Here is a 112,826-nt window from a genome sequence, read left to right on the forward strand (position 1 = left end):
CTCACCCGACAGGATCAACTCGGCCTTCGGCCGCCCAGTACGCGCCACAGGCCAAGCCTACACATCTGAACGGAATTCCTGACTCAGAAGACTAGGACCTGTCTGATAATTGATCTTGTGGTGGGTCGTGGTGAGCTGCCGGATGCAGCGTGGGAGCGGATAGTGCCCCTGCTGCCGGGTGTTGATGGGCGAGGTCGGCCGTGGCGGGATCACCGGTAGGTCATCAACGGGGTGTTGTGGCGGTTGCGGACAGGTGCGCCGTGGCGTGACCTGCCGGAACGCTATGGGCCGTGGCAGACAGCCTATGAACGGTTCGCCCGCTGGGAGACGGACGGAACCTGGGCTCGCCTGCTCGAGCAGGTCCAGGTCCGGGACGAATCCGTCGGATCCGTGGAGTGGACGGTGTCGGTCGACTCCACGATCAACCGAGCCCACCAGCACCCCGCCGGCGCCCGCAAAAAGGGGCGGCGGCTGGGGACGAACTGGAAGATCCGGCACATGCGACGGTTGGCCAGGCGCTCGGCCGGTCCAGAGGCGGGCTGACCACCAAGGTCCATCTCGCCTGCGACGGCCGGGGCCTGCCCCTGGCCGTCGTCGTCACGCCTGGCAACGTCAACGATTCCACCGTCTTCGACGAAGTCATGGACGCCTTGAGGGTGCCCCGGACCGGCGCCGGGCGGCCCCGCCGCAGGCCCGACGCGGTCATCGCGGACAAGGCGTATTCGTCACGGGCGATCCGCCAGGGCCTGCGGCGGCGGGGTATCCGCGCGGTCATCCCGGAACGAGCCGACCAGAGAGCCAACCGTGTGCGGCGCGGACAGACCGGCGGCAGGCCGCCGGTCTTCGACCGCGAGCTCTACAAGGCCCGCAACGTGGTCGAACGCTGCTTCAACCGCCTCAAGCAGTTCCGCGCGATAGCTACCCGCTTCGACAAACTAGCCACCCGCTACAAGGCCGGAGTCCACCTCGCCTCACTCATCCTCTGGCTCCGCGAATCCACCCAAGGACCTTAGGGCGCTTTTTCAGGGCCGGGTCGTCGACCTTGGGCGATCACGGAACTTGACCTCAATCGCAGTTGAGGTTGAAGGCTGGTGCCATGACCGCCACCGTTGCCGGCCTCCAGCCGGTCGCACTGCCCGACCCTGACCGTCCGGACGCGGGCCTCATCCTGGCGTCCCTATGGCACACCGAGGGGCCCGAACAACAGCAGAAGGTTATGTCCGGCGTCATGGACGCCTGGGAGGAGGCCCCGCTGCCGGCTGCGTACCTTGCGCGGCACTGTCTGGCAGGATCCGACGGCCGGACTATCCTCAACTTCGCCCAATGGACGAGTTCCGACGCGCATCTGGCCTTCGCCGCCGACCCTCGCAACCAGCAGATTCTGGGCAGCGCCATTCAGGCGCTCTACTCGGCCGATCCGCCGGGCCGTTACGCGCCCCACCGCTTCGAGGGGCGGCACGATGGAGCCGCCCGCTACTTCACCGCAACGTGGTACGACACCGAGGACGCCGGGACGGCCCGATCGCTTGCCGATGAGTTGGCCGAACGTGACTCCGCCGACCCGGCGTCCGCGGTCGCTGTAGCGGAGTACTTCTACGTCGGCGAGGACGGGCGGCAGCTCTTGGTGCTCGCCGGGTTCGAGGACGAACCTGGCGGTGCCAGCCTGTGCTTCCGCCCGTTCCGCGGGCTGGCGAGGTCGGCGCGCTAGGGACCCACTCCCACGTCGCACCCGTCAGCTTGCCACGACCGGCCACAAGGTCAATTGTCAGACAGGTCCTAGTTGGCCCTTTAGCGCGCTACTTGGCCCATCTGAGTGTTCTAGATGGCCCCTGACGCCGTCGGGACACCCCTGACCTGTGTGTATGGATGGTCGGGGCGGGAAACTGCCCCGAGGCGTGTACCCCCAAGGTCCTGACGCCGGGACGCCTCCGAGCCCCGTCTAGGCTCCCGCGCATGGACATGGGCGAGCGGTGGGCGGAATACGACGGGCTGCGGGGACGGGCCCCCTCGTGGCATCCGGTCGGGGTGGTGGTCCAGGCCGATGGGCCGGTCGTGCGCCGGCACTACGGGACGCACGGCACGGCCGAGCACGCCCCCATCGCGCCCGGGACCGACATCGCCAGCCTGGTTCGCTGCCAGCAGGAAGCCTTCGCGGATCGTGACGAGCCGGTGGAGTGGAAGGTGTACGGGCACGATTCGCCGGACCTGGGCCCGGCGCTGACGGCGGCGGGGTTCACTCCGGGCTGGGAGCGTTCCGTGCTGATTGCCGAGGAGCTGCCGGGCGAGCAGCCCGATGTTGTGGCGGAGCCCCGGAATGAAATCCGCAGCCTGTACGCGGTACAGGAGCAGGCCGAACGGGCCTGGGAGATCGCCGTCGGTTCCCCCGGCCCGCACGCGGTGCCCTATGCGGAGATGATCGCGGACGGCGCCTCGGAGCACGGCAACATCTACATCGACGTCCTCCTGCAGCACGGCGAGGTGACCGCCGTGGGCTGGGTCTACGCCGACCTGACCCGCCCCTTCAAAATCGTCGGTGGGCTGAGCGGCGACGACGCAGACTTCGTCAAGGACTGCACCGCCCACTGGCGCACGCAGAGCTCACGTCCCCTCCTCGCCGAGGCCGGAGGCCTCCTGCGCGAGCGGCTTCTGAAGGCCGGCTTCATCGAGGCAGCCACCGTCCGCTCCTACTACTGGCGCCCGACCGGCACCCCCGAGACCACCCGCCCCGCGCAGTTCCTCGACTGGCTCCTCGACGACGTTCCACTGTGGGACCGCTTCTACACGGACTTCGACTTCAAGCCGAGCACCACCTCCCTGCCCGCGATCAGCGCTCCCGTTCCCTCCGCCGTCTGGCATCTGCACGCCCACCACCGGCCCGTCCCTGACCTCCCCGAACAGATCGACGCGATCGTCCAGCGCGGACTGCTCACGGCCACCGAGCCCGGCGAGTTCGTCTACTGGCTCGACTGGCAGCACGACGGCTACCGCTACGACACCCGCCGCACCGACCTCCCTGGACGGCCGCCCCGACCCGGCAAAGGCACCTACCCCAATGGCGACTACTACCTCCACCTCACCCACGACCTCCGCCTGGGCACCTTCGGCCACCCCTGGGAACAGACACTGACCGTCTGGGGGCCCCCGCTGCTCGCCGCCGTCGAGGCGGAACTGACCGAGCTGCTCGGAGAGCCGGTCAGGCGCCGCGACTGAAGGGTGGCCAGGGTCCCCGTCCTCGTCTTGAGGTCGGGAGCCCGAACGCGACACAGGTTGGCGCGGTTCCGCAGCGGGCGGGAATCGGCCAGGTGGGGGTATTCGGCCACTTTGACGGGAAGGGTGTCGTCCGGTCGGGGGGTGATGTGACGATCCGTCATGTCTCGAATGGACATTCGAGAACGGGAGGGGAGTCGTCATGCGCCACGCACGAACGCTGACCGCCACCGCACTCGCGGCCACCGCACTGACCACAGTCCTGTTGACCGCACCCGGATCCGTCGCCGGGGAAGGGCCGGCCATTCCGCCCCAGCGGCCCAACCCGGCGCCGTCCGCCGAGGCCAATGGTCGGGCGGTTGTGCCGGAGGAGGTTGAGACCAGCTACACCACGGCCGACGGGGTTACCCACGGGAGCGTGTACCTGGCCGCCCCCGGGGTGACGGCCAAGGAGCTTGCCGCCAAGCTGCGGGCCGCCGGAGTGCGGGGTGTTCTGGAGCCCGGGGCTGTGTCCACGATGGCGGGGAACTGCGGGTGGGGCAGTGCCGCGAACCTGGACGGGCAGTGCCCGGTGATCAACTGGCGTCGCAATGGGTACACGAACCCGCAGATTTACTACAACGACCGGTCCGGGGCGGGCTGGCCCCAGGGCACTGTGCTGACCCAGTGGAACCAGTCGCCGAACATCCACGTGGAGCGGGCCACCGGCGGCTGCCCCGGGTACAGCGGAACGCACTGTGTCGATGTGGTCGACGGCAGTTACGGGGCCACCGGGTGGCTGGGTGTGACCAGTTACAGCTACGACTCGGCGCGCTTCTTCGTCGACGGCACGGTGTCGATCAAGTACAACAACTCGTACCCGTCGAACCACCGCGCCGTCGCCTGTCACGAGAGCGGGCACGCCTTTGGGGTGGGGCACAACACCAGTACCAATAGTTGTATGTACGGGGTCGATCCGAAGAGTAATGTGCCCAATTCAGATGATTATGCGTTGATTGTGAATCGGTTGTACCCGCGCTGATTCGCTAGGCGCAGCCGGGGGCGTTCGGTGCCGGGGTGAGGGTGACGGGGGCGTCGAGCCAGCCGGGGGCTTCGAAGCGGAGGCTGTCGGGGGCGGTCAGGGTGGCGTAGCCGGGTACGACCGGCGGGCCCGAGGCCGGTCCCTGGGGGCCCGGGAGGTTCGGTGGGGTGGCGGGGACGGTGCCGGCCTGCCACATGCGGCCGGCGAAGGGCAGGTAGCGCAGGCCGCAGTGCGCACCCCAGTCGAGCGGGTACGTGCGCCCCACCTCCGCGGCGGCCGGGCCGGTGGCCGGGCTGCCGGGGGTCACCGTACGTCGTTCCGGTTGGTGGGCTGGTGGTGGTGCTGTGGGGGAGGTCGGCCTCGTGGTGGTGGCTGTTTCGGATTCGCCTCGGCCTCCTAGGCCCAGGGTGATTACCGAGGCCAGTACGGCGCAGGTCAGTACTCCGGCTGCCGCTCCCGCCGCCCGCCGCCGGTCCCGGCCGCGTCGGATCACCTCGGCCACCGGGGCCGGGCCGGCCGGCTCGCCGTCCACGAGCTCCCGCAGGCCGGCCCGCAGTGCTTCCTGTTCCCTGTCGTTTGTGGTCATGAGCTGGTGCTCCCCTCGTCCTTCTCGGGCACGTTGTTTCTGAGGTGCGCCAGGCCTCTGGCCGTTCGTGACTTGACCGTCCCGGTGCTGCAGCCGATCAGTTCGGCGGTTTCGGCGATGCTGAGGTCTTCGTAGAAGCGCAGGACCAGTACGGTCCGCTGGTCCCGGGGGAGTGTGGCCATGGCCCGCGCCAGGTCCACCCGCTGGCCCCAGCCGCGCTGGGGGTCCGGTCCGGGGCGGTCGGGGAGGATTCCGTGCGGCAGCTCCCCGCGCCAGCGGCGCCGCCACCAGGATCCGTGGACGTTGACCAGCACCCGGCGGGCGTAGGCGGCCGGGTCGTCCCAGCCGTGCCGGCGCGACCAGGCCAGGTAGACCTTCAGCAGAGCCGTCTGCGTCAGGTCCTGCGCGGTGTCCCGGTCGGCTGCGAGCAGCAGCGCCGTACGCAGCATCCGCGGGTAGACGGCCTGCGCGAACTCGGCGAATTCCGCGTCCCGCTCCACGTGGTCCCCTCTCCGGCCGGGCGTTGCATCCCGCACTCTGACCGTCTGGGGGGTGGGAAAGGTTCCGTCCATCGGGGTGGTTACGGTGTGTGACTCTCGTACAGTCGCGTTGTACGAGGTCCTGTGCTGCCGAAAGGGCTGGTCAGCGCGGGAGCGTGGCGGTATGACAGCACTGCGGCGAGCTGCCGCCATGACCGTACACACGTTCACTCAGCGTTTCAGTTCCACCCGGCGGGGTGCCCGGCTCGCGCGGCATCTGGCCGTGATCGAGCTCGCCGACTGGGGGCTGCCGCTCGGTGGGGGTGACTCCGATGCGGCTGCGTTGGTGGTGGCCGAGCTGGTGAGCAACGCCGTTGCTCACGGGCGGGTGCAGGGGCGGGACTTCGAGTTGCGGATGGTGCTGATGCACGGGGTGCTGCGGGTCGAGGTGTCCGATGCGCGGCGGGACCTGCGGCCCGTGGTGCGGGAGCACGAGTCGGGGGCCGAGGGCGGGTACGGGCTGCGGATCGTGGAGGCGGTCGCCTCCGGGTGGGGGGTGCACGACCGGGTGGTCGGCAAGACCGTGTGGGCCGAGCTGCCCGTCCGCGGCTGAGGCAGTTACAGGGCCTTGGCGCTGGCCAGGATCGTGTCGACCTCCTCGCGCTGCGCCTGGTCCGGGTCCTGGGCGACGCCCATGAGGAAGGCGGAGCGGTCGGCGGTGAGGGTGGTGACGGTGAAGCGGAGGTGGGCCGTGCCGGCCTTGCCGTCGTCGATCTTGAGGGTGACCGTGTGGGCCGGGTGGCCGCTGACCTTCGTCGGCTGGGAGTCGGTGATGGTGGAGCGGCCGTCCGGGAAGAAGAAGGCCGCGTTGGAGCGGGCGGAGCGCTCCGTCTGCCGCTTGAGGTCCGCCTCGGCGATGGCTCCGGCGCGGCCGGCCAGCACGGTGGCGGCCGAGTCCTTGGAGATCGTCGAGGTGAAGGCGTTGATCAGATCGCCCTGCTTCTCCGGCTGCTTCCAGCTCTCGGGGATCCCGTACGACAGGCCCGCGGCCTGGTCCGTGACCCGGGGGCGGCCCGCCAGAGGGGAGTCGTCGTCCTCGCGGAGCAGCCACCAGCCGGCCGTGGCTGCCACCGCGAGCAGGACGAGGGCCAGGGCCGCGGCCAGGACCGTGCGGCGGGCGCGCGGGGGTCGCATGGCCGGGGGCGGGCCGAAGGCGGCGGGCGCGGGGGTGTGCGGGGGCTGAGGCGGGGTGGTCATGGGTCCAGCCTCGCGGATGGGGGGCGGGCCGGCCTGAGTGGTCGTACTCAGGCCGGTACTCAGATGTCCGGATGGGGCGCCGGCTGTTACAGGTACCGGGCGAAGTCGTCCAGGGTTCGCAGGACCTCCGGCTCGGTGGCCGAGGGCAGTTGCAGGACGACCTCCTCGATGCCCAGGTCTGCGTAGTGCGCGAGCTTGCCCGGGCTGGGCTGTACGGCGTACGGCACCACCTGGAGGGCCTTCGGCTCGCGGCCGGCCAGCTCCCAGGCGGCCCGCAGTACCGGCAGTGACTCGGCGAGTCCGCGCCCGCCGATCGGCAGCCAGCCGTCCGCGTACTCCGCGATGTGCGTGAACAGCTTGGGGCCGGCCGCGCCGCCGATCAGGGTCCGCGGGCCGTGCAGCGGGAGGCCGCCGGCCAGTTCGCGGGCGGGCTGCGCGGGTTTGGGGTGGGCGAAGCTGGCCCGGACCGAGCCGAACTCGCCGATGTAGCCCTCCGGTTGCGGAGCCCACAGGGCCCGCATCAACGCCATCCGGTCCCGGACCAGTTCGCGGCGGGTGCGCCAGTCGACGCCGTGGTCGGCGGCCTCCTCGACATTCCAGCCGTACCCGATGCCCAGGGTGAACCGGCCGCCGGACAGATGGTCCAGGGTGGCGACCTGTTTGGCCAGGTCCACCGGATCGTGCTGGGCGACCAGGGTGATCCCGGTGCCGAGCCGCAGCCGCTCGGTGACGGCCGCGGCCTGGCCGAGCGCCACGAAGGGGTCGAGGGTCCGGCCGTACTGCTCGGGCAGCTCCCCGCCCATCGGGGCGGGGGTGTCCCGCGAGACCGGGATGTGGGTGTGCTCGGGCAGGTACAGGGCGGCGAACCCGCGCTCCTCCAGGCTGCGGGCGATGCGGACCGGGGACACGGTCCGGTCCGTCAGGAAGATGGTGGCGGCGATCCTCATGTGCTGACACCTCCGTCAAGTGGATGCCCCACCGTACGGTCTGCATACGCGAATGCCGAGAGGACTGTGCCGAGAGGACTACCCGCGCGGGTAACGCGCCAGCCAGCCCGCCGAGGAGACCGCCGGGCCGTGCAGGGTCGGGCCCTGGGTCATCTCCAGGGCGAAGTCGTCCGAGATCTCCAGGATCGTCGCCCGCCCCTCCAGGTCCGCCAGCCAGGGGGCGGGCAGGGCCGTCTCCCCGTGCAGCGCCCCCAGCAGGGCACCGCACAGCGCACCGGTGGCCGTCGAATCGCCGCCGTGGTTGACGGCGAGCCGCAGGCCGTGCCGGATGTCCTCCGCAACCAGTGCGCAGTACACGGCCACGGCGAGGGCGTCCTCCGCGTCCCGGCCGTCGCCGGGCGAGAGGGACTCCACCGTCTTCGGGGACGGCGGTCCGGCGGTCACCGCCGATACGGCCCGCTGCAGGGCGTCTGTGACCGGCTGCCGGCCGGGCCGGGCGTCCAGCAGTCCCACGGCCCGCTGCACCGACGCGTCCAGCGATTCACCGCGGGTCAGGCCGTGCACGATCACCGCGAAGGCCCCGGCGGAGAGATAGGCGGTGGGGTGGCCGTGGCTCTGCGCGGCGCACTCCACGGCCAACTGGAGGACCAGCGCGGGTTCCCAGCCCACCAGCAGCCCGAAGGGGGAGGAGCGGACGGTCGCGGCGGCGTCCCGGGCGGTCGGGTTCTTCGGCTTGTCCAGGGTGCCGAGGATCTCGTCGCCGAACCCGGTCAGGCAGGCCCGGTCGGGTCCGCGCCGGGCGTAGAGCCATTCCTCGTGCGCCAGCCAGCCGTTGTCCTTGCGCCGCTCGTCCGGGCCCCAGTCGTGCTGGGTGGCGGCCCATCGCAGGTAGGCGCGGTGGATGTCGGTGGGCGGGTGCCAGGCGCCGGTGTCCCGGCGTACGTGGGCCCGGATCAGGCCGTCCACGGTGAACAGGGTGAGCTGGGTGGAGGCGGTGACCGCGCCCCGGCGGCCGTAGGCGGGGGCGGGTTCGGTGAGGCCCTCCAAGCCGTGGGTCTCGCGGATGCCGTCCAGGGAGAGGCCGGCCACGGGCGCGCCGAGGGCGTCACCGATGGCCGCGCCGAGCAGGGTGCCGCGGACCCGGCTGCGGAAGTCCTGCTGCTCGGTCCGGCCCCAGAGCCCGGTGGTCACGGCACTGGTCACGGCGCCCGTCCCCGTATCCCGTTGCTGCTCCGCCGTGCTCTCTGCCACCAGGTCCATGCGGTCTCCCCCACCCTCGTTCTGGCGCGCACTGTAGTGGACAGTTCCGATCGAAATCGGAAGCTCTGCGTCAAGCAGCCTCTAACTAAGCGCAGAAAGGCCGGAAACCGAACAGTTCCGGCCGTCTGTCTGGCATGGGCTGCTTAGGTGGCACGTTTTGCCACTGTCCTTCCGGGCGGCCGGTTTCGGCCACGTCGTGTTCACGCCCGGTTTCCCCGCGCCGCCCAGCCTCGCAGTCATGAAGAAGGCAACCCTCGCCGCGACCGCCGTCGCCTCCGCCCTCACCCTCTCCCTGACCGTGGCCCCGGCCGCCACCGCCACGGTGTCCCACCACTTCCACGACCGGCACGCCATTCCCTTCACCGAGGCCACCGTCACCGCCGCCGCCGACGGTTCCTCGTACACCCTGAAGTGGAAGGCCCAGGGCACCAAGCGGGTCGCCGTCAAGGCCAACGGCAAGGTCGTCGCCAAGGGCGGCGCCACCGGCGAGGCCGTGGTCACCGGCCTGCCCGCCGCCGACCGCCAGTGGTTCGACTTCAGCGCCGACCGCGGTGCCGGCCTGCGCCTCGCCGACCGGCTGATCAAGCTCGACGGTGCCGTCAACTTCCGTGACGCGGGCGGCTACCGCACCGCGGACGGCCAGTGGGTCAAGATGGGCGAGGTCTACCGCTCCGACGCCCTCAACAAGCTGACCGCGAACGACCTCGCCAAGCTGCAGCGGCTGCGCGTCAAGACGGTCTTCGACCTCCGCATGGCCGACGAGCGGGCCAAGGACCCCGACCTCGTCCCGGCCGGGGCGCAGTACGTGGTCGCCGACGTGTTCGCGGGCTCCGGCTCGTTCCAGACCATGCCGAAGACCCCCGACGAGGCGGTCAAGGCGATGGTCGACGCCGAGAAGGCCATGGTCAGCGGCGAGGGCGGCAAGAAGGCGTACACCCAGGTCTTCGACGGCATCCGCCGCGACGACAGCCGGGCCGTGCTCTTCCACTGCACCGCCGGCAAGGACCGCACCGGCTGGTCCAATGCCGCCCTGCTGACCGCCCTCGGGGTGCCGCAGGAGACGGTCATGGCCGACTACCTGGCCAGCAACGACTACCGCAAGGCCGCCAACGACGCGATCCTCGGCCACCTCCCGCCCCAGCAGGCGGCCGTCTACAAGCCGCTGCTCGACGTCCGCGCCGAGTACCTCAACTCCGGCTACGACGAGGTGAAGGCGAAGTACGGCACCTTCGACCGGTACCTCCAGGACGGCCTCGGCATCGACGCCCGCGAGCTGAAGCGCCTGAAGAAGGACCTGCTCGTCGGCTGACCCCCCGGCCCGCAGCCCTCACTCCAGGACCGGCAGCAGCTCCGGCAGGTGGCCGTCCGAAGCGGCGGCCACCCGCTGCCGCTCCTCCGGCACCTCCCCGTACAGCGTCGTACGGGCCTTCGCCGGCCGGCCCGCCGCCTCCGCCACCGCCACCAGGTCCCGGACCGACTTGTACGAGCCGTAACTCGATCCGGCCATCCTGGAGATGGTCTCCTCCATCAGGGTCCCGCCCAGATCGTTCGCACCGGACCGCAGCATCTCGGCCGCGCCCTCCGCGCCCAGCTTCACCCAGCTGGTCTGGATATTGGTGATGTGCGGGTGCAGGAGGATCCGGGCCATCGCCGTCACCGCCCGGTTGTCCCGGACCGTCGGCCCCGGCCGGGCGATCCCCGCCAGGTAGACGGGTGCGTTGGTGTGGATGAAGGGCAGCGTCACGAACTCGGTGAAGCCCCCGGTCTGCTGCTGGATCCGGGCCAGGGTGCGGAAGTGGCCGAGCCAGTGCCGCGGCTGGTCCACATGCCCGTACATCATGGTGGACGAGGAGCGGATGCCCAGCTCGTGGGCGGTGGTCACCACATCGATCCAGTCGGCGGCCGGCAGCTTGCCCTTGGTGAGCACCCAGCGCACCTCGTCGTCCAGGATCTCCGCCGCCGTCCCCGGGATGGAGTCCAGCCCGGCCTCCTTGGCCGCCGTCAGCCAGTCCCGTACGGACATCCCCGTGCGCGTGGCGCCGTTGACCACCTCCATCGGCGAGAAGGCGTGCACGTGCATCCCCGGCACCCGCTCCTTCACCGCCCGCGCGATGTCGAAGTACGCCGTCCCGGGCAGGTCCGGGTGGATGCCGCCCTGCATGCACACCTCGACCGCGCCCACGTCCCAGGCCTGGGCCGCACGGTCCGCGACCTGCTCCAGCGACAGCGTGTACGCGTCGGCGTCCGTGCGGCGCTGCGCGAAGGCGCAGAACCGGCAGCCGGTGTAGCAGACGTTGGTGAAGTTGATGTTCCGGGTGACGATGTAGGTGACCTCGTCCCCGACGACCGACTTCCGCAGGTCGTCGGCGATCCGGCAGAGCGCGTCCAGGGCCGGGCCGTCCGCGTGCAGCAGGGCGAGCGCCTGCTCGTCGGTGAGCTTCGTCGGGTCGTCGGCGGCCTGCGCCAGGGCCGCCCGTACGTCCGTGTCGACGCGCTCGGGCACCATCCCGGGGGCCGCCGACTCGCGCAGCGCCTCCCAGTCGCCGTAGACGTGGTCGAAGTCCTCGCGGCGGTCGCCGGTGCGGCCCTCGGTGTCGATGGCGGTGTGCAGATCGGTGCGGCCGGAGGCGGCGAAGGAGGCGAAGCCCTCGTCGGGCTCCTGCCACGGGTGGCCCTCGACCGCCGCGTCCGCGTTCGCGAGCCCGGTCTCCGGGTCGGCGAGAGCCCGGACGTGCGGCAGCAGCCGCGGGTCCAGCCAGGGCTCGCCGCGCCGCACGAACTCCGGGTACACGCACAGCCGCTCGCGCAGCTCGAACCCGGCCGCCGCGGACTGCCCGGCGAGCAGGTCGATCTGCGGCCAGGGGCGCTCGGGGTTGACGTGGTCGGGGGTCAGCGGCGAGACACCGCCCCAGTCGTCGATGCCGGCGCCGATGAGCCGGACGTACTCGCCGTCCACGAGGTTCGGCGGGGCCTGCAGGCAGGCGGACGGCCCCATGATGTGCCGGGCGACGGCGATCGTGGCCACCAGGTCGTCCAGTTCGGCATCCGGCATCCCGCGCATGGCCGTGTCCGGCTTGGCGCGGAAGTTCTGGATGATCAGTTCCTGGATGCCGTGGTACGCCCGGGAGATGCGGCGCAGCTCGAAGAGGGACTCGGCGCGCTCCTCGTAGGTCTCGCCGATGCCGATCAGCAGCCCTGAGGTGAAGGGCACCGAGGACCGGCCGGCGTCCTCCAGGACACGCAGCCGGACGGCCGGCTCCTTGTCGGGGGAGCCGTGGTGCGGGCCACCGGGTTCCGACCACAGGCGGGTGGCGGTGGTCTCCAGCATCATGCCCATGCTCGGCGCGACCGGCTTGAGCCGCTGGAAGTCGGCCCAGGACATCACCCCCGGGTTGAGGTGGGGCAGCAGCCCGGTCTCCTCGAGGATCCGGATCGCCATGGCCCGGACGTAGGCGAGGGTGTCGTCGTAGCCGTGCGCGTCCAGCCATTCGCGGGCCTCGGGCCAGCGGTCCTCGGGCTTGTCGCCGAGGGTGATGAGGGCTTCCTTGCAGCCCAGCTCGGCACCGCGGCGGGCGATGTCGAGGACCTCGTCGGGGGACATGTACATCCCGTGGCCGGCCCGGCGGAGCTTGCCGGGCACGGTCGCGAAGGTGCAGTAGTGGCACTTGTCCCGGCAGAGCCGGGTGAGCGGGATGAAGACGCTCTTCGAGTACGTGATGACGCCGGGCCGCCCGGCGGCGGCCAGGCCGGCGTCGCGGACGCGTGCGGCGGAGGCGGTCAGGTCGTCGAGGTCGGAGCCGCGTGCCTGGAGCAGGACGGCGGCCTCGGTCACGTCGAGCGCGACGCCGTCGCGGGCCCGCCGGAGCGCGCGGCGCATGGCGTTTTCGGTCGGAGCGTCTGCGTTGCCCGGCGGATTCCCCGTATTGGTCATGCTGGGAGCATACGATCCGACAGATGGGGCACTGCACGGGCGACCGCCGCCCGCAGAGCAGCCCTCACCGCATCAGCTCACCGGCGTTGACCAGCAAGGATTGGCCGGTTATCGCCCGCGCCCGGTCGGAGGCGAGGAAGGCCGTGGCGTCGGCGACGTCCCCGTCGGTGGCGAGTTCCGGCAGTGCCATCCGCTCGGTGAGCCGGCCCAGGACCTGGTCCTCGCCGACCTGCTCGCTGTGCGCGGTGAAGGTGACGTACGCCTGCACCGGCGGCCCCCACATCCAGCCGGGCAGCACGGTGTTGACGCGGATGCGGTGCGGGCCGAGCTCGCGGGCCATCGAGTACATGGCCGAGGTGAGCGCTCCCTTGGAGGCGGCGTAGGCGGCCTGCTGCACCTGCGAGGGCGCGGCCACCGCGGACTGGGTACCGACGATCACCACCGATCCGCCCCGCTCCTTGAGCGCGGGCAGGCAGGCGCGGGTCATGCGGAGCGTGCCCAGCAGGTTCACATCGATGATCTGCTGCCAGGTGCCGAAGTCGGCGTCCTCCAGCCCGCCGAAGTACGAGTCCCAGGCGGCCACGTGCACGACGGCGTCGATCCGGCCGAACCGCTCGACGGCGAGGGCCGCCAGGGCCTCGCACTGCGCCTCGGCCGTGATGTCGGTGGTCCGGTACGCGGTGTGGGCGCCGTCGGGGTCGATCTCGGCGGCGGACTTGGCGAGATTGGCCTCGGTCCGGGCCCCGAGCACGGCGTTCCCGCCGTCCCGCACGACGGTGGCGGCCACCTGGTGCCCGAGCCCGGCCCCGACGCCGGAGACGATGACGGTCTTCCCTTGCAGCAGCATGAGCTTCGCCTCCCGGCGGGGACCGATTTCCTGACGGTGCGTCAGGGTAGGGCCCCGAGGTCCGGGTGGGAACCCCCGTGCCCGGGCGGCTCCCCGGACGGAGACGGCGGCGGTCCGATGGTCATGCCCATGCCCGGCGAAGGATGAACGGGCTGCCGTGTCCTGACCGTTGGTGACACGGTGGGCCCCGACGCATAAAGACCAAAACCCAGGGGGAAAATACCCAACCCCACCCCACCAGCCTCCCCGAGGGCGTCCGTCCCTCACATGGGTGAACTGTGCCAACTGGACTGGATTTCGGCACGGTTGGCGGGCATATGCTCGGCTCGACCACGCAGAAATGCGTCGGCCCCCGCCGGGACTGCCATCCCGAACGAGGGCCTGACCAAACAGGAAGAACCAGTTCCCGATGGCTTTCCAGAATTTTAGCGCGCCCCGCCGCGCCACGTCCCGTGTTCCCGCCGGGAATCACCGAACCGGGGTCAAGCGAGTGACCGATCCACACAACGTCCAGTACACCGTGGTGGGCAACCACCTGGCCCAGCACACCGAGCTGTCGCTGATCGCGATCGGGCTCGCCACCCACATCCAGTCGCTGCCGGACGGCTCCCCGGTCGGCATCAAGCACCTCAGCAGGCGCTTCCCCGAAGGGGCGCAGCGGATCGCCGCGGCACTGCGCGAGCTCGAGGCCCACGGGTACCTGAGCCGGACCCGGGAGCGGCTGCCGAACGGGCAGGTGGTGACCCGTACGGTCTCGTACAACAGGCCGCAGGGAGTGAAGGATCCGGATCCGGAGGACGAGGGGCCGGAGCCGGATCCGGAGCCCGACCCGCCGCGGGGTGGTGGTTCCCGCCGTCGGCGCAGGAAGGCCGCCGCCGTACCCGCACCGGCGAAGCAGGCCGCCCCGCCGCCGGAGCCGCCGCGTGCTCCCGCCAAGGTCGTGCCGCTGCCCCGGCCCGACCGGCCCTCGGCCGGCCTTCACCGGGCCGCCGTCGACCTGCTCGCCGGGCTGCGCACCGAGGACCCCCGCCTGCTGCTCGCAGAGCGGGACGTCCAACGGCTCGCCCCGGCCGTTGCCGCCTGGCTGGAACGCGAGGCCGCGCCCGAGGCCGTGACCCGCGCCCTGGCCGCGTTGCTGCCCCCCGACCTGCGCTATCCGGCGGCCATGCTCGCGTACCGCCTCAAGCAGTTGCTGCCACCGCCGCTGCCCGAGGTTCCCGAGGTGCCCAAGCCGCCACGCCCGGACCCCTTCCAGACCTGCGACGGCTGCGAACGGGCCTTCCGCGCCCCCGAGCCCGGCCGCTGCCGCGACTGCCCGCCGGACGGGCAGCCCATGCCCGACGCCGCCTGAGGCCTTGCCGCGGCGGCTCAGGAGGCCGAGCGGGTCGACCTCTCCAGGCGGGCCAGGCCCTCCGCGATCTCTTCGGGGGTGTGGGTGGTGAAGGAGAGGCGGAGGGTGCGGGGGTCCGGGGTGCCGGTGAAGAAGGGGGCGCCGGGGACGAAGGCCACGTCGTTGGCCACCGCCGACTTCAGCAGGGCCGTCGCGTCCCAGCCCTCCGGCAGGCGGGCCCAGACGAACATGCCGCCCTCGGGCCGGTTCCACTCCGACCCGGCCGGCAGGGCCTCGGCGAGGCCTGCCAGGAGGGCGTCGCGGCGGGCCCGGTAGGCCGCGCGGATGCGGGTCACGTGTCCGTCGAGGTCGGCGGCGGCCAGATAATGCGCGGCGGCCAGCTGGTCCACGGTGGAGGTGTGCAGATCGGCCGCCTGCTTGGCCACCACCGCGGCCCGCCGCAGCCCGGCCGGTGCCCGCAGCCAGCCCAGCCGGAGCCCCGGCGCCATGATCTTGGAGAAGCTGCCGAGCAGGGCCGTACGGTCCGCCGCTTGCGGGAGAGCCGCCAGCCAGGGCACCTCGGCGCCCTCGTAGCGCAGTTCCCCGTACGGGTCGTCCTCCACCAGCCACAGGCCGAGCCGGGCCGCGATCCCCGCGACCGCGGCCCGCCGGGCGGCCGGCAGGGTGCGCCCGGTCGGGTTCTGGAAGGTCGGCACCGAATAGAACAGCTTCGGCCGCTCCCGCCGCACCGCCTCCTCCAGCGCCTCCGGCAGCACCCCCTCCTCGTCGCACGGCACCGCCGCCACCCGGGCCCCCGCGAGCCCGAAGCACTGGAGGGCCGCCAGGTAGGTCGGGTTCTCGACCAGGACCACATCGCCGGGCTCGACCAGGGTGGCCGTGATCAGCGCCAGAGCCTGCTGCGAGCCGGTGGTGACCAGCAGGTCGTCCGGTGTGGTGGGCAGCCCGCGGGCGCCGATCCGCGCGGCCACCGCCTCGCGCAGCTCGGGCGCGCCCTCCGTGGTCGAGTACTGCAACGCCCGCCGGGCCGCCCCCGCGAAGGCGGCGTCGTACGCGGCCCGCAGCCCCTCGCTGTCGAAGAGCTCGGGCGCGGGCAGGCCGCCGGCGAAGGAGATCACCCCGGGCCGTTCGGTGAGCGCCAGGATCTCCCGTACGGGCGAGCCCCCGACCGAGGTGGCCCGGGCGGCGAACGCAGGGGGCGCGGACGGCTGTTGCTGGTCGCTCATGCGGGCTCCTTGGCTGAATCGGTTCGGTGACCGCGGACACACTAGTGAAGAAGTGTGTATCCGCCAATCATTTGTTCATTTGTTCACGGACTCCCCAACTGATGGCTCATCAGATAGACCGGTGCCATGACGAATGGCGAAGAGGAACGAGGCGAACGCGGGGCCGGATATGCGGAGCTCGCCGCGGTGGGTCCGTACGGGGTGCGGCCCGGCCATGCCCTGATCACCATGGTGGAGCCGCACCCGGGCCACGAGTACGCGTACAACCGCTGGTACGAGGACGACCACTACTACGCCGGGGCCATGGCCATGCCCTGGATGTACGCCGGCCGGCGCTGGGTGGCCACCCGGGACCTGCAGGACCTGCGGTACCCCGAGAAGTCGGCGGTCGCCCAGCCCGTCACCGCCGGCTGCTACCTCTCCACCTACTGGGTGACCGAGGGCCGCTATGACGAGCACATGAAGTGGACCGTCGGGATCAACAAGCGGCTCAACCGGGACGGCCGGGTCTACCAGGACCGGACGCACGTGTTCACGTCCTTCCAGGACCACGGGGCGACCGTCTACCGGGACGGTGCCGCCGGCCCCCGGGACTACCACGCACTGGACCACCCGTATGCCGGGCTCATCCTCCAGGTCGTCGACGCGGACGGTCCCGGGCAGCGGGCGGAACTGCTGGAGTGGCTGCGCTCGCGGGCCCTGCCGAAGCGGCTGGCGGGCGGGCCGGCGGCGCTGGTGACGGTCTTCCGGCCGACACCGCTGCCCGGGGACCGGATGACCTATGTGAAGCAGGTCGAGGGCGTCGACACCCGGCTGACCCTGCTCTGGTTCCTGGAGGCCGACCCGCGCGACTGCTGGGACCGCTTCCGCGGGCTGGATGCGGAGGTCGCGGAGGCCGGCCTGGGCCGGGTGGAGCTGGTGGCGCCGTTCATCCCCACGGTCCCCGGGACCGACCGATACGTGGACCGCCTGCGCCACTGAGAAGTGTCCGGGCATGACCGAGCCCCCTCGGCCGGGACGGCGGACCAGTCGAGAGGGCTCATTCGTTGATGCTGGGACGGGGTGCGGGCCGGGTTCTCGCCGTCACGCTCAGGCGAGACGTCCCAGCGTGCCTCCGGTGACTCCGTTGACGAACGAGGTCCACGAAGCCGGCGCGAAGGTGACGGACGGACCGTCCTGCACCTTCGAGTCACGGACCGCGATGGCTTCCATGATCGGGGACTTGACCTCGATGCACGCACCGTTTCCGGCGGAGTAGGAGGACTTGGTCCAGTTTTCGGTGGCACCCTGACGAATAGCCATGTTCTCTCCGGTCCAGCGAGTTCTTCCGATGTGGCGCCAACCTTTTCCTGGTTGGCGTGATCGACGCTACTCGCACCGCTCGTTGAGTGAAGAGGTCATTCACTCGACCGGGTGGCATATTCCATTCAGGCCTTCTGTGGCTGGGAGGTGACGGTGTACCGTACCGGCCTCCCGGCCCGCCCACCGCCGAAGACGGCTCTTCTCAGCCCATCTCAGCCCTTCTGCGCGTATTGGGCAATGATGTCGGAGATAAACTCCCGGGTCTGGTCCACATTGTGGGCCTGGGCGCGCAGATGCTCGTACATCACGCTGTACTTCTGCACATCATTGGCCTTTTCCAGGTACAAATCGCTCGTCACGCCCTCGATGTAGACGACCGTCGAGTCGGATGCGTCCGGGAATTCCAGAATGGCGTACTGCCCGTTCAGTCCGGGATGTGCGCCCATCGAGAACGGCATCACCTGGACCGTGACGTGCGGCAGTTCCGATTGCTCTATCAGGTGCTCCAGCTGCCGGATCATCAACTGCGCGTTGCCCACGCGCCGGCGCAGCGCCGCCTCGTCGATGACCGCCCACAGCCGCAGCGGACCGATGTCCGGATTGTTGTTGGCCGTCTCCGAAAGCCGGTCCTGGCGCCGCATCCGGACCTGGACGCGCTTGTCGATGTCCAGCGGCGCGGTCTCCGGCAGCGCGCCGCGGATGATGGCCTGCGCGTACTCCGGGGTCTGCAGCAGCCCCGGCACGATCTGCGGCTCGTACACCCGCAGGCTGGCCGCATCGGTCTCCAGACCGATGTAGACGCTGTACGGAATGTCGCCGAAGGCGTGCCACCAGCCCTGCTGGCGGGAGTCCTTGGCCATCTGCATGAGCGAATCCACGAGCCTCCGGTCCTCCACCTCGTACACCTCGCACAGGTCGCGGACGTCACGCTGGCTGATGGACCGGCGGCCGTTCTCCAGTCGGCTGATCTTGGACTGGGAGACCAGCAGACGCTCGGCGACCTGTTCGGCCGTCATGCCCTTGTCCTCACGGAGCTTGCGCAACTCCATGCCGAGTCGGCGCCGTCGGACGGTGGGATTGACATTGGACGCCACGGGAACGGCACCTCCGCCTTCTGTCTCGTGCGTACGTGTTCTGTGCGCGCTGCGTGTCTGATAGTGAGCAGACTGCCACCGAACGGTGTGTCACCGCTGGGGAATGTGCGGGAAACACAGACGCGCGGGGCGGCGGGGCCGGCGGACCGGCCTCGCCACCCCGCGCGCTGGCGGCTTCCGGACCGGGGCGAAGGGGCGGCCACGGTCACGGCGACGGCGTTGCTGTGGATCTGCTGGTACGGGTCGTACGGGTCGTACGGTGCTGCGGGTGCTGCGGGTGGATCAGTGCGCGGCGCCGGCGCGGGCCATCGGGGCGCCCCGGCGCGGCTGCAGCGGAAGGCCGCTCGCCGCCGTGGCACGGGCGGCCGGGGCCGGTGCGGATGCCGGTGCTGCTGCGGCACGTTCGCGGCGCGGCTGTGCTGCCACACCGTTCTGGACGTCCATCACGGCATGTGCCACGAGGCCGCCCATCGGGTCGTGCCGGATCAGGTCCCGCAGCCGGGACCTGGACGAACGACCCTCGTTGCCGGGGTACAGGTGCTTGCCGAGACCGACCGCGTGGGCCAGTGCGGCGAGCGCCGCGGTCCGCGGGTCCGGCGGTACACCGGTGCGGATCGCACTGTCGAGCCGGGCACGGATCTCCCGGCTGATGGCCGTGTCGGTCGCCTGGTAGCGAGTCGTCGGCAGCACCCCGCACATCTGTCCCGCCACGGCATGGACCATGCCGCACCGCTCCAGATGAGCGAGGTAAATCTGACGGAGCCCCAGCCGGGGTCCGCCGATCCAGTGGACGGCCCGTACCGGGCTGCCGCGCCTGCGCAGCAGTTCCAGTGCGGAGTCCAGAGTCGGATCTCCTGTCGGCCGTGGCATCACCACGGCGATACGATCCCCATCAGGGGCTATCCGTCCTGCCAGAGCCAGCTCCACTAGCTGTGCCCCGGCCAGGCCGAGGTCGAGCGACTGCGGCTGCGCCGTGGTTCCCGTGGTCGGGTCCAAGGCGAGCAGCAGAAGCTCCTCCGGAATTGTTCTGCGGCTCCTGCCCATCCATGCCTCCCCGCGTGGATGAGTGACAGGGTGACCCCTCTCACATTCATCTGTCGAGAGTGCCTGTCTTCTTTGTGCGGGAACCTGCAGCTATGTCGTTCTCGTCTAGCACGGGGGCGATGTCCCCTAGACGGGACACTGGTAGACGGTTCGGACAGCGATGGAGGAGGAACTGGTGGCGGGCGAGTCCCCCGACAAGTCGGTAGAGCAGGGTTCGGGTTCGTCGGGAGCGGCGGCGGCGCAGGAGCGTGAACCGAAGGGTTCGGGTTCGGGGTCGTCGGCTTCGGCTCCGTCGCCGGAGCGCGACCCCCGCCTGTCGGTTTTGCGCCCGCGCGATGCAGAGCCTGCCGAGCGGCAGGATCCGCTCCGGGCGGCGGTAGCGGCGTGGGTCGCAGCCGCCGACCCCACGCCACCCCCGGCCACCCCGGAGACCCCGGCCGAGCCCCCGGCGCCCGCCGACCCGGCCGCGAAGCCGTCCGCCGAGGCTCCGGCTCCCGCCGACCCGGCTGCGAAGCCGTCCGCGGCTCCCGCCGAGCCGAAGACGTCGGCTGCGAAGCCGGTCGCCGGGGACCCGGCTCCCGCCGAGCCGGCTGCGAAGCCGGGGGCTGACGCCCCCGCTTCCGCCGCGGCGGATTCGGAGCGCACGGCGGTGTTCCGTGCGGTGAAGCCGGCTGCGGATGCAGCTTCCGGTTCCGGGCCGGAGGCCAAGGCTGCGCCGGCCGCGAAGCCGGCTGCGGATGCGGGTTCCGTTTCTGCGCCGAAGGCGCCGGAGACGCCGGCTGCCAAGGCCGGGGCCGATGCCTCGGCTCCGGCTGAGCCGGACCCGGAGCGCACGACGATGTTCCGTGCGGTGAAGCCCTCCGCCGCCGCGGGAGCGGGTTCCGCTTCTGCGCCGGCGGCGCCGGCTGCGAAGCCGGGGGCTGACGCTGTGGCGGATTCGGAGCGGACCGCTGTCTTCCGTGCGGTCAAGCCGTCCGCGGCTGCGGAAGCGGGTTCCGCTTCCGCCCCGGCGGCCAAGGCCGAGTCGGCCGCGAAGCCGGCGGCTCCCGCTGACGCGGCTGAGCCGGCCGCCAAGGCCAAGGCCACGGACAAGGTTGAGCAGGACTCCGAGCGGACTGCGGTGTTTCGGGCTGTCAAGCAGCCCGAGGCTGCTGAGGCGGGTTCCGGTTCTGGGGTGAAGGGCGGTTCGGGGAAGGTCGCGGACGGGGGTGGGTCCGGTGGTGACTCCGCCAACCGCGACGCCGTTCTCCGTGGCATGCGCGAAGACTCCGCACCCGCCACCGCAGATTCCGCTTCTGATCCGGAGGACAGTGAGAAGACCGCCGTCTTCCGGGCTGTTCGTACCGACGTCGATGTCGATAAGGACTCCGGCTGGTTCCGGCCCAGCCCCCGCCCCGAGGCCGGCAGCGCCGGCAGCAGCACGTTTGTGCCGCTGCGTCGGGACGACGACCTGCCCCGCACCCCCGTCAAGCCGGAGCCCAAGCCTGAGCCCAAGCCGGAGCCCAAGCCCGCGCTGACCGGGACCGAGCGGACCACGCAGCAGCCGCTGCCGCCCAAGCCGCCGCTCGACCTGCTTGCCGAGCTCACCAACAACCCGCCCCCGCCGCCCAGCGCCGTACGGACCACCGTCCGGCGGGTCAAGATCTACGCGCCGCTCCTCGTGCTGCTCGCCGTCGTCCTCGGCATCGTCCAGCTGGTCCGTCCGCTGCCCGAGCCGCAGCTGACCATGACCGCCAAGAGCAGCTTCACCTTCGACGGAGCCAAGCCGGACCTGCCCTACCCGACCGACGGCCAGTCGTTCATGGCCGCCGCAGGCCTCGGCACCGTCGGTTCCTCCGGCGAGCAGAAGCCCGTGCCGATCGCCAGTGTGACCAAGGCCATGACGGCGTACATCATCATGCGCGACCACCCCCTCAAGAAGGGGGAAAAGGGGCCGATGATCCCGATCGACAAGCTCGCCGAGTCCGAGGGCCAGAAGGACAAGTCGGACAACGAGTCCACCCTCAACACGGTGAAGGAGGGCCAGTCGATCTCCGAGTACGACGCGATCGCCGCCCTCATGATCCCCTCCGCGAACAACATCGCGCGGCTGCTCGCCCGCTGGGACACCGGCGGCGACCAGGAGGCGTTCGTCAAGAAGATGAACGACACCGCCAAGGAACTCGGCATGACCAACACCACGTACACGGACCCCTCGGGTCTGGACGCGACCACGGTCAGCACCGCCGAGGACCAGGTCAAGCTCGGTCTGAAGATCGTCGAGATGGAAGCCCTGATCGCGATCACCCGGCTCCCCGAGTGGACCGACGCCTCCGGCAAGAAGTGGCGGAACTGGAACGACCTCGTTCCGTTCAACAACTCGCTCGGCATCAAGACCGGCTCCACCACCAAGGGCGGCGGCAACCTGCTCTTCGCCGCCGAGAAGAAGGTCGGCAAGACCAACCAGCGGATCGTCGGCGCGGTCCTGGGCCAGCACAAGCCGCCGATCCTCGACACCGCCATCTCCGCCAGCAAGGCCATGATGCTGGCCACCCAGAAGATGCTGACCAACGCTCCGGTGGTCAAGAAGGGTGAGGTCGTCGGATACGTGGACGACGGCCTCGGCGGCCGGACCCCGGTGGTCGCCACCGCCGACGTGGAGGCGGTCGGCTGGTCTTCGGTGACGGTGGCCATCAAGCTGAGTGCCGGAGGCGGCAAGCTGCCGCAGTCGGCGAAGGCCGGCACCGAGGTCGGTGTGCTGACCGTCGGTGAGGGCGCCAGCCAGGTCAAGGTGCCGGTGGCACTGCAGAGCGACCTGGCCACTCCCGGCATCGGAAGCAAGCTGACCCGTCTCGGCTGACCGCCGGCCGGGACACAGGTGACGACTCCGGCGCCCCGGGCAACCCCGGGGCGCCGGTACGCGTCTTCGGGTCAGGTGCCCGGGGAACGCAGGTTTGGGAGTGCGACGCAGTGACCACCGCGGAAGAGAAACAGGGGCCGCCACAGCCGGCGGCCGTGGCCGCCGGCATACGGCAGCCCGCGGGCACCCATGCGCAGAGCCGCGGAGCCGCGGCCTCCGCCGGTACCCCGGCCGGCGCAGGCCCTGGTGCCCCGGTTTCCGTCGCGCGGCGAGTGCTTCGGGTGTTCACCGGGCGCCCCGTCACCGTTGCCACCGCGCTCGCCGCGGTCCTGCACGTCGTCTGGTTCTTCTGGTTCGCCAACAGCGGCGGCGACCTCGCCGCCCAGGACGCCTGGGCCGAGTTCGTCGGCCGCCACCCGGACTCCGCGTACAACCTCGCCTGGTACGGCGGCATGCACCCGGTCTCCTACAGCGTGGTCTCGCCCTACCTGATGCACGTCCTCGGTGTCCGGACCACGATGATGATCGCCGGTACCGTCTCCGCCGCCCTGCTCGCGCTGATCCTCACCCGCTGCCGCGGTGCCGTCCGCGAGCCGCTCTGGCCCGCCCTCGCCGGGGTGTACGGGCTGTTCTGCAACGCCCTGTCCGGCCGGGTCACCTTCGGCCTCGGGGTGATGTTCGCGCTCGGCGCGGTCGCCGCCGCCTTCTGCTGGCCGCGCATGTGGGCGCAGAAGCGCTGGGCCAAGGCCGCCGTCGCCGCGCTGCTGGCCGGCGCCGCCACCGCCTCCAGCCCGGTCGCCGGGCTGTTCCTCGGGGTGGTGGCAGCCGCGCTGTTCCTGAGCGGGCGGCGCCCGGGCGCGTACGCCCTCGGGCTCGCACCGGTGGCCGTGGTCGGTCTGTCGGCCTGGCTGTTCCCGTTCTCCGGCACCCAGCCGATGATGGCGGCGTCGGCCTGTCTGCCGTTCCTCTCCGGGGTGGCCGTCCTCGTCCTCGTACCGAAGCGGTGGAAGACGGTCCGGATCGCCGCCGGCGTGTACACCTTCGGCGTCTTCCTGACCTGGGCGATCGATTCACAGGTCGGCTCGAACGTCACCCGCCTGCCGATGCTGTTCGGCGGCGCGGTGCTGCTCGCGGCCCTGCCGTACGCGGTGCCGCGCAGCCGGCGCTGGTACGCCGTCCTGCTCGCCTTCACCACCATCACCGTCTGGATCACCGTCAACAGCTTCCAGGACATCGTCCGCACCACCCCGGTGGCGGCCTGGAACCGCGAGCTCGCACCGCTGGTCGACCAACTGCAGAAGGTGGGCGCCGACCGGGGCCGGGTCGAGGTGGTCCCGGCCAGCAGCCACCGCGAGTCCTCGGCCTTCCCCTCGTACGTCAATCTGGCCCGCGGCTGGAACCGGCAGGCCGACCTGGAGCGGAACTCCCTCTTCTACGACGATTCGCTGGACGCCGAGAGCTACCGGGAGTGGCTGGACCGGTGGGCCGTGCACTACGTGGTGCTGCCGGCCGACAAACCCGATGTGGGCGGCGAGGACGAGGCGGTCCTGGTTCGCGAGGGCCTGTCCTACCTCCAGCAGGTGTGGGGCGACGCGAACTGGCAGCTGTTCAAGGTGCTCGAGCCGGCCCAGCTGGTCGGCGGGTCGGCCCAGGTGGTGCGCGCGGGTGCCGACCGGATGGTGATCGATGTGAAGGCCCCCGGCCGGGTGCTGGTGAAGGTGCCGCACTCGCCGTGGCTGGGCCTGGTGGGCCCCGACGGCAAGGCCGTGGTGCCGCCGCAGGAGACGGAGCTCTCCAAGGCCGGGCGCACGCCCGTGAAGCAGTACGAGAACACGGCCGGCTGCCTGTTCAAGGCGGCGCCGGACTTCGAGGGGGACGTCTGGACGGAGCTGCTCGCCCCGGCGCCCGGTGAGTACCGGCTGGCGGCGAAGTACCAGCTCCCGCGCGGTACGCCCTGCCCGGAGGCGCTGATCCACCAGGAGCTGGGGACGCCGGCGCGGACGAGTCCGCCCCGGACGCCGACCCAGCCCTAGGGGACGTTCACAGCTATACGCGCTTGGCGCTGCGCAGCGTCGTCGCGTAGTAGCCGTTGCCGTCGAGGCGCGACGTACCGCCCTTGTCGCCGATGGTCGGCCCGTTCGCCTCCTCGCGGCTGGAGATGAAGATCTTGTGGCCGTCGGTGTCGGTGCCCAGGTAGATGCCGGTGTGGTCCAGCCGCTCCCCGGTGCGCGCGTCCAGCTTGAAGAACAGCAGGTCGCCCGGCTGGAGCACATCGATGGAGGTGGGCCGGTGCTCGGTGCCGACCCCCTTGAGCGGGATGACGTTCACGCCCGGCTTGCCGCGGGCCATGCCGTTGGCGGTGCGGGCCAGGCCGTCACCGGAGCTGTCCGTGGCCATCAGCGGGAAGCGGGCCCGGTAGCCGAAGACCGTGCGGATGAAGCCGGAGCAGTCCATCGAGCGGGCCCGCATGGGCTCGGGCTTGATGGTGGTGCCGCTGCGGAAGGTGTAGGGGATGCCGAGGTAGTCGTAGAAGTCCGACTCCTCCAGTCGGTAGTCGTTGCCGACCGAGCCCTTGGGGTTGATCGGTCCGAAGTTCGCGTCGCCCGCGTAGGCGATGCCTTCGGCGTCCTTCTTCACCGGGGCCTGGTCGCCGTACTGGAAGGCCATGGCGAAGACGTCGTCCTCTTCGCTGCCGAAGTACTTCTTGAACCAGTCCTTGAACCACTGCTCGCGCTCGGCGCCGTTGCGCCACACCTCCGGCATCAGCCGGACCCAGTTCTCGGTGACCACCCGGGTCTTGGTGGTGGCCGGCTCGGTGAAGGTGCGGCTGGGGCCGGTGAGGGTGGCGGTGCGGGCGCCGTCGGTGAAGGTCGCGAGGATCCCGCCGTTGCCGTCGCGCAGTACGGAGCGCTCGGGGTTCTTCAGCCGCTCCCACTTCTGGCCGTTCTCGTCGGCCGACTTGCCGGCGGCGGCGGGGGTGTCCACGACCGACTGGATCGCGGGCGCCTTGGCTTGCTCCTCCTTGCGCAGCTCGATCGTGAAGTACGCGCTTCCGGCCAGCAGCGCGAGCACGGTGGCCGCGTGCAGGACGGGACGGGTGCGGCGTTTGGACGTGGCGGCGGTCATCGGTCGCTCCGGGCGGGGTCGGCAGGGTCGGTGGTCGAGGTGGTGCGGTGGGCGTCGCGGATCACGCGTGCGGCATGACGCCGAGCAGGATGCCGGCGGTCAGGACCACGTAGGTCATGAGGGTCGCGGAGCCCGTCGCGAGCAGCGTGGCGCCCTTGGGCTGGCGGACCAGCTGGTAGGCGATCAGGCCGGGCACGATGAAGCCGAGGGTCTGGTTCGCGTACAGCAGCGGGAATTCCATCTGCAGCAGGATCACCACCCCGCCCTGGAGGATGACGCCGATCAGCACGACGGCCGCGAACAGCCGCTTGCCGTAGAGGATCACGAAGCGCTGGACGACGAGGGTGAGGACGTACGTCAGGACGGTGACGCCGGTGACGATCGCGGCGCGCTGGAGGTCCTCGATCAGGGTGAGGGCGAGCCAGCCGGGGGTGATCATGCCGCCGGGGGACAGGTTCGTCGTCAGGTAGCAGACGAGGGAGAACAGCAGGCCCAGGGCGATGCCGATCGCGGCGATCTCGGGGGTGAGGACGGCGGGGATCAACGGGGTTCTCCTGGGCTGGGCCACTGCTGGGGCTGCTGGGGCTGCTGCTGCGGGTTCTGGGGGTGGGGGTGCTGGGGATGGCGCTGGGGCTGGGGCTGCTCGTGGCGGGGCCAGGGTGCGGGCTCCAGCGCGGGGCGCCGCGGCGGCTGTTGCTGTTGCTGTTGCTGCGGGGGCTGCTGGGGGTGCAGCTGCTGCTGGGGCAGCGGGGCCGGCGCGAAGGTCTGGTAGGACTCGTAGGGCGGCTGGGCCGGCCGCGGGTGCTGCTGGTACGGGTAATGCTGCTGCTGGCCCGGTACCGTCCACCGTGCCTCCTCGGCCGCGGGCAGGTATCCGTACGGGTCGAGGGGTTTGACGTACAGCCCCCCGGTCTGGTCGTGGCGCACCTGCGGTGCCTGCTGCCCCGGGCGTGCCTGCGGTGCCTGCTGGGCCTGCTGGGACTGCGGTGCCGGCTCGGCGTCCTCCTCGAAGGAGGGCAGCTCGGCGAGGTGCTCCAGCAGGATCTCGCCCTGACCGTGGATGTTGCCGATGGCCACGAGCGAGGAATCCGCCCCGAGGTGGCCCAGCAGCTCGTGCATGAACTCCTCGCCGTCGCGGCCGTCGCCGCCGAGGTCCACGGCGCGGTCGCGCCACTCGGCGGGGATCGCGTCGATGGCGCTCTTCGACGGGTGGCCGATGACGAACACCTTGTCCGGCTGGAGGTCGGGCACGATCTGGCCCATCTGGCCGTTGCGCTCGACCCGGTCGGGGCGGCAGTTGATGACCACGTTCAGCGGGCGGCTGATCGCGCCGAGGTCGAGCAGTTGGTTGATGTTCATCAGCGTGGACTCGGGGTCGTTGGCCGCGAACACGTTGGCGAACCGGACCCGCTTGTCGCCGGGGGCAATGTAGCGCTCGACGGAGAGCACGCCCGGGTCCGGCGGGGCGTCGTACATGCCCTGCAGTGCGGTTTCCCGGTCGATGCCGAGGAGATCGGCGACGGTCAGCGCGATGGCCACGTTCTCCTTGAAGGTGAACCAGCTGAAGCCGCGCAGCTCCTCGTCGCTGACCATGTCCGGGTCGGCGTAGATCAGTTTGCAGTCCCGCGCGTCCGCCTCCTCCTGGAGGACGTGGAAGCGGTCCTTCTCGGCGGTGACGCAGATGCCGCCGTGCGGCATCGAACGGGACAGGGAGCGGCCGATGTCGTCGAGGGTCGGGCCCATCTCGGCCACGTGGTCCTCGCGTACGTTGCACAGCACGCCGATGGTGGACTGGATCAGCTTGGCCTGGTTGAGCTCCTGGAGCGGCGGCATCACGGCCATGCACTCCATGACCAGCGCGTCCGGCTGGTAGGCCGCGGCCCGGCGCACGATGCCGATCTGCTCGACGACGTTGGCGATGCCGAACTTGCGGTAGACCGGCTCCTCGGTGGCGTCGGGGTGGATGAAGCGGGCCGCGGTGCCGGTGGTCTTGGCGACCGTGACCAGCCCGCCGCCGCGCAGTGCGCCCGCCACCAGCCGGGTGATGGAACTCTTGCCGCGGATGCCGTTGACGAGTACCCGGGTGGGTATCTCGTCCAGGTTGGCGAAGTGCCGCCGCTGCTCGATGATGCCGGCGACCAGCATCAGCAGGCAGCAGACGACCAGCACGATGTAGAGGAAGAGCACAGCGGGTCAGTTCCTTCCGGCCTGGTGGGTCGGTGCGGTGGTGCCGGCGGTGGTGGTGCCGGCGGCCTCCCGCTTGCGCAGCTCCTGGAGCTGCTGCCGGATGACTTCCAGGCTGCGGGTGACGGCGCCCACCTCGTCGTGGTGGCGCGGGTAGAGGACGGTCCGGCGGTCGCCGTCCGCCAGGGCCTCGGCGCGCTGCGCGAGTTCGCGCAGCGGGCGTACGACGATGAGGTGGAGCCAGCCGAGGCAGGCCACCGCGGCCGTGAGGCCGAGCAGTCCGGCGAGCACGGTGCGGTTCTGCAGGCTGTACTCGGGGATGCCGAGGCCCTTCGCGGGCTGCCAGCTGACCACGGTCCAGCCCATGTCCTTGGCGGCACCGCCGCCGACGAAGGGGGCCGCGGCGGCGATGGTGTGCGTGCCGTTGTCGCGGTAGAGCACACCGGCCGGGCGGGCGGCCATGCCGACCTTGAGCGCGGCGCCGTCGGCCAGCGCCTCCAGCCGCTTGTCGTCGAGCTTCTCGAAGGCGCGGTAGCCGCTGTTGGAGGCGATGACGCGGTGCTCGCCGTCGACGACCCGGATCTGGCCGAGGCCCGGGCGCTTGAGCAGTCCGTTGAGGAAGTCGATCCGGAACTCGCCGACCACGGCGGTGCCCGGCCGCCCGGCGATCTCGGCGGTGCCGAGCAGGATCGGTTCCTTGCCGCCCCCCACCATCGTGATGGGGTTGCGGCCGGCGGCCTTGCCGAGCGGAGCCTGCGGGTCCTTGCCGGCCTGGGCGAGGACGGTGCCGTTCGCGTCGACCACGTACAGGGACTGGTAGCGCTGGTGCTGCTCCAGGGTGCGGTCCAGCACGGTGCCCATGTGCGCCGGGGTGGTCCCGTCGTTCATCAGGGAGGCCACCGACAGCAGGTCGGCGTGGCCCTCGTTGAGCGCGCGGCGGATCCGGTCGTTCAGGGTGTCGGTGCGGTCGCGCTGGTCGTTGACGATCTGCTGCGGGATGACGGCTTCCTCGCCGGCCCGGTTGACCATCAGGCCGAGTGGCAGGCACCAGCCGAGCAGCAGGAGCAGGGCCAGGCCGACGAGCGTACGGACGCCCGCCTTGCGCCGCTTGCGGCCGGTCTCGACGCCGTCCGGGCCGGGGTCGGGGCGGCCGAGCAGCTGGTGGCGCAGGCGCTCGAGGGCCAGGCCGATGCGGGAGCCCTCGCCGGTGCGGGGGACCGTCACCGGGCGGTGCAGGTCGCCGCGGGTCAGCCGGCGGCTCTCCAGGAAGAGCGCGAGCAGCGGGCGCTGCACGGTGCCGATGAGCAGGAGGATCACCAGTGCGCCGATGATCAGCAGGGCGCCGGCCGCGGTCAGACCGGCGAAGGCGCTGGAGGCCGACCGGGTGTCCTCGGCGATGTTGACCATGGCGACGACGGTGAGGCCGAGGCTGGTGGCGGTGGTACCGACGCCGGCCTCCGGGCCGGCCAGGGTCGCATAGCCGGCGGCGGCGCGGTCGCCCCCGAACTCGCCGCCCAGCAGGCTGCCGCTGACCCCGAGGAAGCCCCCGGAGCCGGGGTTCTTGGCGGACAGCGGGTGCTTCTCGGCCTTCTTCGCGGCGGCCTTGGCGAAGGACTTGAGCTGCTTGGTGTCCCGTTTGACGTCGGCGCGCTGGAGGTCGGTGAGGACCTGCTCGGGTTCGGGGATGCCGTCGCTGCTGAGGACGCTGCCCTCGCTGTCGACCACGGCGATGGCCCGGAAGCCGCCGAGGCTGATGCCGGGGAAGCGCAGGCTGCTCGAGGACACCAGCAGCTGCTGGGGCTTGCCCGGCCAGGAGAGGAGGGCGAAGGTCAGCAGCCGGGTCTCGCCGTTGGCCAGGCGGACCATACGGGGCGAGAGGCCGCCCTCCTCCGACAGCTTGGAGCGGTCGATGGCGGTCAGCGGGAGGTTCTCGCCGCGGGCGGCGAGCAGCCGGCCGGAGCTGATCTCGACGATCGCGGTGCCGCGCCACTTCTGGTAGACGTTGCTGATCTTGTCGAGGACCGCGTCGGGCGCGACCGGGTCCCCGGAGGAGAAGAGGGTGGCGGCGCGGTTGAGGTCGGTGACGCTCTCGTCCAGCGAGGCGCGCAGCGCGATGGCGCCGTCCTCTGCGAAGTGCTGCTGCGAGGTGAGTACGGCCTCGGGGAGGGTGTCCTTGCGGACACTGCCCAGGCTCAGCGCGGTGATACCGGCGAGGAGCAGCAGCAGGACGGACAGGACGGCGATCGGCGGGCGGATGCCACCGAGCAGTGACATGTCGGCCCTTCGGCGGGCCTTTTGCCGCCGCTTCGTACGCGAAGCGGCCACGGGGACGCTCCTCTCCTGACTGTGCGCGCGCAGGTGCACGCGAGGGTGATGGGATAAAGGGGACAAATAGCTGCGGTGCCGGGATCAGCCGCCCGGGAGCTCTTGCAGGGGCCGGAGGCCGTCGTTGGCGGCGCCGCGGTTCAGGACCGTGCCCTGGGTGCGTTCGAATGCCAGCCGGTACCGGGAGCGCTGCTCGGGGAGGAGGTTCTCGCCGTTCCGAAGCGCCTGTGCCACGTCGACCAGCCGGTGGTCGCGTACGGGCGGGGCCACTTCCTTGGGCTCCGCGCCGCCCGGCGCGGCCTCGGGGTCCGGCGGAATGTCGGTGAAGGTCGGCACGAAGCGGGCCTGCACGTCCCAGCTGCCGCGCTTCTTCTCGGTGAACTCGAACCAGCCGATAACGCCTTCTTCGGTCAGGCCGCTGGGCACGTCGTGGCGGGCGACCTGGTTGCCCAGGCCGTAGGCGACCCAGGTGCCGGCGACCTTCTCGAAGGGCTGCACCACATGGGCGTGATGGCCGATGACCAGGTTGATCCCGGTCTTCTCGGCGATCTTGCGGGCCAGCTTGAGCTGCGGCTTGCTCGCGTTGGGCTGGTGCTCACGGCCCCAGTGGACGGAGAGGATGACGACCTCGGCGCCGGCGGCGCGGGCGGACTTCTCCGCGGCGGCGATCTTGTCGAAGTCGATCAGGTTGGCCAGCCACGGCTTGTCCTTGGGGACCTCGCGGCCGTTGAACCCGAAGGCGTAGGAGATCTGGGCGACCTTGACGCCCTTGACGTCCATGATCAGGGGCTTGTCGGCCTCGGCCTGGTTGCGGGCGGAGCCGGTGTGCTTCAGGCCCACCTTGTCGAGGGTGTCGAGCGTGCGGTAGACGCCCTCGGGGCCGTGGTCGAGGCTGTGGTTCGAGGCCGTCGAGCAGGTGTCGTAGCCGATGTTCTTGAGGGTGTTCGCGATCTGGGGCGGAACCAGGAAGTCGGGGAAGCTCTGGAACGGGCCGTTCGGCTTCCCCAGGACCGGCTCCATATGGCAGATGCCCAGGTCAGCCTTGGAGACGACCGGCTTCACGCCATCCATGATCTTGTCGAAGTCGTACCCGGCCTTGCCCGCGGCCTTCGCGTCCCGGGCCGCCTGGTCGGTCAGCTGCGGGTGGATCAGAACATCGCCGGCCGCCGCCACCGTGAACGAGCGGCCCCCCTTGGCTCCCGCCTCGCCCTCGGCGTCGCTCCCGGCGGAATCCGCACCCCCGAAGAGGCTGCAGCCCGAGAGGGCAGCCGTCAGCGCAAGGGCGATCGCTGCGTTGCGGATCATGAAGGGAGTGCGGGTGTTCGTCACTCCGTTATTTTTGTATGACCATGGCTCATTTTCGTACGGTCATCGCAAACAAGCGAATAACGATTCTGATAACTCTGGGTGTCGTGGCAGCGCTCACCGCGATTGTGGTGTATTTCATGTCGCCGGCCGTACAACCATCCCGAGAAGCGGCTCCGGCGAAGCCTTCGGCGGCGGCCGGCATCGACCTGGAACAGCGGATTACCGCATTCACCAGGGGATTTGGCGAGCGCGGCGGCTATCGGGTGCCCACCGAGCAGGAGCGGCTGACGGTCACTCAGGGGGTCGCCCTGCTCCTCGACGGAGACCTCGAAGGGGCGCGCAACCGTCTCGCCGAGGTCGATTTCACTGTGCAATCGCTCACGGACGCGGTGAGCGGCCGGCGGTACGCCGAGGTGGCCGACGCGGCCGACCGCAAAGATCGAGCCAATCGGGGCTGGGGTCGCGTGTACGTGGATCTGGGCGCGAAGCCGAGCTGGATCGTGCAGGTCCCGCACCCGGTCGCCGACCAGGAGACCGAGCGGCTCGGGGCTCGGGTGCTGCGCGGGACGCCGGGCGGAGTCATGGTGCTGGCCGGCGCGCACCGCACGGCCGGCGAGGGGGATGCCGCCGATGTGGCCCACCGTACGGACTCGGTCTTCCACAGCGTGATCGACGAGCTGATGAAGCGCCGCCTGCCCGGGATACAGCTGCACGGGTTCGCCAACGAGTCCTTCCCCGAATTCGACGCGGTGGTGTCCACCGGGGCCGGGGACCGGGCGGTGTCCGACGCCAAGGTCCTTGCCAAGGAGCTGACGGGGGAGGGGCTGGAGGTCTGCCGGACCTACGCCCGGAAGTGCAAGCTGGCCGGAAAATCCAATGAGCAGGGCCTGGTGGCGGCGGAGGAAAAGCTCCGATTCCTGCATGTGGAGCTGGCCCGCCGGATCAGGACCGACGACGACCGGCTGAATGATGTGACGGAGGCGATTCGGGTCCTCACTCGGCGTTGGGTGGAATCCTGACCGGGTGCGCGGAGGGAATTGTGTGCATACGATCCCAGTAGTCCGATTGGGTGTTCCCAGAGGGAGTGACGACGGGATGAGCAAAGAGCAGAAGCAGCAGGATGTCCGGCCGACTCTGGAAGCCCCCGAAACGGGCCGCGCGCCTTGGGTGCAGGGGCTGGAGCGCGGGCATGGGCACGGTTTCGAAGGCCCGGTGCGGAGCAAGGTCAAGGGCGGGGCACACACGAAGGCGGAGCTGAAGCGGGCCGGCACCCCCCAGGGCGACCGCATCGGAGAGCGCAGCAAGGGCCTCAGCTAGCCGTAACGGCTCCGCTGCTCCCGCCGCATATCGGTGCCGCCGTACCCTGTCGCTGTCCGGGAGTTGACGCAAGCACCTGCCGAGGGGGCCGCCGTGCCGCTCCAGCAAAGCCCCGGGCCGAGCCCCGAGTGGCCGGCCCGCAGTCTGCTGGCCCTGCTGTCGCCCCCGGCCCGCCGGGAACTGCTGGGTGCGGGCACCGAGGTCCGGTACGGGGCGGGTGCCGTGCTGCTCACCGAAGGGGCCCGGGACCGGCACGTCCTGCTGCTGCTGTCCGGGCTGGCCAAGGTCACGGCCACGGTGGAGAACGGGCAGGCCTCGCTGCTGGCGGTGCGGGTCGGCGGGGACACGGTCGGCGAGATGGCCGCCCTGGACGGTGCCCCGCGCTCGGCGACGGTGACGGCCTGCGGCCCGCTGACCGCCCGGGTGATGCAGCCGGCCGCTCTGAACGAGCTGATGGTGCGCCGCCCCGAGGTGGCCATGGCGCTGACCCGGATGGTCGCGGACCGGCTGCGCTGGGCCAACCGGCGGCGGCTGGAGTTCCGCGGTTACCCGGTCAAGGTGCGGATGGCCCGGCTCCTGGTGGAACTTGCCGAGCGGTACGGGCGGCAGGAGCCGGACGGGGTGGTGGTCGGCTGCCGGCTCACCCAGCCGGAGATCGCCGCGCTGACCGGGGCCGCCGAGACCACCATCCACAAGGGCTTGCGCGAGCTGCGGGAGGAGGGTCTGCTGGAGACCGGCTACCGCACGACGACCATCCGGGACCTGCCGCGGCTGCGCAAGCTCGCCGACCTCGCCGGCTGACCGTTCAGCCGTTCAGCTGGTCAGCCGGCCAGCCAGGGCCGCAGCAGCACGCTCAGGCCCGCGCTGACCCCCATGACCGCCGTGCACACGACAGAGGCGGCCAGAGCGCGGTACTTGGCGACGGCGACCCCGGCGAGGAACCGTACGGCCTGCGAGAGCTCGCGCCGGGCCGTCTCCGTCCCCACCGGCAGCAGGACGTCCGGGCCGCCGGCAGACAGCCGGCGGAAGCTGTACGGATTGGCCTCGGCCGGCTTCCACACGCGCGGGCGCAGTGCCAGCGCCAGGCTGCCGGCCCCGCCCAGCAGCCCGGCGGCAAAGAGCACCAGCAGCGCCCCGGCCACCAGCCCCGGCACCCCGCCGCGCTGCCAGCCGTCCACGGCCCGGCCACTCCAGGCCCCGGCGGTGGTGACCAGTGCGGCCTGGGCAGCGGCCAGGATGCCCGCCTTGGAATCCGCGTGCTGATGCGTGCTCTGGAGCGAGCCGAGCATGAACTCGGCCGTCCGGATCCGGTCGGATTCTGATCGGTCGGGCCGGTCCGGCATGGGGCCACCTCCTGGGGGAACGGATCTGCGTACTCCCCCAGTGACGGGCGAGCGGGCCGCCGGGACCAGTCACTTGTACGGGATCTCAGCAGGATCTCGGCGGGATCTCGGCATCCCGTATTTCCACGTGGTGTGGCCGGGAAGCGCCCGGTACCACTGGCCGTGAGCCGCCGAAGCCTGCGCGGAAAACCGGGACAGACCCGGGACGATTCTGTGTGGGAGTTGTAACAGCGGTATGGCTTGGGCGAGTTGAGGTGTGCGGCATTCTTTCTCTCCCGGAAACCACGTGGAGGAGTGCGTCATGACAGTGTTCGGCCGAAGGCTTCTGCTGGCCGTGGATGCGAAGGGTTACGGCCGGGCCGGAGCGCTCCTCCAGGGCCAGTACCAGGAGGCCATTCCGCGGCTGCTGGGCGAGGCCGCCGAGGCTTCCGGCTTCGACCGGTCCGCCTGGGAGCGGCAGTTCGCCGGTGACTCGGAGTTCGCGGTGCTGCCCGAGGGGGCCTCGGAGCCCGCACTGGTCGACACCTTCATGCGGGCCCTGGAAGCCGGGCTGCGGGCCTTCAACAGCACGCGGCTGCGGGAGGCCTGGCTGGAGTTGCGGGCCGCCGTGCACTTTGGGTCGGTGAGCCCGGGCGCCAACGGGTTCATCGGGAAGGCGCCGGTCGAGATCGGCCGGATCCTCGACAGCCGGCCGCTGCGCGCCGCACTGGCCGGGGCGGAGGACGCCTGTCTGGCTGTGGCCGTCTCCTCCACCGTCTTCAATGACGTGGTCCGCGAGGCCTACACGACGATCCGGGTCAAGGAGTTCCGCGAGGTGCGGATCGAGGCCAAGGAGCACTCCGGGCGGGCCTGGATCTGGGTCCCCGGCCACGACGTACACCTCCTGGACCTGGAGGGTGCGGCACAGACCACCACGGAGCCCCCGGGTCCGGGGGTGGAGCCGGGCCCCGCGAGGGGGGAGGGGCCCGGCTCCGGTGACCGGCCGGCGGCGCCCGCGGGGGACGTCATCGTACAACAGTTCACCGGAACCGTCCACGCGGCAGGCGGCGTCTTCGGGATCTCCAAGTGACCGACCGCGGCCCGTCCGGGGAAGCAGGTGGGGTGCAGATCCAAGCAGACGAGGGCCACCGGGAGCCCGGCCCGGAGGAGGCCGCGGCCCCGGAGTTACCACCGGAGCCGGCCGGGGACGAGCAGCCCCGGCAGGAGCCCCGCCCCGCCCGTGCCCGCCGGAATCAGGCCGCACCCGAACAACCCCCAGCGGGCGGCGAGTTCGCCACCGTACTGAACTACGTCAGCCAGTCCTTCCACGGCCCGCTGAACGCACCCCAGGCCCACTTCGGCATCGCCTCCGACCACGCGACCGCCGGAGGCGGCCGGCGCCGGGCCACCGGCCGGATCGACGCCGGCGAGATCGACACCCTGATCGGCTACTACGTCCCGCCCGCCCCCTTCGAACGCGCAGTCGAGGCGCTGGCCGAGGACACCGTGGTGGTCCTGGTGGCCCCGCCGGGCACCGGCAAGCGCTCCGGGGCCGTCGCCCTGCTCAAGGAAGTCGCCGACAGCACCGGCTATGTGGTCCTGTCCCCCGACAACAGCCTGGAACAGCTCGCCGAGCGGACCTTCGCCAAGGGCATCGGCTATGTGCTGCTGGACCGGATGAGCGAGGGCCCGGCGGCCGGCCAGACGGCCGACTTCGACTGGCGGCGCGTCCGCGACCAGGTCCGGAGCCAAGGCGCCCACCTGGTGGTCACCACCGTGCACGACCCGGACGGGGTGCCGCCCGAGGCGGTCCGCCACATCGGCTGGAGCGCCCCGGACCTGGCGGACGTCCTGCGCCTGCGGCTGCGTACCGGCGGCCACGCCGAGGAGGGCGTGGCCGCGGCGGCCGAGCTCATGCCCGCCGAGTGCACCGTCGCCGAGGTGGCGGCGGCAGCCGGCCGCATCCTCGGCGGGGCCGAACCCGCCCTGGTGTGGCGGGAGTACGGCAGCGACGCCGCCCGTCCGGTGCGCGACTGGTTCGGCGCATCCGAGCGGTCCCTGCAGGAGATCGCCGAGGTCACCACCCTGGCCTTTGTGCCCGGGGCCGGGCGCCGGACCTTCGAGTCCCTCCAGGAGCTGCTGGAGCCGCTCCTGGAATCCGCCTTCGCGCCCGCCGGCCCGACGGCCTCCTCCTCCGCCTCTGCCTCCGCCGCCCCGGCGACTTCTGCTGCTCCCGCCGAGGACGCGCCCGCCCCCGGAGCCGCCGAACCGCCGCTCCCCGTACGCCGGTTCGCGGACCGGCGCCGCTCCCTGCGCCGCAACGCCCTGGTCGCCACCGAGGAGCAGGCCCAGGCCCAGGGCTCGCCCACCCGCACCGTGGTGGTCTTCCCCAACTCCTCGTACCGCCTGTGGGTGCTCCAGGAGCTGTGGGCCAACCACTCGACGGCGTACTGGGACGGCGTACGCCAGTGGCTGGACCGGGTGATCGCGGCCGGGCCCAGCCCCGGCCTCCAGATGTCCGTGGCCACCGGACTCTCGCTGCTCGCCCGGCCCGCCTTCGACGAGGTCGCCGACTGCTACCTGCTGCCCTGGGCGCGCGGCGAGGCGGGCCCGGCCGGCCGGGCCATGGCCGTACAGGTGCTGTCCTGGATGGCGCTGGACGCCAGCCTGGGCGCCGCCGCGCTCACCCTGGTGCGCAGCTGGGCCCAGTCCGGCGACCGCGGGCTCCGCACCACCGCGATGCTGGCCTTCAGCGGGCTGCTGGGGATGACCTTCCCCACCGACGCGGTCAAGTGGCTGTGGCACCTGATCAGCCAGTGGCAGGGCGACCGCGCCTCGGTGTCCACCGAGCCGATGATCGCGCTGGCGCAGCTGTTCGCCCTGCTCACCGAGTACGACGAGGACGTACGGGTGGTCCTGGACGCCCTGGTGTACCGGCTGCGGAAACAGGCCCGGACCAAGGTCGCCACCCACCTCAAGGGGGTCACCTTCGGCTCGGTGGTCCTGCTGCTGACCGCCGTCGACCAGCGGACCCGGGTGCCCGCGGTGGCGGTGCTGGCGGGCCGCGGTTCGCCGGCGCTCACAAGTGTGGCCGAGCTGTGGGCGGGTGTGCTGTGCCACCGCCCGTTCCGCGGCGCGGCACTGGCCTCGCTGTACACGGCACTGTGCGCGCTGCCGGCCGTGTGCCAGGACCCGCGAGCCGCCGCCGGGCGGCTCGGGCGGGAGATGGGGGCGGTGCTGCCCCCGGACGAACGGTCGCGCCTGGATCTCGTCCTGCGCAGGGTGGCGGGCCGGCCCCGCCCCCAGATCGCCGAGATCGTCGACGAGTTCCTGGCGGCCGTACTGCGGAACGAGAACGAAGGACTGAGGCGCCATGGCTGACAGATATCCCCTGGTCGAGCAGCGCGAGTTCGGCCCGCCGGGGCAACGGGGAGGCTGGCTGAACAAACGCGCCGCCCGGGAGCAGGCCGACCTGCCGCGGATCGCCGCGCACCAGGTGCTGGTCTACCGGGTGGGCGAGGAGTACGTCGAGGACCACGGGCTGCGCGGGCCGCGCGACGAGGTGGTCGTCGGGGCGAGCTCGGTGAGCGTGGTCGACCGGCGGGTGGCCGTACCGCTGGTGGTGGAGACGTCCGTACCGTCGGCGGAGACCGGGGCGTTCACCCTGCGGGTCACCTTCCACTGCACGGTGACCGACGCGTGTGCCGTCGTACGGGACGGGGTGGACGACGCGGAACCGCTGGTCCTCGGCTATCTGAGGGAGATCCCGGGACTGGCCGAGGAGGGCAAGGACCTCCCGGTGAGCCGGGCGCCGGAGGTACGGGACCGGGTGTGGAGCCGGATCTGCGCCTACGGGGAGATGGTGCCGGCCGCCCTGTCGGGCATGCGGGTCCGGCCGGTCACGGTGGAGGTCCTCACCCCCGAGGAGTTCGCTGCGCACCGGCGGGCCCGGGAGGAGGCCGAGCGCACCCGCCAGCAGAACCGGTTCGAGGCGGAGCTGGCGGAGGAGCGGGCCAAGGCCGAGCACGAGCGGCAGCTGCTGGAGCGCGACCTGCTGCGGGAGCAGCGCCTCACCGAGGAGCGGTACCGGCAGGAGCAGGCGGTGGCCGAGGAACGGCACCGGCAGGAGCTGGAGGACCTCCGGTCGGTGTTCCTGCACCGGTCGGACGTGGAGAAGCTGGACCACCGGCTCAGCCAGGAGACCAAGACCAACGCGCACGGCAGGCGGGAGACGGCCGAGGACGTCAAGGTCTTCGGCTACGACCCGCTGGCCGCCGACTACCACGCCTTCCGGCGCGGCGAGATCTCCGCGGACACCCTCTCCAAGCGGCTGCACGAGGCCGAGGCGGCCTCGGCCGGGCGGCGGGAGTCCGAGGATGCGCGGCGGTGGCAGCTGCTGGAGCGCGAGGAGGAGCGGGCCCGGGAGGCCGCCCGGGTCCGGCTGGAGCGGGGCGACCGGATCCGGGAGCTGCACCGGCAGGACCGGCGGGAGGACCTCGGCTCGCGGCGGCAGGAGCAGTCCCGCCGCTGGGAGCTGCAACGGGAGGACGAGCGGCAGCGCCGGCTGGAGGATCGCGAGGACGCGCTGATGCAGCGCCAGGAGCAGCGCGAATGGCGGGAGAAGATGCTCACCGCGAAGTACGACCTGACGAAGCGGGTGATCGACCGGGGCCACGGGGACGACGCGCACCTGGACGTCACCAGCCTGATCAACGACGTCGGCGAGTCCAACCTGGCGGCGGCCCAGGCCGCGTACGCGCTGGCCGAGGGGCCGGGCGAGGTGCACCGGGTGGAGCGGGCGGACGCCGGCCCCGGCGCGGCGGACGCGACGGCCACGGAGGACGACGACGTGGACGGCCTGGAACTCGACTTCGACCTGGGCGAAGCGGGGAGGGAGGAAGGTGTCGGCTGACGCACCGGCCCGCCCGTCCGGGCGCGCCGACGAGCACGAGGACCTGGCATGGCTGCCGGCACCGGCACCGGCCGTTGAGGTGCCTGAGGTGCCTGAGGCGATGCTCCGGGCTCCGGCACGAGGTCGGGGAGGCCGGAGAGGCCGGGGAAGCCGGAGGCGGCAGCCGGCGGTGTACCTCCGCCGGCTGATCGGCGTCCGCGAGGACGTCCTCGGCTGGGTCCCGGAGGAACGCGCCCGCTACACCTGGTACGGGGCCATCGTCCTGAACACGGCGCTGCTCGGCGGCGCCTCCATGGCCCTCGCCATCGCCACCATCAGGGACGAACTGCCGCTCGCGGTGGCCCTGGTGGTGGCGGCGATCTGGTTCTGGGTGGTGCTGGCCCTGGACAGCTGGCTGGTGTCGAGCACCCACGGCATCCCGTCCAAGGGCCGGCTGCGGGCCCTCATCCCGCGGCTGTTCCTCTCCGTCCTGCTGGGCCTGGCCATCGCCGAGCCGCTGCTGTTCCAGATCTTCGACAAGGAGATACGCCAGGAGATCACCGTCGGCCACCAGCGGGACGTGGAGGCCTACCGGGGCAGCCTGATGGCCTGCAACCCGGTCGACGGCTCCGCGACGGCGGGCCGACCGGACTGCGCCGGGTTCCAGCTGAACGTACCCGGCTCGCCGGCCGCACTGCGCGAGCAGATCACCCGTAATGCCGCGGAGGTCAAGGAACGCCAGGACCAGGTCGCGGCCATCAACACGAACCTGGCCGGCAAGATGGCCGCCGAGCAGCGCGAATGCGATTTCCGGACGAAGTACGTCTGGACGAACGGCGGCAAGGACGTCACCGAGACCTGCAAGCGGGCGCGCAAGGACGCCTCGGACTACCGCGATTCGAGCCAGGCCGACAAGCACCAGAGCGACCTCACGGCGCTGATCCAGAAGGGCCGCGACCTGACCGCCCAGGAGGCCACGGCCGGCGAGACCTACCGCCCCGCCCTGGTCAAGGCCATCGACGAGCGGACCCGCCGCCACGAGCAGTCCCTGGACGACGACGGCCTGCTGACCAGCGCGCACGCCCTGGGCGCGGTGGCCTGGTCGGACTGGTACGCCGGGTTCGTCGCCGTCCTGCTCCACATCCTGCTGCTCACGGTGGATGCGATGCCGGTGCTGGCCAAGCTGATGAGCGGCCCCACCAGTTACGACCGGGCCCTCACCGGCCGCCTGGAGTCCGGCCGCCGCCGGCACGCGGAGGAACTCCAGGTCCGCCACGCCTGCGAGGCCGCCGAACACGAGGTCCGCCGCCACCGCTCGGCGCAGGAGGCGGCGAACCGTATGGACGCGCTGGAGCACACCTACCGGCTGGCCCAGTCGGACCGCGCCCAGGCGTTCCGCGCGGAACTCGACGCCCGCGCCGCCCGCCTCCGCAACCCCTGACCCGACCGCCCACCCACTCAGTCACTCACACGGGGAGGACCCCCGGCCGCACCCGGCCGGGGGTCCTCCCGCATGCGCAGATCCGGCATTCGGCGCACCCTGTGAACGTGAGGGGGCGGCCGGGCGAAGGAGGCCTTGTGAACCTGGAGAACCGATACCCGCCGATCGCCGACCACGGAATGGTCGGCGATCTGCAGACGGCCGCGCTCGTGTCCTCCGGCGGAACGATCGACTGGTGGTGCACGCCCCGCTTCGATTCGCCCAGCATCTTCGCCTCGCTCCTGGACAGCGAGCGGGGCGGCCATTGCCGGCTCGCCGCGGAGCTCCCGGACGACGGCGCTGCCACGGTCCGCCAGCTGTACCTCTCCGACACCGCCATCCTGGTCAACCGCTTCATGGCCCCCGGTGGCGTAGGCGAGGTCGCCGACTTCATGACACCGATCGAAGGCACCGTCCCCTCGGACCGGCACCGCCTGGTCAGGGTCGCCCGAGTGGTCCGGGGCAGCCTGTCCTTCTCGTTCGCCTGCCGCCCGCGCTTCGACTACGCGCGTGCCCCCCACACCCTCACCCTGACCGACGACCACTCGGCGGTCTTCCACGGCCCGGGAACCGACCTCCACCTCCAGGCCACCGCTCCCATCACGCTGCAGGCCGACGGCGACGACATCACGGCCCGCTTCACCCTCGAGGCCGGCGAGATGGCCGCCATCGTGCTGACCAGCACCGCGAGCGGCGGCGCCGCCCCGCACCCGCCCTCCCTGCCCGGCATCGCCGACGAGCTGCAGGCATGCCACACGTTCTGGCACCTCTGGCTGCGCTCTTCCACGTACCGGGGCCGCTGGCGGGACATGGTCAACCGCTCGGCGATCACCCTCAAACTGCTCACCTACGCCCCCACCGGGGCGCCGATCGCCGCGGCGACCATGGGACTGCCCGAGCAGGTCGGCGGCGAGCGCAACTGGGACTACCGGTACACCTGGGTGCGCGACGCCTCGCTGTCGGTCCGGGCCCTGATCGACCTGGGCTTCGAGGAGGAGGCCCATGCCTTCCGCCTCTGGATGCGCGACCGCCTCGAGGCCGGCGGGACGGCTTCGGGCGACCCCTTGCAGATCATGTACCGGGTGGACGGGGATCCCCACCTGGTCGAGGAGACCCTCGACCACCTGGAGGGCTACATGGGCTCCTCGCCCGTACGCGCGGGCAACGCGGCGGCCGACCAGCTCCAGCTCGACATCTACGGCGAGGCGGCCGATGCCCTCGCCGTGACGGGCGACTTCATGGGCGCCATCCGCGGCTGGAAGGCCATGAGCGACGTGCTGGACTGGCTCGCCGACAACTGGGACCGCCCCGACGAAGGCATCTGGGAAACCCGCGGCGGCCGGCAGAACTTCACCTACAGCCGACTGATGACCTGGGTCGCCTTCGACTGCGGTGTCCGGCTGGCGACCGCCCACTCCCGTCCCGCCGACATCGCCCGCTGGACCGAGGTCCGGGACACGGTCTTCCGGCAGATCGTCGACCGCGGGTGGAACAAGGAGCGGCAGGCCTTCGTCCAGCACTACGACACCGACGTCCTGGACGCCTCACTCCTGCTGATGCCCCGGGTCGGCTTCCTCTCCCCCCGGGACCCGGACTGGCTCACCACCCTCGACGCCATGGACCAGGAGCTGGTCAGCGACAGCCTGGTCTACCGCTACAACCCCGAAGCCTCCCCCGACGGCCTGCGCGGTGCGGAGGGGACCTTCAACCTCTGCAGCTTCCTCTACGTCGAGGCCCTGGCGCGGGCCGGCCGGCTCTACCAGGCCCGGTACGCCTTCGACAAGATGCTCACCTACGCCAACCACGTCGGCCTGTTCGCCGAGGAGATCGGGCCTTCGGGCGAACAACTGGGCAACTTCCCCCAGGCGTTCACGCACCTCGCCCTCATTGCAGCGGCCATGGCCCTCGACGAACAGCTCGACAAGGCGGAGACCCGCCTGAGAACACACATCAAACTCCCCGACCCTCCCCCCCACCGTCCGCAACGGGACACAGGACCCCGATGACCGACTCAGGCACGTCGGCGGCACAACGACGGATCCTCGCCCCACTCGCCCTCGCGCAGTTCATCTGCAGCTTCGCCGGCTCGAACATGAACGTGATGATCACCGACATCAGCGAGGACCTCGACACCACCGTGCAGGGCGTCCAGGTGGCCATCACGATCTTCCTGCTCGTCATGGCCGCTCTGATGATCCCCGGCGGCAAACTGACCGACCGCTACGGCCGCAAGCGCTGCTTCCTGGTGGGTCTCGCCGTGTACGGGATCGGCGCCCTGCTGAGCGCCGCCGCCCCGGGCCTGGGCGTGCTGATCCTCGGCAACTCGATCCTCGAGGGCGTCGGTACGGCTCTGCTGATCCCGCCCGTGTACATCCTCACGACGCTCCTCTTCACGGACCTGACCTCCCGGGCCCGCGCGTTCGGGATCATCATGGCGTTGGGCGGCATCGGCGCTGCCGCGGGTCCACTGATCGGCGGGCTCATCACCACATGGATCGGCTGGCGCGCCGCCTTCGTGTTCCAGGCCCTGGTGATCGCGTTGATCATCGTGCTGAGCCGGCACCTCGACGACCCCCTGCCACCGGATCCGACGCGCCCCTTCGACACCATCGGAGCCGTCCTCTCGGCGGCCGGCCTCGTCCTCGTCGTGATGGGCATCCTGGCCGCCGACAACAACGTCTGGCTGATGACCGGCCTGCTCGTCCTCGGCGCACTCACGCTGCTGTGGTTCTTCCGTCACGTACGCGCCCGCGAGGCGGCCGGCCGGGAACCGCTGCTGTCCACCAGCCTGTTCCACAACCGCACCTCCAACCTCGGCCTGGTCACCCAGAACGTCCAGTGGCTGCTGCTCATGGGCTCGTCGTTCACGGTGGCGGCCTACCTGCAGGTCGTACGCGGCTACGACGCCATTCAGACCGGCATCGTCTTCACCGCTGCCACCCTCGGCCTGCTCGCCTCCTCCCTGGCCGCCGAACGCCTCGCGAAACGGCGGCCCCAGCGCACCCTCATCACGGCGGGCTTCGCCGTCACGATCACCGGCATCGTCGTCCTGATCGCCATGGTCAACAGCTTCCCGAGCGCCTGGGCCTTCGCCCCCGGCCTCCTCCTGCTCGGCCTGGGCCTGGGCCTGATGCTGACCCCCTCGGTCAACGTGGTCCAGTCGAGCTTCCCCGAGGAGCAACAGGGCGAAATCTCCGGCCTCTCCCGCAGCGTCTCAAACCTCGGCTCCTCGCTAGGCACGGCCATCGCCGGCACCATCCTCGTAGCCACCCTCACCACGGCCGCCTACGCCACCGCCATGCTCACCCTCGCCACAGCAGGCCTCCTCGGCCTAGCCGCGGCAATATCCCTCCCCAAGCCACATCCCTGACCGTGCTGCACGCTCATCCCCGCGACCCCGGGCCCGCTCCGCCGCAGCGAAAGACCTCGACGCCCGACGAGCACACCGGCGTGGCCTGCCAACAGCAAAGGGCCAGTTCAAGGGGATCAACCCTCGCACTGGCCCTCAATGCTGTGCCCCCGACAGGATGCGAACCTGCGACACCCGCTTTAGGAGAGCGGTACGACGGATCTGCGGCTGACCTGGGCATTTGCCTGGCGTGTTGAGCTACCACCCAGGACCCATCAACTCCCCTCGTTCCCCGTGGCTCCCCGCACGATCTGGCACGTTTGTGGAACGCCCGGGCTTCCTAGGCCCTGCCGTGCGGGTCAAACGCCGGGCTTCTCAGCCGCACTCTCCCCAGATCGTTGGCGCACTACGGACGCCACGGGCGTGGCTGTAGCCGCTCGCTTTTGGTGGGAGTCGGGCCACAAGTGTGGAGGCGCCAGAGCGGGGATGGTCACCTGAAGGCGGCTCCCCCTCGTGGGATCAATACCCCGCAGCAAGATCAGTCGCTGTCCATCCGCTTCGGCCAGCTCGTCCATGGCGTGGGGGAGGGCGGCGCACACGGTGGCGATGGCAGTTCCCAAACCGATCAGCCCACCGTGCTTGTTGTTCTGCCGGTACTCGATGCGGTGCAAGCCTGACTCGGCAATAGCCGCCACTTCGGCGCGGCGACTCATCTGCTTGCTGTCATTGGTGATGATGGCTTCGAAGCCCTCGGCCTGAGCCTTGGGGTAGAGCTGGACGTCCTTTGTGCCTGACCAGCCCTGCAGGTCGTGGACGTGCGATACGTCGTGCGCGGCGAGGAGCACAGCCACAATGTCGGCCATGGGCCGGGGCACGTTCTCATCCAGCAGCAACTTCAAGCGACGACCTGCCCGGGGCCGCTGTCGCTCATGTAGCTGTCCACGTAGTTGCTGAAGTCGTTTGCATCTCGGGCCGCTGCCGCGCTGACTCCGGGATAGAAGTCGCTGATTCGGTCTGGTGGGATCCCATCCCGCACCAAAGCAGCCACCTCGGACGCGGGGATCCGCGTGCCCTCGATGACCGGTTCGCCACCTCGAACGGACGAGTCGACAGCTACGTGGTCCCGCGGCTTGAGAAGATCTGGAATGTGCCGGCCGTTGCGGTAGAAGGGGGCCAGGACGTCCACGAGCTCGTGAATGACGATGTTGCCCCCTCTGATGAGGTCGACAGCATGGTCCGAGTCGGCCAGGTAGATTCTGTCGTTTTCCGCCACGAGGACGTACGAAGAGAGGTGCCTCCGCTCTCCAAGGTCCTCACGCAGGGTGTTCAAGGCCCGGCGGATCTTCTGTAGCGAAGTCTCCTGGCGGAGCTTGACGCATGTGCGGAGGGCGACGACGTCACGGAAGGAATACAGGATCGGTCGGCTGGCCGACACTTCCGGCACAAGGATGGCGCCCCTAGTGGACGACGGGTTGCGCCAGTGGGCGAGTTGACGGATGGTGGCGCCGGACAACGCAGCGGCCAATTTGGGCTCGTAGGACACCGCGCCTCCCTCCATACCCCGTACGTTGGCTTTGTGACGCTACCCGATTGTGCCGGAGAGAGCACGAGCCTCGGCAGACCTCTGAGCCCATCGAGTGAGTAGGGCTGACGCGGCCAACTCGCCCGCCCAAAGACCTCTGATGGTCCCGATTGTGCGGACGTGGAAGGAAGTGGGCTGCCGTGAGTTAGTCGTGCCGGACGAGCTTGACTGTTGAGACGAGCAGGATCGTCGGCTCGTCCGACCCCCATACCAACCCACCACGCTCCCCAACTCCCATCCCGTCTGCCGTCGACCCCACGTACGTGGAGCGGACGCGGTGCGCCCGGTGCCGTGTCTGCTCGGCTTGTCCTGGGTCGACGGCAGACGGGATGGGAGTTTCCTCCGCCCCCAGCCATCCACGGGCCGGCAGCCGCGTACGGCGCCCCCGCCATCCCGGAGCCTGAGGCTCCCGCCGGAGGCAAATCGGTGAGTGATGGAACCGACGGCCGTAGGGCTCGACTCATGCCTTCGGGTCTATCCCGCCTTGCAGGGGCGGGCGGGCGTCGGCGCAGCGCGTGCGGAGCCGGGTGCTTGATGAGGTAGGGAAACCTGTAACAGCTCGCTCTGTCCCCGGTGGTCTTGCCGACCTGGCCACCAGCTGTTGGCATATGTGTGGGGACGGCATACACGGGGGCGGCTGATGAGCGATCTCACGGTGAATCCGTGGAAGAGGCACGGCAAGGACCGGCTCTACGTGAACCTCCCGGACGGGACAACGGTCGCCTGGGCGGATCGAGCGACAAAGACCGTGACGATCAAGGTTCAGAAGTACCGGGATGAGGCGTTAGCCCTGCTCCGACGCCACCTTGGGGATGGGCTCACTGTCAGCTCCACATCTCCGCGCCCTCCTGGATCGCGCCCTGCGCCACCCCCTCAGAACCCTGGTCACACAGCCCCGAAGCGCCGGGCCGAGCGGCCGGCGTCTCTCCCACCCCTCAGCCCCAGTGAGGATCTGGCAAGGAACCGCCCCGGTGCACGCCTGCTTGGGATGCTCGCCGAGCGAGGCCCATCAACAGCTCAACGGCTGAAGGCGAAGTTGCTGCGGCAGTCGTCGGACTGGGACAGCTGGTACGCCGGGCTCGAGGGGGAGCGACGGGTAGGCCGAGAGTTAGAGCGCCTGGCGCCGCTCGGTTGGCGGACCCTTCATGGCATTCAGAAGAGCAACGGCGGCGACATCGACCACCTGCTCATCGGCCCCGGTGGCGTGTTCAGCATCAACACCAAGAACCACCAGGGCGCCTCAGTCTGGGTCGGTGATTCGATGGCCAAAGTCAATGGCCGGCAACCGGAGCCCTACGCCGCTGCCAGCAAGGCCGAGGCCGATTACGTACGGAAGGTCCTGGAGCGGTACTGCGCCTTCGAAGTGCCCGTGGAACCGGTACTGGTCTTCGTCGGTGTCGCGTCGCTCCATCGTGCAGCGACGCAGTACACCGTTCGCGTCTACCAGGAGCGAGACGTGGCAGCGCTCGGCCCGACCACCGGCAAGCTCACCGCGGAGCAGGTGGAGAACGTGTACGCCGTCGCCCGTCATCAGCATGCCTGGCGTCGTGCCTGACCTTGCTCGTCCCTCAAGAGGCGGCTCGTGAAGCCTTGCCGGCACAGTCGTTCGTACGCGTCGATCACGTCGCCAGGCACCTGCTGACGGATCATGAAGCCCTGCTCCGGGTAGACCAGCAGTCGCTGCAAAGCACCCACCAGCATGTCGATCACCAGACGAGCGTCACCGATGGAGTCGATGTACTCGTCCAGCGTCATCGGGCTGGAAGCGCTGACGATCTCAACTCCGGGCCACAGCTGGCGCGCTGTGGCGTATGCGCGCCTCTCCTCGTACGGCTTGCTGATCAGCAGTGCGGAGGACACGTCAACGCCGGCCTCTTGGAGCAGTTCGCGGCTGAAGCGGATGTTCTCGCCCGTGTTCCGAGCGCGCGGTTCCACTAGCACGGCCGAGCTGGGAACCCCCAGCTCAAGCGCCCGCTCCCGGTAGTGGACGGCTTCGCCGCGAGGCATGCGTTCCCGTGTCGTCGGGCTGGTGGCTCCGCTGAACACGAGCAGCGGAGCCATACCGCGCCGGTACAGGTCGACTGCGGTGTCGGCCACCCCCAGGTCGTGACTGCCGAGCCCGATGGCAACGGAGCACGGCCGGGGCGCGTGGCCCATCTGGTGGTACTCCCACAGGCACCGCGTGTCGGCCCAATCCTGCGTCGTGATCACTCCTGGCCTTCCCTGTCCTTCGCCGAGTCCGGCACCTGGAAGTCGTACTCCCAGGCGAAGCGCGAGCCGGCGTGCCCTCCGCTGATCTATCAGCACATCGCGGGGAAGCTCGGGGAGATGATCCGCCAGGTCCGGAAGGGCATCGATCCGCTGCCTTGTGGCACCTAGGTGGCACGGCCGTGATCATGGCGAAGGGCCAGCATCGGGGGAATGTTCCCCTGAGCTGGCCCTTTACCTTGTGCCCCCGGCAGGATTCGAACCTGCGACACCCGCTTTAGGAGAGCGGTGCTCTATCCCCTGAGCTACGAAGGCAGGGCGCGGGTTGGTGGCCCGCTGACCGCTGACAGCCTAGCGGATCGTATTGCGCGGGTGCGCCCCCATAACGGGCCGGGCCTGGGCTGCCGTGCGGATGGTCGGGTGATCTGCGGAGGCGGCCTCAGCTTGCCGCCTTCTCGATGAGCGCGGCGATGCGGGCCTCGGCGGTGGCGGTCAGCTCCGTCAGGGCGTAGGAGGTCGGCCACAGGGTGCCTTCGTCGAGGGCCGCCAGGTCGCTGAAGCCGAGCGTGGCATAGCGCGTCTTGAACTTCTGCGCGCTCTGGAAGAAGCAGACGACCTTGCCGTTCCTGGCATACGCGGGCATCCCGTACCAGAGCTTCGGCGCGAGGTCCGGGGCGGCGGCCTTGACGATGGTGTGGAGCCGCTCGGCGAGGATGCGGTCCGCTTCAGGCATCTCGGCGATCTTGGCGAGTACGTCGCCCTCCGCGTCCGCCTTGGCCGCGCGCGGGCCGCGGCGGGCGGCCGTCTTCAGCTCCTGGGCGCGCTCCTTCATCGCGCCCCGCTCCTCGTCCGTGAATCCCTCGTGCTGCTCGGCGGGCTGCTGCGTGGTCTTTGTCGTCATGGCAGGTTTCTCTCCTACGGGGGTTGGGTCGGTTGCCGCGCGGTCAGGCGAGCCAGTGGCCGTTGCGCATGAGGTCTCGGCCCTGGAGTTTGTTTGCCTCCCGCCACGCCTGGATGCCTCGCGGCCGGATCAGGAAGTACTGGTAGGGCTCGTCGAGTTCGTGCGGGTCGAAGCCGTTGCGGGCCGGGCCGAGGCCGGGGTGCGCGGTGTGGAGATGAGGAACGCGGTGGCGTGCTTGTCACGCTGGTTGCGGCTCGGCCGCGGGGGCTTGCCGGTAGGCGGCGGGCGGCATGCCGGTCAGCTCGGTGAAGCGGGTGGCGAAGATGCCCGGCGTTGCGCAGCCGACCGCGGAGCCGACCTCGGTGATGCCGAGGTCGCTGTGCCGCAGCAGGGCCGTCGCGCGCTCGATGCGGCGCGTGAGGAGATAGGCGTACGGCGATTTGCCGTAGGCGAGGCGGAACTCCCGGCTGAGTTGCCCGGCCGGCATGTTCGCGCTGCGCGCGAGCGCCTCGACGTTCAGTGGCTGTGTGTATTCCCGGTCGATCCGGTCGCGTACGCGGCGCAGTCGCGCGAGGTCGGTCAGGCGCTGGGCAGCGATCCGTGCGAGCCGCCATGCGGGATGGCACATGAGGGAACTCCCGGGGGGACGGAAGGATCAGCGGAGTTTTTGGATGCGGATCAGGTTGCCCGCGGGATCGCGGAAGGCGCAGTCGCGGACGCCATACGGCTGGTCGGTCGGCTCCTGGACCACCTCGGCGTCGCCGGCCTGCACCTTCTCGAAGGTGCCGTCGAGGTCGGGGGTGGCCAGCAGGATCCAGCCGTAGGTGCCCTTGGCCATCATCTCGACGATGGTGCGGCGCTCGTCCTCGGTGACTCCGGGGTCGGCGGCGGGCGGCGCCAGCAGGATCGAGGTGCCGGGCTGGCCTACCGGGCCGACCGTGATCCAGCGCATCTTGCCGTGGCCGACATCGCTGCGGACCTCGAAGCCGAGGATGTCGCGATAGAAGGCGAGGGAGGCGTCCGGGTCGTCGTGCGGGAGGGCGGTGGTGTGAATGGTGAGGTCCATGGCCGAAACGTTAACTCCGGGCCGGTGAACGGTGCTTCTCCAATCCTGATCCGTTTGGCTGGGCGCCGGCCGGCCTTGTGCTGGGGGTGGCGGCGGGTGACGATCAAGGGGATGGAGCATGCCGAGGAAGCCATGGGGTCGGGCGGTGGCGTTGCCGCCGTGACGGCCGGGTTGTTGGAGATCGACCGGATGTATGGGGCGCGGTACGCGGCTCCCGCGGCCGTGCGGGCTGTGCGGGCCGCGGGTGGCGTCGACCGGCGGGCCGGAGCCGCCGGGAGTGAAGCGCTGGCCGAGCTCTTCGAGGTGGTTGGATGGATCCTGTTCGATGCCGAGCGGCACGGGGCCTCGTACCGGATGAACCAGCGGGCGCTGGCCCTGGCCCGATCGGCCCCGGCGGCCAGGGAGGACGTCGGGCACGGGGCCTCCGTCGAGCTGCTGACCCTCTCCGTGCTGTGCATGCAGCACGCCCACCTCGGCCGCCCCCGAGACTCCCTCCGCATATCGTCGGCCGTCCTGGCCAGAGCGGGGCTTCCGGAGCGGGTGGCCGCGATATTCCGGGTCCGGGAGGCGCGTGCGCAGGCCCAGATGCAGCAGCGACGCGCGGCCCTGGGGTCGCTGAGCGCCGCCCGGGACCTGCTCGCCGACGGGCCCTCCGACCGTGACCCGGCCTGGACGTGGTGGTTCGACCGCACCGAGCTCGACGGACACCACGGGCTCGCCCACGCCGAGCTGGGGGAGCCGGAACAGGCGGCCGTGCTGCTCCACGGAGCGGCGGCGGCCGGCGACGCACCCGCTTACCGCTCGCTCTTCGCCACCGAGCTGGCGTACGTACTCGCCCGGGCCGGTGCATGGCGCGAGGCGGACGCCTGGCTGTCCACCCTCCTCGACTCCGTTCCCCGCATGGGCTCGGTCCGCGCCCTCAATGCGCTCGGGCGCGCCGCTCGCACCATCGAGCGTGCGGATGGCGTGACGCGTGGCCTGCGCGATACGAACGGGCAGCTGAGCGAGCTTCTTCGACGGGTACGGCGGGAACGTCCGGGGGCGTGTGTGGCGTCCCCATCCGTGTGAACGAGAACGGGTGGCGCGGGCGGGTCATCGCCGGCACGGCGGTCGGGCTTGCCCTGCTGATGCTGTTCCACGACCGGGTGCCCAACCGGATCGGGAACCTCGGCAGCCTCGTGCAGACCTTCCTGCCCTGGACCGGGGTCCTCGTCGCCGTCCTGGCCGTGGTCGTGCTCGCGTGTGCGCGCGGCTCGCGGGCCGCGCTGGTCGGGGTGCTCGTTCCCGCGCTCGTCTGGGTGTCGCTGTTCGGGCCCGGCTTCCTCGACCGGGCCGAGGCGTCCGGTGAGAACGCCGCCGGCGGCGATCTCACCGTGGTCACGCACAACGTCGACGACGCCAACCCCGACCCGGCCGGCACTGCCCGCGCCCTCGTCGCGTCCGGCGCGCAGATCATCGCCCTTGAGGAACTCGTCCAGCCCGCCACCGGTACCTACGAGCGCGCCCTCGCCGCCACCCACCCCCACCACCAGGTGCACGGCACCGTCGGCCTGTGGAGCATGTACCCGATCCGCGACACCCGCCCGGTGCCGATCATGCCGTGGACCCGGGCCCTGCGCAGTACGGTCGACACCCCCAAGGGCCCGCTCACCGTGTACGTCGCCCACCTTGCCTCCGTCCGCATTCGGCCGGAGAGCGGGTTCACCACCGCCCGCCGCAATGCCGCCGCCGCCCGCCTGGCGGCCGAGCTGGCCGCGGACCCGGAGAGCGCCCCGCCCCGACGCACCCTGCTTGTCGGGGACTTCAACGGCACCACCGACGACCGGGCCCTCGCCCCCGTCTTCTCCGGGTTCCGGCCCGCCCAGCGCGAGGCAGGCGCGGGTCTCGGGTTCAGCTGGCCCGCCGCGTTCCCGGTCGCCCGGATCGACCACATCCTCGTGCGCGGGGTCGAACCCGTCGCTGCCTGGTCGCTGCCCGCCACCGCCAGCGACCACCTGCCGGTGGCCGCCTCCCTCCGCCTCTGAGTCGCTGCTGCATTGGATGCACCGGATGTGCGGAACGCACCCCTCCGCGGGGTCCCAACTGGGACACTGCGCCGGGTGGACAACCACATCTCCGGCGGTACCTACTTCGCCCCCGTCGTCCAGGCCGGGACCGTGATCATGCAGGACGCTTCCGCCATGTCCTTCCGCGTGCCCGCCATGCTGCCCCACATCCCCGACGGATTCGTCGACCGCGACGCGCTCCGCGCCGAGCTGGACCGGCTCGCCGCGGGCCTGGCCGACCGCAGCTCCCCGCAGGTGGTGCTGCTGGACGGCGCGCCCGGCGCCGGCAAGAGCGACCTGTGCGTGTACTGGGGCCGGACCACCGCCCGGGAGCGCTTCCCCGGCGGGGTCTTCTACGCCGACCTGACCACCGCCGCGGCGGCCGGCGCCGCCGATCCGGCCGCCGTACTGGAGTCCTTCATCGGCGAGCTCCGCGCCCCCAGAGCCGCCTCCGAGACCGTCGCCGCCCTCGCCGCCCGGTTCCGCAGCCTGACCGCCGACCGCCCCTGCCTGGTCGTACTCGACGGCGTGGTGCACGCCGGTCAGGTGCCGGCGCTGCTCCCCGGGCACCCGGCCGGCATGGTCGTCCTGACCAGCCGCAGCCCGCTGGACCGGCTCCGCCGGGGCGGCAAGGTCAGGCCGGTCCGGCTCACCGTCGGCGGGCTGGACGAGGCGGCCTGCGCCGAGTTGTTCCGGTCAGTGGCCGAGCTGGACGACGTACCGGACCGGGCCGGGTTCCGTACGGTTGTCCGGGCCTCGGCCGGCCTGCCCGGCCTGCTGCGGCTCGCCGCCGCGCAGGCCGCCGATCCGCTGCTCGACGGCTTCACCGGGCTGGTGGGCCGGCTCGCCGCGCACGGTTCGATGCTGGAGGCGCTGGACGTGCCCGAGGACGAGTACTACGCGCAGGCCGCCCGCGCGCTGCTCGGCGACTCGTACGCGGTGCTCGGCGAGCGGGGCCGGCGCACCTTCCGGCTGCTCGGCGTGCACCCCACGGCCGAGTTCGCCGGCGAGCTGGTGGACCGGCTGGCCGGCGGCCCCGGCGTGCGGGCGGAGCTCCGCGAGGCCGGACTGCTGGAGCAGGCCGGCGCCGGGCGGTTCCGGATGAACCCGGTGCTGCACACGTACGCCGCCGAGCTCGGCCGGGCCGAGACGGCCGAGGCCCTCCCGCTGATCACCGACTGGTACCTGCGGCGGACCACGGCCGCCGAGGCCCTGGTCTCCGGGCGCTGGCGGTACGGCCCGCACTTCGCCGAACCCGAGCCGCCCGCGCCGCCCGAGCCGCCGACGCCCCTGTTTGCGGACGTCGAGGAGGCGCTGGACGCGCTCCAGGCCGAACGGCACACCCTGGTCGGAGTCGCCGAACTGTGCCGGGTGCACGATCCGGCCGCGCTCTGTCTGCTCGCCGAATCCCTGCACGGGTTCTTCTTCCGGCGCGGCCACCACTCCCTCTGGGTGCAGGTGAACCGGCTCGCGGTGGACGCAGCCGCCCACACCCCCGGCCTGGGCGGGCTGCCGCTGGCCCGGATGCACTTCGAGCTCGGCTTCGCACTGCTCGACCGGGGCTCCGCGGAGGACCTGGCGGAGGCCCGCGCGCAGTACGACGCGGCCCGCGAGACGGCCCGCCGGATCGGGCACGCCCGGACCGAGTCCTCCGCCCTGGAGGGCCTCGGCCAGATCGCGGAACGGAACGGCGACCCGGCGGCGGCACTGGACTTCTACGCCGAGGCGTTGGCCGCCCTCGGGGACACCGAACACCCGAGGGGCCGAGCCCTGTTGGCGTACCACCAGGGGCGGGCGGCGAGCGCGGCCGGACAGCACGACCGGGCCGCCTCCCAACTCACGGAGGCCTTGCGGAAGTTCGAGGCGCTGCCGAAGCGGGATCCGCACAACGAGGCGAAGGTCCGGGTCCGGTACGCCATGGCCCGGCTCGCGGCCGGGCGGCCGGAGGAGGCGGCCGGGCCACTGGAGACGGCGCTGGCCTACTACCGGGGGACCGGCCGGCCCGGCGTGGACGGGGCGGATGCGCTGCTGGTCCGGGGCCGGCTGCGGGCCGCGCAGGGCGAGCCGGAGGCCGCCCGGGCCGACTGGCAGGCTGCCCTGGACCAGTACGAGCTGCTGCGCAGCACCCGGGCCGAGGAAGCCCGCCGCCTGCTGGGCCAGGCCTGAGCGCGGCCCGGGTCAGGCCGGGCGGAGCGTCAGCTGTTGTACCGTGCCGCCGACTTCGAGGGTGCAGCTGCCCTCCGCCCCGGCGAGCAGCGCCGACGCCGCCAGGGCGGGATCCGCGCCCGCCGCGGTGAACACCCCGCCCCCGCGCAGGTACAGCCGGCCCTCCGCGACCACCAGCTCGCAGCCCGGGTGGCGGTCGAACAGCTCGGCCGGGCCGGAGCCGCGGGCCAGCAGGATCTCGGCGGAGTTGCGGTGGCGGGGCTCGGGTTCGGCCTCGTCGGCCAGCAGGTGCGGCTCGGCGCCGAGGTGGGCGGTGACCCGGCCCTGGGCCTCGGCCGGATAGCGGCGCAGGGTCACCCGCTCGCCGGACACGACCGCATCGACGTACAGGGCTCGGCCCACCGGGCTGCGGGGCGCGGCCGGCGGTTCGGGCAGCGGCACCGGCCGGGGCGGGCATCCGGACTCCGGTGGGGACAGCCGCAGTTGCCGGTAGCAGAGCTCGCGGAACAGGGCGAGGGCCCGGCCGGGGCGGGAGCTGACCCGGCCGGAGGCGGCCGGGAGGCGGACGGCGTCGGCCAGTTGCCGGGCCAGCGGCCGGGTGGGGCAGACCCTGGGGAGCTGTTCGCCCAGCCAGGCCATGGGGGAGCCGGGCGCAACCGTGTGCTCGTCGAAGGCGGCCAGCAGGCCGGGCAGTCCCTGGGCGGCTGCGTAAAGGGAGAGGGAGCCGTGGTCGCCGATGAAGGCGTCGGCGGCGCAGATCGCGGCCTTCCAGGTGGGCTCGGCGGGCGAGGGCAGCAGGAGCCCGGCGCGCCGGCAGGCGGCCAGCCAGGTGCGGATCTGCCAGCCGCCGTGGCCGTACCAGGCATTGGGGTGAACGGCCGCGACGACCCGGTATTCGTCCTGGGGCAATTCGGCGAGCGCCCGGCCGATCAGCTCGAATGAAGCCCCGAGTAGAGAACGGTCACTCCAGGTGGAGGTGACCAGGAGGAATTTCTGGCCGGGACGGATTCCGAGGGCTGCGCGGTATTCCGTACGGAAGGGGCGGGAGGCGGCGAGTTCGTCGAGGACGGGGTCGCCCGTCACATGTGCGTACGGGAGGGCTTCCGGGCAGTCCTGGCGCAGCCGGGCCTGCTGTTCCTCGTGCGAGAGGAGGATCGCGGACGGGATGACCTCACCGTCGTGCAGCAGCCATTCCGCGGACAGCCCAAATGCCCCGGCCCCTGCCCCGGATTCCGGATTCCGGATTCCGGATTCCGGATTCCTGCTGAGTTTCTTATTGTAGCCAGCGCCGTGCGGGGTGCCTATGAGCGGTGCGGAAATCTTTTCCAATTCCCCGCCGCGGCTGGTGCTCACCGCCAGATCGAACTTTTCCCGCAGGGCTACCTCCCACGGAATGAAGAACAGTTCGTGCTCGGCGACGAATTCGGCTATGCCGGCCTCGAAGGCGGAGGAGCCGGTGCAGGTGAACACCACCCGCACCCGCGGATCGTCCTCGAACGCGGTGAGCAGATCGAGCAGCCGGGTCGCCGAGGTCACGTTGTGGATCACGCCCAGGACGGTGCGTTCGGCCGGCACGGTCAGCCAGCGCCGGTCCGGCAGTCCCCGCTCCACCCGCATCCGACGCCCGTGCCTTCCCTGTCCCCGCGTCCGCATTTTCCGATCCGCCCCCGGCCGCCTCAGCCTACGGCTAGCGTGGACGCATGGAACCGGAGCTCTCAGCACTGGCGATGTCGGCCGCGACCGCGATGGTGTCGGCGATGGTCGGCGACGCGTGGACACAGGCCAGCGAACGGATCGCGGGTTTCTTCGGCCGCCGCGGCCGGGACCCGGAGGCCGTCTCGGCCGAACTGGAAGAGTCCCGCACCGAGTTGGTGGCCGCCGAGGCCGCACAGGACACCGCGCTCACCGAGGACATCGAGAGCGAATGGCGGCTCCGCCTGAGCCGCGCGCTGCGCGCCGACCCGGCCGCCGCCCAGGAACTGCGCGCCCTGCTGGCCGAGATCGCCCCCGAGCCGCCCGCGGCGGCGGGCTCGGTGAACGTCAACAACACCATCAGCGGCGGTACGCAGAACGCCCCGGTGGTACAGGGCCAGAACTTCAACGGCCTGACCCTCAACTGGACGCCCCCGCAGCCCGGGCAGACCTGAGGTCACTCCACCCGCAGGGCCGCAACGAAGTCCAGCCGGCCCAGGCCCCGGCTGCCGCTGGGTCCGCCCCGCCATGCTGCGTTGCGACCGGGCCCAGGCGGTGCGGCAGCAGGCCCGCCCGCTCGGCCGCCAGGAACCGGCCCGGCGGCGCCGGCCCCGCACGGATCGACGCAGCTCAGCAGCGGCGCATCGAGGGAATTCCGCCGAGATCCGTTTCGGACCGGCCATCCGGGTTCATGGGATCGGTGAGGGCCTAAGGCCGTACTTGGCCCAGTCGGCCCACTTGGCCCACGTGGCCCGCCCACACGAAAAGAGAGCCGCCATGGACTTCCTTCGTCCCGCCACCTGGGAGGAGGCGCTCGCCGCCAAGGCCGCGTACCCCGCGGCCGTACCCATCGCAGGTGGCACCGATGTGATGGTCGAGATCAACTTCGACCACCGTCGGCCCGAGTACCTGATGGACCTGGGACGCATCGAGCTGCTGCACACCTGGGAGACCGGCGAGGACGTCGTACGGCTCGGCGCCTCCGTCCCGTACACGCAGATCATGGAGAACCTGCGGGTGGAACTGCCCGGTCTCGCGCTCGCCTCGCACACCGTCGCGTCCCCGCAGATCCGCAACCGCGGCGGGGTCGGCGGCAACCTGGGCACCGCCTCCCCGGCCGGCGATGCCCACCCCGCGCTGCTCGCCGCCGGTGCCGAGGTCGAGGTGGAGTCGGTCCGCGGCTCCCGGCTGATCCCGATCGACGCGTTCTACACCGGGGTGAAGCGGAACGCGCTCGCCGCCGACGAGCTCATCAAGACGATCCACATCAGGAAGGCGGACGGCCCGCAGCAGTTCTCCAAGGTCGGCACCCGCAACGCGATGGTCATCGCGGTCTGCGCCTTCGGCCTCGCCCTGCACCCCGAGACCCGTACGGTCCGCACCGGCATCGGTTCCGCCGCCCCGACCCCGATCCGGGCCCGGGTCGCCGAGGAATTCCTGGAGGCCGCGCTCGAAGACGGCGGTTTCTGGGACTCCGGCAAGCTCATCACCCCCTCGGTCGCCAAGCAGTTCGGCGACCTGGCCGCCGCCTCCTGCAATCCGATCGACGACGTCCGCGGCACCGCGAAGTACCGCCGCCACGCCGTGGGCATCCTGGCACGCCGCCAGCTGCTCTGGACGTGGGAGGAATACCGGGCCGGCCGCGGCCCCACCGGCACCACCATGGAAGGAGTGGCGTGACCATGCGCGTCAGCCTGACCGTCAACGGCCGCCCGTACGAGGCCGACGAGGTGTGGGAAGGCGAATCCCTCCTCTACGTGCTCCGGGGGCGGCTGGGCCTGCCCGGTTCGAAGAACGCGTGTGAGCAAGGCGAATGCGGTTCCTGCACGGTCCGTCTCGACGGGGTGCCGGTGTGCTCCTGCCTGGTCGCCGCCGGGCAGGCGGAAGGGCGCGAGGTGGTGACCGTCGAAGGCCTCGCAAACGGCGGCACCATGGCGCCGGTCCAGCAGGCGTTCATCGACGCCGGTGCCGTGCAGTGCGGTTTCTGCACCCCCGGCCTGCTCGTCCAGACCGATGCCCTGCTGGAGTCCAACCCGTCCCCGTCCGACCAGGACATCCGGGAGGCCCTGTCCGGCAACCTCTGCCGCTGCACGGGCTACGAGAAGATCCTCGACGCGGTCCGCCTGGCAGCTGCCCGCCAAGGAGAGGCGGTCTGACCCCATGGCCCGCAACATCCGCAACGCCCACACCACTCCCGCCGGCACACCGACCAACGTCACCCAGAAGCACACCAAGGGCGGCATCGGCGAGTCCACCCTCCGCCCGGACGGCACCCTCAAGGTCACCGGTGAGTTCGCCTATGCCTCCGACCTCTGGCACGAGGACATGCTCTGGGGCCAGACCCTGCGCGCCCCGCACGCCCATGCGCGCATCACCGCCCTCGACGTCTCCGAAGCCCTCGCCGTCCCGGGCGTATACGCAGTCCTCACCCACGCCGACCTGCCCGCCGCCAAGAAGTACGGCCTGGAGATCGCCGACCAGCCGGTGCTCTGCGACGGCCGGGTCCGCTTCCATGGCGAACCGGTCGCCCTGGTCGCCGCCGACCATCCGGAGACCGCCCGCCGCGCCGCCGCGAAGATCCGCGTCGAGTACGAGGTGCTCCCGCCGGTCACCGACGAGGCCAGCGCCACCGCCCCCGGCGCACCCGTCCTGCACCCCGACCGCGACGACCACCACGCCCCGCACAGCCCGCACCCCAACATCGTCCACCGCCAGCCGGTCCGGCGCGGCGACGTGGCGGCGGCCCGGGCCCGCGCGGACGTGATCGTCCGCGAGGAGTACGAGGTCGGCATCCAGGACCAGGCCTTCCTGGGTCCCGAGTCCGGCCTCGCCGTGCCCGCCGAGGACGGCGGCATGGACCTGTACGTCTCCACCCAGTGGCTGCACGTGGACCAGAAGCAGGTGGCCCCCATCCTCGGGCTGCCCGCCGGCAAGGTCCGGCTCACCCTCTCCGGAGTCGGCGGTGCCTTCGGCGGCCGTGAGGACCTCTCCATGCAGGCCCACGCCTGCCTGCTGGCCCAGCGCACCGGCAAGCCGGTGAAGATGGTCTACAACCGGTACGAGTCCTTCTTCGGCCATGTGCACCGGCACCCCGCCAAGCTCACCTACGAGCACGGCGCCACCTTCGACGGCAAGCTCACCCACGTCACCGCCCGGATCGTGCTCGACGGCGGCGCGTACGCCTCCTCCACCCCGGCGGTGGTCGGCAACGCCGCCTCCCTCGGCCTCGGCCCGTACGCCTGCGAGAACGTGGACATCGAGGCGGTCGGCCTCTACACCAACAACCCGCCCTGCGGCGCGATGCGCGGCTTCGGCGCCGTCCAGGCCTGTTTTGCGTACGAGTCCCAGATGGACCGGCTCGCCGCGGAACTCGGCATGGACCCCGTGGAGTTCCGGCAGCTCAACGCCATGGAGCAGGGCACCCGGATGCCCACCGGACAGATCGTGGACTCCCCGGCCCCGGTCGCCGAACTGCTGCGCCGGGTGAAGGCGATGCCGCTGCCGCCCGAGCGCCAGTGGGCCAGCACCGAGGGCACCGATGTGCGCGCACTGCCCGGCGGTCTGTCCAACACCACCCACGGGGAGGGGGTGGTCCGCGGGATCGGCTACGCCGTGGGCATCAAGAACGTCGGCTTCTCCGAGGGCTACGACGACTACTCCACCGCCCGGGTCCGGCTGGCCGTGGCCGGCGGCGAGGCGGTGGCCACCGTGCACACCGCGATGGCCGAGGTCGGGCAGGGCGGGGTGACCGTGCACGCGCAGATCGCCCGGACCGAGCTCGGCGTCACCCAGGTGACCATCCAGCCCGCCGACACCCGGGTCGGCAACGCGGGCTCCACCTCAGCCTCCCGCCAGACGTATGTCACGGGCGGCGCGGTGAAGCACACCTGCGAGGCCGTCCGCGAACGGGTCCTGGAGCTGGGGCGGCGCAAGTACGGCTCGTACCACCCGGCCTGGGCGCACGCCGAGCTCCTGCTGGAGGGCGGCAAGGTGGTCACCGAGGGCGGGGAGGTGCTGGCCGGCCTGGCGGAGCTGCTGGAGGGGGAGGAGCCCATCGACCTGGAGCTGGAGTGGCGGCACCGCCCCACCGAGGCCTTCGACCGGGAGACCGGGCAGGGCAACGGCCATGTCCAGTACTCCTTCGCCGCCCATCGGGCGGTGGTCGAGGTCGATACAGAGCTGGGCCTTGTGAAGGTGATCGAGCTGGCGGTGGCCCAGGACGTGGGCAAGGCCCTCAACCCGCTGTCGGTGGCCGGCCAGATCCAGGGCGGCACCACGCAGGGCCTGGGGCTGGCCGTGATGGAGGAGATCGTGGTCGACCCGGTGACCGCGAAGGTCCGCAACCCCTCCTTCACCGACTACCTGATCCCGACCATCCTCGACACCCCGACCATCCCGGTCGACGTCCTGGAGCTCGCCGACCCGAACGCCCCGTACGGGCTGCGCGGCATCGGGGAGGCCCCGACCCTGTCGCCGACCCCGGCGGTGGTCTCCGCGATCCGGGCCGCCACCGGACGCGCCCTGCGGCGGGTCCCGGTCCGCCCGGAACACATCACCGGCTGACCTGCGCTGCGTAGTACCTAAACACCCATCGGAGTGTGGAGCTCCACCACGAGCTCCACCTCCACCGGCGCGTCCAGGGGCAGTACGGCCACCCCGACCGCGCTGCGGGCGTGGATGCCCGCATCGCCGAAGGCCGTGCCGAGCAGCTCGCTCGCACCGTTGACCACGCCGGGCTGGCCGGTGAAGTCGGGGTCGCTGGCCACGTAGCCGACCACCTTCACGATCCGCTTGACGGCGGACAGGTCGCCGGCGACCGAGGCCACGGCGGCCAGCGCGTTCAGCGCGCACTGCCGGGCGAGATCCCGGGCCTGCTCGGCCGAGACCTCGGCGCCCACCTTGCCGGTCAGCTGGAGGGCGCCGCCGGCCATCGGGAGCTGGCCGGAGGTGTACACGTGGTTCCCGGTGTGGACGGCGGGCACGTAGACGGCGACGGGCGCGGGGGCCTGCGGCAGCGGGAAGCCGGCCGCGGCGAGCCGGTCCTCGGGAGTGGTGGTCATATCCGGCAAACGGCACCGGCTCCCGATTGGTGACGAAAGACGCGCATCAGGGGGATCAGGGGGATCGGGTGGATCCGGGGGATCAGGGTTTCAGGGAATCAGGGGCGGGTGATCCGCACCCGGTAGTTGCCGTTGCGCGGTTCGCCGAGCACCGAGACGCTGATGCCCGCCTTCTCGTCGGTGAAGGTCTCGCCCGGGCCGAACGGCGCGTCCGAGAGCTCCGCGTGCACGTTGGGGTGGCGGGTGCAGCCCCCGCTGGTCTCGGTGCTGTCCGTGACCGTGACGGGTCCCTGCCCGGTGTCCACGGCAGAGTCGACCTTGTAGACGAGCACGCCCGGCTTGCACACCGCCTCGTCGTTGCCGGCCGGGGTGCGGACCTCCACGGCGTACCCGGTGCTCTCCGACAGCGGTACGAAGGCCAGCTTGGTGCCGCCCGCCACGGCCAGCGGGGACAGCAGGTGCTCGCTGGTGCCGGACCGGGAGGCGCAGCTGATCTGGGTGCCGTCCAGCCAGCCCAGCTTCCACTTGTGCCAGCCGAGCAGGTCGTTGTTGGCGCCCCAGTCCTCGCTCATGATGTCCCAGTGGCCGACCGCGCCGCCGCCGTCGGCGGTGTACAGGTCGGGCAGCCCGAAGACATGGCCGTTCTCGTGCGGCAGGACCCGGTAGCCGGTCTCCGGGTAGGAGCCGGAGCCGTCGTCCTGGCGGCTGTAGACGAACGAGGTGTTCGCCAGCGGCACCCCGTCGACCACCGGCGCCTCGCCGTTGCCGGAGAAGGTCACCGACAGCACGGTGTCCAGGGCGGACGGGCCGGCGTTCGGCGTGACCAGGATGTTGACCAGGTCGTACCGGCTGAAGTCCACCTCCTCGTCGGCGGCCTTGGCGATGTGCTCGGCGAGCTGCCGGTAGCCCGGCTCGTAGGCCGAGCCGCGCTCGATCCCGTACGCCGCGAACGGCATCGGCATCCGCAGCCAGGTCCTTATCGGGGCCTCCGGCTTGTAGACGAGCCGCCCGTAGGAGCTGGTGCGGAACCAGTCGGAGGTCTGCGGGAAGAACTCCGCGAGCCGGTCGAGGGCGGTGCCCTCGCCCTTGGCGTCGGGGAAGTCGACCATCAGGTTCAGGGCCCGTACCTCGCCGGTGCTGCGCGAGTACCCGGGCGGGGTCGGCAGGCCTTCGGACATCTGGACGCCCATGGTTTCGGAGATCCGGCAGGGCGCCAGTGCGCTCTCGTTGGCGGCTGCCACCGGACCCGGCGCGGACTGGGGCCGGCTGGGGAGCCCGCCGCTCGCGGTGGCCGTGACGCCCAGGGCCAGCGCGGTGATGCCGATGAATGCGCTGGTGCGGCGGGGTCTGCGTATCCGTCGGCGGGTCTGCGCCATGAGAATCGCCCTCGGGTCCGCGGCAGTCGGCCGGGCCCGGACTGCGCTCTGTTCGATCACCCTCCGCCGGGCGCGCCGCGCCCGCGCGCCGGGAGGGTCCGAACGTGGAATGCAATGTGACCCGGCTCACTCTCAAGGGTGAAATAAGCGGGGATCGAGTCCCCGTTTAACCCGATGTCCTCGAAACGGGGATCGAGTCCCCGTTTGGGGCTGCCGGAGCCGACAGGCGTGACAAGGGAAGCAGGGAGACCGCTCGTGCAGGGTGTGCAGGAAAGCCGGACTGAAGCGGGGGCGGCCAAGGCCCCGCGTCCGCGCGCGGACGCGCTGCGCAATCGGGAGCGGATCCTCGCAGCCGCCCGGGAGACCTTCGTCGAGCACGGCGCGGACGCCCCCTTCGACGAGATCGCCCGCCGGGCCGGGGTCGGCAACGCCACCCTGTACCGGCACTTCCCCGACCGCGCCACCCTGGTGCACCAGGTCGTCGTCTACGTCATGGAGCGGGTCACCGCCCACGCCGAGCAGGCCCTCGCCGAGGAGCCGGACGCCTTCGCCGCGCTCGTACGGTTCACCCATGCCGCGGCCGACGAGCGGATCGGCGCCCTGTGCCCCATGCTCTCCGGGGACTTCGACCATGACCACCCCGAACTCGACGCGGCCCGGGCCGGGTTGGAAGGGGCTGTCGAGATCCTGATGGCCGCCGGCCGGGAGGCCGGACTGCTGCGCACGGACGTGGCCGTCGGCGATCTGATGGTCGCCCTGGCCCAGCTCAGCCGGCCGCTCCCGGGGACCGGCTGCCTCGACGCCGACCGCTTCGTCCACCGCCATCTGCAGCTGTTCCTCGACGGGTTGCGGGCTCCGGCCCGCTCCGAGCTGCCGGGTGCCGCGGCCACTCTCGACGGCCTGAGGCGGAAAACCATGTGACGTTCCCGGGCGCTTCCTCTAGCGTCGATGACCGGCCAAAAACCCCCATACCGCCACCCTTAACGCTCCTTTCAGCACACCGCACCGTGAAGTGGGTACCCCCATGTCCAAAACAGCCCCGCCCGGCCTTCTGCAGCAGGCCGACCCCAGCCGCTGGAAAGCCCTGGTCTTCATCGCTCTGGCCCAGCTGATGGTCGTCCTCGACGCGACCATCGTGAACATCGCCCTGCCCTCCGCCCAGCAGGACCTCGGCATCTCCGACGGCAACCGCCAGTGGGTCATCACCGCTTACGCCCTGGCCTTCGGCGGGCTGCTCCTCTTCGGCGGCCGGATCGCCGACAAGTGGGGCCGCAAGCGCGCCTTCGTCATCGGCCTGATCGGTTTCGCCGCGGCTTCCGCGCTCGGCGGAGCGGCCACCGGCGAGGCCACCATGCTCGGCGCCCGCGCCCTCCAGGGTGCTTTCGGCGCGCTGCTCGCCCCCGCTGCGCTGTCCCTCCTCGCGGTGATGTTCACCGACGCCAAGGAGCGGGCCAAGGCCTTCGGCATCTACGGCGCCATCGCCGGCGGCGGCGGCGCGGTCGGCCTGATCCTGGGCGGCGTCCTCACCGAGTACCTCAACTGGCGCTGGACCTTCTTCGTCAACATCCCCTTCGCCGTGGTCGCGGCCGTCGGCGCCTACCTCGTCATCCGCGAGCCGGCCGGCACCCGCAACCGCGCGCCGCTGGACATCCCCGGCGTGGTCCTCTCCACCCTCGGCCTGGTCGCCCTGGTGTACGGGTTCACCCGCGCCGAGGCCGAGGGCTGGTCCGACCCCGTGACCATCGGCCTGTTCATCGCCTCGGCGGTGCTGCTGGCGGCCTTCGTCGTCACCGAGTCGCTGGTCCGCTCCCCGCTGCTGCCGCTCCGCGTCCTGCTGGAGCGCAACCGCGGAGGGGTCTACCTCTCGCTCGGCCTGGCCGTCATCGCGATGTTCGGCCTGTTCCTCTTCCTCACCTACTACCTCCAGGTCGTACAGGGCTATTCGCCGGTCAAGACCGGCTTCGCCTTCCTCCCGATGATCGCGGGCATGATCACGGGCTCCACCCAGATCGGTGCCCGGCTGATGACCCGGGTTCCGCCGCGCCTGCTGATGGGCCCCGGCTTCCTGACCGCCGCGGCCGGCATGCTGATGCTCACCCAGCTGGAGGTCGGCTCCTCCTACCCGGCGCTGATCCTGCCCGCGCAGCTCCTCCTGGGCCTCGGCATGGGTACGGCGTTCATGCCGGCCATGTCGCTGTCCACCCACGGGGTGAACCCGGCCGACGCCGGCGTCGCCTCCGCGATGGTCAACACCTCCCAGCAGGTCGGCGGCGCCATCGGCACGGCGCTGCTGAACACCATCGCCGCCTCGGCGACCACCGCGTACCTCACCTCGCACGCCACGGAGGCCGCGGCGGGCGGCGCGGCCGGCCGCCTGGTCCAGGCGCAGGCCATGGTCGAGGGCTACACCGCGGCGATCTGGTGGGCGGTCGGCATCCTGGTGGCCAGCGCGGCCATCGCGCTCACCCTGATCAACACGGGCCGCCCCGGCGGCCCGACGACCAAGACCGGCTCCGACTCCGGCTCCGTCGCCGACGAGCCCGAGCTCAAGATCCCGGTGATCGCCCACTGACCCACTGGGCCCACTTCACACGGCCGGACGGGCCGCCCACGGATTTCCGTGGGCGGCCCGTCCGCGTTCTCGAGCGTTCTCGCGCGGGTGAGCGGAGGCAACCAGAACGGGCCGGAGGCCGTCTTCAGGGGTGCAGTGCACACCGGGACGGTGTTGTTCCGGGGCGCTGCCGCAGCGGGTCTGACCTGCGGGTCTGTGGATCCGGCAGTCGGCGACCCCGCGGTGGCGGGGCAGGATACTGCAAGATCTCGAAAATTGGGTCGGCGCGTGGGAATTCTGTCCCGATTCCAGTCGTTGTTTCCTTCGGATGCAGGGCACTCGGGAGAGTGTTCCGGCAGCCACACCGCCACACCGCGACCGAACTCATCGCAAGGGAGCACGCATGGCAACCCGCGCCGTCGCCCGTCGTCAGTCCGCCGGCAGCAGTCGAGCCGCCGGCGGCGAAATCGCCGACCGCGACCTGGTCGGGATGTATCTGGACGAGATCGCGCGCACCCCGCTGCTCGATGCCGCCAGGGAAGTGGAGCTGTCCCAGATCATCGAGGCGGGGGTGTATGCCCAGCAGCTCCTCGACGGCGAGGTCGCGGAGCTCACCGGGACCGCCGCCGCGCGCGAGGAGCTGGAGGCGATCGCCGCCGAGGGCGAGCGCGCCAAGGAGATCTTCATCCGCTCCAACCTCCGCCTGGTCGTCGCCGTCGCCCGCCGCTATCCCCGCAGCGGCCTGCCGCTGCTCGACCTGATCCAGGAAGGCAATGCCGGCCTGGTGCGCGCCGTCGAGAAGTTCGACTACGCCAAGGGCTTCAAGTTCTCCACGTACGCGACCTGGTGGATCCGCCAGGCCATCACCCGCTCCATCGCCGACCAGTCCCGCACCATCCGCCTCCCCGTCCACCTGGTCGAGGAGCTCGGCCGGATCCGCCGGGTGCAGCGCGAGTTCAACCGGGAGAACGGCCGCGAGCCGGAGCACGCGGAGATCGCCGCCGAGCTCGACTCCACCGAGCAGCGCGTGGGCGACGTCCTGGACTGGGCGCGCGACCCGGTCAGCCTGAACATGTCCGTGGACGACGAAGGCGAGACGCAGTTCGGTGACCTGCTGGAGGACACCTCGGCGATCTCCCCCGAGCAGTCGGTGCTGTCCCTGCTCCGCAGTGAGGAGCTGGAAGACCTGATCGGCAAGCTCGATCAGCGGACGGCGTCCATCATCAAGATGCGGTACGGCATCGAGGACGGGCGCGAGCGGACGCTGACGGAGGTCGGCAAGCAGCACGGGCTGACCCGCGAGCGGATCCGGCAGATCGAGAAGCACGCACTGCTGGAGCTCAAGCGGATGGCCCGCGACACCGGCTTCGACGCGGTCGCTTAAGCACGGTGTCCCGTCGGGCCGGGACCACCCGGTTCCGGCCCCGCGTCCCACAGACCGCCCCGGCACCTCTTCCCCCCCTGGTGCCGGGGCTTTCCGCCGCGCCCGTTCAGACCGCCGCGCCCGCCGCCCGGGTCAGTGCGGCGCCCAGCACGGCCGCGCTCCTGACCAGCGCGGCCGGCTCCCGTACCGTGAATTCCAGCCCGGTCAGGGCCAGCCGGGCCGCCACCCACTCCGGGGCGTCGGCAGTCTCGAACCGCACCCGGCAGCCGCCCGACGCGGCATCCGGCTCGGGCGTGCCGAGCCAGTCCGGCACGGCCTCCGGCGCCGCCGCGAACACCACCTCGGCCCGGTAGACGCTGCCGCCCTGCAGACCCTTCCGGACGAAGGCCACGGCATCCCCCATCGGCAGCTCCCGCGCCGTGAACCGCACCCCCGTCAGGAACGGCTGCGTCACCCGGTCCACCCGGAAGGTCCGCCAGTCCTCCCGATCCAGGTCGTACGCCACCAGGTACCACCGCCGCCCCGTACTGACGAGCCGGTACGGCTCCACCCGCCGCCGGGACTCGGCCCCGTCGCCCGCGCGGTAGGCGAACCGCAGCCGCTCCTGCCCGGCCACCGCCCCGGCCATCACCGTCAGCGTGCGCGGATCGATGCTCGCCCCGTCGCCCCGGGTCAGGGCGACGGTCGCCGACTGCAGCGCGCTCACCCGGTGCCGCAGCCGGGCCGGCAGGACCTGTTCCAGCTTGGCCAGGGCCCGTACGGAAGCCTCCTCGACCCCTTCGATGGCATGCCCGGCCCCCGCCCGCAGCCCCACCGCGATGGCCACCGCCTCCTCGTCGTCCAGCAGCAGCGGGGGCATTGCCGCGCCCGCGACGAGGCGGTAGCCGCCCTCCGCGCCGAGCGAGGCCTCCACCGGGTAGCCGAGCTCCCGGAGCCGGTCGATGTCCCGCCGGATGGTGCGCGTGCTGACGCCCAGCCGTTCCGCCAGTTCACTGCCCGGCCACTCGCGCGGGGTTTGGAGCAGGGACAGCAGGGTGAGCAGCCGGGCCGGGGTGTCGTTCATGGCTCCAGGCTGCCAGTCAAATAGGACACCAACTGACCTACATGCCGTCTAGGTTTCTCTCCATGAGCACCGAGACGTCCAAGACATCGCCCGAGAACGACCTCGGGCCCGCACCGGAAGAAACGCCGACCGACCCCGCCGACCGCCGGCGCTGGCTGGCCCTGGCCATCGTGATGACCGCCGCCTTCATGGACCTGGTCGACGTCACGATCGTCAACATAGCCATACCCGCCATGCGGAGCGACCTCGGCGCCTCCACCAGCGCCATCCAGTGGATCACCGCGGGCTACGCCCTCGCGTTCGCCGCCGGACTGATCACCGGAGGCCGGCTGGGTGACATCTACGGCCGCAAGCGCCTCTTCCTGATCGGCATCGCCGGGTTCACCGCCGCTTCCCTGCTCTGCGGCATCGCCGCGAACCCCGGCATGCTCGTCGCCTCCCGCCTGCTCCAGGGCTCGATGGCAGCTCTGATGGTGCCCCAGGTGCTGGCGATCATCCACGTCACGTTCCCGGAGCACGAGCGCGGCAAGGTCTTCGGCATGTTCGGGGCCATCGTGGGCCTCGGTGCGGTCTCCGGGCCGATGCTGGGCGCCCTGCTCACCGAGTGGAACCTGTTCGGCCTCGAATGGCGCCCGATCTTCCTGATCAACCTGCCGGTCGGCATCGCCGGTGTGATCCTGGGCCGCAAGTTCATCGTCGAGTCCAAGGCCCCGAAGGCCCTCCGCCTGGACCTGGTCGGCGTGGTGCTCGCCACCCTCGCCATGGTGATGCTGATCTACCCGCTCACCCAGGGTCGCGAGAACGACTGGCCGCTGTGGGGCTTCCTCTGCATGGGCGCCGTGCCGCTGGTGGCCGCCGCATTCATCGGGTACGAGAAGTACAAGACTGCGCGGGACGGCTCCCCGCTGGTCGAGCTCTCCCTCTTCAAGGTCAAGAGCTTCGCCGCCGGCATTGCCGTCCAGGTCACCTTCGGCATCGCGACCGGCATCTTCTTCCTGGTCTGGACGCTGATGATGCAGATGGGCCTGGGCTGGAGCGCCCTGCGGTCCGGCCTCACCGGCATCCCCTTCTCGCTGGCCGTCTCGGTCTCCGCCGGCATGTCCGTCCAGAAGCTGGTGCCCCGGTTCGGGCGCAAGGTGCTCCAGGCGGGCGCGCTGATCATGGCCGGTGCCCTGGTCCTCTACATCTGGGAGTCCCAGCACTACGGCATGGAGATCACCTCCTGGCAGATGGCCGCCCCGCTGATCCTGCTGGGCCTCGGCATGGGTCTGATCGTGGCCCCGCTGACGGACATGGTCCTGTCCGAGGTGCCGCGCGAGCACGCCGGTTCCGCCTCCGGGCTGATCAACACCACCCAGCAGATGGGCAACGCGCTCGGGCTCGGTCTGACCTCGGTGGTCTACTTCGGCCTGATCGACAACGATCTGGTGCTCGGCGCGCCGCATGTCGAGGCGTTCCGGCACGCGATGTGGTGGGTGATCGCGGTACTGGTCGTCATCTTCGGGGTGATGTTCGCGCTGCCGCGCCGGCAGATCACCCCGGGCGCGGGCCACGAGGCCGAGGCGGGTGCCGCCGTGGCGCCGGTCGGCCCGGCGCTCGAGAAGACTCCGGTGGGCTGAGGCCTCCCGGGACCACTCACGCGTCTCACGGGCATGTCCGCTTATGTTGGTGGACATGCCCGTTTTGTTTGTTTTCTCCGCCATGTGGGCGTATGGTCTAAGTAAAGCCACAGATTCGGGCATCGAACGGGGGTAAACCCACATGTACGGACCGGAGCGTCAGCAGGAGATCCTCCGCCTCGCACGCGAGGCGGGCCGGGTCGACGTGCTGTCCCTCGCCGAGCAGTTCCAGGTCACCGCGGAGACCGTCCGCCGCGACCTCAAGGCCCTGGACCGGGCCGGCCTGGTCCGCCGCGTCCACGGCGGTGCCATCCCGGCCGGCCGCCTCGACTTCGAGCCCGACCTCACCGAACGCGAGGCCACCGCCGCCGACGAGAAGGCCCGCATCGCCCGGGCCGCCCTCGCCGAAATCCCCGACGGCGGCAGCGCCATCCTCGATGCCGGCACCACCGTCGCCCGGCTCGCCGCCGACCTGCCCGTCGATGCCGCCCTCACCGTGGTCACCCACGCCCTGCCGGTCGCCGCCCGGCTGGCCGACCACACCGGCATCGAACTGCACCTGGTCGGCGGCCGGGTCCGGCACCGCACCCGCGCCGCCGTGGACGCCTGGGCCCTGCGCGCCTACGCGGAGATCCGCGCGGACGTCGCCTTCGTCGCCACCAACGGCTTCTCCGCCCACGGCGGCCTGACCACCCCCGACCTCGCCGAGGCGGCCGTCAAACGGGCCGTGGTCGCAGCCGCCCGCCGGGTGGTGCTGCTCGCCGACTCCGCGAAGGCGGGCGAGGAACACTTCGCCCGGTTCGCCGGCTTCGCCGAAGTCGACCTGCTCATCACGGACACGGGGCTCGCCCCGGAACAGAAAGCGGCGATCGAGGCCGCCGGTACGGAAGTTGTGCTCGTATGATCCTCACCGTCACGCCCAACCCCTCCCTGGACCGGACCTACGAGGTCCCCTCCCTGGACCGCGGCGAGGTGCTCCGCGCCACCGGCGACCGGATCGACCCGGGCGGCAAGGGAGTCAACGTCTCCCGCGCCGTCGCCGCCGCAGGCTTCCGCACCACCGCCGTCCTCCCGCTGGGCGGCACCCCCGGCGCCCTGATCGCCGAACTCCTCACCGCCCAGGGCGTGGACGTCACCGCGGTGTCCGTGGCCGGCCAGACCCGCTCCAACATCTCTCTGGCCGAACACGACGGCACCCTCACAAAGATCAACGCGCCCGGTCCCGAGCTCACGGCCGACGAGTCCGCGCTGCTCCTCGACACCGTCCGCGGCCACGCCGCCACGGCCGACTGGATCGCCTGCTGCGGCAGCCTGCCCCGGGGCCTCCGGCCCGAGTGGTACGCCGACCTGGTCGCCCGCGCCCACGAGGTGGGCGTCCGCATCGCCCTGGACACCTCCGGCCCGGCCCTGCTCGCCGCCCTGCCCGCCCGCCCCGAAGTGATCAAGCCGAACCTCGCGGAGCTCGCCGAGGCGGTCGGGCGCCCGCTGACCACCCTCGGCGAGGTGGCCAAGGCCGCCGAGGAACTCCGGGCACTGGGCGCGGGCACGGTGCTGGCCAGCCTGGGCTCCGACGGCCAGCTGCTGGTCGAGGAATCCGGCACCCACTACGGCAGGGCCGAGGTCGCCACCGTCCGCAGCAACGTGGGCGCGGGCGATGCCTCGCTGGCCGGCTTCCTGATAGCGGGAGGTACCGGTCCGGCCGCCCTGGCCTCGGCTCTGGCGCACGGCGCGGCGGCGGCCGGCCTCCCGGGCAGCGCCATGCCCACCCCGGCCGACCTGTGCCCGTCCGCCGTCACGGTGACCCGGGACGTCCCACTGGACCTGGCCCTGTCCTGACCGGGCCGCAGGTCCTCAGCGGACCCGCGCGCGGAGTTCCATCGCTTCGCGCGCAGCCGCCTCGCTCTCGTACACCTCGCACATGTGCCGCCCGTCGGGGGTGGCCGTGTGCTCGACCTCCCACAGGCTGAGCTCGGTCCCGTCCAGCAGCATGAACGCGTGCTCGTAGAGGCTGAATCCGGCGTCCCGGCCGTCCGCCAGGCAGTGCCGGGTGCCGAACGCCTGCGTGATCCGGTGCGCATACGCCGACCGCAGCACCCGGGCCGTGTCCGCACCCGGCCGGTCCGCGTTCTCCGCCCGGCGCAGCACCCGGCGGGCATGGTCGGCGGACTCGTCCACGGCATAGCCGCGGTGCCTCTGTAACGGCGTGGAGACGGAGGCGGCGAACAGCGCGCTCAGCACCGCGACATCGTCCACCGCCCCCTCCGGGTCGTCCGGCAGCAGCGTGAACTCCGCGTGCGTGGCCGGATCCGCCTCACCGAACAGCCGGTTCACGGCCAGCGAGAGCTCGGCCCGGCCGGCGAACACCTCGTGCCGGACGGCCCGGTCCGCGTCCTGCCGGTAGGCCAGCTCCCACAGGGAGGACGAGGTGCCGTCGGCCAGCAGATAGGTGTGCCGGCGGGTCTCCCGCCACAGCCCCGAGGCCGGGCTGTGGTGCGTGCTGTACAGCGAAGAGCTGTGCGCGAGCGCGGTGCCGAGGTGCTCGACCAGTCGGTCCGGCAGGTCGAAGGAGTTGAGGGCGCGGCCCAGGAGTCGTTCGAGGTGGGCCTCGGTTGTCTCGTACGGATCGCTCAAGGTGGGTCTCCAGGCCGTCGCAGCTTGTCACTTCGCGGAAGCTCAACGTAGCCCCTGGGTCTGACATCACGTCCGGGGTTCGGTAAAACGTCCGGGAAGCATCAGGGGTTCCCGCCACCCCTTCAGGTCAACTTGCGCATGGAAAAGCATGGTTCGCCACGGTCTGTGGTGGATCGGTGGAGTATGGGCCACATGGCAACCAATACAGCGAACACCGTGGGCGTCCCCCGCCAGCAGGGGCCGGCCCGCAGCCACCCGGACGGCGAACCACCCGCACCATCAAGGGCGTTGGCCTGGCTCCTGGCCGTCACCGGAGCCGCCGGAGTGCTGGCCTCCTGGGTCATCACCCTGGACAAGTTCCACCTGCTGGAGGACCCGTCCTTCAAGCCGGCCTGCAGTCTGAACCCGGTCATTTCCTGCGGCAGCGTGATGAAGAGCGAGCAGGCCGCCGCGTTCGGCTTCCCCAATCCGATGCTCGGACTGGTCGCCTACGCGATGGTGGTGTGCGTCGGCGCGGGCCTGCTGGCGGGCGCCCGCTACCGGGGCTGGTTCTGGCTGGGATTGAACGCCGGCACGTTGTTCGGGACCGGCTTCTGCGGCTGGCTGATGGTCCAGTCGCTCTATGAGATCAACGCGCTGTGCCTGTGGTGCTGTCTGGCCTGGGTGGCGACGCTGCTCATGTTCTGGGCGGTGACCGCGCACACCGTCCGGACCGGCATCCTGCCCGCGCCCGCCCCGCTGCGGGCCTTCTTCGCGGACTTCGGCTGGGCGCCGCCGGCCCTGCACCTCGGAGTGATCGGCATGCTGATCCTCACCAGGTGGTGGGAGTTCTGGACCGGCTAGGCGGGACCCGGGACCCGCGGGCACCGTACGAGGGCCCCGGCAGCTGGTGGCTGCCGGGGCCCTCGTCACATCACCGTCACATCACCGCATCGCTCCACACGGGCGTCGGAAGCCCGGACCGGAAGGGGGAGCTGGGTCAGCTGCCGATCGAGGCGTTGCCGGAGAGGATCGGGATGTTGCTGAGGATGTGCGAGAGCGGCTCGTCACCCTTGGCCTGGGTGGAGTTCTCGGTGCACTGCTGGTTCTGCGGGTTGGACAGGACGTTGATGTCCTGGACGCCGATGGGCGTGAGACCGGCCAGCGACTGGGCGTTCACCTTGACGGGCAGGGCGATGCAGGGCTTGTTGAGTGTGCCCTGGATCGCGCTGAACTGCGGGCTCATGTCGCCGTGGGTCTTCTGGTTGCCGTAGATCTGCTGGCTACCGTTGCCGTTGACGGTGTTGACGCCGTTGTCGTTGCCGATGGCCATTGCCGGGGCGGCCATCGCGGCGCCCGCGCCGACCACCGCGGCGGTGGTTGCGGCAGCGGCCATGATCTTCTTGAGCATTTCGGTCCTTTTGTCGCACGAGTGCCCGCTGATGGAGCGCCCTGATCAACTGCCCGGTCCGGGGTTGGTTCCGCTGCTTCACTCAAACGGCTCGTCCGGGTGCACCTTTTCCCCACCCCGGGTGAGCCGGGCCCGGACGCCTGCGCGACGCCCGTACGCACCCCGCAGGCCATCAAGATCGTGTTGCAGTCCGTAGCGGGTGTTCGCACGGTGGGTGAGGAAGCGGACCGCTGGTGTCCGTCCTGCACGCCCAGCAGAAGGAACGCCCATGCACCTCAAGAAGGCGACTCGCGTACTTGTCCCCACCACCCTCGCCGCCGCCATACTCTTGGGCTCGGCCGGCCCCGCGAGCGCCCTCGATGCAGAACGTGCCGCCGCTCCGCGGGCGGCGGCGGCAGGACCGATCGACGACTTCGTGAACAGCATCCTCGAGGCGATCAGGGGGCTCCTGCCGGCGGGGGTCACGCTGCCCGACATCACCCTTCCGGAGATCACCCTTCCGGAGGTTGGACTGCCGGACCTCAACATCCCGGGCGTCACCCTGCCGTCGATCCCCGGAGTGGAGGTCCCGCAGCTGCCACCGCTGACCCCGCCGGCCCTGCCGGCAGTGCCAGCAGTGCCGGCAGTGCCGACACCGGTAACGCCGGTCGAGATCGTGCCCGAGCTTCCGGAGATCGTCCCCGAACTCCCTGCGATCGCCCCGCCCTCCGTCCTGCCGGTGGGCGGCACCACGTAACGGTCGCGACCGGCCGTGGTTACGGCCATTGGGCTGAACAGGTCGTCTTGCCCCCGGAGCCGTGTCGTCCCGGGAGCCGGGACGTTTCGCTCGGTGTGAGCCCCGGATCGGGGCATAACATCGAACAGAAGGTGCACTTCCCATGAACACTGCCAAGAAGGCCGTCGTAGCCCTGGCCGGTGCCGGTCTCGCTGTCGCCGGTGCCGCGGGTGCCTCCGTCGCCGACTCCAAGGCCGAGGGCGCGGCCATCGGTTCCCCCGGTGTCCTCTCGGGCAACCTGGTCCAGGTCCCGGTGCACATTCCGATCAACCTCTGCGGCAACTCGGTGAGCCTCGTCGGCGCCCTGAACCCCGCGTTCGGCAACGTCTGCATCAACGACTGATCCTTCGATCCGTCGGATCCGAAACACTGTGGGCGCCACCGGCATCGCCGGTGGCGCCCACAGTTGTACGGACCGGGGGCGAGGGTCAGCCCTGGCCGCCGTTCACGTGCAGCCCGCCGAGCATGGGGGCGACCTGGCCGACCAGGTTGGCGGACTCCAGCACCTTCCCGGGGGAGGCGGTGTTGCGGAGCTTGTTCACGTCCTCCACCGCACCGAGGACCGGCTCGACGGTTTCGGCCTGCTCGGCCAGGCCGGCGCCGACGTACTGGGGAAGGTTCGCGGTCACCGGCGCGGCGGCGTTCAGCGTGTCGGTCACCCCGCCGTTCAGGCTCATCGGCGGCATCGTGCCTCCGTCCGCGGCGAGGGCGGGGGCGACGGCGGAGGCCGCGAGCGCGGCGACGGAACCGGCGACGACGGCAGCGGCCTTCGAATACTTCATTTTCGGAATCCTTTTCCCGTGGCGACCCTCGCGCCACTATCGCCCTGGCTAACGATCCCGTCCGGCTGCGGAAACTCATGCGGCCGGAGAATCCCGACGTGCGAATTCTCCGGCCGCATATTCTTTCGTGTTTCTGATGTTTTCGGATGAATCAGTTGATACGGGACCGCCGGTAGAGGATGGACCCGCCGAGCAGGAGGGCGGTGGCGAGGCCGGCCAGGGCCGCCGGGGAACCGGCGCCGGTCTCGGCCAGCATCGGGACCTCCGCGACCGGGGCGGGCGCGGGGGCCGGGGCCGGCAGCGGGGCGGCCGGCGGGGTCACCGCCGGACCGGCCTCCGGTACGGGGGCGGGAGCCTGGGGCACCTCGACCGGAAGGTCGCGGGCCGGCGGGGCCGGAGGCTGATCGGCGGGCGGGGCCACCGGAACGGCCGGGTGCTCGACGACGTTGCTGCCGCGGGGCGGGGCGGGGGGAGTGTGGTGCACCGGCGGCGTGGGGGCCGGCGGGTGGTCGTCGCACTCCTCCTCTTCCTGCTCGCCCTTCCCGGGGCCGTCGTGTCCGTCCTGGTGCGGCTGGTGCCGGGGGTCGGGGCGGGGCTCGGGCCGCGATTCCTGCCGGGGCTCATGCCGGGGTTCATGCCGCGGTTCATGCCGGGGTTCATGGCGCGGTTCCTGCCGGGGCGCGGGCTCCTGCTCGTGCAGGTACTGCTCGAAGGCCTCGGCGTGCTCCGGGCTCAGGTGGCGGGAGTAGTCGAAGTCCCCGTCCCCGCCGGTCCCGTTCACGCAGTTGTTGCCGAAGGCGGGGTTCAGTACGCCGGCCGGATCCACCGTGTTGCCGCATACGTTCGGCGAGAAGGTGACCGGGACCGAAACGCTGTTGCCCGCCAGTACTCCCGGCGAATGCGAGGCTTCGGCGGTCGCTCCGTTGTGGGTGGCGAACGCGGCGCCGCCCGCGATCGACAGCAGGCCGGAGGCGGCTGCTGCCGTGAGCACTCCCTTGCTCAGTACCTGTCGGCTCAGTACCTGTCGCATGGGTCCTTCCCTGTCTACCGGCGCTGCTGCCGGTGCTGAATCGAAGGTGGCCTCGGAGTGCACCGCCGTACACTCCGAGGCCACTCCGAGGAGGTCTGCCCTTCCGGGCACCGGCGCCGGGCGCGCTGGATCAGAAGTTGATGCAGGTGTTGCCGAACGCGGGGTTCAGCAGCGCGGCACCGTTCAGGCTGTTGCCGCAGATGTTGATCGGGATGTTCACGGGGACCTGGACCAGGTTGCCGGAGGCGACGCCGGGGGAGTGGGCGGCCTTGCCGCTGGCGTCGGCGTCGGCCATCGCGGGGGCGGCGGAACCGGCAGCCATCAGGACACCGGCGGCGAGCACGACTGCCTTCTTGTACTTCATTTGATTTCGATCCTTCCCGTAGCGACGTTTGCCGCTGCAGAAATAACAACGAGCCGCGCCGGGAAAAGCAACCGCGCATTTCGCGGAGTCCGGAAGTAATTCACCCCGTTGCCTGTGGGGTCGGAATTGTGCGGCCGGATTCGGTTATGGGGAGGCCTGCACGCGGCGAGGCCGCCGCGCCCGAAGGTGCGACGGCCTCGCCGGTGGAGCGTGATCAGCTGCCGGCGGAGACGTTGCCGGAGAGGATCGGGATGTTGTCCAGGATGTGCGAGAGGGCCTCGTCGCCCTTGGCCTGGGTGGAGTTCTCGGTGCACTGCTGGTTCTGCGGGCTGGACAGGATCGGGATGTCCTGGACGCCGATGGGAGTGGCACCGACCAGCGACTGCAGGTTGGCCTTGGCCGGGAGGGCGATGCAGGGCTTGTTGAGCGAGCCCTGGATCAGCGCCATCTGCGGGCTCATCTTGCCGTAGGTGGCCTGGTTGCCGTAGATCTGCGAGGCGCCGTTGCCGTTCACGGTGTTGATGCCGTTGTCGTTGCCGATAGCCATCGCCTGGGCCGAGCCCATGCCCACAACGCCGGCGGCGACCGCCGCGGTGGCCATCATCTTCTTGATCACTGTCGTCCCATTTCTGAAGGATTGCCCGGTACAGGAGCGACCGGATCAACGGTCCGGGACCGGTTTGGGTTGCGTGGCTTCACTCGGATGCCGCTATCCCCGGCCCGCGTTGACGGCCGCGTGTTCCCGGGTTCGAACGGCGGCAGGCACTCCGTAACGACCTGCCATCCGGGAGGGTGTGCGTGATCGCCCAAAAGGCCGTACGAGCGAGTCCGGCGTGATTTCGCGCTCGATTTCTGACAAAGTGCGGAACTGTTTCGTCCCAATGATCGAAAATGGTGACAGGGTCATGGGTTCCTCCCGCAGAATCCTCGGCGCACTCGGTCTTGTGTCCTCCCTCGCTCTTTCGCTCAACGCGCCGGCCACCGGCGCCGCAGCCGCTCCGGCGCCGAAGGAATTGCCCCGGATCCAGTTCACACAGCGTTATCAGGCCGTGCAGCACGGCGGGCTGGTCCGGGCCTCCAACTCCGGGATCAGCTGCCGCAAGGAGGCGGCCGAGGATGCCGCGCCGTGCGCCGAGGTGAAGAAGGGTGCGGCAGGGGTCAACAGCGAGTTCGAGATGTTCTACAGCGAGGTCGACAAGGACCCGGACACCTACAACTCCACCCGGGCCGAGCTGAAGGTCCCGACGGGTGCCAAGGTCTCGTACGCGCGCCTGTACTGGGGCGGGAACCTGCGGGTCGGTGAGCAGAAGCCGCCCGAGGACAACGGCCGGGTGCTGGTCGCCGAACCGGGCGGCTCGTACAAGGACGTGCTGGCAGACACCGTGATCGGACACCGGACCGATGAGGGCAGCGATGCCTACCAGGCCTCCGCCGATGTGACCCAGCTGGTCCGCAAGGGCGGTGCCGGGATGTGGACGGTGGCTCAGCTCAACATCGCCATGGGCCACTCGCAGACCGGTGCCTGGGGCGGCTGGACGCTGGTGGTCGCCTACGAGCACCCGCAGGAGCCGCTGCGCCGGGTCTCGCTCTGGGACGGGTTCGAGGCGCCGGTCTCCGGTGACCGCGAGGGTGCCGCCGCCACGGTGCAGATCGACGGGCTGGACGTGCCGGCCCGGGGCACCGGGACGGCGGGGGTCGTCGGCTACGACGGGGACCGCGGGACCCTGGGGGACTCACTCACCGTGACCGCCGACAGTGGCCGGAGGGTGGGTCTCAGTGACGCGGAAAACCCCTTCAATGATGTGATGAATTCTACTATCACAGAATTCGGACGTCCCTCGTTCAGGCGACAGCCCGAACATGTGAATAACCTGGGGTATGACGCGGATGTGTTCGATCTGAGCCCCGCGCTGTCCAGTGGCGCCCGCAGCCTGCGCTTCTCGTTCGCAGGTGAAAGTCAGGGACATTTCCTCGGCGTGCTTTTCGTACAGGCAGACGCGCGCCGCTGAAACGTACGGAGACCACGGAGGCCTCTTCGTCGTGCTGTCAGATCATGTGACCGTTTTCCATCTTGTGCAGCCCGTGGAGGGCGGGGTCGCCCGGGTCGTCACCGACCTCGTCCGCGCTCAGACCGCCGCGGGCCTGCGCACCGTCGTGGCCTGCCCGCGCGGCGGGGTGCTCGCCGAGGACGCCCGGGACGCCGGAGCCGAGGTGCTGCCCTGGCGGGCCGGCCGCGCGCCCGGCCCCGGGCTCGCCGCCGAGGCCCTCGGCGCGGCCCGGCTCATCCGGCGGATCCGCCCCGACGTCCTGCACGCCCACAGCGCCAAGGCCGGACTGGCCGGCCGGCTCGCCGTCCGCGGCACCGTGCCCACCGTCTTCCAGCCGCACGCCTGGTCCTTCGACGCGGTCGGCGGTACCACCGCCGCACTCGCCCTCAGATGGGAGCGGTTCGGGGCTCGTTGGGCCGACCGGGTGCTCTGTGTCAGCGAGGCCGAACGGCGCGCCGGGGAGTCCGCCGGCATCGCCGCGCAGTGGTCCGTCGTACGCAACGGAGTGGACCTGGAGCACTTCCGGCCCGGCGGCCCGGACCCCGGACAGGACAAGGCCGCCGCCCGCGCCGGACTGCCGCTGCCCGCCGCCCTCCGGGGCGACGGGCCGCTCGCCGTCTGCGTGGGCCGGCTCTGCCAGCAGAAGGGCCAGGACGTACTGCTGCACGCCTGGCGGGAGGTGCTCGGCGCGGTCCCCGGCGCCCGGCTCGCCCTGGTGGGCGACGGCCCCGATGCCGAACGGCTCCGCCGAACGGCCCCACCCGGGGTGCTCTTTGCGGGTGCCGCCGCCGACATCCGCCCGTGGCTTCGGGCCGCCGATCTCGTTGTACTGCCGTCGCGCTGGGAAGGCATGGCGCTCGCCCCGCTCGAAGCCATGGCCTGTGGCCGGCCGGTCCTGGTCTCCGACGTCAGCGGGGCCCGGGAAAGCCTGCCGCCCGGCCAGGGCCGCCACTGCCTGGTACCGCCGGAGCAGCCGACGGCCCTGGCCAAGGCACTGGGCGCACTGCTCGCCGACCCGGGCCTGCTCGAAGAGCTGGGCCGGCAGGCGCAGCAGCACGCCCGGACCGACCTCGACGTGCGGCGGACCACCGACGCGGTCACGGGCCTGTACCACGAACTGCTGGGCAGGCCCTCTCCCGGACTCCGCCGGGGGGACCCTTCCCCCGGCCCCGCCGGGGGTACCCCCAAGCCCTTGAACCAGGAGCGCAACAGCCGATGACGATGGACAGCGCACACGCACCGCACTCGGGGCGCGGCGGCACACAGCCCGCCACCGCCGTCCGCCCGTCGGTGACCGCCATCCACCCGCCGCGCGGGCCCCAGGCCGGCCAGGCCCGCCCGGCCGTCCGGCCCCGCCGGGTACGCCGCCACGACGGGGTCGCCCCGCTGCTCACCGCCGACGCACTGGCCGCCGTACTGACCGCCGCCGCGGTGCCCGCCCTGGCCGTGGCGGACGGGGCCGCCGGAGCGGCCGGCGTCGGGGAGGCCCTTGAGGTCCTGCCGGCCTGGCCGGCCCTGTTGGCCCTGCCTGCCGTCGCCCTGACCGCGCAGGCCGGGCTGTACCGGCCCCGGCTTGCGCCCTCCGCACTGCTCGAACTGCCCGCGCTGGCCGGGCGGACGGCGGTGCTCTGGTGCTCCGTCGCGGCCGTCCTGGCCGCCGCGCACGCCGGGGCCGTCCTCGGCTGGAGCGTGCTCCTCGCCGCCGTCTGCCTGCACACCGTACTCGCCTGTGCCGGGCGGGGGTTCGTCCACCGGCTGCGCCGCCGGCAGGCCGTCCACCGCCCCTCCTCCACCCTGGTGGTCGGCTCCGCCACCGGCGCCGGCGCGGTGGCCGCCGCCCTGCACGGCCGCCCCGAGTACGGCCTGCGCCCGGTCGGCCTCGCCGAGACCGCGCCCGCCGACGGCGAAGAAGGCGGCCCGGGCGGGCCGGGCGGCGCGCTGCCCCGGCTCGCCACCCACGAGGACATCCGCCGCGCGGTCATCCAGAACGCGGTACGGCACGCGGTGTTCACCCGCCCGCCCGAGGCCGACGAGCGCACCGCCTCCCTGGTCCGGCTCTTCCACGACCACGGCTGCCGGCTCTGGCTCGCCGACCCGGCCGGCACCGCCAAGGTCACCGGCATGCGGGTGGCCCAGCCCGCCGACCAGCTGTGGGGCTACGCCGTGCAGCCGCTGCTGCCGCGCCCCGCCCGGCCGCTGGAGCGCTGGGCCAAGCGGGCCATCGACACCACCCTGGCCGCCCTCGCCCTGATCGCGGCGGCGCCCGTGATGGGCCTGTGCGCGCTCGCCGTACGCCTCGCCGACGGACCGGGGGTGATCTTCCGTCAGGAACGGGTCGGCCTCTACGGGCGCCCCTTCACCCTGCTGAAGTTCCGCACCCTGCGCGCCGACGAACACGAGTCCGCCACCCGCTGGACGGTGGCGGGCGACAACCGGATGAGCCCGGTCGGCTCCTTCCTGCGCAAGTCCTCGCTGGACGAGCTGCCGCAGCTGTGGAACGTGGTCCGCGGTGACATGAGCCTGGTCGGCCCGCGCCCCGAACGCCCGTTCTTCGTCGCGAAGTTCTCCTCCGTGCACCCGGGGTACGAGGCCCGCCACCGGATGCCGGTCGGCATCACCGGGCTGGCCCAGATCAACGGCCTGCGCGGGGACACCTCCATCGAGGACCGGGCCCGGTTCGACAACCACTACATCGACACCTGGTCGCTCTGGCAGGACCTGTGGATCCTGGCCCGCACCGCGGCCTCGTTCTTCCGCTTCCGGCTGGGGGGAAGTTGAGCATGAGTTGTGTCGTACCGACGGTACCGGGCAGAGCGGCGGCCGGGCCCGGTCTGCCGGACCTGCGGGGCCTGCGGGACCTGCGGGACCTGCGGGGCTCGCTGCGCCGGCACTGGCCGCTGCTGCCGCTGGCCGCCACCGTGCTGCTGCTGGTCGCCCCGCTGCCCGCGGGTGACGCCACCGCCTCCGGGAAGGTCACCCCGGCCGACGCCGCCTCGCTGCTGCTGGTCGCGGTCTGCGCGGTACGGGCCCTGCGCGGCGAGGTCAACCGGCTGAGCCCGCTGGGCGCGCTGGTGCTGGGACTGCCGGCCGTCGGCCTGGCGGTGGCCACGGTCAGCGCCGGAGACCCGTACGCCGCGCTGCCCGGCTTCGTCCGCTACCTCCAGGTCTTCGTGCTGGTGCCGGCCGCGGTGGTGCTGCTGGTCCGGGACGCCCGTGAATTCCGGCTGGCCGCCGGCTGCTTCGTGGTGCTGGCCCTGGTCCAGGGGGCGGTCGGCGTGCTCCAGTACGCGACGCACACCGGGGCCTCGTACCAGGGCGAGGACATCCGGGCCGTGGGCACCTTCGGGCCCGGCGATGTGATGGGCATGGCCACGGTGGTGGCGTACGGACTGGTCATCGCCACGGCGCTGGCGCTCGCACCGGGGGCGGGGCAGCGCTCCCGCCGGATCGCCACCGCGGCGGCCCTGCTGCTGATCGTCCCGCTGGTGCTGTCCTTCAGCCGCGGCGCGTGGATCGCGACCTTCGGGGCGGCGCTGGTGGTGATGGTGCTGGCCGGGATCCGGCGGGCGCTGAAGGTGCTGCTCGCGCTGACGGCCGCCGGGGTGGTGCTGGTCGGCGGCTTCGGTGTCGGCTCGGAGATGATGGCCGAACGGCTCACCTCCATCACCCAGGTGTCCAGCGCGCCCGACCAGTCGGTCACCGACCGGTACACGATGTGGGCGGCGGCCTCCTCCATGTGGCAGGAACGCCCGGCCACCGGCGTCGGGCTGAAGGGCTTCCCGGCCCACCGGGACGGGCACGCCTCGCTGGGCCTGTCCTCCGGCAGCGACACCGCGGGCGCCGGCCAGGCCTATGTCCGCCAGCCGCTGCTCTCCCCGCACAACATGTACCTGCTGATCCTCAGCGAGCAGGGGCTGATCGGCCTGACCGCCCTGGCGGGCGGCTGGGCGGTGCTGCTGGTGGCCGGCATCCGCCGGGTGGCCGCCCCGGATCCGGCGGCCCGCCGGATCCGGGACTGCGGGCTGATCGCGATCGGCCTGTTCGTCTGGCAGAGCACCAACTTCCTGTACGCCGACATCGGCGGCCCCTCGACCGTGCTGACCGGGGTGATCATCGGCCTGGCGGCGTGGTGGGCCCTGGGCACGGCCGGTGCCATGTCCTCCCGTGTGGGTGCGGCCGGCCGGTGACGGATACCACGCCCTGGCGGCCCGCAGCCGCGGCGACCGACCCCGCCGCGGCTGCCCTCCGTCCGCCCGCGCCCCAGCCCCCATCACCGGGCCGAGGCCCGGAGCCCGTCCAGGCCGGCCACAGCCCTGGCGGGCCCGCGGCGCGGGCCCCGCAGCCGCCGGGATACGCCGAGCCGGCGGCCCGGCCGGGTCCCGGTGTCCCGGCCGGGGCCGGGCCCGGGGCCGCAGCTCCGGTCCCGGAGGGTGCGGGGCGGGCAGGGGTGCCTGTCGTGGGCGAGGGTGTAGCGGAGTTGGCTGGCGCAGGGGTCGGGCGGATGGTGCGGCGGGGGGTGCCGGTGTTTGCCGGGCAGGCTCGGCCCGCCGCGGCCGGTGTTTCCGGCGGGCGGGTCCGGGTGGACGGCCGGCTGACGGGCGGAGCGGCGCTCGGGCCGGACGGTGGTTCCGATGAGCCGGGTGCGCCGGTCGGCGGACGTACTGGCTCCGGAGGGGACCCGCAGCGGGGTGCGCCGCTCGGGCGGTTCCTTGCCAAGGCCGCCGCGGTCACCGCCGGACTGACCGCCGCCGGAGCCGTGTTCGGCCTGGTCCGCGACCAGACCATCGCGCACCTCTTCGGCGCCGGCCCCGACAGCGACGCCTTCCTGATCGCCTGGACCGTCCCCGAGATGGCCTCGACGCTGCTCATCGAGGACGCCATGGCCTTGCTGATGGTGCCCGCCTTCAGCCATGCGCTGGCCCGCCGGGCCGCGAGCCGGGCCGGGCTCACCCGCAGGGAGGCCCGCGCCCAGGACCCCGTACGGCTGCTGGTCGGGGCCACCCTGCCGCGGCTGCTGGTGTTCCTCGCCGCCGTCGCCTCCGTGATGATCGTCGCCGCCCCGCTGGTGGTGGCCGTGCTCGCGCCGGGTCTGCCCGACCCCGGGCTGGCCGTGCAGTGCACCCGGTTGACCGCCCTGACCGTGCTCACCTTCGGTATCGCCGGGTACTTCAGCGCCGCCCTGCGCGCCCACCGCTCCTTCCTGCCCCCGGCCGCGATCTATGTCTCGTACAACGTCGGGATCATCGGGACCATGCTCGCCCTGCACCAGGTGTGGGGCGTGCGCGCCGCGGCCCTCGGGGTGGCCTGCGGCGGCCTGCTGATGGTCCTGGTCCAACTCCCCGCATTCATCCGGAACGTGGGCTTCGGCCCATCGCGGGCAAAAGGCGCCAAGGGCGCCAAGGGCGCCGGCCGCGCCAGCCGCGCCCAGCGCGACCGGGACCGGCCCACCCTGATCGCCTTCGGCATGATCGCCCCGGTCATCTTCTTCGCCGTGTTCCGGCAGTCGCAGGTCCTGGTCGAACGCTTCCTCGCCGCCCCCCTGCCGCCCGGCGCGATCTCGCACCTCAACTACGCGCAGAAGGTCGCGCAGATGCCGATGGTGCTCTCCCTGATGATCTGCACCGTGACCTTCCCGGTGGTCGCCCAGGCCATGGCCGGCGGCGAGCCGGAGAAGGCCCGGCGCCGGGTCGAGCAGGACCTCGCGCTGGCCTCCCTCGCCGTCCTCATGGGCACCGCCCTCGTCATCGGCTACGCCCCGCAGATCATCCAGGTGCTCTTCGAACGCGGCGCCTTCACCCACGAGGACACCCTCGCCACCGCCTCCGTCATGCGCGTCTACGGCATCGGACTGCTCGGCCACTGCATGGTCGGCGCCCTGTCCCGGCCCTTCTTCTCCGCCGCCCGCCCCACCTGGTTCCCCGCCCTCGCCATGGGCGCCGGACTCCTCGTCAACATCGTCGCCGGGGCCTTCACCGCACGCTGGTGGGGCACCTACGGCATCGCCGCCGCCAACGCCGCCGGCATCTCCACCACCGCCGCGCTGCTGCTGACCGGCCTCGGCACCCGGGTCATCTCCATCGAGGTCCGCCGGGTCGCCATCAGCCTCGGCCGGCTGGCCGTCGCCGCCGCGGCGGCCTGCGGCACCGGCTGGCTGGCCGGGCCGATGATCCACGACCCGCTGCTCAGCGCGGGCCTCGGCTGCCTGCTCGTCCCCGCCATGTTCGCCGCCACCGGCATGGCCATACGGGCGCTCGAAGTGACCGCCCTGCCCGCCCAGATCGCCCAGCTCACCCAGAGGTTCCGTCATGTCCGCTGATACCGAGCCGGCCGCCCTCGCCGCCCCGGACCGGCCCGGCCGCCGCCCGGCGGCGCCCTGGGTCTTCATGTACCACTCCGTCGCCGAGTTCACCGACCCGGCCGAAGACCCGTACGGCATCACCGTCACCCCCACCGCCCTGGAAGCCCAGCTGCGCTGGCTGGACAGCCGCCGGCTGCGCGGGGTGTCCGTCGGCGAACTGCTCCGGGCCCGCGCGGCCGGCCGCGCCGCCGGACTGGTCGGACTCACCTTCGACGACGGCTACACCGACTTCCTCACGCATGCGCTGCCGCTGCTCCGGCAGTACGAGTTCACCGCGACCCTGTTCGTCCTGCCCGGCCGGCTCGGCGTGGACAACGTGTGGGACCCGCTGGGCCCCCGCAAGTCCCTGCTGACCGCCGAAGGCATCCGCGCCGTCGCCGAGGCCGGCCAGGAGATCGGCTCGCACGGCCTGCTCCACCAGCACCTCAACACCTGCGCCGACGCCGTCCTCCAGCAGGAACTGCGCGGCAGCCGCGAACTGCTCCGCGAGCTCACCGGAACCCTCCCCGCGGGCTTCTGCTACCCCTACGGCACCATCGACCGCCGGGTCGTCGCCGCCACCAGGGCAGCCGGATACTCCTACGCCTGCGCCATCGCCCCCGGCCGGCTGGCCGGCCCGCACGCCATGCCCCGTACCCACATCAGCCAGGCGGACGGCCCCGGCCGGCTGCGCATCAAGCAGCTCCGCCACCGGGCGCGGGAACTCCGGCGGGCGGTGCTCCGGTGAACACGGTCAAGGCACTGCACATCATCACCGGGCTCGGCATCGGCGGCGCCGAGCAGCAGCTGCGGCTGCTGCTCCGCCACCTGCCGATGCAGTGCGACGTGCTGACCCTGACCAACCCCGGCCCGGTGGCCGAGGGGCTGCGCGCCGACGGGGTCCGGGTCGTCCACCTGGGCATGCGCGGCAACCGGGACCTGAAGGCGCTGCCCCGGCTGGTCCGGTTCATCCGGCGCGGCGAGTACGACCTGGTGCACACCCACCTCTACCGGGCCTGCGTGTACGGGCGGCTCGCCGCCCGGCTGGCCGGGGTCGGCGCCACCGTGGCCACCGAACACTCCCTGGGCGACGGCGAGATCGAGGGCCGGCCGCTGTCCGGCGGGGTCCGCGCGCTGTACCTGGCCAGCGAGCGGCTCGGCGCGGCCACCGTCGCCGTGTCGGACACGGTGGCCGCCCGGCTGCAGGGCTGGGGGGTGCCGGCCGCCCGGGTGCACGTGGTCCCCAACGGCATCGAGGCGGTCCGCTTCCGCTTCGATCCGGCGGTACGCCGGGCCACCCGGGCCCGCACCGGCCTGCCCGAACGGGCCTTCGTGGCGGGTGGGGTGGGCCGGCTGGTGCCAGGCAAGCGGTTCGACGCGCTGATCCGGGCGGTGGCCGCGCTCCCAGGCGCCCACCTGCTGCTGGTCGGCGACGGACCCGAACGCTCCGCGCTGCGGCTGCTGGCCGCCGAGCTCGGCGCACAGAACCGTATCCACCTGCTCGGGGAGCGCGATCCGCTGGGCGACAGCGCCGACGGCCGCACCCCGGGGATCCCGGCGCTGCTGGCCGCCATGGACGTGTTCGTCTCCCCGTCCCGGGAGGAGGCCTTCGGGCTGGCGGTGGTCGAGGCGCTGGCCGCCGGGCTGCCCGTCCTCCATGTCACCTGCCCGGCGATCGACGACCTGCCAGCGGCGCAGGCGCCGGGGGCGCGCCGGATCGGCACCGGCACGGAGGAGCTGATCGCAGCCCTGCGCGGCCACATGGAGGCCGGCGCAACGCGGCTGCCGCCGCCTCCGGTGGTCCGCCGCTACGACATCGCCCGCAGCGCAGAACAACTCCTAGCGGTCTACGCCCAAGCCCTAGGCTCCGCCCCGGCCCCGACCGCATCCGCCCCGGCTGCACCGGAGGCCCGGCGCCCCGGTGCTGCGGAGCCGGCCCCGCCGGTCGGCGCGCCTGCCGCCCCGGCACCCGCGGTGCCCGAGGCAGCTGCACCGCCACATCCCGGCCCGGCTGCACCGCAAGCCCGGCGCCCCGGCGCAGCGAAGCCGGCCTCCCCGGCCGGCGCGCCGGCCGACCCGGCACCCGCGGTGCCTCAGGCGGCTGCGCCGCCGTCTCCCGGCCCGGCGGCACCGGAGGCCCGGCGCCCCGGCGCTGCGGAGCCGGAGCCCCCGGCCGGCGCGCCGGGCCCGGCACCTGCGGTGCCTCACGCGGCTGCGCCGCCGCCCGGAGTTCAGGCGGAGCCGGAGCCCCCGAGCGGCGAGCCTGCTCGCCCGGCCCGGGCAGAGCCCGGCCCGGCACTCGCGGTGCCCGAGGCGGCTGCGCCGCCGCCCGCCGTTCCGGCGAACCGGGAACCCCCGAGCGAGCCCGCCGGCCCGGAGCCTGCGCCGGCGCTCGCGGAGCCGGAGCTCCCGGGCGAGCCCGCTCGCCCGGCTCGGGCAGAGCCCGGGTCGGCGCCTGCGGTGCCCGAGGCGGCTGCGCCGTCGCGCGGCGTTCCGGTGCACCGGGAGCCCCCGAGTGGCGAGGCTGCCGGCCCGGCGCCTGCGCCGGCGCTCGCGGAGCCGGAGCTCCCGGGCGCCGAGCCTGCCGGCCAGGCAACCGCGGTGCCGCAGGTCCCGGGCGAGCCCGCCCGCCCGGCTCGGGCCGAGCCCGGGCTGGCGCCCGCAGTGCCCGAAGCGGCTGCGCCGCCGCCCGCCGTTCCGGCGAACCGGGAACCCCCGAGCGGCGAGGCTGCTGGCCCGGTGCATGCGCCGCCGCTCGCGGAGCCGGAGCTCCCGGGCGTTGACCCTGCCGGCCAGGCACTCGCGGGGCCGGACGGCCCGGGGGAGCAGGCCGTGGGCCGCGCGGTGCCGGCCGATTCGAACCACCCATGCCCGAACCCCTCCACGAGGAAGTGAGCACGCACATGGCCGACACCTCCGACCACAAGAAGGCCGAGCCCCCCACCGAGCCCGGCCCCGGGACCCGGGCCGAGCGGCGCTCCGCACGTGGCGACGCGAAGCCGCGCAGAGGCCGCGGCCGGCGACTGCTGGCGCCGCCCACCTGGTGGCCGCTGCCCGCCTGCGCCCTGCTCGGGCTCGCGGCCGGCGGTGCGTACGGGGTGCTCAAGGCGCCCGAGTACGCCGCCACCAGCTTTGTGGTGGCCGTCCCCGACGAGACCACCGAACCGGCCACCGCCCTCGGCTTCGCCCAGGCCTACGCCCGCATCGCCACCAGCTCCGCCACCCTTGCCTACGCCCAGCCGCGGGCCGGCCTCACCGCGCAGCGGCTGCGCGCCCAGGTGCGGGCCGAGACCTCCCCCGAGTCGCCGATGATCGCCATCACCGGCACCTCGAAGAGCCCCGCCCAGGCCGCCGACATCGCCAACGCGGTCGCCGACGCGCTCTCCCTCAACAGCAACCAATCCGCCAAGAACACCGGCGTCCAGCTGCTGCTGTTCAACCAGGCCGTCGCGCCCACCGACCCCGCCTCCCCGTCCGCCCCGATCAGCGGTGCCGTCGGGCTCTGCGCGGGCGGTCTGGCCGGCGGGCTGTGGCTGCTCGCCCGGCCCGCCCGGCGCCACCGGACCGAGGCCGACGCCGAGGCCCCGCAGCAGGAGACCACCGAGGTGTACGTGACCTCGCTGCCCGCCCAGGGCGAGGGCAACGACGCCGTGGTCGGCCCGGTGAAGGAGAAGGAGCCCGCGCGATGAGCAGGGCAGCCGCCACCGGGCCCCTGACGGTGTCGCTGTGCCGCGACCCCCGCCAGTTCGCGGCGCTGGAACAGCCCTGGAACCGGCTGGTCCGCGCCTGCCCGACCGCGACCCCGTTCCAGAGCCACGCCTGGCTGCACTCCTGGTGGCTGTCGTACGGGCGGGACGGACGGCTGCGCACCGTGCTGGTCCGGCGCGACGGCGAGCTGGTGGGCGCCGCCGCCCTGATGCTCGTACACCGGCCGCTGCCGCTGCTGGTCCCGCTCGGCGGTGGCATCACCGACTACTTCGACGTCCTGGTGGACGCGGAGCACGCCGACGCCGTCCTGCCCGCGCTCGCGCAGGGCCTGCACCAGGCCGCCCGGCGCGCAGTGGTGGACCTGCGGGAGGTCCGGCCGGGGGCCGCGGCCGAAAGCCTGTACCGGATGTGGCCGGGCGCGCGCAGCAAGCTGACCGATTCGGCCTGTATGGAACTGCCCGTGCTGCCTTTCGATGAGTTGGTCAAGCGGATGCCCACGGGCGGCGCCCAGCGGATCCGGGCCAAGCTGCGGAAGGTGGACGCGGCCGGGATCGAGGAGCACGAGGTCACCGAGCAGGAAGTGCCGCGCGCGGTCCGCTCCCTGCTGCGGCTGCACGAGAAGCAGTGGCGCGGGCGCGGGGTGACCCCGGAGCACCTCAGGCCGCGGTTCGCCGAGCACCTGACCCGCGCGACCCGGCGGATGGTGCGCAGCGGCCACGGCCGGCTCACCGAGTTCCGGCTGGACGGAAAGGTGGTCGCCGCCAATGTGACCCTGCTGTCCTCCGGGCTGAGCGGCGGCTACCTGTACGGGGCCGATCCCGAACTGCGGGCGAAGAAGGTGGACGTGGCCACGCTGCTGCTGCGGCACGAGGCGCGGCGGGCGCTGGCGGACGGGCGGGAGGTGGTGAGCTTCCTGCGCGGAACCGAGCCGTACAAGAACCACTGGCGGCCGGAGGTGGTGGTCAACCAGCGGCTGCTGCTGGCCACGGCCCCGCTCGCGCCCCTGCTGCGACTGCACGAGTCGCAGGTGACGGGACGCGAGCGGGCGGTCGGCGCGCTGCGGGAGGCCCTGCCGGCCGCCCGGGACTGGCGGGCCCGGCTGAACGACTTCCGGGTCCGGTGACGGTGAGGCTAGAAGGGCCAGCGCCAGTCCAGCTTCACGCAGACGGTCTGGTTGCCGACGAGCTGGTTGAGCCACTCGCCGAGGTTGATCGGGATGCACCACTCCCGGTTGTTCAGCGGCGGGGGCGGGGGCGGCGGCGTGGGCGGTGCGGTGGGTGTGGGCACGAGCGGCGATGGTGTGGGTGTGGGTGTGGGCGTGGGCGTGGGCCTGGGGACCACCACCGGCGGCTGGGTCGGGACCTGCGGGGTCGGGATCTGCGGGGTCGGGACATCGGGCGTGGGCACGACCGGGGTGGGCACGACCGGCGTGGGGATCACCGGTGTGGGGATCACCGGCGTCGGGACCACCGGCGTCGGGAACGGTCCCGGGCGGACCGCCATCAGCTGGTGGAACACCCGCGTGGACCGAGGGTTGGCCTTGCACTGCCACACGCCGTGCGGGCAGTAGTCGGTGATGGTGTGGTAGAGCGGCTTCTGCTGCTCGATCCACGCGAGCATGCGCCGCATGTACTCCGGGTTGTCCCCGTTCCGGAACAGCCCCCACTCCGGGTACGAGATCGGCTTCCCGTGGGCCTTCGCGAAGTCGACCTGGTGCTGGAGCCCGTACGGCTGGGTGATGTGGTCGTCGAAGGTGCGGCCGGGCCCCTGGTCGTACGAGTCCATGCCGATGATGTCGACCACGTCGTCACCGGGGTAGCACCGGTCCCAGGGGATCGCGTCCGTGCCGCGGTTCGGGTTGAAGTCGAACCGGAACTTCTGCCCCGGCACCGCGCGCATCGCCGTGACGATCCGCTTCCAGTACACCTTCCAGTTCGCCGGGTCCGGCGCACACCGGTGGGTGTAGGTGGTGCCGTTCATCTCCCAGCCCAGCACGATCACCGTGTCCGGCACGCCCAGCTTCACCAGCCGCTCGGCCAGCTTCGTGAAGTGCCGGTCGAAGTCTCCCGCGGCACCCGCCCGGATCAGCCGGGACACCTGCCAGTCGGGAACCCCGGCCTCGTTGCGTTCCTGCATGGGCACGTTGAGGACGAACATCCGGTCCGGGTCGTCCAGGCGCCACTCGGCCCAGTCCTCGAGGAAGTCGGGGGAGCCCTCGATGTTCGACCACCGGTCTCCGGGCAGATAGGTGTGCCCGACCCGGATCTCCCTGCCGCCCAGCCAGTACGACAGGGCCCGGATCCGGGCCACCCCGGACGCCCCGTAGTCGAGATACGCACCCATCGCGATGCCGGAGTCCGCGGCCTCCTCCTCCGGTGCCGCGAGCGCGGCGCCGGTGGCCAGCAGCCCGGCCGTGACGGTGCCGATGCAGGCGCTCGCCAGTCTGCGGCGTGGTCCGGGCATGGCGCCTCCAGGGCTCCCTCAATCGGTGTGCTTACCAATGACGTTAGGCATCACATCCGATGAATGGCCTGTCAGGTGCCCGACCGGTAGGCCATTCGCATCTGGGCACACCTCCCGCTTGGTCCGACTAGGTGAAAGACACCGTTCCCATGCACGCGTTCGCCCCTCATGACCCCGCCGTTCTGCTCAGGCTCGACCGGAATCCCTTTCATCACGGCACCCTCGGCGCCGCCCGGTCCCTCGGTCGCCGCGGCGTGGAGGTCCACGCGATCGTGGCGGACGGGGGCGGCCCGCTGGCCCGTTCCCGCCATCTGCGGACGGCCCATGCCGGACCGTCAGATCCCGACGGGCTGCTGGACTGCCTGGCCGGGGTCTCCGAACGGATCGGGCGGCCGGCGGTGCTGATCGCCATGGACGACCTGAGCGCGATCGCGGTGTCCCGCCTCGCGCCCCGGCTCGACGGCCGGTTCCGGATTCCCCATCAGCCCGGCGGGCTGCCCGAGCGGGTGGCGGACAAGGCGGAACTCGCCCGGCTCTGCGCCCGCTGGGACATCCCGCACCCGGAGACGGTGGTTCCGGAGAGCGGCGCGGAGGCCTCGGAGGCCGCCTGGCGGCTCGGGCTGCCGGTGGTGGCGAAGTGGAGCCGGCCCTGGCTGCTGCCGGCCGGCGCGGGACTGCGCAGCACCACCCTGGTGCACACCGCCGCCGAGGCGCGGCGGCTGTACGAGCGCTCCGCGGAGGCGGGCAGCCGGCTGCTGCTCCAGCGGTTCCTGCCGGCCGGCCCGGACACCGACTGGTTCTTCCACGGCGCTTTCGCCCGGGGCGGCCGGCCGCTGCTCGTCGGGTCCGGCCGCAAGGAGCTGTCCTGGCCGGTGCGTACGGGGCTCACGGCGGTCGGCCGCTGGCTGCCGGACCCGGCGGTGGAGGAGGCGGGCCTGCGGCTCGCCGAACGCCTGCGCTACCAGGGCATCCTGGACCTCGACTTCCGCCGGGACGAGGACGGCTGCTTCCGGCTGGTGGACTTCAACCCGCGCCCGGGAGCCCAGTTCAGACTGTTCACCGACCCCTCCGGGCTGGACGTGGTGCAGGCCATGTACCTCGACCTGACCGGCCAGCCCGTGCCGGAGCCCACGGGCGCGCCCGGCCGGGTCTTCGTGGCGGAGAACTACGCCCTGTTGGCGTCCCTGCGGGGCGGCCGGCTGCCCCGGCGCCTGCTGGGCGGGGGCGTCGAGGCAGCCTGGTTCGCGGCCGACGACCTGCTGCCGTTCCTGGCGATGATCGCCGCGTTCCTGGGGCGCGGAGCGCGGAAGGGGGCGCGCCGGCTGCAGGCCGCGCTCCGCGGCTTCCCCGCGCGCGGCCGGCGCACGGCGCGCGCGGTGGTCCGTACGCCCCGTCAGCGCGCCCGCGAGCTCCCCGCCCAGGCCACCTCGTCGGCCCCCGCCGAGCCGGACGAACTGGTGGCGCGCTAGGGACTGTGTCCCCGTCAGGTCAGACCGGGCCCGCGGCGCCGGCCCGGTCGCCGCGGGCTGCCCCGGCGGGGACGTCATCGTGCTGACGCAGTGTCACTCACGCGAGGGATCCGGGGCCGCAGCGGAGTGAACGGCGGGTCCGCACGGAAGGGGAAGAGACGTGAAGCGCATGGACGATCTCGTGGTGGTCGGCGCGGGGCCGTACGGGCTGTCGATCGCGGCCCACGCCGCCGCGGCCGGGCTGCGCGTCCGGGTGCTGGGCCGCCCCATGGCCTCCTGGCGCGACCACATGCCCGCCGGCATGTACCTGAAATCGGAGCCGTGGTCCTCGAACCTGTCCGCGCCGGGCGGGCGCTACACCCTGGCCGAGTACTGCGCCACCCGGGGGATCGCGGCCGAGCACGGCAACCCGCTGCCGATCGGGACGTTCAGCGCGTACGGGCTGTGGTTCGCCCGGCAGGCCGGACCGGAGGTCGAGGAGCGCACGGTCACCGCCGTGACCCCGTACGGCGCCGGGTTCCGGATCGGCACGGACGACGGGCCGCCGCTGTTCGGCCGGGCCGTGGTGATCGCCGTCGGGGTGCTGCCCTTCGCGTACCGGCCCGCCGTGCTGAGCGGGCTGCCGCCCGGCCACTGCTCGCACAGCAGCGACCACCGCGACCTCGGCCGGTTCGCCGGGCAGGACGTGGCGGTGCTCGGGGCCGGCCAGGCGGCCCTGGAGACCGCCGCCCTGCTCGCCGAGCAGGGCGCCCGGCCCGCCCTGATCGCCCGGCGCCACGGCCTCAACTGGAACACCGTGCCGCAGCCGCTGGAGCGCCCGCTGCTGCGGGCCCTGCGCAACCCGCACAGCGGCCTCGGCACCGGCTGGCGCAGCTGGGCCTGGTCCGAGCTGCCCTGGGCGGTGCGCCGGCTGCCCGGCCCGACCCGGGAGCGGATCGCGGCCACCGCGCTCGGCCCGGCGGGAGCCTGGTGGCTGCGGGAGCGGTTCGAGCGCCAGGTGCCGGTGCTGCTGGGGCACGCCCTGCAGCGGGCCGTCCCGGTGGGGAGCCGGACCCGGCTGGAGCTGACCGCGCCGGCGGGCGAGCCGGTCGTCCTGGAGGTCGGGCACGTCATCGCGGCGACCGGCTTCACCGCGGACCTCGGCCGGCTGGACCTGCTGGACGCGGGGCTGCGCACGGCCCTGCGGACGGTCGGGGGCGCCGGCCGGACCCCCGAGCTGACGGCCTGGTTCGAGTCCTCCTACCCGGGGCTGTTCTTCGCGGGGCTGCTCACGGCTCCCTCATTCGGCCCTTCCATGCGATTCGTGCACGGTGCGGGCTTCGCTGCGGGGAAACTGGTAGCAGGAGTCCGCAGGCGCCTCGGCGCCCGGGTTCCGCTGCCGGGCTCGGCCCGGCGGCGGGCGGTGGACGACCAGGACGACCTGTCCACGGTGAAGCGGTGAGAGGGGTCCGTGATGAGCCGGGAGCGAGCGCAGGGGCGCGGCTGGGTACGCATTCCCGCCAGCCGTGTGGAACAGCCGGCCGGCCCGGCCCCCACGATCTACATGTCCCTGATCAAGCGCTGGCGGGAGGCCGGGCGCACCCTTCCGGGGCATCCTGACGAGGAGTGGGAGCGGCTGATCTCCCAGTCGTGCTGGCCCGGCCCTTAGGTGGTGTGTCCCATGGCAGAGCAGGAGGGTCAGGGGCAGGACACAGGGCAGGAGACCGGCCGGGACACGGGCCGGGACGCGGGCTGGGAGGCGGGCCGGGACACGGACACGGGCAAGGGCCGGGGGCCGGCCCGGGTGCGGGGTGCCATGACCGGCCCGGGCGAGCGGCTCGCCCTGAACGGCATGGGCAGTTTCGAGTGGGACCTGAACGCCGGCACCCTCGATCTCGACCCGGCCGGGATGGTGGTCTTCGACCTCAGCCCGGGGGAGTTCGACGGCACCCCCGAGGGCCTCGGCCTGCGCATCCCGCCGGAGGACTCGGTGCGGCTCGGCGAGGTGGTCCAGGCCGAGCTGGACGCGGGCGGGCAGACGTACGGCTCGTACTTCACCGTGCGGCGGCGCAACGGCACCGAACAGTGGACCCACACCCAGGGCCGGATCCTGCGGGACCGGGACGGCGCGCCCCGGCGGATCGTCGGGGTGGTCCGCGACGCGACCGCCGAGCTGGCCCACTCCGAGATGCTGCGCAAGCTGGAGGCGGCCCGGGCCAAGCAGACCACGATCGTGCAGCGGACCACGGAGGCGCTGTCCCGGGCGGTGACCGTGGACGATGTCACGGCCGTGCTGACCGGGGCCGGGGCGCTGGAACGGCTGGGCGCGGACGGGCTGGCGCTGGGCCTGGTGGAGAACGGCGCCATCAAGATCATCGCGTTGAGCGGGGAATCGCTGGAGATCCTCAACGAGCGGCGGTTCACCCGGCTCGACGGGGACCTGCCGCTGGCCAAGGCCGTGGTCACCCGGAAGGCCCGCTTCGCCACCTCGCTGGCCGAACTGGCCGGGGAGTTCCCGCACATCGAGCAGTACCTGCGGGCCATCGCCTTCGACGCAGCCGCCTACCTGCCGCTGATCGCGCAGGCCAAGGCGATCGGCGGGCTGGTGCTCTTCTACCGGCGGCGCAGCGAATTCAGCCCGGAGGAGCGGAACCTGACCCTCGGTCTGGCCGGCATCGTCGCGCAGTCCCTCCAGCGGGCCCTGCTCTTCGACCAGGAACGCGAGTTCGCCACCGGACTGCAGGCGGCCATGCTGCCGCGCCGGATCCCCGACATCACCGGCGGGGAGATCGCGGTCCGCTACCACTCCGCGTGGAGCGGGCGGGAGGTCGGCGGGGACTGGTACGACGTGATCGCGCTGCCCCGGGACCGGGTCGGGATCGTGGTGGGCGACGTGCAGGGGCACGACACCCACGCGGCGGCGATCATGGGCCAGCTGCGGATCGCGCTGCGCGCCTACGCGGGGGAGGGCCACCCGCCCTCCACGGTCCTGGCCCGGGCCTCCCGGTTCCTGGCGGAGCTCGACACGGAACGTTTCGCCACCTGTACGTACGCCCAGGTGGACCTGGAGACGGGCGGCGTACGGGCCGTCCGCGCGGGCCATCTCGGGCCGCTGATCCGCCATACGGACGGCCGCACCGGCTGGCCGAACCTGCGCGGCGGCCTGCCGCTCGGCCTCGCCTCCGTCTTCGCACAGGAGGATTTCCCGGAGACCCGGCTGGACCTGGTGCCGGGCGAGACGCTGGTGCTGTGCACGGACGGGCTGGTGGAGGAGCCGGGCACGGCCATCACGGCGGGCATGGAGGCGCTGGCCCATGCGGTCCGGAGCGGCCCGCAGGAGGCCGGCGCGCTCGCCGACCACCTCTCGGACCGGCTGTGGGAGCGCTGGGGCTCGGGCGACGACGTGGCCCTGCTGGTCCTGCGCCGCGCCCCCGACCCGGGCACCCACCGGGCCCCGCGGATCCACCAGTACGTCCACCAGGCCGACCCGGAGGGCCTCTCCGAGGCCCGTTACGCGCTGCGGCAGGCGCTGCGGGACTGGGGGATGCCGGCCCTGGCCGACGATGTGGAGCTGGCGGCCGGCGAACTGCTCGTCAACGCGCTGCTGCACACGGACGGCGGGGCGGTCCTGACCATGGAGGTCCTGCCGGAACCGGTCCGCAAGGTCCGGCTGTGGGTCAAGGACCGCTCCAGCGTGTGGCCGCGCCGCCGCAGCCCGGGCGAGGCGGCGACGACGGGCCGCGGCCTGCTGCTGGTGGACGCGGTGGCCTCGCACTGGGGGGTGGAGTCCCGCGGGGACGGCAAGGCAGTCTGGTGCGAATTCGACGCCCCCCAGGAACGCTGACCCGCTGCGCGGTGCGGGGACGTGACAACGGGTAGCCGGATGGGTGCGTCGGGTTGTGGGATCGGGGAGTCGGGGTGAACATCGCCGCATGAGACGGATTCGGCCATGAAGCGGGCCTCGGGCGGCAGCCCAACCGCCCTGCTCGCGCTGGTGGTGGGGGTGCTGCTGCTCGTCGGTGGGCCGGCAGCCGTCGGCTGGACGACCGACCGCCCGGAGACGGACCCGCCCTGCCGCACGGTGGCCTTCATGTCGATGGTCGGACTGGAGCCGGACTGCCGGTAGCGGCGGCTACCGGCCGGCCCGTGTGCACCGGCGCCGCCGCTAGTGGCGTTCGACCAGCTCGATGTCCCGCCGGTCCTCCGCCACGTACGAGACGTGCGGAACCAGGCCGCCACTCGGCCGCGCCGACTGCAGCCGGACCTCCGCCCCCGCGCCGCCCGGGTGGACGTCCGGGGTCATCCGGAGCGAGCCCGTCGCGGACCACTTGCGCTGCTCGCCGTCACAGATCGCCTCCTCGCCGCCGAAGCCCAGCCGGGTCCCGTCCTGGACGAGCGTCGCCGAGATCTGAACCGCCCCAGAGGGTGACGGGGCCGTGCAGCGGTAGGTCCCGAAAAGGGTGACGTTACCGTCCTTCGAGATATGCCCGTACGGCTGTACGGAAATGTCATTACCGAAAGCTCCCGCACTCGCCGGCGCCGCGAATGCGCTGGTCGCCGCCAGTACGGAGACCGCCGCCAAGGCCAGTCGGGGGGTGGAAATTCGCATGAATCCTCCGGATGTCATGGGGTGTGTTCCTGTGGGTGAGCCGGCGGTGGAAATCCGCCGGAACGAATTGTGCTGGCAGTAGCCCGACAACTCGCCCGGCGCGCTCGTGTCGTTGTGTGCAATTGCCCGCTCGGCCGCGTGAGACTGGCGGCAATACGTCCCCCCGAAGGGATCCACATGCGCCACACCGCCGTCCCGGCCTGCCTCGCCCTCCTCCCCCTCCTGCTGCTGGGCAGCTCGGCCTGCACCAGCACCTCCGAGGGAGACACCCTCGCCCCCGCCGCCGCCCCTGCCGTCCCGGTGGACGACAACGAGCCCGGCACCGATGAGCAGTTCCCGGCGGGCGCCCCCCGCTCCACCACCAAGGACGCGCACGTCGGAGGGGCGGTGCGGGTAAGCGGCCGGCAGGTGGGCCGCCATCTGCAGGCGGTGCTCAACGCCTATGTGGACCCGGCGGTCAGCCTGGACAAGGAGTCGACCCCGCCGGACGGCAAGCGCTGGGTCGGCGCCGACATGTCCTTCGTCAACGTGGGCGGTGCGACGTACGGGTCGCTCGGGAGCATGTGGGCGCACGACCGGGCAGGACAGCGCTACCCGGCCATCGCCACCGGCGAGCTCACCACCGGCAAACCCCTCGTCTTCGATTCCCTCTCGGTCGGCGACCGGCTCGAAGGCTGGGTGGTGTTCGAAGTGCCGGAAAACGCTGCCATTGTGCGGCTCCAGTACCAGGACGCGAACACTCGGACGAATTCCGGAGAAGGATTCTGGGGGGTATAGCCCGCCCGGGTGACGGGCCGTGAAAGGGGCGGGGAAAAGGCGACTAGGGTGCGGCGCATGACTTCAACTCACGCAGAAATCGACCGGGCCCAGCTCGGCACCCTTTCGGTGCTGGCGTGGATCGGCGACCCCGCGGACGGCCACGACATCCCGTACCTCCTCGCCTACACCCTCGGCGATGGCCCGGGAGGCCGGGAGAAGGGCGAGGAAGCCGCCCGCGCGCTGCTGGAGGAGATCGGGCTGCCGATCGGCGACGTGGTGCTCGACGGAACCCTCAAGCCCTCGACGTTCCCGGTCCAGGTGCTGCTCGCGGGCAACCAGGTCGCCCTCACCCTCCCCGGCCTGAACGCCCGGTGCGTGGCCCCGCCGGAGTGGGTGGCGGCTGCCGAGGACAGCGAGCAGGTGTACTTCCTCTTCGGTACCCGCGCCTGGCCCGAGGCCGTCCCGGGCCGGCCGGTGACCGCCGAGATGCTCCAGGCGTACGCGGGCGACGAGGCCGTCCTCACCGGCAGCGCCCACTGCGTGCTGCGCGTGCTGCGGATGCAGAAGTAGCACCGCACCGCACCACCCGCGGTACCCGTCACAGGGCTGCCGGCCGCCGGGCTCCCAGCCTGCCCGGTGGCCGGTTCCTGCCTACCGTACTCAGTGCTCGAACGCGAACCTCAGCGACCGGACCCGGTTGTCGAAGTTCGAACCGGCCAGATCCGGCAGCCCCACCGCCCGCAGCTCGCGCGGCCGGGTCAGCAGCTCCCGGAACAGCGCCTTCATCTCCACCCGGGCCAGATGCGCGCCCAGGCAGAAGTGCGGACCGCCGCCGCCGAACCCCAGGTGCGGGTTGGGGGAGCGGGTGATGTCGAAGGCGTCCGGGTCGGGGAAGACCGCCTCGTCCCGGTTGGCGGAGGCGTAGTACAGCACCACCTTGTCGCCCGGCCGGAACAGGTGCCCGCCCAGGGTGTGCTCGGCGGTCACCGTGCGGCGGAACTGGATGATCGGCGTCGAGTGCCGGATCATCTCGTCGACCGCGCCGTCCGCGTGCGCCTCGAAGTCGGAGAGCAGCAGCTCCCGTTGGTCCGGGTGGTCGGTGAGCAGGCTCAGCCCGTGTGTGATGGCGTTCCGGGTGGTCTCCACCCCCGCCACCATCAGCAGCGAGAAGAAGGCGCCGAGCTGCCGCGCGCCGAGTGCCTGCCCGTCGACGTCCGCGCACACCAGGGCGGAGATCAGATCGTCCGAGGGGTTGCGGCGCCGCTCCCGCCCGATGCCCGCCACCATCCGCTGCATCCGGGCCAGCGCCCGCAGGCCCCGGCCGGGGATCCGCAGCCGGTCGGCCAGGCCGCGCTCGACGCCGATGTTCTCGGAGGCGTGGTTGACCCGGTCGGCGATCTCCGGCCGGTAGTGCTCGGGGATCCCCATCATGTTGCAGATGACCTCCAGCGGCAGCCGGGAGGCGACGGCCTCGACGAACTCCTCGGGCCGCCGGTCCAGTACGTCGTCCACGATCCGGGCCGCCACCGCGTGGATGTCGGCCTCCGCGGCGGCCAGCAGCCGGGGTGTGAAGGCCCGCTGGACGATCTTCCGCAGGCGGGCGTGGTCGGCGCCGTCCAGGTTCACCATCGAGTCCCCGAACAGCGCCCGCACCCAGCGGGCCGGCTCCGGGGTGGTCACCCCGGGGGCACTCGCGAACACCTTCGGGTTCCGGCTCGCCTCCTGTACGTCCGCGTGCCGGACCAGCGCCCAGTGGCCCCGGCCGCGCCCCTCGGCGAAGTACCGCGGGCCGTCCAGTGCCCGCAGCCGGGCGAACGCGGCCAGCCGGGCGGCCGGCGGCTGCTGCCAGAACGCCGGGTCCGCGAGATCCTGTTGCTGCGCCGGGACGGCCGGGACCGCCGGCACCGCGGGGTTCTTCGTCATGCGCATACGCCTCTCTGTGTCACCGGCGTCGTCACCGGCTGCGCCGGGCCCCCGGTTCTCACGCTCCAGAACGCGTCCGCCGGGCGAGGGTTACGCCCACCGCGACGGTGGCGGAGGCCACCAGACCGGTCCACAGCACGGCGTACGTCCCACTCCAGGCGCAGGCCAGCACCGCCACCGCAGCCACCGGCAGCACCAGCTGCTCGGCGGTGTCCCGCTTGAAGTGCCGGGAGTGCAGCAGCCACACGAACAGCAGGTACAGGGCGGCGGGCACGGTCACCGACAGGTTGGCGGCCACCGGGGACAGATGGGCCTTGCCCACCGCGTGCTCGACCGCGACCTCGATCCCGGCGCCGATCGCGGCGGCCGAGGCCAGGATCACGTAGTGCCCGTACCCCCAGGGGATGGCCTCCCGGTTGCCGCGCAGCCGGTCGTGCACGGGCACCGCGAAGTAGATCCACCAGCAGGCGTACACCAGCAGCAGGCCGCCCGCGGCGATCGGCAGCAGCAGGTCGAGGGCCTCGTGCTCGTCCAGGGCCGACTGCACGGCGACGGTGGCCGCGGCGATGCTCTCACCGAGCACGATGATGGTGAACAGCCCGTACCGTTCGGCGATGTGGTGCGGATGCCAGGGCGTCTGGTGACCGCGCTCGGCGACCACCGGGACCAGCAGTTCGGCGGCCACCAGCACCAGGAACAGCCACCTGCGGCTGCCCTCCGGGGCCGCGAGCAGCGCCACCCAGCCGATCTGGCAGACCACCAGCCCGAGCGCGTACGTGAGGGCGCTGCGCCGGGCCGCTCCGGTCTCCCCAGCAGCGGCCCGCAGCCACTGCGCGGTCAGCGCGATCCGCATCACCACATAGCCGATGACCCCGACGGTCCAGTCGTTGTCGTTGAAGGCGCGGGGGATGCCCGCCGAGTAGACGAGCACCCCGGCGATCTGGACCAGGGTGGCGATCCGGTAGGGCACGTCGTCGATGTCGTAGGCCGAGGCGAACCAGGTGAAGTTCATCCAGGCCCACCACACCCCGAAGAACACGAACAGATAGCCCGTGATCCCGGCCGCCACGTGATGCTCGACGAGGGCGTGCACCAGCTGCCTGCCCGCCTGCGCCACCGCGACCACGAAGCACAGGTCGAAGAACAGCTCCAGGGGGGTCGCCGTCCGATGGGCCTCTTCCCGGCTCCGGGCGGTCATCCGTACGTACGCCATGCCGCCCAGCACAGCAGCGTCGGGGCGGCTGCCTCGCGAGGCGCGCGGCCGGCGCCTTATAACGGGCTGAATTGGTATAGAACGCCTAGCGTGGTGCTGTGTCCGAGCCCAGTGAAACCGTCGCCAGCGCGCCGCCTCCCCCGGAGGCGGCGCCTCCACAGATCCCGCCGGGCGAAGGGCAGAGCGTCACCGTGCGCGCCACGCTGGCGGGGGCCGTCGTCTCCCTCCTGCTCATCCTCGCGATCGTGCTGGGCAGCCGCTTCCTGCGCGACTTCGACTCGGCCCTGCTGCCCTACGCCGTCGCCACCGTCTTCCTGGCCTTCGGCGTCGCCTACCGCTACACCGTGTGGGTGTCCGCCCCCGGCGCGAGGCGGCTCTTCCACAAGGGCTTCGGCAGCTTGTTCTCCGCGGAGAACTTCAAGAAGGCCCCCACCGCCCTGCCGAGGATGATCGCCACCTATCTCGGCTTCCAGACCTTCCTCGGCGCCCGCTCGCGCTCCCGCTGGATCGCCCACCAGCTGATCTTCTGGGGCTGCCTGCTGGCCGCCGCCATCACCTTCCCGCTGACCTGGGGCTGGTTCACCTTCACCTCCGCCACCGGCTCCGGGCCCGGCTACGACATGCGGATCTGGGGCTTCGAGGTCCTCGGCTTCGACTCGCTGAACCTCTTCGGCTGGCTGATGTTCCACGGCCTGGACCTCGCCGCCGTCCTCGTCATCCCCGGCGCCTGCTACTTCCTGTGGCGGCGCATGAAGGACCGCGGCGCCATCACCGGCCAGCGCTTCGCCTACGACCTGCTCCCGCTGATCTGCCTCATCGTCATCTCCGTGACGGGCCTCCTCCTCACCTTCTCGTCGATCTTCCTGCGCGGCGGCGGCTACGAGTTCCTGGCCGTCCTGCACATGGTCTCGGTGGTCTTCACCCTGATCTACCTCCCCTTCGGGAAGTTCTTCCACATCGTCCAACGGCCCGCCGCGGTGGGCATGCAGCTCTTCAAGTACACCGCCCGGCAGGACGAGCAGATCTTCACCTGCAAGCGCTGCGGCGAACCCGTGGACACTGCCCCCTACGTGGAGAACCTGCGCGGCACCATGCGCGACTTGAAGCTCGACTTCGACTCCTGGGCCGAGTACTGCCCCCGCTGCAAACGGGTCCTGCGCGGCAATGCGTACCTCACCCACGTCAAGAAGGGATTCAAGTGACGCAGCAGCACGTCCCGCTGGACCCCTCGATCGCCCCGCCCGGCACCCGCACCTTCCGCGACGCCGGCGGCATCCCGGCCGACCAGTGGCGTGCCGACCAGAACGGCGAAACCCTGGTGCCCACCCACTGCTGCTTCTGCGGGGTGCAGTGCGGCATGTACCTGCGGGTGGACCGCCGCGGCAAGGTCTTCGGCGTGGAACCGCGCAACCACGACATCAACCGGATGCGCCTGTGCCCCAAGGGCATCAACGCCTACCAGCAGGTCAACCACCCCGACCGGCTCACCTCCCCGCTGCTCCGCCACTCCCGGGACGAGCAGTTCCGCGAGGTCTCCTGGGACGAGGCCCTCGACTTCACCGTCTCCGAGATCCGGCGCATCCAGGCCGCCCACGGCAACGACGCCTTCGGACTCCTCGGCGGCGCCAGCCTGTACTCCGAGAAGACCTACCTGGTCGGCAAGTTCGCCCGGGTGGCCCTGAAGTCGAAACACGTCGACTACAACGGCCGGCTCTGCATGGTCAGCGCCGCCGGCGCCAACAAGCTCGCCTTCGGCATTGACCGGGCCGGCAACCCCTTCTCCGACATCCTCCTCACCGACTGCCTGCTCATCGCCGGGTCCAACGTGGGGGAGTGCTTCCCCGTGATGACCCAGTACCTGTGGGGAGCCCGGGACCGGGGCGCCACCCTCATCGTGGTCGACCCGCGGGAGACCGCCATCGCCCGCACCGCCGACATCCACGTCGACCTCAAGCCCGGCACCGACTCCGCCTTCTTCAACTCCGTCCTGCACGTGGTCATCCAAGAGGAACTCGACGACGAGGCCTTCCTCGGAGCCCACACCACCGGCTGGGAGGAGGTCCGCGAGGCCGTCCTCGCCTACCCGCCCGAACGGGCCGCCGAGATCTGCGGCATCCCCGCCGAACAGATCGTCCAGGTCGCCCGCACCTTCGCCGGCGCCGACAAGGCCATGGCCTGGCACGCCCGCGGCATCGAACACCACTCCCAGGGCGTGGAGAACTGCCTCTCGGTGATCAACCTGTGCGTGGCCGCCGGCCACATCGGCAAACCGGGCGCCGGCTACGGCACCCTCACCGGCCAGGGCAACGGTCAGGGCGGACGCGAACACGGCCAGAAGTCCGACCTGCTGCCCGGCGGCCGGTCCATCACCAACCCCGAACACCGACGCCAGATCTGCGAGATCTGGGGCATCGACGAAGTCGAACTGCCTGCTGCCGGAACCTCGATGATGGAAATGGTCTGGCAGATGCAGCGGAAGGAGATCCGCGGCCTGATCGGCATCTGCAACAACCCCTTCATCTCCCTCCCCAACTACGGGGTGGTGAAGGAGGGCTACGACACCGCCGAATTCCACGCACAGTTCGACTTCTTCCTCTCCGAGACCGCGGCCAACGCCCACGTCGTCTTCCCCGTCACCACCTGGGCCGAGGACGAGGGCGTGATGGCCAACGCCGAAGCCCGGGTGGTCAAGCACAACAAGGCCCAGGAACCCCCGACCGGAGTGCGCACCGACACCTGGGTGATCTGCGAACTCGCCAAACGCCTCGGCGTGGGCGACAAGTTCGACTTCCCCGGCTCCCGCGAGGTGTTCGAGGAACTCCGCATCGCCTCCGCCGGCACGGTCAACGACTACTACGGCATCACCTACGACCGGCTGGAGGAGACCGGCGGCATCGCCTGGCCCTGCCCGGCCACCGACCACCCCGGCACCCCCCGGCTGTTCGAGGACGGCCGCACCTACCACTCCGACGGCAAGATCCACCTGCAGGTCGTGGAGTGGCATCCGCCCATGGACCCCTACTCCGATGAATTCCCCCTCTCCCTCACCACCGGCCGCACCGTCGCGCACTACCTCTCCGGCAACCAGACCCGCCGGCTGGGCGCCCTGGTCGAGCAGACCCCCCGCCCCTGGGTCGAGGTCCACCCCTCGCACGGCTTCCGCAACGGCGACCCGGTCCGGGTGGTCACCCGCCGCGGCAGCGAGGTCTTCCCCGCCCTGGTCACCGAGGCCATCCGCCCCGACACGGTGTTCGTGCCCTACCACTGGCCCGTCCCGACGGCCGCCAACGCCCTGACCATCGACGCCCTCGACCCCCGCTCCAAGATCCCCGAGTACAAGGTCTGCGCCGCCCGGATCGAGGCCGCCGAACGCATCGACGAGGTGCCCGCGCCGCCCACCGCGCCGGGCCGCGAGGCCTACCCGGAGACCCAGGTCTCCCGCACCGACCCGCTGCCCCCCACGGCCCCCCAGGGCCGCGGCACGGCCGAGAGGAGCTGAGCCCCCGCCATGATGGGCCGCACGATCTTCATCGACCCGGGTCGCTGCATCGGCTGCCAGGCCTGCGTCTCCGCCTGCCGCGAATGCGACTCGCACCGCGGCACATCGATGATCCACTTGGACTACACCGAGCCCGGCAGGTCCGTCGCCTCCCTCCCCACGGTCTGTATGCACTGCGAGGACCCGGTTGCGCCCTGCGCCGAGGTCTGCCCCGCCGACGCCATCCTGGTCACCGCCGACGGAGTGGTGCAGCAGGCCGACACCACCCGCTGCATCGGCTGCGCCAACTGCGTCAACGCCTGCCCCTTCGGCGTCCCGAAGATCGACCTCCAGGCGAAGCTGCAGATGAAGTGCAACCTCTGCTACGACCGCACCGCCTACGGCCTCGCCCCCATGTGCGCCACCGTCTGCCCCACCGGAGCCCTGTTCTACGGAACCCTCGAGGAGCTCCAGGCCGAGCGCCCCGGAGTCCAGGTCGCCGACTCCTTCGCCTTCGGTGACGTGGTCGTCAGCACCGGAGTGGCCATGGTCGTCCCCGCCGACAAGGTCCAGTGGCCGGTCCCCGGCGGCCTGCCCGTCGTCGAGATCAACGGAGTCGATGTGCGATGAGCGTCACCGAACAACCCGCCCCCGGTCCCGGTCCCGGCCCCAGCCCCGGACCCGGCCCGGACGAGGCGCAGGAACAGCTCCTCGACCGGATCAGCGCCGACTCCCTCACCACCCGCCGTGACTACCTGCGCATCGTCGCCACCGTTTCCGGCGGCCTGGCCATCGGCGGGGTCGGCGTCGCCGCCGGCATCCTGCACCGGCACGGGGACAACGAGACCCTCCCCGAGGCCAGGAAAGTCACCGACCGGCTCGACCCCGGCCAGTCCGTGTCCTTCCGGTACCCCGCGGAAGAGGACCGGGCCGTGGCCGTACGCCTGTCGGACGGCACCCTCGTCGGCTACTCGGCCGTCTGCACCCACCTCGCCTGCGCCGTGCTGTGGCGCGAGGACCGGGGCCCGGAGGGCGAGCTGTACTGCCCCTGCCACGAAGGCGTCTTCGACGCCCGCACCGGCGAGGTGACGGCAGGCCCGCCGCCCCGCCCGCTGCCCAGGATCTTCCTGACCGAGCAACTCGACGGCAGTGTCTGGGCCATCGCCACCGCCCGGTCCGGAGAGCCGGCCAAGGACGCCCTGTGCCGGCAGTTCGGCGACTCCCGCCCCGAGGTGGCCCAACGACTGGGCTGCCCGGGCGCGGCGCACTCCACCGAGATCAGGCGGACCTGATGACCGACACCCCCCTGCCTCCCCGGCCCGACTACCGGCCCGGCAGCGCCCAGCCCCGGCTCAACCGCCCGGTCCGGGAGCGCTACCCCCAGATCCGCTCCACCAGCGGATACGGCGATCCGCGGATCCGCCACACCGGTCCCGGCCCGGGCGCCGGCACCGAGCAGGAGCCCGAACGCTCCGCCCGGCTCAACGCCCGTCTCGCACTGGCTCTGACCGTTGTGATCGGACAGCTCTGGGGCCTGACCGTCACCGTCAACGAGTGGATGAAGGGCAACACCGGAACGGCCTGGTGGGGGGCGGGGTTCCTGATCCTGTCGTTCCTGGTCGTCCTCGGACTGTGGTTCCTCGATCCGAAGGACCGATGAAGGTCGGCACGCGTAAGGCGGCCACAGGCCAGGGCCCCGAAGTGCAGGCCTCGGCCCTGAAACGGGCCGGGGCTTCCGGCCGAGCCCGGGCGGTGGCGGCCGTACCCTGGATGCATGAGCACCGCCCCCGCCCCCGGCTCCGAGTCCGGATCACAGCCCTCGCCGCCGGCCCGGCCGGCCCAGTCGGTCCGCCCCTCGTCCAGGCCCAAGCCGGCCCTGGACTTCGACGACCCGCTGGACCGGCAGTCCTCCGACGACACGGACCGCGGCTGGGGTGAGCGGCCGGCCTCTGCCGGCAGCGCCGCCGATCTGGCGCGCTTTCTCGACGAGAAGCCCCCGCACCACCTCTGAGCCGCCGCGCTCAGCCCGCGCTGCCGCCGCGGTGCTGCCCGGTGCCCTCGTGGCCGTTGCCCACGCCGGACCCGCCGCTGCTGCTGCCGGTGCGCTGCGCCACGAGGTTGTCCCGGATCTCCTTGAGCACTTCCAGCTCGGTGACCTCCAGGGTCTCCTGCACCCCTTCCTTGGCCCGCCGCCGCTGCTCGACCTTGGCCAGGTACTTCGCCATCGGCAGCACCATCAGGAAGTACACGACTGCTGCGGTGATCAGGAAGGTGAGCGCCGCATTGAGGACCGAGCCCCAGAGGATGTTCACGCCCACCGCGTTCCCGGTCTTCGGGTCGACCGAGCAGGGCCCCTTCAGGCACGAGGTGTAGCCGTCCAGGCTCTTCGTGCCGAAGGCGCCGATCAGCGGGCTGATGATCCCCTTCACCACGGAGTTCACGATGTTCGTGAACGCGGCACCGATGACCACGGCCACCGCCAGGTCGACCACGTTTCCGCGCATCAGGAAGGCCTTGAAGCCTGCCAGGACGCTCTCCTTCTTCTTCTCGCTCACCACTGGGCCTTTCATCGGTCGAACAGGACGCGGAGCCAACGGTTCCGAAAACTACGGCAGTCCGGTCCCGGCGTGTCCAATCGACCCCCGCTCGCGGGCGACTTGACCGTTCTTTCATGCGAATCAGCACAGCGTCACCGCCAGTCGTGCCCTGGTGCCCGCACCCACCAGCTCCCTTGCGGTGTCCCGCGGAACGGACAGGACCACCAGTGCCCCACCGTCCGCAACACCCTTGTCCGCATCGGGAACTTCGGGCACTTCGGCAACTCGGGCAGCCGCGGCCAGAACCCGCGCGGGCCCGTCCCGCTCGGCCGCCACCACATCGACCCGGTCCCCGGGCCGCAGCAGCCGCACCGTCGCCGCATCCGCGATCCGCACCGGGGCGGACACCAGCCGCACCGGAGCCGCCCGCGGCCCGGACGGTAGCGGCGCTGGCGGCGGCTCGCTGCGCGAAGGCCGGGCCTCCGCCCCGCCCGCCGCCAGCGCGGCCACGGCGGCCACCGCGAGTCCCACCCCGGCCAGCCTGCGCCTGCGCCGCACCGTCCGCCGCAGCCGGCCGGCACCCCGGCCGACCCGCAGCGGAGCGAACGCCGGCACCCCGCGCGGCGGCGGACACGTAGAAGCAGAAGCGGAAACCTGACCGGCCCAACCGGCCGGTCCAGTCTGGTTGATCTTGAAGCCGGACACCCCGACCACCACCCATCGAGAGGGAGTCAGCCCGGGCACTCCGCCCGGACACCCCTCACGATCCGCCCACCCGCCCGGTCTCCGCCCGGCCCTGTGGACGATCCCCGGCCTGTGGACAACTCCGTCACCCACAGGAGTGAGGACGGACCTGTCTACGGCAGTTCGATGCCCAGGTCCCAGCCGTCGTGCGCGTGCGTGCACAGGCAGCTGCGGTCCTCCGTCGCCGGGAGCGCCGCCACCGCGTCGAAGAGCACCTCGCGCAGTCGGCCCACGTTCTCGCCGAACACCTTCAGGACCTCCGTGTGGGAGACGCCCTCGCCGGTCTCCGCCCCCGCGTCGAGGTCGGTCACCAGGGCCATCGAGGTGTAGCAGAGGCCCAGCTCACGGGCGAGCACCGCCTCCGGGTGGCCCGTCATGCCGACCACCGACCACCCCATCGCCGCGTGCCACTGCGATTCGGCGCGGGTGGAGAAGCGGGGCCCCTCGATGACGACCATGGTGCCGCCGTCCACCGGCTCCCAGGCCCGGCCCCGGGCCGCCGCCAGCGCCGCCTCCCGTCCGACAGGACAGTAGGGGTCCGCGAAGGTCGTGTGGACCACGTTCGGGATCGAGCCGTCGGGCAGCGGGTGCCCGTCGAAGAAGGTCTGGGCCCGGGACTTCGTACGGTCGACCAGCTGGTCGGGGACCAGCAGCGTGCCGGGGCCGTACTCGGCGCGCAGCCCGCCCACCGCGCACGGACCCAGGACCTGCCGGACCCCCACCGAGCGCAGCGCCCACAGGTTGGCCCGGTAGTTGATCCGGTGCGGCGGCAGGTGGTGGCCGCGGCCGTGCCGGGGCAGGAAGGCGACCTGGCGGCCCGCCAGCTCACCGAGATAGAGGGAGTCGCTGGGCGCCCCGTAGGGGGTGTCCACCTGGATTTCGGAGACGTCCTCCAGGAAGGAGTAGAAGCCCGACCCGCCGATTACGCCGATCTCTGCGTGCACCATGGCGCCAGACTAGCCCGTACGTACGAAAGCCCCTCCGCCCGGTGGGCGAAGGGGCTGACACTCTGGAGCCGTCAGGCTGCCGGGGTGCTCGGCGCGGCGGCCGGGGCCGGCGCGGACGCCGGAGCCGAGGACGAAGACGACGACGAGGCCGGCTTCGACGCGCTGGACGCCGGGGAACTGCTCGACGAGGCGCCTCGGCTGTCGTTCCGGTAGAAACCGGAACCCTTGAAGACGATGCCGACCGCGGAGAACACCTTCTTCAGGCGTCCCTTGCAGCTCGGGCACTCGGTCAGGGCGTCATCCGTGAACTTCTGCACGGCCTCGAGGCCCTCACCGCACTCGGTGCACTGGTACTGGTAGGTCGGCACGAATCTTCCTCCTGGCACTCTGACTCAATGAGTGCTAACGACGCTCCATGGTGACGTATTCCGGCGGATCAGTCCACCGTCACCGGCACGCGGTGACCCAGACCACGCTCGTTCACCGGCTGCGACTCATCCTGCGACACCGGCTGCGATGCCGACTGCGACGTCGTCTGCGGGGACGTGTTCACGACCCGGCTCGGCGCCTTCGGAGCCAGCTTCGAGCGCAGCGCGAGCAGGGTCGCCAGCGCCAGCGCGGTGGCACCCAGCGGCACCAGGAAGCCGAAGCTCGATCCGTGGGCGTCGGTCAGCCGGCCCGCCAGGGTCACGGCGCCGGCCTGCCCGAAGGCCACCGCACCGGTCAGCCAGGTGAACGCCTCGGTCCGGGAGGCGGCCGGGACCAGGCTCTCGATCATGGTGTAGCCGGTGATCAGGGCCGGGGCGATGAAGAGGCCGACCACCAGGCCGAGCGCACCGAGCAGCATCGCGGAGTTCGCGGCCCACAGCACGGAGGCGGCGGCGGTGAGGCCGACGTAGCCCAGCAGCAGGCGGCGGCGCGGGCCGATCTTCCAGGCGATGGCGCCGCAGGCGATGCCCGCGATCATGTTGCCGGCCGCGAAGACGCCGTACAGGAGACCGTTGGCACCCGGGTTGCCGATCTCGTTGGAGAAGGCCGCCAGGGAGACCTGCATGCCGCCGAAGACCGCGCCGATGCCGATGAAGGCCACGATCAGGACCCGCAGGCCGGGGAAGGACAGTGCCGAGGCGTGCTTCTCACCGGCGCCGGTACGGGCGTGCACGGCGGGCTGGGTGGAGCGCTGCGCGGCGAACAGCAGACCGCCGAGCAGGGTCAGGGCGGCCTCGGTGACCAGACCGGCGGCCGGGTGCACACCGGTGCACAGCGCGGTCGCCAGGACCGGGCCCACCACGAAGGTGAACTCGTCGGTGACGGACTCGAACGCGGCGGCCGTCGGCAGCAGCGGCGAACCCTCCAGCCGGGCGGCCCACCGGGCCCGGACCATCGGGCCGACCTGAGGGACGCTCGCACCGGCCGGGACGGCGGCCAGTGCGAGCGCCCAGAGCGGGGCGCCGAGCAGCGCGAGCGCGGTCAGCGCGCTCACGGCGGCGGCGTGGGTGAGGACGACGGGGACCAGGACGGCACCCTGGCCGTGGCGGTCGGTGAACTTGCCCATCACCGGGGCGAACAGCGCCATGGAGACGCCGGTGACCGCGGCGACGATGCCGGCGTTGGCGTAGGACCCGGTGGTGTGCTGGACGAGCAGCAGAATGCTGATGGTCAGCATGCCGAACGGCAGCCGCGCGGCGAAGCCGGGGAGTAGAAAGCTCAGGGCGCCGGGCGTGCGGAGCAGCTGCCCGTAACCGGGGCGCGCAGAAGACTGCGAAGGAGACTGCGAAGAAGAAGTCGAGGACGTCTCGGACTTGTCGGTCGTGACCGCGGATGTCACGGCCCTTGCCTTTCTGCTGCCTGGTAGAGCGTCCCCGTCTGCGGGCGGTGCGCGCCTTGTGAGCCGCACCCGTACATGTGGGAGCCCCGAGAGCTGTCCTCTTGCGCAGAACCGAGTGATACCTGGGCGCCCACTGCGGGAGGGTGCCACGGCCGCCGAGCGGTCGCGCCAGCTCTGCGTCAGGCAGAGTTGGTCGTTCTGTGTGCCTTCATCGTACAGGCAAACTCACCGCAACGCCCTGTGATTACGCTGACAAGTCGTGTCTTCACCTGCGATTAACCAATCGTTCGCGCCGTCATGCCATGGAAACTGGCGTGAAACGCTCGGTTTCCCTCGGTAAGCAAGAAGCGAATGTGTCAGATGATCCTCCGGAGGGAGCCTCGGAGGATCGTGTGATCGGCCGCTGGCCAGGCCTGGCCAGGCCCCCGCCGGGGTCGGTGGGTCAGTGCAGTGAGCCGCCGGTGCCCAGCCAGCCGGCCAGCTTGCCGCCCCGGGCCACCGCCCGCAGCCGCGCCTCCGCCGCGTCCCGCACCGGATCGGTGGCCACCACCAGCAGCTCGTCCCCGCGCCGCAGCACCGTCGACGGCGCCGGTACGAAACTCTTGCCGTCCCGTACGACCAGGGTGACGGCGGCCCCGGCGGGCAGCCGCAGCTCGCCGACCTCCACCCCGTGCATCCGGGAGCCGGACGGGATCGCGAAGGACAGCAGGTGCCCGCGCAGCCGCTCCAGCGGCGCCGATTCGATGCCCAGGTCCGCCGCCGCCTCCTCGGTTTCCCGGAGGTTCAGCTTCCGGGCCAGCCACGGCAGGGTTGGGCCCTGCACCAGGGTGTAGACGGCCACCAGCACGAAGACGATGTTGAAGACCCGTTCGCTGCCCTCGATCCCGGACACCAGCGGGATGGTGGCGAGGATGATGGGCACGGCGCCGCGCAGGCCTGCCCAGGACATGAGGGTCTTCTCCTGCCAGGCCATCCGGAAGGGCAGCAGGCTGACGAAGACCTCGACCGGCCGGGCCACCAGCGTCAGCACCAGCCCGATGATCACCGCCGGCCAGAAGTCGTCCACCAGCTCGTGCGGGGTCACCAGCAGGCCGAGCAGGACGAACATGCCGATCTGGGCGATCCAGCCGAGGCCGTCCGCGAACCCCCGGGTCGCCGGCCAGTGCGGCAGCTTCATGTTCCCCAGCACCATCGCCGACAGGTACACGGCGAGGAATCCGGAGCCGTGCGCGATCGCGCCCGCCGCGTACGCCGTCACGGCGATGGCCATCACGGCGATCGGGTACAGGCCGGAGGCGGGCAGGGCCACGTGCCGCAGTCCGTAACTGCCGAGGAAGCCGACCGCGAGTCCGACGGCCGCGCCGATGGCCAGCTCCAGGGCGATCTTGCCGATCAGCACGTACCAGTCGTCGATCGGGCCGACCGTGGAGAAGGCGACCACCAGGATCACCACGGGGGCGTCGTTGAAGCCGGACTCGGCCTCCAGCACACCGGTGACCCGGGTGGGCAGCGGCACCTTGCGCAGCACCGAGAAGACCGCCGCCGCATCGGTCGAGGAGACGACCGCGCCGATCAGCAGCGCCTGCCGCCATTCCAGTCCGACCAGGTAGTGGGCGCCCGCGGCAGTCACGCCCACGCTGATGGCGATGCCGACCAGCGACAGCGAGATGGCCGCGGGCAGGGCCGGTCTGATCTCTTTCCACTTGGTGCCCAGACCGCCCTCGGCGAGGATCACGACCAGCGCCGCATAGCCGATGACCTGCGTCAGCTCGGCATTGTCGAAGACGACATTGCCGATGCCGTCCTGGCCTATCGCGATGCCTATGCCGAGGTAGATGAGCAGGCTGGGGAGGCCGCTGCGCGAGGAGACGCGCACCGCCGCGACGGCGATGAGCAGGACGAGCGACGAGACCAGCAGGAGCTCATTGAGCTGGTGGACGGTCAGCGGGCGGCCCTTTCTCGCGCGTGCCTGCCGGATCGTTCCTCCGGCGGCAGGTACTTCACAGGTACTTCGTTACCTTACCTAATCTTTGACGCTTTCTTGACGTGATGGCCACATTGTGAAACGCCAGTTCGACGCAGTCCCTGACACCGCGTCCGAACGGGTGCGGTGCTGCGCCTATGGTTGCTCCCAGCACTCAGGACCACAGGACCACCCTGCCCCTCGAAGGACAGCGATGCCCGCCAACGAAACCGCCCCCCCCGTCAAGAAGAAGGGGCGACGCGCCCGTCTGATCGTGCTCACCCTGGTGCTGGCGCTCGTCGCGGGCCTCGGTTACGGGGCGTACTGGAGCGTGGACACCGTGCGCGCCTCCTTCCCGCAGACGACCGGCTCCCTGGAGCTTCCCGGGCTGACCGGGACCGTCGAGGTGAAGCGCGACAGCCACGGAATCCCGCAGCTCTACGCCGACAACGACCGGGACCTCTTCCGCGCGCAGGGCTTTGTGCACGCGCAGGACCGCTTCTGGGAGATGGACGTCCGTCGTCACATGACCTCCGGCCGGCTCTCGGAGATGTTCGGCAGCGGCCAGGTCGAGACCGACGCCTTCCTGCGGACCCTGGGCTGGCGGCAGGTCGCGAAGACCGAGTTCGATTCCAAGCTCTCACCCGAGACGAAGGCGAACCTCCAGGCCTACGCCGACGGGGTCAACGCCTATCTGAAGGACAAGTCCGGCAAGGACCTCTCGGTCGAGCACGCCGCCCTGAAGCTGAGCGACGGCTACACCCCCGAGCAGTGGGACCCGGTGGACTCGGTGGCCTGGCTCAAGGCCATGGCCTGGGACCTGCGCGGGAACATGCAGGACGAGATCGACCGCGCGCTGATGTCCGGGAAGTTCTCCAAGGAGCAGCTGAACCAGCTCTACCCGCCCTACCCCTTCGACCGGAACAAGCCGATCGTCGAGGGCGGCAAGATCGAGTCCGGGAAGTACGCCCCCCAGGGAACCACCCCCGCCCGCACGGGCTCCGGCTCGGCCAGCGGCAGCGGCAGCGGTACGGGTACGGGCTCCAGCTCGGGCAATGGGACCGGCACCGGCACAGGCACCGGGACCGCCGCCGGCACCGGCACCACCTCCCCGGCCGGCGCCACCGAGGGCCTGCGCACCCAGCTCACCGCCCTCTCCAAGACCCTCGAGGAGATCCCCGCCCTGCTCGGCCCCAACGGCAGCGGCATCGGCTCGAACTCCTGGGTCGTCTCCGGCAAGCACACGACCACCGGCAAGCCCCTGCTGGCCAACGACCCGCACCTGGCCCCCCAGCTGCCCTCGGTCTGGTACCAGATGGGCCTGCACTGCCGTAAGACCTCCCGCGAGTGCCAGTACCAGGTGGCCGGCTACACCTTCTCCGGCACCCCCGGCGTCATAATCGGCCACAACCAGGACATCGCCTGGGGCATGACCAACCTGGGCGC

At 71.8% G+C, this 112,826-nt stretch carries 100 protein-coding genes, 2 tRNA genes and 3 pseudogenes (1 of these 105 running past the window's edge); 59 read left to right on the plus strand and 46 right to left on the minus strand.

The window, feature by feature from the left end; translation table 11 throughout:
* The first annotated feature begins 117 nt into the window (after positions 1–117).
* The 4 genes and pseudogenes from ABT123_RS04615 to ABT123_RS04630 all read left to right on the plus strand — a co-directional run bounded on the left by ABT123_RS04615 (position 118) and on the right by ABT123_RS04630 (position 4,228).
* Positions 118–1,013 (plus strand): annotated as a pseudogene (locus tag ABT123_RS04615) (IS5 family transposase).
* Between the two features lie 83 nt (positions 1,014–1,096).
* Entirely contained in the window at positions 1,097–1,708 is a 612-nt protein-coding gene (locus ABT123_RS04620; protein ID WP_351309763.1) for a hypothetical protein, read from the plus strand.
* 245 nt (positions 1,709–1,953) lie between these two features.
* The gene (locus ABT123_RS04625) at positions 1,954–3,210 is read left to right on the plus strand and encodes a DUF2716 domain-containing protein (protein WP_351309765.1); all 1,257 of its coding nucleotides are present in this window, start codon (positions 1,954–1,956) and stop codon (positions 3,208–3,210) included.
* A gap of 199 nt (positions 3,211–3,409) precedes the next feature.
* Positions 3,410–4,228 (plus strand): zinc metalloprotease, encoded by an 819-nt coding sequence (locus tag ABT123_RS04630; protein ID WP_351309767.1) that lies wholly within the window; start codon positions 3,410–3,412, stop codon positions 4,226–4,228.
* Positions 4,229–4,232: 4 nt separating this feature from the next.
* Here ABT123_RS04630 and ABT123_RS04635 read toward each other — a convergent pair whose 3' ends face one another.
* Both ABT123_RS04635 and ABT123_RS04640 read right to left on the minus strand, forming a co-directional pair.
* Entirely contained in the window at positions 4,233–4,814 is a 582-nt protein-coding gene (locus tag ABT123_RS04635) for a hypothetical protein (protein ID WP_351309769.1), read from the minus strand.
* On the minus strand, positions 4,811–5,314 hold the full coding sequence (locus ABT123_RS04640) for a SigE family RNA polymerase sigma factor (protein WP_351309771.1): 504 nt from the start codon (positions 5,312–5,314) through the stop codon (positions 4,811–4,813). Before ABT123_RS04640 ends, ABT123_RS04635 begins: the two co-directional genes overlap by 4 nt.
* Positions 5,315–5,504: 190 nt before the next feature.
* Here ABT123_RS04640 and ABT123_RS04645 point away from each other — a divergent pair, with 190 nt between their 5' ends.
* Positions 5,505–5,906 carry an ATP-binding protein gene (locus ABT123_RS04645; protein ID WP_351309772.1) on the plus strand — a complete coding sequence of 134 codons (402 nt, stop codon included), beginning with the start codon at positions 5,505–5,507 and terminating at the stop codon, positions 5,904–5,906.
* A gap of 5 nt (positions 5,907–5,911) precedes the next feature.
* Here ABT123_RS04645 and ABT123_RS04650 read toward each other — a convergent pair whose 3' ends face one another.
* From ABT123_RS04650 to ABT123_RS04660, 3 genes are all read right to left on the minus strand, one after another.
* Positions 5,912–6,550 carry a hypothetical protein gene (locus ABT123_RS04650; protein WP_351309774.1) on the minus strand — a complete coding sequence of 213 codons (639 nt, stop codon included), beginning with the start codon at positions 6,548–6,550 and terminating at the stop codon, positions 5,912–5,914.
* Between the two features lie 86 nt (positions 6,551–6,636).
* Complete coding sequence (locus tag ABT123_RS04655) at positions 6,637–7,497, minus strand: TIGR03619 family F420-dependent LLM class oxidoreductase (protein ID WP_351309775.1); 861 nt, start codon at positions 7,495–7,497, stop codon at positions 6,637–6,639.
* A 78-nt stretch (positions 7,498–7,575) separates the two neighbouring features.
* On the minus strand, positions 7,576–8,688 hold the full coding sequence (locus ABT123_RS04660; RefSeq protein ID WP_351310110.1) for an ADP-ribosylglycohydrolase family protein: 1,113 nt from the start codon (positions 8,686–8,688) through the stop codon (positions 7,576–7,578).
* A 307-nt stretch (positions 8,689–8,995) separates the two neighbouring features.
* Between ABT123_RS04660 and ABT123_RS04665 the strand changes: the two genes are divergently transcribed.
* The gene (locus ABT123_RS04665) at positions 8,996–10,066 is read left to right on the plus strand and encodes a tyrosine-protein phosphatase (protein WP_351309777.1); all 1,071 of its coding nucleotides are present in this window, start codon (positions 8,996–8,998) and stop codon (positions 10,064–10,066) included.
* An 18-nt stretch (positions 10,067–10,084) separates the two neighbouring features.
* Here the strand turns inward: ABT123_RS04665 and ABT123_RS04670 are convergent, their stop codons facing one another.
* Positions 10,085–12,688 carry a bifunctional FO biosynthesis protein CofGH gene (locus tag ABT123_RS04670; RefSeq protein WP_351309778.1) on the minus strand — a complete coding sequence of 868 codons (2,604 nt, stop codon included), beginning with the start codon at positions 12,686–12,688 and terminating at the stop codon, positions 10,085–10,087.
* A 64-nt stretch (positions 12,689–12,752) separates the two neighbouring features.
* Entirely contained in the window at positions 12,753–13,535 is a 783-nt protein-coding gene (locus ABT123_RS04675; RefSeq protein ID WP_351309779.1) for an SDR family oxidoreductase, read from the minus strand.
* A 409-nt stretch (positions 13,536–13,944) separates the two neighbouring features.
* On the opposite strand from ABT123_RS04675, the gene ABT123_RS04680 reads away from it, so the two are divergent.
* Positions 13,945–14,886, plus strand: a complete 942-nt coding sequence (locus ABT123_RS04680; RefSeq protein WP_502970863.1) for a helix-turn-helix domain-containing protein — start codon at positions 13,945–13,947, stop codon at positions 14,884–14,886.
* Between the two features lie 17 nt (positions 14,887–14,903).
* Here ABT123_RS04680 and ABT123_RS04685 read toward each other — a convergent pair whose 3' ends face one another.
* Complete coding sequence (locus ABT123_RS04685; protein ID WP_351309783.1) at positions 14,904–16,109, minus strand: aminotransferase-like domain-containing protein; 1,206 nt, start codon at positions 16,107–16,109, stop codon at positions 14,904–14,906.
* Positions 16,110–16,235: 126 nt separating this feature from the next.
* On the opposite strand from ABT123_RS04685, the gene ABT123_RS04690 reads away from it, so the two are divergent.
* On the plus strand, positions 16,236–17,090 hold the full coding sequence (locus ABT123_RS04690; protein ID WP_351309785.1) for a hypothetical protein: 855 nt from the start codon (positions 16,236–16,238) through the stop codon (positions 17,088–17,090).
* A gap of 108 nt (positions 17,091–17,198) precedes the next feature.
* On the opposite strand, the gene ABT123_RS04695 is transcribed toward ABT123_RS04690, so the two are convergent.
* The 3 genes from ABT123_RS04695 to ABT123_RS04705 all read right to left on the minus strand — a co-directional run bounded on the left by ABT123_RS04695 (position 17,199) and on the right by ABT123_RS04705 (position 19,549).
* A complete protein-coding gene (locus ABT123_RS04695) occupies positions 17,199–17,411 on the minus strand; it encodes a DUF397 domain-containing protein (protein ID WP_351309787.1) in 213 nt (70 codons plus the stop codon).
* Positions 17,412–17,623: 212 nt separating this feature from the next.
* The gene (locus ABT123_RS04700; protein ID WP_351309788.1) at positions 17,624–18,505 is read right to left on the minus strand and encodes a helix-turn-helix domain-containing protein; all 882 of its coding nucleotides are present in this window, start codon (positions 18,503–18,505) and stop codon (positions 17,624–17,626) included.
* A gap of 282 nt (positions 18,506–18,787) precedes the next feature.
* A complete protein-coding gene (locus tag ABT123_RS04705; RefSeq protein WP_351309790.1) occupies positions 18,788–19,549 on the minus strand; it encodes a GOLPH3/VPS74 family protein in 762 nt (253 codons plus the stop codon).
* Positions 19,550–20,804: 1,255 nt separating this feature from the next.
* On the opposite strand from ABT123_RS04705, the gene ABT123_RS04710 reads away from it, so the two are divergent.
* Both ABT123_RS04710 and ABT123_RS04715 read left to right on the plus strand, forming a co-directional pair.
* Positions 20,805–22,388: a D-alanyl-D-alanine carboxypeptidase family protein gene (locus ABT123_RS04710; RefSeq protein ID WP_351309792.1), complete on the plus strand. Its 1,584-nt coding sequence runs from the start codon at positions 20,805–20,807 to the stop codon at positions 22,386–22,388.
* Positions 22,389–22,498: 110 nt separating this feature from the next.
* Positions 22,499–24,421, plus strand: a complete 1,923-nt coding sequence (locus ABT123_RS04715; RefSeq protein ID WP_502970864.1) for a DUF8823 domain-containing protein — start codon at positions 22,499–22,501, stop codon at positions 24,419–24,421.
* Between the two features lie 13 nt (positions 24,422–24,434).
* Here the strand turns inward: ABT123_RS04715 and ABT123_RS04720 are convergent, their stop codons facing one another.
* The 5 genes from ABT123_RS04720 to ABT123_RS04740 form a co-directional block, all read right to left on the minus strand.
* A complete protein-coding gene (locus ABT123_RS04720; protein ID WP_351309793.1) occupies positions 24,435–25,514 on the minus strand; it encodes an NlpC/P60 family protein in 1,080 nt (359 codons plus the stop codon).
* Positions 25,515–25,575: 61 nt separating this feature from the next.
* Complete coding sequence (locus ABT123_RS04725; RefSeq protein WP_351309795.1) at positions 25,576–26,058, minus strand: poly-gamma-glutamate biosynthesis protein PgsC/CapC; 483 nt, start codon at positions 26,056–26,058, stop codon at positions 25,576–25,578.
* Entirely contained in the window at positions 26,055–27,701 is a 1,647-nt protein-coding gene (gene pgsB / locus ABT123_RS04730; protein ID WP_351309797.1) for a poly-gamma-glutamate synthase PgsB, read from the minus strand. The genes ABT123_RS04725 and pgsB overlap by 4 nt, the downstream gene beginning before the upstream one ends.
* Before the next feature lie 6 nt (positions 27,702–27,707).
* On the minus strand, positions 27,708–29,972 hold the full coding sequence (locus ABT123_RS04735; RefSeq protein WP_351309799.1) for a cache domain-containing protein: 2,265 nt from the start codon (positions 29,970–29,972) through the stop codon (positions 27,708–27,710).
* A 135-nt stretch (positions 29,973–30,107) separates the two neighbouring features.
* On the minus strand, positions 30,108–31,328 hold the full coding sequence (locus tag ABT123_RS04740) for a CapA family protein (protein WP_502970877.1): 1,221 nt from the start codon (positions 31,326–31,328) through the stop codon (positions 30,108–30,110).
* A gap of 38 nt (positions 31,329–31,366) precedes the next feature.
* On the opposite strand from ABT123_RS04740, the gene ABT123_RS04745 reads away from it, so the two are divergent.
* From ABT123_RS04745 to ABT123_RS04755, 3 genes are all read left to right on the plus strand, one after another.
* On the plus strand, positions 31,367–32,350 hold the full coding sequence (locus ABT123_RS04745) for a hypothetical protein (protein WP_351309803.1): 984 nt from the start codon (positions 31,367–31,369) through the stop codon (positions 32,348–32,350).
* 76 nt (positions 32,351–32,426) lie between these two features.
* Positions 32,427–32,648, plus strand: a complete 222-nt coding sequence (locus tag ABT123_RS04750) for a hypothetical protein (protein WP_351309805.1) — start codon at positions 32,427–32,429, stop codon at positions 32,646–32,648.
* 93 nt (positions 32,649–32,741) lie between these two features.
* Positions 32,742–33,449, plus strand: a complete 708-nt coding sequence (locus ABT123_RS04755) for a Crp/Fnr family transcriptional regulator (RefSeq protein ID WP_351309807.1) — start codon at positions 32,742–32,744, stop codon at positions 33,447–33,449.
* A gap of 20 nt (positions 33,450–33,469) precedes the next feature.
* Here ABT123_RS04755 and ABT123_RS04760 read toward each other — a convergent pair whose 3' ends face one another.
* Positions 33,470–33,991, minus strand: coding sequence for a Pycsar system effector family protein (locus ABT123_RS04760; RefSeq protein ID WP_351309809.1), 522 nt, complete (start codon positions 33,989–33,991; stop codon positions 33,470–33,472).
* Between the two features lie 301 nt (positions 33,992–34,292).
* On the opposite strand from ABT123_RS04760, the gene ABT123_RS04765 reads away from it, so the two are divergent.
* From ABT123_RS04765 to ABT123_RS04790, 6 genes are all read left to right on the plus strand, one after another.
* Positions 34,293–35,060 (plus strand): hypothetical protein, encoded by a 768-nt coding sequence (locus ABT123_RS04765; RefSeq protein ID WP_351309810.1) that lies wholly within the window; start codon positions 34,293–34,295, stop codon positions 35,058–35,060.
* A gap of 32 nt (positions 35,061–35,092) precedes the next feature.
* Positions 35,093–37,351, plus strand: a complete 2,259-nt coding sequence (locus ABT123_RS04770; protein ID WP_351309811.1) for a hypothetical protein — start codon at positions 35,093–35,095, stop codon at positions 37,349–37,351.
* The gene (locus ABT123_RS04775; protein ID WP_351309812.1) at positions 37,344–38,882 is read left to right on the plus strand and encodes a coiled-coil domain-containing protein; all 1,539 of its coding nucleotides are present in this window, start codon (positions 37,344–37,346) and stop codon (positions 38,880–38,882) included. The genes ABT123_RS04770 and ABT123_RS04775 overlap by 8 nt, the downstream gene beginning before the upstream one ends.
* Positions 38,883–39,051: 169 nt before the next feature.
* Positions 39,052–40,302: a DUF4407 domain-containing protein gene (locus tag ABT123_RS04780; RefSeq protein ID WP_351309814.1), complete on the plus strand. Its 1,251-nt coding sequence runs from the start codon at positions 39,052–39,054 to the stop codon at positions 40,300–40,302.
* Between the two features lie 137 nt (positions 40,303–40,439).
* A complete protein-coding gene (locus ABT123_RS04785) occupies positions 40,440–42,347 on the plus strand; it encodes a glycoside hydrolase family 15 protein (RefSeq protein WP_351309816.1) in 1,908 nt (635 codons plus the stop codon).
* Positions 42,344–43,711 (plus strand): MFS transporter, encoded by a 1,368-nt coding sequence (locus ABT123_RS04790; protein WP_351309818.1) that lies wholly within the window; start codon positions 42,344–42,346, stop codon positions 43,709–43,711. The genes ABT123_RS04785 and ABT123_RS04790 overlap by 4 nt, the downstream gene beginning before the upstream one ends.
* 144 nt (positions 43,712–43,855) lie before the next feature.
* On the opposite strand, the gene ABT123_RS04795 is transcribed toward ABT123_RS04790, so the two are convergent.
* From ABT123_RS04795 to ABT123_RS04805, 3 genes are all read right to left on the minus strand, one after another.
* A tRNA-Arg gene (locus ABT123_RS04795) sits at positions 43,856–43,929 on the minus strand.
* A 120-nt stretch (positions 43,930–44,049) separates the two neighbouring features.
* Positions 44,050–44,589 carry a DUF5615 family PIN-like protein gene (locus ABT123_RS04800; RefSeq protein ID WP_351309819.1) on the minus strand — a complete coding sequence of 180 codons (540 nt, stop codon included), beginning with the start codon at positions 44,587–44,589 and terminating at the stop codon, positions 44,050–44,052.
* Positions 44,586–45,233: a DUF433 domain-containing protein gene (locus ABT123_RS04805; protein ID WP_351309821.1), complete on the minus strand. Its 648-nt coding sequence runs from the start codon at positions 45,231–45,233 to the stop codon at positions 44,586–44,588. The genes ABT123_RS04800 and ABT123_RS04805 overlap by 4 nt, the downstream gene beginning before the upstream one ends.
* Before the next feature lie 1,027 nt (positions 45,234–46,260).
* Between ABT123_RS04805 and ABT123_RS04810 the strand changes: the two genes are divergently transcribed.
* Positions 46,261–46,827 (plus strand): nuclease-related domain-containing protein, encoded by a 567-nt coding sequence (locus tag ABT123_RS04810; RefSeq protein ID WP_351309823.1) that lies wholly within the window; start codon positions 46,261–46,263, stop codon positions 46,825–46,827.
* On the opposite strand, the gene ABT123_RS04815 is transcribed toward ABT123_RS04810, so the two are convergent.
* From ABT123_RS04815 to ABT123_RS04845, 6 genes and pseudogenes are all read right to left on the minus strand, one after another.
* Positions 46,803–47,483 carry a YdcF family protein gene (locus ABT123_RS04815; protein ID WP_351309825.1) on the minus strand — a complete coding sequence of 227 codons (681 nt, stop codon included), beginning with the start codon at positions 47,481–47,483 and terminating at the stop codon, positions 46,803–46,805. The two genes, ABT123_RS04810 and ABT123_RS04815, sit on opposite strands and share 25 nt — an antisense overlap.
* Positions 47,480–47,563: pseudogene (locus tag ABT123_RS04820) on the minus strand (GntR family transcriptional regulator); the annotation flags it as partial. The gene ABT123_RS04815 and the pseudogene ABT123_RS04820, both read right to left, overlap by 4 nt.
* Before the next feature lie 159 nt (positions 47,564–47,722).
* Positions 47,723–47,795: transfer RNA gene (locus ABT123_RS04825), tRNA-Arg, on the minus strand.
* Between the two features lie 124 nt (positions 47,796–47,919).
* Positions 47,920–48,381, minus strand: coding sequence for an iron chaperone (locus ABT123_RS04830; RefSeq protein WP_351309827.1), 462 nt, complete (start codon positions 48,379–48,381; stop codon positions 47,920–47,922).
* Positions 48,382–48,619: 238 nt separating this feature from the next.
* Positions 48,620–49,009 (minus strand): helix-turn-helix domain-containing protein, encoded by a 390-nt coding sequence (locus ABT123_RS04840; RefSeq protein ID WP_351309828.1) that lies wholly within the window; start codon positions 49,007–49,009, stop codon positions 48,620–48,622.
* A gap of 27 nt (positions 49,010–49,036) precedes the next feature.
* Complete coding sequence (locus tag ABT123_RS04845; RefSeq protein WP_351309830.1) at positions 49,037–49,447, minus strand: VOC family protein; 411 nt, start codon at positions 49,445–49,447, stop codon at positions 49,037–49,039.
* Positions 49,448–49,558: 111 nt separating this feature from the next.
* Between ABT123_RS04845 and ABT123_RS04850 the strand changes: the two genes are divergently transcribed.
* From ABT123_RS04850 to ABT123_RS04860, 3 genes are all read left to right on the plus strand, one after another.
* Positions 49,559–50,515: an NsdA family TPR-like regulatory protein gene (locus ABT123_RS04850; protein ID WP_351309832.1), complete on the plus strand. Its 957-nt coding sequence runs from the start codon at positions 49,559–49,561 to the stop codon at positions 50,513–50,515.
* Positions 50,516–50,574: 59 nt separating this feature from the next.
* Positions 50,575–51,471, plus strand: coding sequence for an endonuclease/exonuclease/phosphatase family protein (locus tag ABT123_RS04855; RefSeq protein WP_502970878.1), 897 nt, complete (start codon positions 50,575–50,577; stop codon positions 51,469–51,471).
* 75 nt (positions 51,472–51,546) lie between these two features.
* Positions 51,547–53,658, plus strand: coding sequence for a tetratricopeptide repeat protein (locus ABT123_RS04860; RefSeq protein ID WP_351309835.1), 2,112 nt, complete (start codon positions 51,547–51,549; stop codon positions 53,656–53,658).
* Positions 53,659–53,670: 12 nt separating this feature from the next.
* On the opposite strand, the gene ABT123_RS04865 is transcribed toward ABT123_RS04860, so the two are convergent.
* Positions 53,671–55,275, minus strand: coding sequence for a glycosyltransferase family 28 protein (locus ABT123_RS04865; protein ID WP_351309837.1), 1,605 nt, complete (start codon positions 55,273–55,275; stop codon positions 53,671–53,673).
* An 83-nt stretch (positions 55,276–55,358) separates the two neighbouring features.
* On the opposite strand from ABT123_RS04865, the gene ABT123_RS04870 reads away from it, so the two are divergent.
* The 4 genes from ABT123_RS04870 to pucD all read left to right on the plus strand — a co-directional run bounded on the left by ABT123_RS04870 (position 55,359) and on the right by pucD (position 59,913).
* On the plus strand, positions 55,359–55,805 hold the full coding sequence (locus ABT123_RS04870) for a hypothetical protein (protein ID WP_351309839.1): 447 nt from the start codon (positions 55,359–55,361) through the stop codon (positions 55,803–55,805).
* Positions 55,806–56,127: 322 nt separating this feature from the next.
* Positions 56,128–57,030 (plus strand): FAD binding domain-containing protein, encoded by a 903-nt coding sequence (locus ABT123_RS04875; protein ID WP_351309841.1) that lies wholly within the window; start codon positions 56,128–56,130, stop codon positions 57,028–57,030.
* A 2-nt stretch (positions 57,031–57,032) separates the two neighbouring features.
* Positions 57,033–57,506, plus strand: a complete 474-nt coding sequence (locus ABT123_RS04880; RefSeq protein ID WP_351309842.1) for a (2Fe-2S)-binding protein — start codon at positions 57,033–57,035, stop codon at positions 57,504–57,506.
* Positions 57,507–57,510: 4 nt separating this feature from the next.
* A complete protein-coding gene (pucD, locus tag ABT123_RS04885; RefSeq protein WP_351309844.1) occupies positions 57,511–59,913 on the plus strand; it encodes a xanthine dehydrogenase subunit D in 2,403 nt (800 codons plus the stop codon).
* A 17-nt stretch (positions 59,914–59,930) separates the two neighbouring features.
* Here pucD and ABT123_RS04890 read toward each other — a convergent pair whose 3' ends face one another.
* Positions 59,931–60,410 (minus strand): RidA family protein, encoded by a 480-nt coding sequence (locus ABT123_RS04890; RefSeq protein ID WP_351309846.1) that lies wholly within the window; start codon positions 60,408–60,410, stop codon positions 59,931–59,933.
* Positions 60,411–60,508: 98 nt separating this feature from the next.
* Entirely contained in the window at positions 60,509–61,786 is a 1,278-nt protein-coding gene (locus ABT123_RS04895) for a M6 family metalloprotease domain-containing protein (protein WP_351309848.1), read from the minus strand.
* A gap of 255 nt (positions 61,787–62,041) precedes the next feature.
* Between ABT123_RS04895 and ABT123_RS04900 the strand changes: the two genes are divergently transcribed.
* The 3 genes from ABT123_RS04900 (at position 62,042) to ABT123_RS04910 (ending at position 65,721) form a co-directional block, all read left to right on the plus strand.
* Positions 62,042–62,707, plus strand: coding sequence for a TetR/AcrR family transcriptional regulator (locus ABT123_RS04900; protein ID WP_351309850.1), 666 nt, complete (start codon positions 62,042–62,044; stop codon positions 62,705–62,707).
* A 103-nt stretch (positions 62,708–62,810) separates the two neighbouring features.
* Positions 62,811–64,358 (plus strand): MFS transporter, encoded by a 1,548-nt coding sequence (locus ABT123_RS04905; protein WP_351309851.1) that lies wholly within the window; start codon positions 62,811–62,813, stop codon positions 64,356–64,358.
* Between the two features lie 382 nt (positions 64,359–64,740).
* Positions 64,741–65,721: a sigma-70 family RNA polymerase sigma factor gene (locus ABT123_RS04910; RefSeq protein ID WP_351309853.1), complete on the plus strand. Its 981-nt coding sequence runs from the start codon at positions 64,741–64,743 to the stop codon at positions 65,719–65,721.
* A gap of 106 nt (positions 65,722–65,827) precedes the next feature.
* Here the strand turns inward: ABT123_RS04910 and ABT123_RS04915 are convergent, their stop codons facing one another.
* A complete protein-coding gene (locus ABT123_RS04915) occupies positions 65,828–66,784 on the minus strand; it encodes a helix-turn-helix transcriptional regulator (RefSeq protein ID WP_351309855.1) in 957 nt (318 codons plus the stop codon).
* A gap of 62 nt (positions 66,785–66,846) precedes the next feature.
* Between ABT123_RS04915 and ABT123_RS04920 the strand changes: the two genes are divergently transcribed.
* The 3 genes from ABT123_RS04920 to pfkB all read left to right on the plus strand — a co-directional run bounded on the left by ABT123_RS04920 (position 66,847) and on the right by pfkB (position 70,239).
* The gene (locus tag ABT123_RS04920; RefSeq protein WP_502970866.1) at positions 66,847–68,403 is read left to right on the plus strand and encodes an MFS transporter; all 1,557 of its coding nucleotides are present in this window, start codon (positions 66,847–66,849) and stop codon (positions 68,401–68,403) included.
* Positions 68,404–68,545: 142 nt separating this feature from the next.
* Positions 68,546–69,307, plus strand: a complete 762-nt coding sequence (locus ABT123_RS04925; protein WP_351309857.1) for a DeoR/GlpR family DNA-binding transcription regulator — start codon at positions 68,546–68,548, stop codon at positions 69,305–69,307.
* On the plus strand, positions 69,304–70,239 hold the full coding sequence (gene pfkB / locus ABT123_RS04930; RefSeq protein WP_351309858.1) for a 1-phosphofructokinase: 936 nt from the start codon (positions 69,304–69,306) through the stop codon (positions 70,237–70,239). Before ABT123_RS04925 ends, pfkB begins: the two co-directional genes overlap by 4 nt.
* A gap of 15 nt (positions 70,240–70,254) precedes the next feature.
* On the opposite strand, the gene ABT123_RS04935 is transcribed toward pfkB, so the two are convergent.
* Positions 70,255–71,034, minus strand: coding sequence for a DUF6227 family protein (locus ABT123_RS04935; protein ID WP_351309860.1), 780 nt, complete (start codon positions 71,032–71,034; stop codon positions 70,255–70,257).
* Positions 71,035–71,226: 192 nt separating this feature from the next.
* Between ABT123_RS04935 and ABT123_RS04940 the strand changes: the two genes are divergently transcribed.
* Complete coding sequence (locus ABT123_RS04940) at positions 71,227–71,877, plus strand: vitamin K epoxide reductase family protein (RefSeq protein WP_502970867.1); 651 nt, start codon at positions 71,227–71,229, stop codon at positions 71,875–71,877.
* Positions 71,878–72,013: 136 nt separating this feature from the next.
* Here the strand turns inward: ABT123_RS04940 and ABT123_RS04945 are convergent, their stop codons facing one another.
* Positions 72,014–72,424: a rodlin gene (locus ABT123_RS04945; protein WP_351309864.1), complete on the minus strand. Its 411-nt coding sequence runs from the start codon at positions 72,422–72,424 to the stop codon at positions 72,014–72,016.
* A 268-nt stretch (positions 72,425–72,692) separates the two neighbouring features.
* On the opposite strand from ABT123_RS04945, the gene ABT123_RS04950 reads away from it, so the two are divergent.
* Complete coding sequence (locus ABT123_RS04950) at positions 72,693–73,160, plus strand: hypothetical protein (protein ID WP_351309866.1); 468 nt, start codon at positions 72,693–72,695, stop codon at positions 73,158–73,160.
* 142 nt (positions 73,161–73,302) lie between these two features.
* Positions 73,303–73,542 carry a chaplin gene (locus ABT123_RS04955; RefSeq protein ID WP_351309868.1) on the plus strand — a complete coding sequence of 80 codons (240 nt, stop codon included), beginning with the start codon at positions 73,303–73,305 and terminating at the stop codon, positions 73,540–73,542.
* A gap of 85 nt (positions 73,543–73,627) precedes the next feature.
* Here the strand turns inward: ABT123_RS04955 and ABT123_RS04960 are convergent, their stop codons facing one another.
* The 4 genes from ABT123_RS04960 to ABT123_RS04975 all read right to left on the minus strand — a co-directional run bounded on the left by ABT123_RS04960 (position 73,628) and on the right by ABT123_RS04975 (position 75,991).
* Positions 73,628–73,981, minus strand: coding sequence for a hypothetical protein (locus ABT123_RS04960; RefSeq protein WP_351309870.1), 354 nt, complete (start codon positions 73,979–73,981; stop codon positions 73,628–73,630).
* Between the two features lie 151 nt (positions 73,982–74,132).
* Positions 74,133–75,011 (minus strand): chaplin, encoded by an 879-nt coding sequence (locus ABT123_RS04965; RefSeq protein WP_351309872.1) that lies wholly within the window; start codon positions 75,009–75,011, stop codon positions 74,133–74,135.
* A gap of 130 nt (positions 75,012–75,141) precedes the next feature.
* Positions 75,142–75,375: a chaplin gene (locus ABT123_RS04970; RefSeq protein ID WP_351309874.1), complete on the minus strand. Its 234-nt coding sequence runs from the start codon at positions 75,373–75,375 to the stop codon at positions 75,142–75,144.
* 214 nt (positions 75,376–75,589) lie between these two features.
* Positions 75,590–75,991 carry a rodlin gene (locus ABT123_RS04975; RefSeq protein WP_351309876.1) on the minus strand — a complete coding sequence of 134 codons (402 nt, stop codon included), beginning with the start codon at positions 75,989–75,991 and terminating at the stop codon, positions 75,590–75,592.
* Between the two features lie 289 nt (positions 75,992–76,280).
* Between ABT123_RS04975 and ABT123_RS04980 the strand changes: the two genes are divergently transcribed.
* The 9 genes and pseudogenes from ABT123_RS04980 (at position 76,281) to ABT123_RS05020 (ending at position 88,591) form a co-directional block, all read left to right on the plus strand.
* Entirely contained in the window at positions 76,281–77,384 is a 1,104-nt protein-coding gene (locus ABT123_RS04980) for a DUF3344 domain-containing protein (protein ID WP_351309878.1), read from the plus strand.
* Positions 77,385–77,415: 31 nt separating this feature from the next.
* Positions 77,416–78,642, plus strand: coding sequence for a glycosyltransferase family 4 protein (locus ABT123_RS04985; RefSeq protein WP_351309880.1), 1,227 nt, complete (start codon positions 77,416–77,418; stop codon positions 78,640–78,642).
* A complete protein-coding gene (locus tag ABT123_RS04990; RefSeq protein WP_351309882.1) occupies positions 78,639–80,201 on the plus strand; it encodes an exopolysaccharide biosynthesis polyprenyl glycosylphosphotransferase in 1,563 nt (520 codons plus the stop codon). Before ABT123_RS04985 ends, ABT123_RS04990 begins: the two co-directional genes overlap by 4 nt.
* A gap of 2 nt (positions 80,202–80,203) precedes the next feature.
* Positions 80,204–81,610, plus strand: a complete 1,407-nt coding sequence (locus tag ABT123_RS04995) for an O-antigen ligase family protein (protein ID WP_502970868.1) — start codon at positions 80,204–80,206, stop codon at positions 81,608–81,610.
* A gap of 314 nt (positions 81,611–81,924) precedes the next feature.
* Complete coding sequence (gene murJ / locus ABT123_RS05000; protein WP_351309884.1) at positions 81,925–83,739, plus strand: murein biosynthesis integral membrane protein MurJ; 1,815 nt, start codon at positions 81,925–81,927, stop codon at positions 83,737–83,739.
* The gene (locus tag ABT123_RS05005) at positions 83,729–84,508 is read left to right on the plus strand and encodes a polysaccharide deacetylase family protein (RefSeq protein ID WP_351309886.1); all 780 of its coding nucleotides are present in this window, start codon (positions 83,729–83,731) and stop codon (positions 84,506–84,508) included. Before murJ ends, ABT123_RS05005 begins: the two co-directional genes overlap by 11 nt.
* Positions 84,505–85,635: pseudogene (locus ABT123_RS05010) on the plus strand (glycosyltransferase); the annotation flags it as partial. The gene ABT123_RS05005 and the pseudogene ABT123_RS05010, both read left to right, overlap by 4 nt.
* A gap of 992 nt (positions 85,636–86,627) precedes the next feature.
* The gene (locus ABT123_RS05015) at positions 86,628–87,449 is read left to right on the plus strand and encodes a YveK family protein (protein ID WP_351309888.1); all 822 of its coding nucleotides are present in this window, start codon (positions 86,628–86,630) and stop codon (positions 87,447–87,449) included.
* Entirely contained in the window at positions 87,446–88,591 is a 1,146-nt protein-coding gene (locus tag ABT123_RS05020) for a GNAT family N-acetyltransferase (RefSeq protein ID WP_351309890.1), read from the plus strand. The genes ABT123_RS05015 and ABT123_RS05020 overlap by 4 nt, the downstream gene beginning before the upstream one ends.
* Before the next feature lie 8 nt (positions 88,592–88,599).
* Here ABT123_RS05020 and ABT123_RS05025 read toward each other — a convergent pair whose 3' ends face one another.
* Positions 88,600–89,931 (minus strand): glycoside hydrolase family 26 protein, encoded by a 1,332-nt coding sequence (locus ABT123_RS05025; protein WP_351309892.1) that lies wholly within the window; start codon positions 89,929–89,931, stop codon positions 88,600–88,602.
* Between the two features lie 149 nt (positions 89,932–90,080).
* Between ABT123_RS05025 and ABT123_RS05030 the strand changes: the two genes are divergently transcribed.
* The 5 genes from ABT123_RS05030 to ABT123_RS05050 all read left to right on the plus strand — a co-directional run bounded on the left by ABT123_RS05030 (position 90,081) and on the right by ABT123_RS05050 (position 95,505).
* A complete protein-coding gene (locus tag ABT123_RS05030; protein ID WP_351309893.1) occupies positions 90,081–91,400 on the plus strand; it encodes a carboxylate--amine ligase in 1,320 nt (439 codons plus the stop codon).
* Between the two features lie 169 nt (positions 91,401–91,569).
* Positions 91,570–92,841 (plus strand): NAD(P)-binding domain-containing protein, encoded by a 1,272-nt coding sequence (locus ABT123_RS05035; RefSeq protein ID WP_351310117.1) that lies wholly within the window; start codon positions 91,570–91,572, stop codon positions 92,839–92,841.
* Between the two features lie 12 nt (positions 92,842–92,853).
* Positions 92,854–93,048 (plus strand): hypothetical protein, encoded by a 195-nt coding sequence (locus ABT123_RS05040; RefSeq protein ID WP_351309895.1) that lies wholly within the window; start codon positions 92,854–92,856, stop codon positions 93,046–93,048.
* A 147-nt stretch (positions 93,049–93,195) separates the two neighbouring features.
* Entirely contained in the window at positions 93,196–95,223 is a 2,028-nt protein-coding gene (locus ABT123_RS05045) for a SpoIIE family protein phosphatase (protein WP_351310119.1), read from the plus strand.
* A 105-nt stretch (positions 95,224–95,328) separates the two neighbouring features.
* Entirely contained in the window at positions 95,329–95,505 is a 177-nt protein-coding gene (locus tag ABT123_RS05050) for a hypothetical protein (protein WP_351309897.1), read from the plus strand.
* 39 nt (positions 95,506–95,544) lie between these two features.
* Here the strand turns inward: ABT123_RS05050 and ABT123_RS05055 are convergent, their stop codons facing one another.
* Positions 95,545–95,988, minus strand: coding sequence for a DUF6299 family protein (locus ABT123_RS05055; RefSeq protein ID WP_351309899.1), 444 nt, complete (start codon positions 95,986–95,988; stop codon positions 95,545–95,547).
* Positions 95,989–96,165: 177 nt separating this feature from the next.
* Here ABT123_RS05055 and ABT123_RS05060 point away from each other — a divergent pair, with 177 nt between their 5' ends.
* Both ABT123_RS05060 and ABT123_RS05065 read left to right on the plus strand, forming a co-directional pair.
* Positions 96,166–96,765: a DUF4352 domain-containing protein gene (locus ABT123_RS05060; RefSeq protein ID WP_351309901.1), complete on the plus strand. Its 600-nt coding sequence runs from the start codon at positions 96,166–96,168 to the stop codon at positions 96,763–96,765.
* A 57-nt stretch (positions 96,766–96,822) separates the two neighbouring features.
* On the plus strand, positions 96,823–97,317 hold the full coding sequence (locus tag ABT123_RS05065) for a DUF5949 family protein (RefSeq protein ID WP_351309903.1): 495 nt from the start codon (positions 96,823–96,825) through the stop codon (positions 97,315–97,317).
* A 90-nt stretch (positions 97,318–97,407) separates the two neighbouring features.
* On the opposite strand, the gene ABT123_RS05070 is transcribed toward ABT123_RS05065, so the two are convergent.
* Together ABT123_RS05070 and ABT123_RS05075 are read right to left on the minus strand one after the other, a co-directional pair.
* Positions 97,408–98,670 carry a cytochrome P450 gene (locus ABT123_RS05070; protein WP_351309905.1) on the minus strand — a complete coding sequence of 421 codons (1,263 nt, stop codon included), beginning with the start codon at positions 98,668–98,670 and terminating at the stop codon, positions 97,408–97,410.
* Positions 98,671–98,728: 58 nt separating this feature from the next.
* Complete coding sequence (locus ABT123_RS05075) at positions 98,729–99,883, minus strand: low temperature requirement protein A (protein WP_351309907.1); 1,155 nt, start codon at positions 99,881–99,883, stop codon at positions 98,729–98,731.
* A gap of 98 nt (positions 99,884–99,981) precedes the next feature.
* Here ABT123_RS05075 and ABT123_RS05080 point away from each other — a divergent pair, with 98 nt between their 5' ends.
* From ABT123_RS05080 to ABT123_RS05105, 6 genes are all read left to right on the plus strand, one after another.
* Positions 99,982–101,085 (plus strand): MFS transporter, encoded by a 1,104-nt coding sequence (locus ABT123_RS05080; protein ID WP_351309909.1) that lies wholly within the window; start codon positions 99,982–99,984, stop codon positions 101,083–101,085.
* Entirely contained in the window at positions 101,082–103,382 is a 2,301-nt protein-coding gene (locus ABT123_RS05085) for a molybdopterin oxidoreductase family protein (protein WP_351309911.1), read from the plus strand. The genes ABT123_RS05080 and ABT123_RS05085 overlap by 4 nt, the downstream gene beginning before the upstream one ends.
* Before the next feature lie 9 nt (positions 103,383–103,391).
* Positions 103,392–103,991, plus strand: a complete 600-nt coding sequence (locus ABT123_RS05090) for a 4Fe-4S dicluster domain-containing protein (protein WP_351309913.1) — start codon at positions 103,392–103,394, stop codon at positions 103,989–103,991.
* A complete protein-coding gene (locus tag ABT123_RS05095; protein ID WP_351309915.1) occupies positions 103,988–104,653 on the plus strand; it encodes a QcrA and Rieske domain-containing protein in 666 nt (221 codons plus the stop codon). The genes ABT123_RS05090 and ABT123_RS05095 overlap by 4 nt, the downstream gene beginning before the upstream one ends.
* Entirely contained in the window at positions 104,653–105,021 is a 369-nt protein-coding gene (locus tag ABT123_RS05100; protein ID WP_351309917.1) for a DUF6755 family protein, read from the plus strand. Before ABT123_RS05095 ends, ABT123_RS05100 begins: the two co-directional genes overlap by 1 nt.
* 114 nt (positions 105,022–105,135) lie before the next feature.
* On the plus strand, positions 105,136–105,372 hold the full coding sequence (locus ABT123_RS05105) for a hypothetical protein (RefSeq protein WP_351309919.1): 237 nt from the start codon (positions 105,136–105,138) through the stop codon (positions 105,370–105,372).
* Positions 105,373–105,382: 10 nt separating this feature from the next.
* On the opposite strand, the gene mscL is transcribed toward ABT123_RS05105, so the two are convergent.
* From mscL to ABT123_RS05135, 6 genes are all read right to left on the minus strand, one after another.
* Complete coding sequence (mscL, locus tag ABT123_RS05110) at positions 105,383–105,931, minus strand: large conductance mechanosensitive channel protein MscL (protein WP_502970871.1); 549 nt, start codon at positions 105,929–105,931, stop codon at positions 105,383–105,385.
* Between the two features lie 108 nt (positions 105,932–106,039).
* Positions 106,040–106,429 carry a hypothetical protein gene (locus ABT123_RS05115; RefSeq protein WP_351309923.1) on the minus strand — a complete coding sequence of 130 codons (390 nt, stop codon included), beginning with the start codon at positions 106,427–106,429 and terminating at the stop codon, positions 106,040–106,042.
* Positions 106,430–106,755: 326 nt separating this feature from the next.
* Positions 106,756–107,589 carry an S-methyl-5'-thioadenosine phosphorylase gene (locus tag ABT123_RS05120; RefSeq protein ID WP_351309925.1) on the minus strand — a complete coding sequence of 278 codons (834 nt, stop codon included), beginning with the start codon at positions 107,587–107,589 and terminating at the stop codon, positions 106,756–106,758.
* Positions 107,590–107,660: 71 nt separating this feature from the next.
* Complete coding sequence (locus ABT123_RS05125; protein WP_351309927.1) at positions 107,661–107,957, minus strand: FmdB family zinc ribbon protein; 297 nt, start codon at positions 107,955–107,957, stop codon at positions 107,661–107,663.
* Positions 107,958–108,025: 68 nt separating this feature from the next.
* Positions 108,026–109,321, minus strand: a complete 1,296-nt coding sequence (locus tag ABT123_RS05130) for an MFS transporter (RefSeq protein ID WP_351310121.1) — start codon at positions 109,319–109,321, stop codon at positions 108,026–108,028.
* Between the two features lie 538 nt (positions 109,322–109,859).
* Positions 109,860–111,395 (minus strand): potassium/proton antiporter, encoded by a 1,536-nt coding sequence (locus tag ABT123_RS05135; RefSeq protein ID WP_351310122.1) that lies wholly within the window; start codon positions 111,393–111,395, stop codon positions 109,860–109,862.
* 199 nt (positions 111,396–111,594) lie between these two features.
* Between ABT123_RS05135 and ABT123_RS05140 the strand changes: the two genes are divergently transcribed.
* Positions 111,595–112,826, plus strand: the start of a protein-coding gene (locus tag ABT123_RS05140) for a penicillin acylase family protein (protein WP_351309929.1). 1,624 nt of this gene lie beyond the right edge of the window; the window shows 1,232 of its 2,856 coding nt (coding positions 1–1,232); its start codon is at positions 111,595–111,597; its stop codon lies beyond the right edge, outside the window.

The sequence above is a fragment of the Streptomyces sp. NPDC002054 genome (genome assembly GCF_040296685.1).
Taxonomy (GTDB): domain Bacteria; phylum Actinomycetota; class Actinomycetes; order Streptomycetales; family Streptomycetaceae; genus Streptomyces.

What these genes read in the sequence shown, in the direction of transcription:
- ABT123_RS04620 (WP_351309763.1), top strand. Translation starts at nt 1,097, where the DNA reads ATGACCGCCACCGTTGCCGGCCTCCAGCCGGTCGCACTGCCCGACCCT.
- ABT123_RS04625 (WP_351309765.1), top strand. Translation starts at nt 1,954, where the DNA reads ATGGACATGGGCGAGCGGTGGGCGGAATACGACGGGCTGCGGGGACGG.
- ABT123_RS04630 (WP_351309767.1), top strand. Translation starts at nt 3,410, where the DNA reads ATGCGCCACGCACGAACGCTGACCGCCACCGCACTCGCGGCCACCGCA.
- ABT123_RS04635 (WP_351309769.1), bottom strand. Translation starts at nt 4,814, where the DNA reads ATGACCACAAACGACAGGGAACAGGAAGCACTGCGGGCCGGCCTGCGG.
- ABT123_RS04645 (WP_351309772.1), top strand. Translation starts at nt 5,505, where the DNA reads ATGACCGTACACACGTTCACTCAGCGTTTCAGTTCCACCCGGCGGGGT.
- ABT123_RS04650 (WP_351309774.1), bottom strand. Translation starts at nt 6,550, where the DNA reads ATGACCACCCCGCCTCAGCCCCCGCACACCCCCGCGCCCGCCGCCTTC.
- ABT123_RS04655 (WP_351309775.1), bottom strand. Translation starts at nt 7,497, where the DNA reads ATGAGGATCGCCGCCACCATCTTCCTGACGGACCGGACCGTGTCCCCG.
- ABT123_RS04665 (WP_351309777.1), top strand. Translation starts at nt 8,996, where the DNA reads ATGAAGAAGGCAACCCTCGCCGCGACCGCCGTCGCCTCCGCCCTCACC.
- ABT123_RS04670 (WP_351309778.1), bottom strand. Translation starts at nt 12,688, where the DNA reads ATGACCAATACGGGGAATCCGCCGGGCAACGCAGACGCTCCGACCGAA.
- ABT123_RS04675 (WP_351309779.1), bottom strand. Translation starts at nt 13,535, where the DNA reads ATGCTGCTGCAAGGGAAGACCGTCATCGTCTCCGGCGTCGGGGCCGGG.
- ABT123_RS04680 (WP_502970863.1), top strand. Translation starts at nt 13,945, where the DNA reads ATGGCTTTCCAGAATTTTAGCGCGCCCCGCCGCGCCACGTCCCGTGTT.
- ABT123_RS04685 (WP_351309783.1), bottom strand. Translation starts at nt 16,109, where the DNA reads ATGAGCGACCAGCAACAGCCGTCCGCGCCCCCTGCGTTCGCCGCCCGG.
- ABT123_RS04690 (WP_351309785.1), top strand. Translation starts at nt 16,236, where the DNA reads ATGACGAATGGCGAAGAGGAACGAGGCGAACGCGGGGCCGGATATGCG.
- ABT123_RS04695 (WP_351309787.1), bottom strand. Translation starts at nt 17,411, where the DNA reads ATGGCTATTCGTCAGGGTGCCACCGAAAACTGGACCAAGTCCTCCTAC.
- ABT123_RS04705 (WP_351309790.1), bottom strand. Translation starts at nt 19,549, where the DNA reads ATGGGCAGGAGCCGCAGAACAATTCCGGAGGAGCTTCTGCTGCTCGCC.
- ABT123_RS04710 (WP_351309792.1), top strand. Translation starts at nt 20,805, where the DNA reads ATGCGCGAAGACTCCGCACCCGCCACCGCAGATTCCGCTTCTGATCCG.
- ABT123_RS04720 (WP_351309793.1), bottom strand. Translation starts at nt 25,514, where the DNA reads ATGACCGCCGCCACGTCCAAACGCCGCACCCGTCCCGTCCTGCACGCG.
- ABT123_RS04735 (WP_351309799.1), bottom strand. Translation starts at nt 29,972, where the DNA reads ATGTCACTGCTCGGTGGCATCCGCCCGCCGATCGCCGTCCTGTCCGTC.
- ABT123_RS04740 (WP_502970877.1), bottom strand. Translation starts at nt 31,328, where the DNA reads ATGATCCGCAACGCAGCGATCGCCCTTGCGCTGACGGCTGCCCTCTCG.
- ABT123_RS04745 (WP_351309803.1), top strand. Translation starts at nt 31,367, where the DNA reads ATGACCATGGCTCATTTTCGTACGGTCATCGCAAACAAGCGAATAACG.
- ABT123_RS04750 (WP_351309805.1), top strand. Translation starts at nt 32,427, where the DNA reads ATGAGCAAAGAGCAGAAGCAGCAGGATGTCCGGCCGACTCTGGAAGCC.
- ABT123_RS04760 (WP_351309809.1), bottom strand. Translation starts at nt 33,991, where the DNA reads ATGCCGGACCGGCCCGACCGATCAGAATCCGACCGGATCCGGACGGCC.
- ABT123_RS04765 (WP_351309810.1), top strand. Translation starts at nt 34,293, where the DNA reads ATGACAGTGTTCGGCCGAAGGCTTCTGCTGGCCGTGGATGCGAAGGGT.
- ABT123_RS04775 (WP_351309812.1), top strand. Translation starts at nt 37,344, where the DNA reads ATGGCTGACAGATATCCCCTGGTCGAGCAGCGCGAGTTCGGCCCGCCG.
- ABT123_RS04790 (WP_351309818.1), top strand. Translation starts at nt 42,344, where the DNA reads ATGACCGACTCAGGCACGTCGGCGGCACAACGACGGATCCTCGCCCCA.
- ABT123_RS04810 (WP_351309823.1), top strand. Translation starts at nt 46,261, where the DNA reads ATGCTCGCCGAGCGAGGCCCATCAACAGCTCAACGGCTGAAGGCGAAG.
- ABT123_RS04830 (WP_351309827.1), bottom strand. Translation starts at nt 48,381, where the DNA reads ATGACGACAAAGACCACGCAGCAGCCCGCCGAGCAGCACGAGGGATTC.
- ABT123_RS04840 (WP_351309828.1), bottom strand. Translation starts at nt 49,009, where the DNA reads ATGTGCCATCCCGCATGGCGGCTCGCACGGATCGCTGCCCAGCGCCTG.
- ABT123_RS04845 (WP_351309830.1), bottom strand. Translation starts at nt 49,447, where the DNA reads ATGGACCTCACCATTCACACCACCGCCCTCCCGCACGACGACCCGGAC.
- ABT123_RS04850 (WP_351309832.1), top strand. Translation starts at nt 49,559, where the DNA reads ATGGAGCATGCCGAGGAAGCCATGGGGTCGGGCGGTGGCGTTGCCGCC.
- ABT123_RS04855 (WP_502970878.1), top strand. Translation starts at nt 50,575, where the DNA reads ATGCTGTTCCACGACCGGGTGCCCAACCGGATCGGGAACCTCGGCAGC.
- ABT123_RS04865 (WP_351309837.1), bottom strand. Translation starts at nt 55,275, where the DNA reads ATGCGGGTGGAGCGGGGACTGCCGGACCGGCGCTGGCTGACCGTGCCG.
- ABT123_RS04870 (WP_351309839.1), top strand. Translation starts at nt 55,359, where the DNA reads ATGGAACCGGAGCTCTCAGCACTGGCGATGTCGGCCGCGACCGCGATG.
- ABT123_RS04875 (WP_351309841.1), top strand. Translation starts at nt 56,128, where the DNA reads ATGGACTTCCTTCGTCCCGCCACCTGGGAGGAGGCGCTCGCCGCCAAG.
- ABT123_RS04880 (WP_351309842.1), top strand. Translation starts at nt 57,033, where the DNA reads ATGCGCGTCAGCCTGACCGTCAACGGCCGCCCGTACGAGGCCGACGAG.
- pucD (WP_351309844.1), top strand. Translation starts at nt 57,511, where the DNA reads ATGGCCCGCAACATCCGCAACGCCCACACCACTCCCGCCGGCACACCG.
- ABT123_RS04890 (WP_351309846.1), bottom strand. Translation starts at nt 60,410, where the DNA reads ATGACCACCACTCCCGAGGACCGGCTCGCCGCGGCCGGCTTCCCGCTG.
- ABT123_RS04895 (WP_351309848.1), bottom strand. Translation starts at nt 61,786, where the DNA reads ATGGCGCAGACCCGCCGACGGATACGCAGACCCCGCCGCACCAGCGCA.
- ABT123_RS04905 (WP_351309851.1), top strand. Translation starts at nt 62,811, where the DNA reads ATGTCCAAAACAGCCCCGCCCGGCCTTCTGCAGCAGGCCGACCCCAGC.
- ABT123_RS04910 (WP_351309853.1), top strand. Translation starts at nt 64,741, where the DNA reads ATGGCAACCCGCGCCGTCGCCCGTCGTCAGTCCGCCGGCAGCAGTCGA.
- ABT123_RS04915 (WP_351309855.1), bottom strand. Translation starts at nt 66,784, where the DNA reads ATGAACGACACCCCGGCCCGGCTGCTCACCCTGCTGTCCCTGCTCCAA.
- ABT123_RS04920 (WP_502970866.1), top strand. Translation starts at nt 66,847, where the DNA reads ATGAGCACCGAGACGTCCAAGACATCGCCCGAGAACGACCTCGGGCCC.
- ABT123_RS04925 (WP_351309857.1), top strand. Translation starts at nt 68,546, where the DNA reads ATGTACGGACCGGAGCGTCAGCAGGAGATCCTCCGCCTCGCACGCGAG.
- pfkB (WP_351309858.1), top strand. Translation starts at nt 69,304, where the DNA reads ATGATCCTCACCGTCACGCCCAACCCCTCCCTGGACCGGACCTACGAG.
- ABT123_RS04940 (WP_502970867.1), top strand. Translation starts at nt 71,227, where the DNA reads ATGGCAACCAATACAGCGAACACCGTGGGCGTCCCCCGCCAGCAGGGG.
- ABT123_RS04945 (WP_351309864.1), bottom strand. Translation starts at nt 72,424, where the DNA reads ATGCTCAAGAAGATCATGGCCGCTGCCGCAACCACCGCCGCGGTGGTC.
- ABT123_RS04950 (WP_351309866.1), top strand. Translation starts at nt 72,693, where the DNA reads ATGCACCTCAAGAAGGCGACTCGCGTACTTGTCCCCACCACCCTCGCC.
- ABT123_RS04955 (WP_351309868.1), top strand. Translation starts at nt 73,303, where the DNA reads ATGAACACTGCCAAGAAGGCCGTCGTAGCCCTGGCCGGTGCCGGTCTC.
- ABT123_RS04960 (WP_351309870.1), bottom strand. Translation starts at nt 73,981, where the DNA reads ATGAAGTATTCGAAGGCCGCTGCCGTCGTCGCCGGTTCCGTCGCCGCG.
- ABT123_RS04965 (WP_351309872.1), bottom strand. Translation starts at nt 75,011, where the DNA reads ATGCGACAGGTACTGAGCCGACAGGTACTGAGCAAGGGAGTGCTCACG.
- ABT123_RS04970 (WP_351309874.1), bottom strand. Translation starts at nt 75,375, where the DNA reads ATGAAGTACAAGAAGGCAGTCGTGCTCGCCGCCGGTGTCCTGATGGCT.
- ABT123_RS04980 (WP_351309878.1), top strand. Translation starts at nt 76,281, where the DNA reads ATGGGTTCCTCCCGCAGAATCCTCGGCGCACTCGGTCTTGTGTCCTCC.
- ABT123_RS04990 (WP_351309882.1), top strand. Translation starts at nt 78,639, where the DNA reads ATGACGATGGACAGCGCACACGCACCGCACTCGGGGCGCGGCGGCACA.
- ABT123_RS04995 (WP_502970868.1), top strand. Translation starts at nt 80,204, where the DNA reads ATGAGTTGTGTCGTACCGACGGTACCGGGCAGAGCGGCGGCCGGGCCC.
- murJ (WP_351309884.1), top strand. Translation starts at nt 81,925, where the DNA reads ATGGTGCGGCGGGGGGTGCCGGTGTTTGCCGGGCAGGCTCGGCCCGCC.
- ABT123_RS05005 (WP_351309886.1), top strand. Translation starts at nt 83,729, where the DNA reads ATGTCCGCTGATACCGAGCCGGCCGCCCTCGCCGCCCCGGACCGGCCC.
- ABT123_RS05015 (WP_351309888.1), top strand. Translation starts at nt 86,628, where the DNA reads ATGCCCGAACCCCTCCACGAGGAAGTGAGCACGCACATGGCCGACACC.
- ABT123_RS05020 (WP_351309890.1), top strand. Translation starts at nt 87,446, where the DNA reads ATGAGCAGGGCAGCCGCCACCGGGCCCCTGACGGTGTCGCTGTGCCGC.
- ABT123_RS05025 (WP_351309892.1), bottom strand. Translation starts at nt 89,931, where the DNA reads ATGCCCGGACCACGCCGCAGACTGGCGAGCGCCTGCATCGGCACCGTC.
- ABT123_RS05030 (WP_351309893.1), top strand. Translation starts at nt 90,081, where the DNA reads ATGCACGCGTTCGCCCCTCATGACCCCGCCGTTCTGCTCAGGCTCGAC.
- ABT123_RS05035 (WP_351310117.1), top strand. Translation starts at nt 91,570, where the DNA reads ATGGACGATCTCGTGGTGGTCGGCGCGGGGCCGTACGGGCTGTCGATC.
- ABT123_RS05040 (WP_351309895.1), top strand. Translation starts at nt 92,854, where the DNA reads ATGAGCCGGGAGCGAGCGCAGGGGCGCGGCTGGGTACGCATTCCCGCC.
- ABT123_RS05045 (WP_351310119.1), top strand. Translation starts at nt 93,196, where the DNA reads ATGACCGGCCCGGGCGAGCGGCTCGCCCTGAACGGCATGGGCAGTTTC.
- ABT123_RS05050 (WP_351309897.1), top strand. Translation starts at nt 95,329, where the DNA reads ATGAAGCGGGCCTCGGGCGGCAGCCCAACCGCCCTGCTCGCGCTGGTG.
- ABT123_RS05055 (WP_351309899.1), bottom strand. Translation starts at nt 95,988, where the DNA reads ATGCGAATTTCCACCCCCCGACTGGCCTTGGCGGCGGTCTCCGTACTG.
- ABT123_RS05060 (WP_351309901.1), top strand. Translation starts at nt 96,166, where the DNA reads ATGCGCCACACCGCCGTCCCGGCCTGCCTCGCCCTCCTCCCCCTCCTG.
- ABT123_RS05065 (WP_351309903.1), top strand. Translation starts at nt 96,823, where the DNA reads ATGACTTCAACTCACGCAGAAATCGACCGGGCCCAGCTCGGCACCCTT.
- ABT123_RS05070 (WP_351309905.1), bottom strand. Translation starts at nt 98,670, where the DNA reads ATGACGAAGAACCCCGCGGTGCCGGCGGTCCCGGCCGTCCCGGCGCAG.
- ABT123_RS05075 (WP_351309907.1), bottom strand. Translation starts at nt 99,883, where the DNA reads ATGGCGTACGTACGGATGACCGCCCGGAGCCGGGAAGAGGCCCATCGG.
- ABT123_RS05090 (WP_351309913.1), top strand. Translation starts at nt 103,392, where the DNA reads ATGATGGGCCGCACGATCTTCATCGACCCGGGTCGCTGCATCGGCTGC.
- ABT123_RS05095 (WP_351309915.1), top strand. Translation starts at nt 103,988, where the DNA reads ATGAGCGTCACCGAACAACCCGCCCCCGGTCCCGGTCCCGGCCCCAGC.
- ABT123_RS05100 (WP_351309917.1), top strand. Translation starts at nt 104,653, where the DNA reads ATGACCGACACCCCCCTGCCTCCCCGGCCCGACTACCGGCCCGGCAGC.
- ABT123_RS05105 (WP_351309919.1), top strand. Translation starts at nt 105,136, where the DNA reads ATGAGCACCGCCCCCGCCCCCGGCTCCGAGTCCGGATCACAGCCCTCG.
- mscL (WP_502970871.1), bottom strand. Translation starts at nt 105,931, where the DNA reads ATGAAAGGCCCAGTGGTGAGCGAGAAGAAGAAGGAGAGCGTCCTGGCA.
- ABT123_RS05120 (WP_351309925.1), bottom strand. Translation starts at nt 107,589, where the DNA reads ATGGTGCACGCAGAGATCGGCGTAATCGGCGGGTCGGGCTTCTACTCC.